The sequence below is a fragment of the Micromonospora sp. NPDC000442 genome (assembly GCF_042898635.1).
GTDB lineage: Bacteria > Actinomycetota > Actinomycetes > Mycobacteriales > Micromonosporaceae > Micromonospora.
This window is the reverse complement of the sequence record NZ_JBIAYZ010000001.1, coordinates 336992-449984: the sequence shown is the minus strand read 5'-3', so window position 1 is coordinate 449984 and position 112993 is coordinate 336992. Positions and strand designations below refer to the sequence as shown.

Annotated in this window: 102 protein-coding genes, 2 tRNA genes and 1 riboswitch (2 of these 105 cut by a window edge); of the genes, 58 read left to right on the top strand and 46 right to left on the bottom strand. The window is 71.3% G+C overall.

Annotated elements, in window-relative coordinates:
• Nucleotides 1-346 carry the 5' end (the start) of a hypothetical protein gene (locus ACFY2A_RS02190; RefSeq protein WP_387167284.1) on the bottom strand. It extends 1106 nt beyond the left edge of the window, so the window shows 346 of its 1452 coding nt (coding positions 1-346); it begins with the start codon at nt 344-346; its stop codon lies beyond the left edge, outside the window.
• A gap of 121 nt (nt 347-467) precedes the next feature.
• On the opposite strand from ACFY2A_RS02190, the gene ACFY2A_RS02185 reads away from it, so the two are divergent.
• Both ACFY2A_RS02185 and ACFY2A_RS02180 read left to right on the top strand, forming a co-directional pair.
• Entirely contained in the window at nt 468-1157 is a 690-nt protein-coding gene (locus tag ACFY2A_RS02185; protein WP_387167282.1) for a PASTA domain-containing protein, read from the top strand.
• A gap of 99 nt (nt 1158-1256) precedes the next feature.
• Nucleotides 1257-2135 (top strand): PASTA domain-containing protein, encoded by an 879-nt coding sequence (locus ACFY2A_RS02180; RefSeq protein ID WP_387167279.1) that lies wholly within the window; start codon nt 1257-1259, stop codon nt 2133-2135.
• A 9-nt stretch (nt 2136-2144) separates the two neighbouring features.
• Here ACFY2A_RS02180 and ACFY2A_RS02175 read toward each other — a convergent pair whose 3' ends face one another.
• Both ACFY2A_RS02175 and ACFY2A_RS02170 read right to left on the bottom strand, forming a co-directional pair.
• Complete coding sequence (locus ACFY2A_RS02175; RefSeq protein WP_387167276.1) at nt 2145-2585, bottom strand: hypothetical protein; 441 nt, start codon at nt 2583-2585, stop codon at nt 2145-2147.
• A gap of 135 nt (nt 2586-2720) precedes the next feature.
• Nucleotides 2721-3008: a hypothetical protein gene (locus tag ACFY2A_RS02170; RefSeq protein ID WP_093409209.1), complete on the bottom strand. Its 288-nt coding sequence runs from the start codon at nt 3006-3008 to the stop codon at nt 2721-2723.
• A gap of 456 nt (nt 3009-3464) precedes the next feature.
• Here ACFY2A_RS02170 and ACFY2A_RS02165 point away from each other — a divergent pair, with 456 nt between their 5' ends.
• The 3 genes from ACFY2A_RS02165 to ACFY2A_RS02155 all read left to right on the top strand — a co-directional run bounded on the left by ACFY2A_RS02165 (nt 3465) and on the right by ACFY2A_RS02155 (nt 5149).
• The gene (locus ACFY2A_RS02165; protein WP_363921155.1) at nt 3465-4346 is read left to right on the top strand and encodes a helix-turn-helix transcriptional regulator; all 882 of its coding nucleotides are present in this window, start codon (nt 3465-3467) and stop codon (nt 4344-4346) included.
• Nucleotides 4316-4537, top strand: coding sequence for a DUF397 domain-containing protein (locus ACFY2A_RS02160; protein ID WP_363921157.1), 222 nt, complete (start codon nt 4316-4318; stop codon nt 4535-4537). The genes ACFY2A_RS02165 and ACFY2A_RS02160 overlap by 31 nt, the downstream gene beginning before the upstream one ends.
• Nucleotides 4538-4744: 207 nt before the next feature.
• The gene (locus ACFY2A_RS02155) at nt 4745-5149 is read left to right on the top strand and encodes a hypothetical protein (RefSeq protein ID WP_387167270.1); all 405 of its coding nucleotides are present in this window, start codon (nt 4745-4747) and stop codon (nt 5147-5149) included.
• On the opposite strand, the gene ACFY2A_RS02150 is transcribed toward ACFY2A_RS02155, so the two are convergent.
• Nucleotides 5114-5716 (bottom strand): hypothetical protein, encoded by a 603-nt coding sequence (locus ACFY2A_RS02150; protein WP_387167267.1) that lies wholly within the window; start codon nt 5714-5716, stop codon nt 5114-5116. The genes ACFY2A_RS02155 and ACFY2A_RS02150 overlap by 36 nt on opposite strands.
• A 220-nt stretch (nt 5717-5936) precedes the next feature.
• Between ACFY2A_RS02150 and ACFY2A_RS02145 the strand changes: the two genes are divergently transcribed.
• Complete coding sequence (locus tag ACFY2A_RS02145; protein ID WP_387167265.1) at nt 5937-7811, top strand: S8 family serine peptidase; 1875 nt, start codon at nt 5937-5939, stop codon at nt 7809-7811.
• A 55-nt stretch (nt 7812-7866) separates the two neighbouring features.
• Here the strand turns inward: ACFY2A_RS02145 and ACFY2A_RS02140 are convergent, their stop codons facing one another.
• The 3 genes from ACFY2A_RS02140 to ACFY2A_RS02130 form a co-directional block, all read right to left on the bottom strand.
• Nucleotides 7867-8664, bottom strand: coding sequence for a WecB/TagA/CpsF family glycosyltransferase (locus tag ACFY2A_RS02140; protein WP_363921166.1), 798 nt, complete (start codon nt 8662-8664; stop codon nt 7867-7869).
• Nucleotides 8661-9776 (bottom strand): NAD-dependent epimerase/dehydratase family protein, encoded by a 1116-nt coding sequence (locus tag ACFY2A_RS02135; RefSeq protein WP_387167262.1) that lies wholly within the window; start codon nt 9774-9776, stop codon nt 8661-8663. The genes ACFY2A_RS02140 and ACFY2A_RS02135 overlap by 4 nt, the downstream gene beginning before the upstream one ends.
• Nucleotides 9777-9840: 64 nt before the next feature.
• Nucleotides 9841-9926, bottom strand: a tRNA-Leu gene (locus ACFY2A_RS02130).
• A gap of 229 nt (nt 9927-10155) precedes the next feature.
• Here ACFY2A_RS02130 and ACFY2A_RS02125 point away from each other — a divergent pair.
• The 8 genes from ACFY2A_RS02125 (at nt 10156) to ACFY2A_RS02090 (ending at nt 19953) form a co-directional block, all read left to right on the top strand.
• Nucleotides 10156-10965, top strand: coding sequence for a DUF3662 and FHA domain-containing protein (locus ACFY2A_RS02125; protein WP_363921170.1), 810 nt, complete (start codon nt 10156-10158; stop codon nt 10963-10965).
• Between the two features lie 6 nt (nt 10966-10971).
• Nucleotides 10972-11460, top strand: a complete 489-nt coding sequence (locus tag ACFY2A_RS02120; protein ID WP_111242783.1) for an FHA domain-containing protein — start codon at nt 10972-10974, stop codon at nt 11458-11460.
• Nucleotides 11457-12929, top strand: coding sequence for a protein phosphatase 2C domain-containing protein (locus tag ACFY2A_RS02115; protein ID WP_387167258.1), 1473 nt, complete (start codon nt 11457-11459; stop codon nt 12927-12929). Before ACFY2A_RS02120 ends, ACFY2A_RS02115 begins: the two co-directional genes overlap by 4 nt.
• A gap of 26 nt (nt 12930-12955) precedes the next feature.
• Complete coding sequence (locus tag ACFY2A_RS02110) at nt 12956-14443, top strand: FtsW/RodA/SpoVE family cell cycle protein (protein ID WP_387167255.1); 1488 nt, start codon at nt 12956-12958, stop codon at nt 14441-14443.
• On the top strand, nt 14440-15945 hold the full coding sequence (locus ACFY2A_RS02105) for a peptidoglycan D,D-transpeptidase FtsI family protein (protein WP_387167252.1): 1506 nt from the start codon (nt 14440-14442) through the stop codon (nt 15943-15945). The genes ACFY2A_RS02110 and ACFY2A_RS02105 overlap by 4 nt, the downstream gene beginning before the upstream one ends.
• Before the next feature lies 1 nt (nt 15946).
• Nucleotides 15947-17329, top strand: coding sequence for a protein kinase (locus ACFY2A_RS02100; RefSeq protein ID WP_387167249.1), 1383 nt, complete (start codon nt 15947-15949; stop codon nt 17327-17329).
• Complete coding sequence (gene pknB / locus ACFY2A_RS02095; RefSeq protein WP_387167246.1) at nt 17326-19155, top strand: Stk1 family PASTA domain-containing Ser/Thr kinase; 1830 nt, start codon at nt 17326-17328, stop codon at nt 19153-19155. The genes ACFY2A_RS02100 and pknB overlap by 4 nt, the downstream gene beginning before the upstream one ends.
• Before the next feature lie 126 nt (nt 19156-19281).
• A complete protein-coding gene (locus ACFY2A_RS02090; protein ID WP_387167243.1) occupies nt 19282-19953 on the top strand; it encodes a DUF2690 domain-containing protein in 672 nt (223 codons plus the stop codon).
• A gap of 114 nt (nt 19954-20067) precedes the next feature.
• Here the strand turns inward: ACFY2A_RS02090 and ACFY2A_RS02085 are convergent, their stop codons facing one another.
• From ACFY2A_RS02085 to ACFY2A_RS02075, 3 genes are read right to left on the bottom strand one after another with little or no spacing between them, the layout of a single operon-like run.
• A complete protein-coding gene (locus ACFY2A_RS02085) occupies nt 20068-20718 on the bottom strand; it encodes an aminodeoxychorismate/anthranilate synthase component II (RefSeq protein WP_387167240.1) in 651 nt (216 codons plus the stop codon).
• Nucleotides 20719-20726: 8 nt separating this feature from the next.
• The gene (locus ACFY2A_RS02080) at nt 20727-21026 is read right to left on the bottom strand and encodes a hypothetical protein (RefSeq protein ID WP_387167237.1); all 300 of its coding nucleotides are present in this window, start codon (nt 21024-21026) and stop codon (nt 20727-20729) included.
• A 2-nt stretch (nt 21027-21028) separates the two neighbouring features.
• A complete protein-coding gene (locus ACFY2A_RS02075) occupies nt 21029-21877 on the bottom strand; it encodes a class E sortase (RefSeq protein WP_387167235.1) in 849 nt (282 codons plus the stop codon).
• A 58-nt stretch (nt 21878-21935) separates the two neighbouring features.
• Between ACFY2A_RS02075 and ACFY2A_RS02070 the strand changes: the two genes are divergently transcribed.
• Nucleotides 21936-22292, top strand: a complete 357-nt coding sequence (locus tag ACFY2A_RS02070) for a hypothetical protein (RefSeq protein WP_387167232.1) — start codon at nt 21936-21938, stop codon at nt 22290-22292.
• A 1335-nt stretch (nt 22293-23627) separates the two neighbouring features.
• Here ACFY2A_RS02070 and ACFY2A_RS02065 read toward each other — a convergent pair.
• Nucleotides 23628-24437, bottom strand: a complete 810-nt coding sequence (locus ACFY2A_RS02065; RefSeq protein ID WP_363921191.1) for a DUF881 domain-containing protein — start codon at nt 24435-24437, stop codon at nt 23628-23630.
• 224 nt (nt 24438-24661) lie between these two features.
• Between ACFY2A_RS02065 and ACFY2A_RS02060 the strand changes: the two genes are divergently transcribed.
• From ACFY2A_RS02060 to ACFY2A_RS02045, 4 genes are all read left to right on the top strand, one after another.
• Nucleotides 24662-24928 (top strand): cell division protein CrgA, encoded by a 267-nt coding sequence (locus tag ACFY2A_RS02060; protein ID WP_099848285.1) that lies wholly within the window; start codon nt 24662-24664, stop codon nt 24926-24928.
• Nucleotides 24929-25203: 275 nt separating this feature from the next.
• Nucleotides 25204-27399, top strand: coding sequence for a (Fe-S)-binding protein (locus tag ACFY2A_RS02055; protein ID WP_387167229.1), 2196 nt, complete (start codon nt 25204-25206; stop codon nt 27397-27399).
• Between the two features lie 252 nt (nt 27400-27651).
• Nucleotides 27652-28662: an NlpC/P60 family protein gene (locus ACFY2A_RS02050; protein ID WP_387167523.1), complete on the top strand. Its 1011-nt coding sequence runs from the start codon at nt 27652-27654 to the stop codon at nt 28660-28662.
• A 192-nt stretch (nt 28663-28854) separates the two neighbouring features.
• A riboswitch (cyclic di-AMP (ydaO/yuaA leader) is annotated at nt 28855-28989 on the top strand.
• A 54-nt stretch (nt 28990-29043) separates the two neighbouring features.
• Nucleotides 29044-30036 (top strand): NlpC/P60 family protein, encoded by a 993-nt coding sequence (locus ACFY2A_RS02045; RefSeq protein ID WP_387167226.1) that lies wholly within the window; start codon nt 29044-29046, stop codon nt 30034-30036.
• Nucleotides 30037-30092: 56 nt separating this feature from the next.
• Here ACFY2A_RS02045 and dcd read toward each other — a convergent pair whose 3' ends face one another.
• A complete protein-coding gene (gene dcd, locus ACFY2A_RS02040) occupies nt 30093-30671 on the bottom strand; it encodes a dCTP deaminase (RefSeq protein WP_155217059.1) in 579 nt (192 codons plus the stop codon).
• 77 nt (nt 30672-30748) lie between these two features.
• Between dcd and ACFY2A_RS02035 the strand changes: the two genes are divergently transcribed.
• The gene (locus ACFY2A_RS02035) at nt 30749-31285 is read left to right on the top strand and encodes a pyridoxamine 5'-phosphate oxidase family protein (RefSeq protein ID WP_387167222.1); all 537 of its coding nucleotides are present in this window, start codon (nt 30749-30751) and stop codon (nt 31283-31285) included.
• A gap of 68 nt (nt 31286-31353) precedes the next feature.
• On the opposite strand, the gene ACFY2A_RS02030 is transcribed toward ACFY2A_RS02035, so the two are convergent.
• Complete coding sequence (locus ACFY2A_RS02030; protein ID WP_387167219.1) at nt 31354-32358, bottom strand: zinc metalloprotease; 1005 nt, start codon at nt 32356-32358, stop codon at nt 31354-31356.
• Between the two features lie 336 nt (nt 32359-32694).
• Here ACFY2A_RS02030 and ACFY2A_RS02025 point away from each other — a divergent pair.
• The 3 genes from ACFY2A_RS02025 (at nt 32695) to ACFY2A_RS02015 (ending at nt 34184) form a co-directional block, all read left to right on the top strand.
• A tRNA-Gly gene (locus ACFY2A_RS02025) sits at nt 32695-32768 on the top strand.
• Between the two features lie 122 nt (nt 32769-32890).
• Nucleotides 32891-33202, top strand: coding sequence for a hypothetical protein (locus ACFY2A_RS02020; RefSeq protein WP_387167216.1), 312 nt, complete (start codon nt 32891-32893; stop codon nt 33200-33202).
• Nucleotides 33203-33305: 103 nt separating this feature from the next.
• A complete protein-coding gene (locus ACFY2A_RS02015) occupies nt 33306-34184 on the top strand; it encodes an LLM class flavin-dependent oxidoreductase (protein WP_387167213.1) in 879 nt (292 codons plus the stop codon).
• Between the two features lie 138 nt (nt 34185-34322).
• On the opposite strand, the gene ACFY2A_RS02010 is transcribed toward ACFY2A_RS02015, so the two are convergent.
• Nucleotides 34323-34754 (bottom strand): ASCH domain-containing protein, encoded by a 432-nt coding sequence (locus tag ACFY2A_RS02010; protein WP_363921206.1) that lies wholly within the window; start codon nt 34752-34754, stop codon nt 34323-34325.
• A 108-nt stretch (nt 34755-34862) separates the two neighbouring features.
• Between ACFY2A_RS02010 and ACFY2A_RS02005 the strand changes: the two genes are divergently transcribed.
• Nucleotides 34863-35378, top strand: coding sequence for an alpha/beta hydrolase (locus ACFY2A_RS02005; protein WP_363921208.1), 516 nt, complete (start codon nt 34863-34865; stop codon nt 35376-35378).
• Between the two features lie 139 nt (nt 35379-35517).
• Here ACFY2A_RS02005 and ACFY2A_RS02000 read toward each other — a convergent pair whose 3' ends face one another.
• Complete coding sequence (locus ACFY2A_RS02000) at nt 35518-36069, bottom strand: phosphoribosyltransferase family protein (protein ID WP_387167209.1); 552 nt, start codon at nt 36067-36069, stop codon at nt 35518-35520.
• Nucleotides 36070-36248: 179 nt separating this feature from the next.
• Between ACFY2A_RS02000 and ACFY2A_RS01995 the strand changes: the two genes are divergently transcribed.
• The 4 genes from ACFY2A_RS01995 (at nt 36249) to ACFY2A_RS01980 (ending at nt 40594) form a co-directional block, all read left to right on the top strand.
• Nucleotides 36249-36890 (top strand): septal ring lytic transglycosylase RlpA family protein, encoded by a 642-nt coding sequence (locus tag ACFY2A_RS01995; RefSeq protein WP_387167206.1) that lies wholly within the window; start codon nt 36249-36251, stop codon nt 36888-36890.
• Between the two features lie 100 nt (nt 36891-36990).
• Nucleotides 36991-38118 (top strand): PP2C family protein-serine/threonine phosphatase, encoded by a 1128-nt coding sequence (locus ACFY2A_RS01990; RefSeq protein WP_363921214.1) that lies wholly within the window; start codon nt 36991-36993, stop codon nt 38116-38118.
• Between the two features lie 143 nt (nt 38119-38261).
• Nucleotides 38262-40118, top strand: a complete 1857-nt coding sequence (locus ACFY2A_RS01985; RefSeq protein WP_387167203.1) for an acyl-CoA dehydrogenase — start codon at nt 38262-38264, stop codon at nt 40116-40118.
• A gap of 206 nt (nt 40119-40324) precedes the next feature.
• Entirely contained in the window at nt 40325-40594 is a 270-nt protein-coding gene (locus ACFY2A_RS01980; RefSeq protein ID WP_043961115.1) for a DUF6458 family protein, read from the top strand.
• Between the two features lie 30 nt (nt 40595-40624).
• Here ACFY2A_RS01980 and ACFY2A_RS01975 read toward each other — a convergent pair whose 3' ends face one another.
• Nucleotides 40625-41164 (bottom strand): SixA phosphatase family protein, encoded by a 540-nt coding sequence (locus ACFY2A_RS01975; protein ID WP_387167200.1) that lies wholly within the window; start codon nt 41162-41164, stop codon nt 40625-40627.
• A 117-nt stretch (nt 41165-41281) separates the two neighbouring features.
• On the opposite strand from ACFY2A_RS01975, the gene ACFY2A_RS01970 reads away from it, so the two are divergent.
• A complete protein-coding gene (locus ACFY2A_RS01970; protein WP_363921220.1) occupies nt 41282-41566 on the top strand; it encodes a DUF6458 family protein in 285 nt (94 codons plus the stop codon).
• Between the two features lie 75 nt (nt 41567-41641).
• Here the strand turns inward: ACFY2A_RS01970 and ACFY2A_RS01965 are convergent, their stop codons facing one another.
• A complete protein-coding gene (locus ACFY2A_RS01965; protein WP_363921222.1) occupies nt 41642-42319 on the bottom strand; it encodes a hemolysin III family protein in 678 nt (225 codons plus the stop codon).
• A gap of 105 nt (nt 42320-42424) precedes the next feature.
• Between ACFY2A_RS01965 and ACFY2A_RS01960 the strand changes: the two genes are divergently transcribed.
• Genes ACFY2A_RS01960 through ACFY2A_RS01950 form a run of 3 tightly spaced genes read left to right on the top strand, consistent with a single transcriptional unit; the run spans nt 42425 to nt 44695 of the window.
• Nucleotides 42425-43108, top strand: coding sequence for an allophanate hydrolase subunit 1 (locus ACFY2A_RS01960; protein ID WP_387167197.1), 684 nt, complete (start codon nt 42425-42427; stop codon nt 43106-43108).
• Complete coding sequence (locus ACFY2A_RS01955; protein ID WP_387167194.1) at nt 43105-43962, top strand: biotin-dependent carboxyltransferase family protein; 858 nt, start codon at nt 43105-43107, stop codon at nt 43960-43962. The genes ACFY2A_RS01960 and ACFY2A_RS01955 overlap by 4 nt, the downstream gene beginning before the upstream one ends.
• Nucleotides 43946-44695 (top strand): LamB/YcsF family protein, encoded by a 750-nt coding sequence (locus ACFY2A_RS01950; RefSeq protein WP_387167191.1) that lies wholly within the window; start codon nt 43946-43948, stop codon nt 44693-44695. The genes ACFY2A_RS01955 and ACFY2A_RS01950 overlap by 17 nt, the downstream gene beginning before the upstream one ends.
• 54 nt (nt 44696-44749) lie before the next feature.
• On the opposite strand, the gene ACFY2A_RS01945 is transcribed toward ACFY2A_RS01950, so the two are convergent.
• From ACFY2A_RS01945 to ACFY2A_RS01900, 10 genes are all read right to left on the bottom strand, one after another.
• Complete coding sequence (locus tag ACFY2A_RS01945) at nt 44750-46585, bottom strand: NHL domain-containing thioredoxin family protein (protein ID WP_387167188.1); 1836 nt, start codon at nt 46583-46585, stop codon at nt 44750-44752.
• Between the two features lie 173 nt (nt 46586-46758).
• Entirely contained in the window at nt 46759-49212 is a 2454-nt protein-coding gene (locus tag ACFY2A_RS01940) for a hypothetical protein (RefSeq protein WP_387167185.1), read from the bottom strand.
• Nucleotides 49213-49554: 342 nt separating this feature from the next.
• The gene (locus tag ACFY2A_RS01935) at nt 49555-49692 is read right to left on the bottom strand and encodes a hypothetical protein (protein WP_165521953.1); all 138 of its coding nucleotides are present in this window, start codon (nt 49690-49692) and stop codon (nt 49555-49557) included.
• Nucleotides 49693-49907: 215 nt separating this feature from the next.
• Nucleotides 49908-51374 (bottom strand): dihydrolipoamide acetyltransferase family protein, encoded by a 1467-nt coding sequence (locus ACFY2A_RS01930; RefSeq protein WP_387167520.1) that lies wholly within the window; start codon nt 51372-51374, stop codon nt 49908-49910.
• 5 nt (nt 51375-51379) lie between these two features.
• On the bottom strand, nt 51380-52369 hold the full coding sequence (locus ACFY2A_RS01925; RefSeq protein ID WP_387167181.1) for an alpha-ketoacid dehydrogenase subunit beta: 990 nt from the start codon (nt 52367-52369) through the stop codon (nt 51380-51382).
• On the bottom strand, nt 52369-53544 hold the full coding sequence (gene pdhA / locus ACFY2A_RS01920) for a pyruvate dehydrogenase (acetyl-transferring) E1 component subunit alpha (protein ID WP_387167178.1): 1176 nt from the start codon (nt 53542-53544) through the stop codon (nt 52369-52371). Before pdhA ends, ACFY2A_RS01925 begins: the two co-directional genes overlap by 1 nt.
• A gap of 634 nt (nt 53545-54178) precedes the next feature.
• Nucleotides 54179-54916: a hypothetical protein gene (locus ACFY2A_RS01915; RefSeq protein WP_387167517.1), complete on the bottom strand. Its 738-nt coding sequence runs from the start codon at nt 54914-54916 to the stop codon at nt 54179-54181.
• Between the two features lie 181 nt (nt 54917-55097).
• Nucleotides 55098-56318 carry a hypothetical protein gene (locus tag ACFY2A_RS01910; RefSeq protein ID WP_387167175.1) on the bottom strand — a complete coding sequence of 407 codons (1221 nt, stop codon included), beginning with the start codon at nt 56316-56318 and terminating at the stop codon, nt 55098-55100.
• A 51-nt stretch (nt 56319-56369) separates the two neighbouring features.
• The gene (locus ACFY2A_RS01905) at nt 56370-58046 is read right to left on the bottom strand and encodes a GTPase (protein WP_387167514.1); all 1677 of its coding nucleotides are present in this window, start codon (nt 58044-58046) and stop codon (nt 56370-56372) included.
• 5 nt (nt 58047-58051) lie between these two features.
• A complete protein-coding gene (locus tag ACFY2A_RS01900) occupies nt 58052-59917 on the bottom strand; it encodes an ABC transporter (RefSeq protein ID WP_387167172.1) in 1866 nt (621 codons plus the stop codon).
• Nucleotides 59918-60141: 224 nt separating this feature from the next.
• Here ACFY2A_RS01900 and dnaK point away from each other — a divergent pair, with 224 nt between their 5' ends.
• From dnaK to ACFY2A_RS01875, 5 genes are all read left to right on the top strand, one after another.
• On the top strand, nt 60142-62019 hold the full coding sequence (dnaK, locus tag ACFY2A_RS01895) for a molecular chaperone DnaK (RefSeq protein ID WP_387167168.1): 1878 nt from the start codon (nt 60142-60144) through the stop codon (nt 62017-62019).
• Nucleotides 62020-62065: 46 nt separating this feature from the next.
• A complete protein-coding gene (gene grpE / locus ACFY2A_RS01890) occupies nt 62066-62827 on the top strand; it encodes a nucleotide exchange factor GrpE (RefSeq protein ID WP_387167165.1) in 762 nt (253 codons plus the stop codon).
• Between the two features lie 85 nt (nt 62828-62912).
• Nucleotides 62913-64088: a molecular chaperone DnaJ gene (gene dnaJ, locus ACFY2A_RS01885; RefSeq protein ID WP_363921249.1), complete on the top strand. Its 1176-nt coding sequence runs from the start codon at nt 62913-62915 to the stop codon at nt 64086-64088.
• Between the two features lie 28 nt (nt 64089-64116).
• Nucleotides 64117-64554: a heat shock protein transcriptional repressor HspR gene (locus ACFY2A_RS01880; RefSeq protein WP_363921251.1), complete on the top strand. Its 438-nt coding sequence runs from the start codon at nt 64117-64119 to the stop codon at nt 64552-64554.
• Between the two features lie 180 nt (nt 64555-64734).
• Entirely contained in the window at nt 64735-64971 is a 237-nt protein-coding gene (locus tag ACFY2A_RS01875) for a hypothetical protein (protein ID WP_363921253.1), read from the top strand.
• Between the two features lie 56 nt (nt 64972-65027).
• Here ACFY2A_RS01875 and ACFY2A_RS01870 read toward each other — a convergent pair whose 3' ends face one another.
• The 3 genes from ACFY2A_RS01870 to ACFY2A_RS01860 form a co-directional block, all read right to left on the bottom strand.
• Nucleotides 65028-65456: a hypothetical protein gene (locus tag ACFY2A_RS01870; RefSeq protein WP_093403754.1), complete on the bottom strand. Its 429-nt coding sequence runs from the start codon at nt 65454-65456 to the stop codon at nt 65028-65030.
• Nucleotides 65457-65662: 206 nt separating this feature from the next.
• Entirely contained in the window at nt 65663-66874 is a 1212-nt protein-coding gene (locus ACFY2A_RS01865) for a cation:proton antiporter (protein ID WP_387167160.1), read from the bottom strand.
• A 6-nt stretch (nt 66875-66880) separates the two neighbouring features.
• Entirely contained in the window at nt 66881-67381 is a 501-nt protein-coding gene (locus ACFY2A_RS01860) for a cation:proton antiporter regulatory subunit (protein ID WP_363921257.1), read from the bottom strand.
• 407 nt (nt 67382-67788) lie between these two features.
• On the opposite strand from ACFY2A_RS01860, the gene clpB reads away from it, so the two are divergent.
• The 9 genes from clpB to ACFY2A_RS01815 all read left to right on the top strand — a co-directional run bounded on the left by clpB (nt 67789) and on the right by ACFY2A_RS01815 (nt 76441).
• Nucleotides 67789-70380: an ATP-dependent chaperone ClpB gene (gene clpB / locus ACFY2A_RS01855; protein ID WP_387167156.1), complete on the top strand. Its 2592-nt coding sequence runs from the start codon at nt 67789-67791 to the stop codon at nt 70378-70380.
• Between the two features lie 62 nt (nt 70381-70442).
• The gene (locus ACFY2A_RS01850) at nt 70443-70823 is read left to right on the top strand and encodes a hypothetical protein (RefSeq protein WP_387167153.1); all 381 of its coding nucleotides are present in this window, start codon (nt 70443-70445) and stop codon (nt 70821-70823) included.
• A gap of 69 nt (nt 70824-70892) precedes the next feature.
• A complete protein-coding gene (locus ACFY2A_RS01845) occupies nt 70893-72011 on the top strand; it encodes a hypothetical protein (protein WP_387167151.1) in 1119 nt (372 codons plus the stop codon).
• 72 nt (nt 72012-72083) lie between these two features.
• The gene (locus ACFY2A_RS01840; protein ID WP_387167149.1) at nt 72084-72677 is read left to right on the top strand and encodes a DUF4178 domain-containing protein; all 594 of its coding nucleotides are present in this window, start codon (nt 72084-72086) and stop codon (nt 72675-72677) included.
• A gap of 131 nt (nt 72678-72808) precedes the next feature.
• Complete coding sequence (locus ACFY2A_RS01835; protein WP_387167146.1) at nt 72809-73633, top strand: hypothetical protein; 825 nt, start codon at nt 72809-72811, stop codon at nt 73631-73633.
• 155 nt (nt 73634-73788) lie between these two features.
• Nucleotides 73789-74493, top strand: a complete 705-nt coding sequence (locus ACFY2A_RS01830) for a hypothetical protein (protein ID WP_387167143.1) — start codon at nt 73789-73791, stop codon at nt 74491-74493.
• Nucleotides 74493-75308 carry an SDR family NAD(P)-dependent oxidoreductase gene (locus ACFY2A_RS01825; RefSeq protein WP_387167141.1) on the top strand — a complete coding sequence of 272 codons (816 nt, stop codon included), beginning with the start codon at nt 74493-74495 and terminating at the stop codon, nt 75306-75308. The genes ACFY2A_RS01830 and ACFY2A_RS01825 overlap by 1 nt, the downstream gene beginning before the upstream one ends.
• Before the next feature lie 167 nt (nt 75309-75475).
• Entirely contained in the window at nt 75476-76006 is a 531-nt protein-coding gene (pyrE, locus tag ACFY2A_RS01820) for an orotate phosphoribosyltransferase (protein ID WP_387167138.1), read from the top strand.
• Between the two features lie 57 nt (nt 76007-76063).
• On the top strand, nt 76064-76441 hold the full coding sequence (locus tag ACFY2A_RS01815; protein ID WP_007454255.1) for a helix-turn-helix transcriptional regulator: 378 nt from the start codon (nt 76064-76066) through the stop codon (nt 76439-76441).
• A 51-nt stretch (nt 76442-76492) separates the two neighbouring features.
• On the opposite strand, the gene ACFY2A_RS01810 is transcribed toward ACFY2A_RS01815, so the two are convergent.
• The 5 genes from ACFY2A_RS01810 to ACFY2A_RS01790 all read right to left on the bottom strand — a co-directional run bounded on the left by ACFY2A_RS01810 (nt 76493) and on the right by ACFY2A_RS01790 (nt 83712).
• Complete coding sequence (locus ACFY2A_RS01810) at nt 76493-77428, bottom strand: DUF368 domain-containing protein (RefSeq protein ID WP_387167134.1); 936 nt, start codon at nt 77426-77428, stop codon at nt 76493-76495.
• Nucleotides 77429-77524: 96 nt separating this feature from the next.
• On the bottom strand, nt 77525-80050 hold the full coding sequence (locus ACFY2A_RS01805) for a polynucleotide kinase-phosphatase (protein WP_387167131.1): 2526 nt from the start codon (nt 80048-80050) through the stop codon (nt 77525-77527).
• Nucleotides 80047-81480: a 3' terminal RNA ribose 2'-O-methyltransferase Hen1 gene (locus ACFY2A_RS01800; protein WP_387167128.1), complete on the bottom strand. Its 1434-nt coding sequence runs from the start codon at nt 81478-81480 to the stop codon at nt 80047-80049. The genes ACFY2A_RS01805 and ACFY2A_RS01800 overlap by 4 nt, the downstream gene beginning before the upstream one ends.
• 331 nt (nt 81481-81811) lie before the next feature.
• Nucleotides 81812-83386, bottom strand: coding sequence for an LPXTG cell wall anchor domain-containing protein (locus ACFY2A_RS01795; protein WP_387167125.1), 1575 nt, complete (start codon nt 83384-83386; stop codon nt 81812-81814).
• Nucleotides 83387-83499: 113 nt separating this feature from the next.
• Nucleotides 83500-83712, bottom strand: a complete 213-nt coding sequence (locus tag ACFY2A_RS01790; RefSeq protein WP_093403775.1) for a hypothetical protein — start codon at nt 83710-83712, stop codon at nt 83500-83502.
• A 200-nt stretch (nt 83713-83912) separates the two neighbouring features.
• Between ACFY2A_RS01790 and ACFY2A_RS01785 the strand changes: the two genes are divergently transcribed.
• Together ACFY2A_RS01785 and fbaA are read left to right on the top strand one after the other, a co-directional pair.
• The gene (locus ACFY2A_RS01785) at nt 83913-84296 is read left to right on the top strand and encodes a phage holin family protein (RefSeq protein WP_363921285.1); all 384 of its coding nucleotides are present in this window, start codon (nt 83913-83915) and stop codon (nt 84294-84296) included.
• A 223-nt stretch (nt 84297-84519) separates the two neighbouring features.
• On the top strand, nt 84520-85545 hold the full coding sequence (fbaA, locus tag ACFY2A_RS01780) for a class II fructose-bisphosphate aldolase (RefSeq protein ID WP_387167120.1): 1026 nt from the start codon (nt 84520-84522) through the stop codon (nt 85543-85545).
• Nucleotides 85546-85650: 105 nt separating this feature from the next.
• On the opposite strand, the gene ACFY2A_RS01775 is transcribed toward fbaA, so the two are convergent.
• Nucleotides 85651-86898, bottom strand: a complete 1248-nt coding sequence (locus tag ACFY2A_RS01775; protein ID WP_387167117.1) for an LOG family protein — start codon at nt 86896-86898, stop codon at nt 85651-85653.
• Between the two features lie 252 nt (nt 86899-87150).
• On the opposite strand from ACFY2A_RS01775, the gene ACFY2A_RS01770 reads away from it, so the two are divergent.
• Nucleotides 87151-87579 (top strand): DUF3151 domain-containing protein, encoded by a 429-nt coding sequence (locus ACFY2A_RS01770; protein ID WP_093403779.1) that lies wholly within the window; start codon nt 87151-87153, stop codon nt 87577-87579.
• 57 nt (nt 87580-87636) lie between these two features.
• On the opposite strand, the gene ACFY2A_RS01765 is transcribed toward ACFY2A_RS01770, so the two are convergent.
• Both ACFY2A_RS01765 and ACFY2A_RS01760 read right to left on the bottom strand, forming a co-directional pair.
• On the bottom strand, nt 87637-89616 hold the full coding sequence (locus ACFY2A_RS01765) for a chromosome partitioning protein (protein WP_387167113.1): 1980 nt from the start codon (nt 89614-89616) through the stop codon (nt 87637-87639).
• A gap of 76 nt (nt 89617-89692) precedes the next feature.
• Entirely contained in the window at nt 89693-90691 is a 999-nt protein-coding gene (locus tag ACFY2A_RS01760) for a hypothetical protein (protein ID WP_387167110.1), read from the bottom strand.
• Between the two features lie 125 nt (nt 90692-90816).
• Here ACFY2A_RS01760 and ACFY2A_RS01755 point away from each other — a divergent pair, with 125 nt between their 5' ends.
• The 8 genes from ACFY2A_RS01755 to ACFY2A_RS01720 all read left to right on the top strand — a co-directional run bounded on the left by ACFY2A_RS01755 (nt 90817) and on the right by ACFY2A_RS01720 (nt 104208).
• A complete protein-coding gene (locus ACFY2A_RS01755) occupies nt 90817-92106 on the top strand; it encodes an adenylosuccinate synthase (RefSeq protein ID WP_387167107.1) in 1290 nt (429 codons plus the stop codon).
• A gap of 205 nt (nt 92107-92311) precedes the next feature.
• Nucleotides 92312-93250 (top strand): type IV toxin-antitoxin system AbiEi family antitoxin domain-containing protein, encoded by a 939-nt coding sequence (locus ACFY2A_RS01750; RefSeq protein WP_387167103.1) that lies wholly within the window; start codon nt 92312-92314, stop codon nt 93248-93250.
• Nucleotides 93251-93334: 84 nt separating this feature from the next.
• Nucleotides 93335-94585 (top strand): phosphoribosylamine--glycine ligase, encoded by a 1251-nt coding sequence (purD, locus tag ACFY2A_RS01745; protein WP_387167101.1) that lies wholly within the window; start codon nt 93335-93337, stop codon nt 94583-94585.
• A gap of 483 nt (nt 94586-95068) precedes the next feature.
• Entirely contained in the window at nt 95069-95566 is a 498-nt protein-coding gene (locus tag ACFY2A_RS01740) for an RNA polymerase sigma factor (protein ID WP_387167097.1), read from the top strand.
• On the top strand, nt 95563-96159 hold the full coding sequence (locus ACFY2A_RS01735; RefSeq protein ID WP_387167094.1) for a hypothetical protein: 597 nt from the start codon (nt 95563-95565) through the stop codon (nt 96157-96159). The genes ACFY2A_RS01740 and ACFY2A_RS01735 overlap by 4 nt, the downstream gene beginning before the upstream one ends.
• A 139-nt stretch (nt 96160-96298) precedes the next feature.
• Entirely contained in the window at nt 96299-96931 is a 633-nt protein-coding gene (locus ACFY2A_RS01730) for a hypothetical protein (RefSeq protein ID WP_387167091.1), read from the top strand.
• A gap of 142 nt (nt 96932-97073) precedes the next feature.
• Complete coding sequence (locus tag ACFY2A_RS01725) at nt 97074-99095, top strand: flotillin family protein (RefSeq protein ID WP_387167088.1); 2022 nt, start codon at nt 97074-97076, stop codon at nt 99093-99095.
• Nucleotides 99088-104208 carry a DNA repair ATPase gene (locus ACFY2A_RS01720; RefSeq protein ID WP_387167085.1) on the top strand — a complete coding sequence of 1707 codons (5121 nt, stop codon included), beginning with the start codon at nt 99088-99090 and terminating at the stop codon, nt 104206-104208. The genes ACFY2A_RS01725 and ACFY2A_RS01720 overlap by 8 nt, the downstream gene beginning before the upstream one ends.
• A gap of 84 nt (nt 104209-104292) precedes the next feature.
• Here ACFY2A_RS01720 and ACFY2A_RS01715 read toward each other — a convergent pair whose 3' ends face one another.
• The 4 genes from ACFY2A_RS01715 to ACFY2A_RS01700 form a co-directional block, all read right to left on the bottom strand.
• Nucleotides 104293-105438 (bottom strand): serine hydrolase domain-containing protein, encoded by a 1146-nt coding sequence (locus ACFY2A_RS01715; RefSeq protein ID WP_387167082.1) that lies wholly within the window; start codon nt 105436-105438, stop codon nt 104293-104295.
• Between the two features lie 96 nt (nt 105439-105534).
• Nucleotides 105535-107097, bottom strand: coding sequence for an AMP-binding protein (locus ACFY2A_RS01710; protein ID WP_387167079.1), 1563 nt, complete (start codon nt 107095-107097; stop codon nt 105535-105537).
• Nucleotides 107098-107117: 20 nt separating this feature from the next.
• Entirely contained in the window at nt 107118-108332 is a 1215-nt protein-coding gene (locus tag ACFY2A_RS01705; protein ID WP_363921314.1) for an acyl-CoA dehydrogenase family protein, read from the bottom strand.
• Between the two features lies 1 nt (nt 108333).
• The gene (locus ACFY2A_RS01700; RefSeq protein WP_387167076.1) at nt 108334-108786 is read right to left on the bottom strand and encodes an SCP2 sterol-binding domain-containing protein; all 453 of its coding nucleotides are present in this window, start codon (nt 108784-108786) and stop codon (nt 108334-108336) included.
• A gap of 67 nt (nt 108787-108853) precedes the next feature.
• On the opposite strand from ACFY2A_RS01700, the gene ACFY2A_RS01695 reads away from it, so the two are divergent.
• The gene (locus tag ACFY2A_RS01695; RefSeq protein ID WP_387167073.1) at nt 108854-109489 is read left to right on the top strand and encodes a TetR/AcrR family transcriptional regulator; all 636 of its coding nucleotides are present in this window, start codon (nt 108854-108856) and stop codon (nt 109487-109489) included.
• Nucleotides 109490-109503: 14 nt separating this feature from the next.
• Here the strand turns inward: ACFY2A_RS01695 and ACFY2A_RS01690 are convergent, their stop codons facing one another.
• From ACFY2A_RS01690 to ACFY2A_RS01675, 4 genes are all read right to left on the bottom strand, one after another.
• On the bottom strand, nt 109504-110118 hold the full coding sequence (locus tag ACFY2A_RS01690; protein WP_387167070.1) for a DedA family protein: 615 nt from the start codon (nt 110116-110118) through the stop codon (nt 109504-109506).
• Nucleotides 110119-110172: 54 nt separating this feature from the next.
• The gene (locus ACFY2A_RS01685) at nt 110173-111471 is read right to left on the bottom strand and encodes an adenylosuccinate synthetase (protein ID WP_387167511.1); all 1299 of its coding nucleotides are present in this window, start codon (nt 111469-111471) and stop codon (nt 110173-110175) included.
• 158 nt (nt 111472-111629) lie between these two features.
• A complete protein-coding gene (locus tag ACFY2A_RS01680; protein WP_363921325.1) occupies nt 111630-112589 on the bottom strand; it encodes a hypothetical protein in 960 nt (319 codons plus the stop codon).
• A 10-nt stretch (nt 112590-112599) separates the two neighbouring features.
• Nucleotides 112600-112993, bottom strand: partial view of a serine/threonine protein kinase gene (locus ACFY2A_RS01675; protein WP_387167067.1) — the final stretch only. It continues 581 nt past the right edge of the window; 394 of the gene's 975 nt are visible here — the last part of the coding sequence; the start codon falls outside the window, past its right edge; it ends in the stop codon at nt 112600-112602.

Here is a 112993-nt window from a genome sequence, read left to right as displayed (position 1 = left end):
CGGCGGGCGGAACCGGGTCGCCGGCCGCCGCTGCGGTATCGGACGGCGGAACCGGGGCACCGGTCGCGGGCGACCCGCCGACCACCGCCGGGGTGTCCGACGGGGAACCGGCCCGACGGCGGTCGTGCAGCCGTTGGGCGCAGACCGCGCCGAAGATGGTCGACGTGGCGGCGATCCAGGTCGCCCAGATCAGGCTTGCCACCCAGGCCGCCGTGCCGGCGGACGCCTCATTGGGTGCCCAGTTGAGAATGCCCAGGCCGTATCCGAAGCCCAGTTGGGCGGCACCGGCACCGGCTGCCACGCCGGCCGCGGTGGCGATCGATCCTCCCCAGCCCTGTCTGGCCATGCGGGGCAGCGTAACGTCCTGTGGTCGGTGCGGCGAGTCGTGCGTGGCATCGACCGGCAACGGTTACGGACAGTGCTTGGCCCCGGTCGCTACGGTCGCGGGTGATGAGGCGGTGGGCGGGATGACGGACGGGACCACGGACGGGCGGCCGGGGCGCGGTGACACCGACCCGGGCCGGACGAGGCTGATCATCGGCGGCGGAGCCGCCGCCGTACTGCTCGCGATCATCGGTGCGGCCGGGGGCTGGGTGCTCGCTGGCGATCAGGTACGACCCGGCCCGGTGTCGTCCGGCGCCACCGGTACTCCCATCCCCAGCCCGACGGTGCGGACCTCGCCGCCGCGGGAGCGGCCGACGCCGAACACCGCGACCACCCCGAGCAACAGCCCCAGCCCGTCGCGGCCGACCGGACTCACCGTCCCGGACCTGGTCGGCGCGGACTTCGAGGAGGCCAGGGAGGAACTGCGGGACCTGGGCCTGGGCTGGCAACTCGTCTTCGGCAGTGGTGACAGTTCCAGCGTGAGAAGCACCGACCCGGCCCCGGGTACGCCGGTTCGGCGCGGGGTCACCGTCAAGATCAACGTAGCTGGGGCCGCTCCGCCGAACGAGGTGCCGGACCTGATCGGTGAGGCCTGCAACGAGGCGAGGGACGAACTCGTCGACGACGGATTCTCGCCTCGCTATCCCAACGGACGCTCCGGCACGGTCACGTCGCAGCAACCGCCGGGCGGAACGGTCGGCAGGTGGAACGACGTGGTCCAGATCTGGTGCGGCACGCCGCCGACTGCGGACGCGAGCGCTCCGGCACCGTGACGTGCACCCGACACGCTGATGCCGGCCGATGACCGGCAGAACCGCTAGGTTGACCGTCGAGGGGCCTGTTGCCCGCCCGGTCGGCGGAAAGGACGTGCCGTGAGCGACGACCGCCAGGAGCCGACCGACGGGCAACCGGACGACCGGACCCGCCCGATCCCGCCGTCCGACGACAACCCGGACGAGACCGCGCCGATGGAGCGGGCTCCCGACGAGACCGCGCCGATGGAGCGGTCAGCCGGCGAGCCGAGGATTCCGGCCGACGCGACGCCGCCGGGGCGTGCGCCGGACGAGACGGCGCCGCTCGGGCGTACGCCGGATGAAACCGCGCCGATGGATCGCGCGGCCGGCGGGCCGGTGGACGCGACCGCGCCGCTGCCGCCGACTCAGCGCTCCGGGCCAGCGGCCTGGTCGGGGCGCGCGGAGGTGCCGTCGGTGCGGCCGGGCGTGGACCGCGAACTGGCCGGCGGCGACTGGTACGCCGACGAGCAGCCGGGCCGACCGTGGTGGCTGCCGATCCTCTGGGGCGTCCTGCTGCTGCTTCTGCTCGGCCTGATCGGGGGCGGGTTCTGGCTGGCCCGCCAAGGGCTGGACGACGACGGGCCGGCACCGGAGTCGCCCTCGCCGACCACCCAGGCCCCGCCGCCCACGGCGTCGCCGTCGCCGACAACCGCGTCCCCGTCACCAGCACCGACGACGAGCGCCGCGCCGGTCGAGGTGCCGGTGCCGCCGCTGGTGGGTCTGCCGGAGGCTGCGGCACGGGCGGCGCTGGACGGGCTCGACCTCGACTATCGGGTGGAGTACCGCCCGTCGGGCCAGCCGGAGGGGACCGTCATCGCCACCGACCCGGAGGCCGGCGAGTTGGTGGAGGCGGGCGACGAGGTCCGGTTGGTGGTCGCCGCGGCCAGCCCGAGTCCCTCGCCGACGACGGATGAGCCGACCACCGAGCCGACCGCCACGGCGAGCCCCACAGGGTGATCGCCCGAGTCACCACATGCGGCGTCTGGTGCCGACCAGCCCGAGACCGGCGAGGGAGATCGCCAGCCCGAACACCCCCGACCAGAACAGCGAGCGGCTGAGTTCCTCCCGGGTGTGACCACCCGTGGCCCTGGCTGGCGCGTCCTGTTCAGCGGGGTAAGAGTGCTCCGAGTCGCCGTCGGACTCCGCCGGGCCATCGGCCGGTCGGTCGAAGAAGCCGTCGTAAGCGAAGGTGTCCCAGACACCGTCGGATATGACGTCCGGCTCGACCGGCTCGCTCTCCACGACAGTGATCTCCGGGGCCGGTACGGGCTCGGCCAGCCGGGTGGACGGCAGGGCGGGATCTCGGCCCAGCACCACCAGGGTGGTGACGGCACCGAGAAGCGCCAGGAGTCCGAAGGTGTGGGCGATACGGGACCGACGTGGCTCCCGCGCGGACATAGTGAGCATGGCCATCCCAGGTTCGGGGTCCGGGAGGCGCGGGGTGGAGACATGCCGGGGTGGGCATACCGATTCTATGTCGGCGGCATGCCCCCCGAATCCTTTTCACCTGACGTCGGTGATGCTCAGTGCAGTCGGTGATGCTCAGTGCACCCGAACCGGCGTCCGTACGGCCGGCCGGCGGGCCGAGCGTACGGTGTGTGGACGCGGCTGCGGGGCGGCCTGGACCTGCCGCAGCCCGGCCCGTTGGACGAAGATCGACCGACGGTTGACCGCGTCCCCCGCCGCGTTCAACTCGTAGCCTTCGAGCCAGAGCCAGCCGTCGTAGGTGGGCCGGTCGAGCACCCGGATCACCCGGAACAGGATGGGTCTGAGGAACTGGACACTCGCCGCGCGTGTCACGTGCAGTACGTCACCGGAGCGGGGAAGCACATGGGCTCCTGGAAGGGTCGGCCGGCGGGGAAGGGCCGGCTAGAGGATGGGGGTTTGCTGGCTCCGGCGACGAGGTCGTGTCTCGGGGGGCCGGGGCCGGTGTCGTTGCCGTCAGTGCGGAGCTGCTGGTGGCGGAGCTCCTCCCCGGTGACCCACTCCTCCACAGCGTTGATCACTCGTGGAGACGGATCGGAGACGGTCAGTAACCCGGGTCATACGGACAGAGTGCATCAGGAGTGTGCTTCATGCAAGTTGCACGTCGACTTTTGCCGATACGTGAGCGGCTCGCGCGAAACGGCGCTTGAACGCGCTGCCACCCGGGCGGCACACTGAGAGCCGGTTTCGCCCGCCGCGGCCGGCCGAGGACCGGACCACCCCACGCCGCGAACGTTCGCCGAGAGGATCGCGCCGTGGGCGGGCGGTCAGAGCGGCGCGTCGGAGCGGAGAGGTGACACGGTGAGCGAGCGGCGCAGCCCGACCATCCGGCGGCGCCGGCTCGGCGCAGAACTGCGCCGCCAGCGCGAGGCCGCCGGGATCACCATCGAGGTCGTGGCAGAGCAGTTGGAATGCTCGGCTTCCAAGATTTCGCGTATCGAGACGGGCCACACCACCGCGACTCCCCGCGACGTTCGGGACATGCTCCGGATCTACGGAGTGGTCGGCGCCGAGAGCGACGAGCTGGTGCAGATCGCCCGCGAGGCCCGGCAGAAGGGCTGGTGGCATCCCTATAGCACGGTGCTGGTCGGGGCGTACGTGGGCCTGGAGGCGGCGGCCAGTTCGATTCGTGCGTACGAGCAGCAGGTGGTGCCGGGGCTGCTGGAGACCGAGGACTACGCCAGCGCGATGATTCGCGCGGCCCGCCCCGACTTCAGTCCGGAGCAGGTACAGCAACGGGTGCGTGTCCGACTCGGTCGTCAGTCGTTGTTGACCCAGGATGATCCGGTCGATCTGTGGGTGGTGCTCGATGAGGCGGTGTTGAGCCGTCCGGTGGGCGGGGATGCGGTCATGCGTGACCAGCTCAGCCGGTTGGTGGAGGTGGCACAGCTGCCGAACGTGACGCTTCAGGTCCTGCCGTTCGAGGTGGGGGCGCACGCCGGCATGGACGGCACCTTCACGATCCTCAGCTTCCCCGAACCCGGTGATCCGGATGTCGTGTACGCGGAGAACGCCACGGGTGGGCTCTTCTTGGAGAAGAGCGACGAACTACAGAAGTACAGCTTCATCTTCGATCACATTCGAGCAGCGGCCAAACGTCCGGAGGAGTCCGTCGAGTACATCGCGAGACTGGCAGAGGAGCCGTTGTGGAAGTGGCGACGCAAGGATTCTCCGGAAACCTGACGCAGGCGACATGGTTCAAGAGCTCGAAGAGCGGGCCGAACTGTGACAACTGCGTTGAGGTGGCGTACGTGACCGGGGCGGTCGGCGTCCGGGACTCGAAGGACAAGGCCGGACCGGCCTTGGTCTTCGCGCCGGGTGACTGGCACGCTTTCGTCGCCAGCACCAGGGACGGCGCGTTCCCCCGGGCCTGACGCCCGGGGACGGTGACGACGGATCCCCGTTCGGCCGCTGGCCGAGCGGGGATCCGCTGTCGTGACCCGGCCGCGGTGGGCGGGGTATCGGACGCGTGCTCCGCCGGCTGCCGTCGCCACATCCTGCCCGTGTCGTTGTACCTCTCGGTACGCGCTGGTCGACATCCCCCCGGCAGGGCGGGTAACCGAGCGAGGCAGGCGAGACGGATGACGAGTATCGGGTCGGAGAACCTCACCAACGGACCGGGAAAGCCGGAACGGTTCGGCGGCAAGTATCGCGGGGCCCGGCGGGACACCGTGCTGACCGAGGTGGTGTCGGCGGAGACCGAGCACGCGGGCCGGGAGACCCCGGCGACGACGGAGCCGTCGTCGCCGCTCACCCTGCCGTCGCTGGATCCGAATCCGCTGACCGAGCCGTCCTTCCCGGCCGGTGGCTGGTCGACGGTCGACGACGGTTCCCTCGTGGACCATCCGCTGCTGCGTGGCCTGCTGATGGAGTTGCCGCCGAAGGGCAGCGTGCCGCCACCCGGCTGGCTCGACCGCTGGTTCGAGGCGACCAGGGCGATCCTGGAACTGCTATACGTGCAGGGCGCCAGCGGCCGGGCGCGGTGACGACACCCGCTCGGGCATGGCCCGCTCGGCGAACCGGTTGTGCCGCAACGCGTGGCGTACGCCGATCGACGCGACGGCCAGCGCCGCGATGGTGATCGCCGGCCCGGTTGCCGAGGGCCCGAGGAACTGGCCCGCACCGCTCGCCGCGATCACGGTCGGTAGCAGCGCCAGACCGGTCACCTGCAACGGCAGTCCGATCAGCGGGTGGGCGGCGGCGGCACGCAGTCCGTGTGGGGCCGGTGTGTTGGAGGCGACGGCCAGTGTGCCGGCTCCGGCCCACAACCGGCGCAGTCGGCGCACCGTGCAGCCGGCCACCAGCAGGGCGGGTACGGCGGCGAGCGCCAGCCCGTCGGCGGCTCGATCCGCCAGGGTCGGCCCGACGGTGACCAGCCCGGCAATCGGCAGAGCCACCGTCAGACCGAGCCCAGTCAGCGTCAGCGCGAGCAGCCTGCCGGTGTGCTGACGCAGCTCACGAGCCTGGCTCAGGCGGGGTAGCCCGTCCGCGAGAAAGCCGGCGGTCCACCAGACGGCGGCGACCGGAAGCAGGAGGGCGAGATGGCTCTGCATGTCCATCAGCCTTGCCCGAATTCCGGCTCGCCGAATCCGGGCCCACCCCCCGTTCGTCCCGTACCCGTCCCCGTAGGGGAACCATCTCGCCAGTGTTATGAGGAATCCGGCATGTTTAACTGTCCGCACACATCCAACTACCCTCACCGTGATCGGCATTCATCGATCAATCTGCCACGAGCAGGTGGACGTTCGGTGCCGATCGGAGGGAGGTAGGAAGATGGCTCTTCCACAGAGATCCGTGCTCGTCGGGCTGGCCACGCTGGCCATGGTGGCGGCGGCCACGCCGGCCATGGCGGCCGAGCCGGTCGGCACCATCCGGAGCGCCGGCGGCGCGACCGCCGTCGAAGGTAGCTACATCGTCGTGTTCAAGGACAGCGAAGTCAGTCGTACGGCCGTCGGCTCCTCCGTGGACCGGCTGCTGCGCCGGCACGGCGGTGCCACGGCCCGGACCTACAGCGCGGCCGTCCGTGGCGCCGAGCTGCGCGTCAGCGCGCGGGCCGCGGCACGGATCGCGGCGGACCCGGCCGTCGCGTACGTCGAACAGAACCACGTCGTTTCCCTCGCGGGTACCCAGACGAACCCCCCGTCCTGGGGACTGGACCGGATCGACCAGCGGAACCTGCCGCTCAACAGCTCGTACACGTACCCCAACACGGCCACGAACGTGACCTCGTACGTCATCGACACCGGCATCCGAACCACCCACTCGGACTTCGGCGGTCGGGCGACCTGGGGCACCAACACGGTCGACTCCAACAACACCGACTGCAACGGTCACGGCACGCACGTGGCGGGCACGGTCGGTGGCTCGGCGTACGGCGTGGCCAAGGCGACCCGCCTGGTGGCGGTCAAGGTGCTCAACTGCTCCGGCAGCGGCACCAACGCCGGTGTCATCGCCGGCATCGACTGGGTCACCGCCAACGCGGTGAAGCCGGCCGTGGCCAACATGAGCCTCGGCGGTGGGGCGAACACCTCGGTCGACAACGCGGTCATCAACTCTATCAACTCCGGTGTCACGTACGCGGTGGCCGCCGGCAACGGCAACGCTCTCGGCCAGCGGCAGAACGCCTGCAACTACTCGCCGGCCCGGGCCGCAGCGGCGATCACCGTCGGTGCCACCCAGAGCAACGACGCCGCCGCCAGCTTCTCCAACTACGGCACCTGCGTGGACATCCTCGCCCCGGGGGTGAGCATCACCTCCGCCTGGCACACCAGCAACACCGCGACGAACACCATCAGCGGCACCTCGATGGCTTCGCCGCACGTCGCCGGTGTCGCGGCCCTGGTCCTCGCGGCCAACCCGTCCTGGACGCCCCAGCAGGTCCGGGACTACCTGGTCAACAACGCCACCCCGAACGTGATCTCGAACGTCGGCACGGGAACCCCGAACCAGCTGCTCTACGTGGTCAACGGCAGCACCCCGCCACCGACAAACGACTTCTCGGTCTCGGTGTCGCCGACCTCCGGCTCGGTCACGGCGGGTAGCTCGGCGAGCGCCACCGTGTCCACCGCGACCACCAACGGCTCCGCCCAGTCGGTGAGTCTGTCGGCCAGCGGCCTGCCGTCCGGGGCGACCGCCTCGTTCAGCCCGGCCACCGTCACCTCCGGTGGATCGTCCACGCTGACCATCAGCACCTCGGCCAGCACGCCGGCCGGCACGTACACCGTGACCGTCACCGGCACCGCGGCCTCCGGCACGAGGAGCGCGACATACTCGCTGACGGTGACCGGCGGCAGCGGCGGCGGCTGCTCCGGGACCAACGGCACCGACGTGCCGATTCCGGACTCGGGCTCGGCGGTGACCAGCTCGATCACGATCTCCGGCTGCAACCGGAACGCCTCGTCGAGCTCCACTGTCGCGGTGAACATCGTGCACACCTACCGCGGCGACCTGGTCATCGACCTGCTCGCCCCGGACGGTTCGTCCTACCGGCTGAAGAACAGCAGCATCTTCGACGGCACGGACAACGTGAACACCACCTACACGGGGAACCTGTCCAGTGAGGCGGCGAACGGCACCTGGCGTCTCCAGGTCCGCGACGTCTACGGCGGTGACACCGGCTACATCAACACCTGGACGCTGACCCTCTGACGTCCGGTACGAGGACGGCCCCGGCGCTCCGCCGGGGCCCGTCTGCCGTGCCGGGTCAGACTGCGAACTCGGTCGGCCGTTCGGTGGCCGGCGCGGGCGGCCGGGCCTTCCACAGCCCGGTTTTCTGCGCGAACAGGCGACCCAGGTACGCGGGGTTCAGGATCACGTAGCGCCGCCACAGGCGCTTGGGCTCCAGGCCGAGACGCCAGAACCACTCCAGCCCGGCGCGCTGCATCCACGGCGGCGGCTGACGCAGCAGCCCCGCGTGATAGTCGAACGCCGCGCCGACCGCCATCAGCGGCATGTCCAGCAGCGGGCGCATCGCGTACGTGAAGATCTCCTGCCGGGGGCAGCCGAGCCCGACCAGGACCAGCCGGGCACCACTGGCCTTGATCCGCTCGGCGATGTCGACGTCCTCGCCCGGCTGCACACCGCGGAACTTGGACGCCTCCACTCCGGCGATCTTCAGGGCCGGGAACATCCGCTCCAGCGCCGGAATCAACCGGGCGAGGGTCTCCTCGGTCGAGCCGTACAGGTAGACCGGCAGCCCCTCGTCGGCGAAGCGGGACAGCACATGCAGGGTCAGCGTCGGACCGTAGACGCGATCGGTGAGCCCGGCGCCGTGCAGCAGGTTCAGCGCCCAGCGCACCGGCTGACCGTCCGGAGTCACCACGTCAAAGGAGTTGAGCCGGGCGTTGTGTGCCCGGTCCAGTACGCCGGTCATCACGCCGTGCACGGCCAGCGCGGTGAGCGCCAACGGGCGCCGTTCCTGCGCGGCGGCCACCACCTGCTCGGTGGCCTCGGCGTAGTCGGTCGCATCGACCAGGACACCGAGCACGTTCTTCTTGGTCATGCTCCCGGCACCCACTTGTCCACGTTGGCCTCGTAGATCTCTCGCATGATCATTGGTACGTCGTACACCTGCTTCCAGTCCGGGTAGTCGGCCTGGAACGCCTCGTTGGAGCCGATCCACCACTTGTGGTCGCCGATCCGGTTGGCCTCGACGTACTCGGTGATCATCTCCTGGCCGGTGATCTGCTCGGCCAGTGTGAACGCCTCCCGGTTGGAGGTGTTCGAGTGCCGACCGCCGCCGAGGTTGTAGACGGCGGCCGAGCGAGGGTTGCGGAAGAACGCCTCGAACGCGGAGACCACGTCCGAGCTGTGGATGGCATCGCGGACCTGCTTGCCCTGGTAGCCGAAGATCTTGTAGGTGCGGCGCTCCATGTTCGCCCGCATCACGTAGCCGAGGAAACCGTGCAACTCGGTCGCCGAGTGCGCCGGCCCGGTCAGCGTCCCGCCCCGGAAACAGGCCGTGTTCATGCCAAAGTAGCGGCCGTACTCCTGCACCATGACGTCCGCCGCGACCTTGGAGGCACCGAAGATCGAGTGCAGGCACGCGTCGATCGACATGTCCTCCCGGATGCCCTGCTCGTACGGGTGGCCCGGCTCGATCTCCCAGCGGGTCTCCAACTCCACCAGGGGCAGGCTGTTGGGCCGGTCGCCGTAGACCTTGTTGGTGGAGCAGTGGATGACCGGGGCGTCGATGCAGTGTTCCCGGACGTTCTGGAGGACGTTCAGGGTGCCTGCGGCGTTGACGTCGAAGTCGGTGAACGGGTCACGCACCGCCCAGTCGTGCGAGGGCTGAGCGGCAGTGTGGATCACCACGGCCACGTCCCGGCCGTACCGGCCGAACAGCGTGCCGAGTGCCGCCCGGTCCCGGATGTCGATGCTGTGGTGGGAGTACGCCTCACCCAGCTCGTCGGTCAGCCGGCGGACGTTCCACGCGGTGGACGCCTCCGCGCCGAAGAACTCCTGCCGCATGTCGTTGTCGATGCCGACGACGTCGAGACCGAGGCCGGCGAAGTGCCGGACCGCCTCGGAGCCGATCAGCCCGCCCGACCCGGTCACGAATGCGACACTCACATGCCACTCCTGGTGCGTCGGAGGCAGAAACCATCGGAGCATAGCGTGACGTCCGGCACGCCCTGATACGGAGCGAGGGCCCCGCATTCCGCGGAGCCCTCGTGTGTGGTGGGGAAGGGGGGAGTTGAACCCCCACGTCCTTTCGGACACACGGACCTGAACCGTGCGCGTCTGCCATTCCGCCACTTCCCCGTGGCCTGACCTCAGTGAACGTGGCCCGGGCCGGACACCGCCGGCGACCGGCGGGCCTCGGCCATACTACGTGACCTTGGTCTGCTGCCGCGAATGGCTTTCGCTGCTCGCAGCGGTTACCGTTCGTGGCGGACGAAAGAGTAGCACGACAATCAGAAGCCGTCCGAACGGGCCGCGGCCTGCCGGCCGAGCGGCGTGTGAGCTGCGTGCGCTCTGGACGGATACCATCATGTCCTCGGGACCCGAGGAGGAGCCGGTGAGCGTGCTGCAACGCTTCGAGAAGCGTCTGGAAGGCCTGGTCGAAGGGGCCTTCGCCAAGGTCTTCAAAGGGGTGGTCCACCCCGTGGAGATCCTCAACGCCATGCAGCGGGAGGCCGAGGCACACAAGGCCATCCTGGCTGGTGGGCGCACGTTGGTGCCCAACCGCTACGTGATCGATCTCTCCCCGTACGACCACAGTCGGCTGGCGCCGTACGCCGCCGCGCTGGCCCAGGAGTTGGCCCAGTCGCAGGCGGAGTTCATCGGCGAGCAGGCCTGGACGGTCTACGGGGACGTGATCGTCGAGATCGAGCGCGGTGAAGGACTGGACACCGGTATGTTCCGGGTCACCGCGGAGGTCTACACCGGTGGCGAGGTCGCCCCGGTTTCGGCGCCCGGCTATGACGCCGGTCCGCCCGGATACGACGCCGGTCCGCCCGGCTACCCGTCCTATGACCAGGGTGGTGGCTACGGCCCGCCGCCGGGGCACGGCGCCGGACGCAACATCCGGCTGGTCTCCGGCGACGGCCGCACCTATCCGCTACAGATGGGCTCGACCGTGATCGGTCGTGGCGACCAGGCCAACCTGCGCCTGCCGGACGTCGGCATCTCCCGGCGACACGCCCGGCTGGACTTCGACGGTGGGCAGGTCGTGCTGACCGATCTCGGCTCGACCAACGGCACCATGGTCAACGGCCAGCGGGTCTCCGCCGTGGCGTTGAACCCCGGTGACATGATCCAGCTCGGTACGACCACTCTGACCTTCCGCGTGGACGGCTGATCCGCCTTGCCGGAACTCGTTATCACCGTTGCCCGGTTCGGATTCCTCGTCCTGCTGTGGATCTTCGTGTTCACGGTGGTCGGCGTCATCCGCCGGGACCTCTTCGCAGGGGCCCGGTCGGGCCGACTGGTGGCCGCGCCCCGGGCGGTGGGCGCGTCGACCGGACAGGCGACGGCGAAGCCGGCGAAGGTGAAGCGGGGGCGGGCGGCGCACCAACTGGTGGTGACCGCAGGTCAGCTGGCCGGCACTCGGATCACGTTGGGTGAGGCGCAGATAACGATCGGTCGTGCCGAGGACTCCACCCTCGTCATCACCGACGATTACGCGTCCGCGCGACACGCCCGGCTCGTGCCGCGCGATGGACAGTGGTTCGTCGAGGACCTGGGTTCGACTAACGGGACGTACCTGGATCGCGCTAAGGTCACCGGACCGACCCCCGTCCCCCTCGGCGTGCCGATCCGGATCGGCCGCACCTCTCTCGAATTACGGCCATGACTCTGACCCTGCGCTATGCGGCCCACAGCGACCGCGGTCTGATCCGAGACGGTAATCAGGACTCCGTCTACGCCGGGCCGCGGCTACTCGCCGTTGCCGACGGCATGGGCGGCATGGCCGCCGGTGACGTCGCCAGCAACATCGTCATCGGTGCCATGGCGCCACTGGACGAGGACGTCCCGGGCAACGCCCTGGTCGACGCGCTCCGTGCCGCCGTGGGCACCGCCAACCAGCAACTCCGCGAGACGGTGGAGGCCAACCCCCAGTTGGAGGGGATGGGCACCACGCTGACCGCGACCCTGTTCTCCGGCAGCAAGCTGGGCATGGTCCACATCGGCGACTCGCGGGCCTATCTTCTGCGCGACGGAGAGTTCGCGCAGATCACCAAGGACGACACCTACGTCCAGATGCTCGTCGACGAGGGCCGGATCAGCCCGGAGGAGGCGAGCAGCCACCCGCAGCGCTCGTTGCTCACCCGGGCCCTGGACGGCCGCGACATCGACCCGGAGTACTCGGTCCGGCAGGTGCTGCCCGGCGACCGGTATCTGATCTGCTCCGACGGGCTCTCCGGGGTGGTGAGCGCGGAGACCATCGGCGAGACCATGCGGGAGTACGCGGACCCGCAGCAGTGCGTCGAACGGCTCGTCCAGCTCGCCCTGCGCGGCGGCGGTCCGGACAACATCACCGTGATCATCGCCGACGCCACCGACCGGGACATCGTCGAGGCGGCGCCGATCGTCGGCGGTGCGGCGGCCCGGGACCGGGGGATGGCCACCTCGGCGGACGTCTCCACTCCGGCGGCTCGTGCCTCGGCGCTCTCCGCGCCCCGGCCGGCGACGCCTGACGACTCCGCCGCCAACAACGACGACGAGCCCGAGGCGCGACGGCGCCCACTGCGGGCGCTCGCGATGACGACCGCCCTGCTGGTGATCGTCGGCGGTGGGGTGTTCGCCGGTTGGAGCTACACGCAGCGCCAGTACTACGTGGGCGCGACAGAGAACGGCCAGGTGGCCGTGTTCCGTGGCATCCAGGGCCAGATCGCCGGGATGGATCTCTCCAGCGTGCACTCCGAGAGCAGTGCCCAGTTGGACGACCTCACCCTGGCCGCGCAGGAGCAGGTCAAACAGGGCATCCCGGCCAAGAGCGAGCCGGACGCGGAACGGCGGCTGGCCGAGCTGACGATGGACAGCCCGACCAACGTGAACCTCAAGCCGATCTGTCCGCCGACTCCGAGCCCCACGCCCTCGTTGGCGGGTTCGCCGTCCCCGACGCCGAGCGCCCCGGCGGGATCGCCGAGCGTCCCGGCCGGCTCACCCAGCCAGGTGGGCAGCGTCTCGCCGTCGTCGCGCGCCGGAGCCACGGTCACGCCGACCGGCTCCGTCGCCGCACCCGACAGCACCCCCGACGCGCCGCCCGTCGACACCTTCACGCCCACGGTCGATCCGGCGGCCTGCCGGTCGCCCGAGTAGGCACCGGCTCCCACCCGAGGACGATCGTGACCGCAGCGGCCACCCCGGCATCCTCGCCCGCAACCGCGGGCGAGCGACCCGGCGTACGCATGGCCCGGTCCCGGCGCAACGCCGAACTGTCGTTGCTGCTGCTGGCCATGGCGCTGGTCGCCGCGTACGGGGCGATGGTCGAGGCGAACGTCCTCGACACGGTCACGCCGGGCTTCTGGGTGCCGGCCGCCACGCTCACCGCGGTCTTCCTCGGCATGCACCTGGTGATCCGGTTCCTGGCGCCCTTCGCCGATCCGGCGCTGCTGCCGGCGGTGGCCCTGCTCAACGGGCTGGGAGTCGGCTTCCTCCGCCGCCTCGACCTCGCCAATGCGGCCCCCGAGGAACGAGCCGACCTGGCCATCTTCGCCGGCATCGGCGGTCGGCAGCTCGCCTGGACGCTGATCTCGGTGGTCCTCGCCGCCGGGCTGCTCGCGCTGATGCGCGACCACCGGTCGATCTCCCGGTACGCGTACACCCTGGGTCTGGCGGGCATCGTGCTGGTCATGCTGCCGGCGGTGCTACCGGCCAGCATCTCCGAGATCAACGGCGCGAAGCTCTGGGTACGCATCGGCAGTTTCTCGATCCAGCCGGGTGAGTTCGCCAAGCTCGCCCTGCTTGTCTTCTTCGCCTACTACCTGGTGCGCAAGCGTGAGGTGCTGTCGCTGGCGAGTCACCGGTTCCTCGGCATCGACTTCCCGCGCGGGCGCGACCTCGGCCCGGTGCTCGTGGTCTGGGTGATCAGCCTGCTGGTCCTCGTCTTCGAGAAGGACCTGGGCACCTCGCTGCTCTACTTCGGCATGTTCGTGGCCACGGTGTACATCGCCACCGAACGGGTCAGCTGGCTGCTCATCGGCCTGGTCCTCTTCTTCGGCGGTGCCTACCTCGCGTATGTGCTCGGCGAGGCGGTGGGCGGTCCGTTCGCGAACTTCTACCTGCGGGCGGAGATCTGGCTCGACCCGTTCGCCGAGCCGTACGACGACGGCTACCAACTGGTGCAGGGACTGCTCGCCCTCGGCTCCGGCGGGTTGTTCGGTGCCGGGCCGGGCGGCGGTCAGCCGCTGCTGCTGCCGGAGGTGCAGAACGACTTCATCTTCGCCGGCATCGGTGAGGAGATCGGCCTCTTCGGCCTCTCCGCGCTACTGGTGATCTACCTGCTCATCGTCGAGCGGGGCCTGCGGGCCGCCCTGGCGGTCCGGGACTCGTTCGGCAAGCTGCTCGCCGGTGGTCTGGCCTTCACCCTCGCGCTCCAGGTCTTCGTGATCGTCGGCGGGATCAGCAAGCTCATCCCGCTCACCGGTCAGACCACGCCGTTCCTCTCCGCCGGTGGCTCCTCGCTGATGGCGAACTGGCTGCTCATCGCGGTGCTGCTGCGCGTCTCCGACGCCGGCCGCCGGCCGGTCGACGGCGCCGGTGGCAAGGTGACCCGCCCCTCCGGTCCGCCCGAGCAACTGCACGGTGCCCCCACGGAGGTGATCAAGCCGTGAACGCACCCCTGCGTCGGGTCGGCGTCGTCGTCATCGTTCTGTTCGGCCTGCTCTTCGCCAACCTGAACTGGATTCAGGCGTACAAGGCCGACGAGTACCGCACCAGCGACTACAACGGTCGGGTTCAGGTAGCCAAGTACGACCGCAAGCGCGGCAACATCGAGGCCGGTGGCACCGCCCTCGCGGTCAGCAAGGAGACCGACGGCGAGCTGAAGTACCTGCGCACCTACCCGGGCGGCGCGAAGTACGCCCACGTGCTCGGATACGAACCGGTCAACGGCTCCGCCACCGGCCTGGAGCGCGCCGAGAACGACTTCCTTGCCGGCACCAGCGACCAGCTCATCGTCAACCGGCTGCGGGACATGGTCACCGGCGACACCACCGCCGGTGGCAACGTGCTGCTGACCCTGTCGAAGCGGGCCCAGGACACCGCGTACGACGAGTTGCGCGGCAACAACGTCGGGGCGACCAAGGGCGCGGCGATCGCCCTCGACCCCGCCACCGGGGCGGTGCAGGCACTGGTCTCCATCCCCAGCTTCGATCCGAACCCGCTGTCCAGCCACGACACCAACAAGGCGACCGCCGCGTACAACCGGCTCGAACAGGAGGCGGGACGGCCGCTGCGCAACCGGGCGCTCGGCGAGGTGCTGCCACCAGGCTCCACCTTCAAGATCGTGGTGGCTGCGGCCGCGCTGGAAAACGGGATCACCAAGGAGACGAACATCCCGGCCGGTTCGAGCTACACCCCGCCCACCTCCGGCGAGCCGATCCGCAACGCCGCGCCGTCGATCTGCCCTGAGGCGCAGGTGACCCTGATGAGCGCGGTCACCGAATCCTGCAACACCGGGTTCGCGAAGCTCGGTGGCCAGCTCGGCCCGGACGTGCTCAAGGAGAAGGCCCGGCAGTTCGGGTTCGAGCAGGAGGACCTGACCGTCGGCCGGCTCGGCGAGGGCGGCCTGAGCGTGGCGGCCAGCCAGACGGGCAGCATGGAGAACCCGGACGGCGGTGCCGACCCGGCAGCGCTGGCACAGTCCTCCATCGGGCAGCGTGACGTGCGGATGACCCCGTTGCAGGGTGCCATGATCGCCGCGGCAGTGGCCAACGACGGCAGCCAGATGCGGCCGTACCTGGTGCGTCAGCTACTGGCACCGGACCGCACCACCGTCTACGACACCGCCAACCCGCGCGAGCTGCGCCGGCCGGTGAGCGGTCAGGTCGCCGCCGACCTGCGGGACATGATGGTCAGCGTGGTGGAGAACGGCACCGGTCGTAACGCCCGGATCAACGGCTACACCGTCGGCGGCAAGACCGGCACCGCCGACGTCGCCCCCGGCGTCCCGCCGCACTCCTGGTTCATCGGCTTCGCGCTGGACAAGGACGACAAGCCGGTCTCGGCCGTCTGTGTCCTGTTGGAGAACGGCGGCGACGGCGGCAGCGCCGAGGCCGCCCGGATCGCCGGCCAGATCATGCGGGCCGCCATCGCCGAACCCGGAGGGCGGTGACATGCTCAGTCCGGGTGTGCAACTCGGTAACCGCTACCGCCTCGACGAGCGGATCGCCAGCGGCGGCATGGGTGACGTCTGGCGCGGCACCGACCAGGTGCTCGGTCGTACGGTGGCGGTCAAGAGCCTGCTCCCGGCGTTGCTGGACGAGCCCGGGTTCGCCGAGCGGTTCCGCGGCGAGGCCCGCACCATGGCCACGATCAACCACCCGGGCGTGGTCGACGTCTACGACTTCGGCAACGACCAGCACATCGCCTTCCTGGTGATGGAGTACGTGGAGGGCGACCCCCTCTCAGCCACGCTGAGCCGCGTCGGCCGGCTCACTCCGGCGCGGACCATGGCGCTTGTGGCCCAGGCCGCGGACGCGCTGCACGCCGCCCACGTGAAGGGCATCGTGCACCGGGACGTGAAGCCCGGCAACCTGCTGGTCCGCCCCAACGGCACGCTGGTGCTCACCGACTTCGGCATCGCCCGGTCGGACCTGGTCGGGCAGCTCACCGCGGCCGGTTCGGTGCTCGGCACCGCCTCGTACATCTCGCCGGAGCAGGCCACCGGCCAGGTCGCCACCCCCGCCTCCGACGTCTACGCGCTCGGCGTGGTCGCCTACCAGTGCCTCGCCGGCCGGCGGCCCTTCGAGGGTGACAACCCCCTCGACATCGCGATGCGGCACGTCCGGGAGACGCCCCGGCCGCTGCCCTCCGACATCCCGCCCCAGGTCCGCGCGCTGGTCGAGCGGGCGTTGGCGAAGGATCCGAAGGGGCGCTGGCCGAGTGCCGCCGCGCTGGCCGGTGCGGCGCGGCAGTTGAAGACCGCGCTGTCCCGGCAGGCCCGAGCCGGTGGGCAGGCCGCACCGATCTCCGCAGCGCCGGCCTCGCCGGCACCGGGCCGCGCGCAGGTTCCGCCGCCGCAGCCACCGCGTCCGGTCGCGGCTCCGCATTCCCCGGCCCCCGCGCACCCGCAGGCCGTGGGGCACCGACCGCCGCCGACCCACCCGCAGGCCCGGCCGCCGGTGGCCCCGCACCGTCCCACCGCGGTGGCGCCGGCCGCCGCCGGCTACCCGCGCGGCGCGGCCACGGTTCCGCCCGGGTACGCTCCGCAGCCCGGATCGTCACGGCCGGTACCTCGACGGTCACGATCCGGGATGGTCTTCCTGGCCATCATGTTGGGCGCACTGGTCCTTATCTGCTCCGGCGTGATTTCCTACCAACTGCGGAACAACATCGGCGCGGGCACGCCGGGTGGAGCTTCCGTGCCAACGGTGACGTCCGACGCGCTGCGGCCTGACGGGCGAGACGATCTGGTCGATACGGCGTACCGTCGACTGGATCAGCCCCGACTGGGCGGCGACGTGACGACGACGAGCGAAGGACGACAGACGCGATGACAGCGCAGGCCCGCCTGCTCGGTGGCAGGTACCAGGTCGGCGAGCTGCTCGGGTACGGCGGCATGGCCGAGGTGCATCGCGGTCGTGACCTGCGGCTCGGCCGGGACGTCGCGATCAAGATGCTCCGCGCCGACCTGGCCCGCGACGCCACCTTCCAGATGCGTTTCCGGCGGGAGGCGCAGAACGCCGCCTCCCTCAACCACCCAGCGATCGTCGCCGTCTACGACACCGGCGAGGAGCAGGCGCCGACCGGCGAGACGCTTCCGTTCATCGTGATGGAGTTCGTGAACGGGCGCACGCTGAAGGAGGTGCTCGGCGCGGAGGGCCGGTTGCAGCCCCGGCGGGCGCTGGAGATCTCCGCCGACATCTGCGCCGCGTTGGACTTCAGCCACCGGCACGGCATCATCCACCGCGACATCAAGCCGGGCAACGTCATGCTCACCCAGACCGGCCAGGTCAAGGTGATGGACTTCGGCATCGCCCGGGCGCTGGCCAGCGGTGCCACCACGATGACGCAGACCAGCGCGGTCATCGGCACCGCGCAGTACCTCTCCCCGGAGCAGGCGCGCGGCGAGGCGGTCGACGCCCGCTCCGATGTGTACGCCGCCGGCTGTGTGCTCTTCGAGTTGCTCTGCGGGCATCCGCCGTTCGTCGGCGACAGCCCGGTCAGTGTCGCCTATCAGCATGTGCGGGAGGCTCCGCCGACCCCGAGCGACCTCAACCCGGACGTCAACCCGGCGGTCGACGCGATCGTGCTCAAGGCACTGTCGAAGAACCCGCTGAACCGCTACCAGAGCGCCGGGGAGATGCGGGCCGACCTGCTCCGGGCGGCAGCCGGTCGGCCGGTGCTGGCGACCCCGGTGATGCGCGAGGACGAGACCGTGGCGATGGCCGCGGCCGGTCACCCGGGCTACCCGTCGGCGGGCGCGACGCAGACCCGGCAGATTCCAGCCCGGGTGGGCGATCCGCGCCAGCGCAAGGCGTCGTCCTGGCTGATCGCCACGTTCGCCGCGCTCGGCGTGCTCGCGGTGATCGCCCTGGTCGCTGCACTCCTGCTGAACCAGCGCGACGAGCCGCAGGACGTCGCGGTGCCGACGGTCACCGGGTTGAGTCAGGCCGACGCGTTCGCGCAGATCGAGCGGGACGGCTTCGTGCCGGCGCTCGGCGAGCAGGAGCGCACCTCGGAATGCAAGGAGGGGACGGTCACCAGCCAGTCCCCGACCCCCGGTGAGCGGGTGGCGCCGGGCAGCACGGTGACGGTCAGCATCTGCGGTGGCAAGCCCGAGGTGACCATCCCGAATGGCCTCGTCGGCAGCACCCGCGAGGCGGCCGAGGAACGGCTCAAGGAACTCAAACTCAGAGTCGATTTTGACGAGGTCGACAATGCGGCACCCAAGGATCAGGTGCTGAAGGTCTCCCCGCCGTCGGGAGAAATAGTCGCGGAGGACACCGAGGTCACCCTTACCGTTTCCAAGGGCAATGTGGTGGCGGTGCCGTCGGTGGTCGGCCTGCCTGAGGCGGAGGCCAAGCGCACGCTGGAACGCGCCGGCTTCAAGGTCGAACCCGAGCTTGGTGACGAGGTCCCCGCCGACCAGGCCGGGCGGGTAATCGACCAGAGCCCGAACGCCAACACCGAGCGGACCAAGGGCAGCACGGTGAAGATCGTCGTGTCGGTGCCGGAGCCGGAGGACCCGGACCCGCCGACCCAGACGCCGCCGACCACCGGCGCCCCGACCACGCCGCCGCCGGACGACGATGACGACAGCGGAGGCGGAGGCGGCGGGTCCGTCCTGCCGACCCCGCCGTTCCGCCTGTCCAGAGAGTGACGGGATAGGTCTCAGGACGCCGAGCTTCATCCGAATATTTAAGTATCTTGACGGATGCTCCTCGCCGTGATGATATTGGCGCGTCACAGATCGTGGCGACCGCATCACAGCACGGGGGTTCCAATCATGCGTAAACCTGTCCGCGCGTCCATACTGCTCGCCGCACTGATCCCGCTCCTCTTCGTCGCACCTGGGCAGTCCATGGCGGCCGGGCCGTCGGAAACGACGGCCTCTCCTGTCGTGGCGTCAGCCGAACCCGCCAAGCCGACCCGGGAGGAAGCCATCGCCAAGGAGCGGGACGGCCGGGCGGAGGTCACCCTGCCCAGCCGCACCGTCCGGCACGCCGACGGAAGCGTCGAGACCATCGCGGACCCGGCCGCCGTCCGGGCACTCAGCTCGACCCTCGCGGTCGGCGACGCCTGCGGCTCGGCCTGTGACGGCAAGGACCCCGCGTCGTTCCTGGCACCGATGCCGGGTGGCCCGTCGAACTACGCCTACTGCAGCACCGACGCCGTGACCATCTACAGCAAGTACAACGGTTACAACTCGCGAGTCGAGCTGCGGTACAGCCCGACCTGCCGAACGGCGTGGAGCCGCGGCTGCTGCTACACCTCCATCGCCGGCTTCGGGTACTACGCCAACGGGAATCTCCGCCTCTCGGTCTACAACCACGACGGCCGGTTCAACGGCACCAACGTCTGGACCGCCATGCTCGACGACGCGGGCTACACCTACAAGGCCTGCTACGACACGCAGATCGGTGGCCCGTCGATCTGGTCCTGCACCAGTCGTTACTAGGGGTTTCACAGGGCTCGCCCGAGCGAGCCGAGGCCCGGGCGGTGGTCCAGCGCCGCCGGTCGTATCCGGGACCGCCGTGATCCACGCGGCGGTCCCGGACGTCGTTGTGCGGCGTCAGGTGGTGGCGAAGGCGGCGAGACGGCGGGCGTCGACCTCGGCGGCCAGTTCCGGGGCGCGCTCCAGGGCCTCGGGGTGGCCGCAGGCGGCGAGCCAGTTGGCAAGCATCAGGTGACCACCCTCGGTGAGCACCGACTCGGGATGGAACTGGACGCCCTCGATCGGCAGCGTGCGGTGGCGCATCGCCATGACGATCCCGGAGGCCGTCCAGCCGGTCACCTCCAGCTCGGTCGGCAGGGTTTCCCGCAGCACGGCGAGAGAGTGGTAGCGGGTCGCCGTGAACGGGTCGGGCAGGCCGGCGAGGACGCCGGTGCCGTCGTGCCGGACCTCAGAGGTCTTGCCGTGCAGCAGTTCCGGGGCGCGGGTGACGGTCGCCCCGAACGCCTCGCCGATGGCCTGGTGCCCCAGACACACCCCGAAGATCGGCAGCTTGCCGGCGTACTCGCGGATCACGTCGAGGCAGATGCCGGCCCGGTCGGGCGTGCCCGGGCCCGGTGAGAGCAGGACGCCGGCCGCGCCGACCCGCCCGACCTCGGCCACCTCGATCTCGTCGTTGCGTCGTACCTCGCACTCCACGCCGAGCTGGCCGAGGTACTGCACGAGGTTGAAGACGAACGAGTCGTAGTTGTCGATCACCAGGACGCGCATCGGTCTCACTAGTCCTCGTCCGGCGGCGGGGTGTTGTTCCGGTCGGTGTCGTACGGCAGATCGTGCTCGTCGCCCGCTGGAGCGTCATCGACCGCGCCGTCGTCCCCGGGCCCGACGTCGCCGTCCGGGGTGCCCGGTACGCCGGAGTCGTCCTGGGTGACCTGCACGTCGTCGAAGGGCAGCAGCGGTTCCGCCCAGGGAAACACCACGTACCACAGCAACGCCACCATCGTGGTGGCGAGCAGGAGGCTGCCGGCGAGCTTGCCGGGCAGCCCGAAGGGCAGCTTGCGCCAGATCCAGGCGTACATCGTCAGGTCCCCAGCTCCGCCGGGCGTCCCTCGGCCTTGGGCTGGGTACGCGTCAACTCGGCGTGAATGATCAACCGCTCGTAGTTGTCGAACTTCGGGTTGCAGGTGGTCAGGGTCAGCATCCGCTTGGTCGGCTTCTCGCCCGGTCGACCCGGCACCGGAGCCACCACCTCGACCTGCGTCGGTTTGACGACCACGCTCTCGGTCACCTGGTAGACGTACCACTCGTCGCGGCCCTCGACCAGGATCGGGTCGCCCTCGCGCAGCTCGTCCAGCCGCCAGAAGGTGGCCCGGTTCCGGTGCCCGGCCACGGAGAAGTTGCCCACCTGGCCGGGCATGGCGCTGTCCGGGTAGTGGCCCGGCGCGTACCGGATGTCCTGCTGGCCGACACCCTCGACCACGACCCATTCCTTGTCGAACTTCGGAATGTAGAGCCCGGCGATCGGCGTGCCCTGCACCGCCGGCTTCGGCTTGGCGGACGGGCTGGCTGACGCCGTGACCGTCGGGTCGGTAGCCGGTTCGGGTGCCCACGCCTGGGCCAGTTGCTCGCTCAACTCGCCCTGGTGGGCGTCGACGATCGCCGACTTGCCCCAGATCTCGTAGCCGGCGAAGAGCAGCACCACCAGGCCAAAGGTGATCAGCAGCTCGCCACTGAACCGCAGGCCGGTACGCACCCGGGACCACAGCGACGGACGGGTCAGCTCCGAGTAGACGCTCTTGTAGCCCTCGCCCGTCTGGTGGGGGCGTAGTTGCACCACCCGGTCACCGCGCCGCGGCTTCGGTGCCTCGCCGGGCTGGTCGGCGCCGTCGGACGGTTCCTCGCCCTTGGGTGGCCGGGGTACGGCACCCATCAGGGCGGTCGAGTCCAGTGCGGGCGCAGCACTCGGCCTCGCCCCGGTGACAGCCGGGATGAGGGCGGTCGCCCCCGGGTCGACCGGTCGGCTCGGCGCGGACGGCTGGCCCGGTGCTGCCGGGCGGGTTGGCTGGCCCGAGGTGGAGTTGGTCGGGGTAGTCGGACGGTCCGTGGCCGCCGGGCTGGGGGCGGTACCGGGCTGCCCGGTCGTCGCCCGGTTCGCCCTGGTCGGTTCCGTTCCCCTGCCGGCAGGTGCCGCGCCGGTGAGGTCGCCGATCTTCGGCATCAACGCGGTCGGGCCCTCACCGGACCAGTCACCCTGGCCGGGTGCCGGGTATGCCGCACCACTTGCGGCGGGCCGCTCCTGGCCAGCCTGCCCGGGGCGGGGCGGATGCGGTGTCGACCTCTCCTGACCCGCCTGCGCAGGGCGCGACGGCTGCGTTGCCGGACCGGTCGGGCCCGGCTGTCCGGGATACGGCGGTTGCGCCGACCCACCGTTGCTCGCCGGTCCGACGTACGACGCGTGCGGTGCCGGAGCTGGGTTGGCGGGCTGCCCGGACCCGGGACCCGACGCGTGCGGTGCCGGAGCTGCGGTGCCGGCTTGGCTGGCGCCGGGACGCGGCGTGTGATCGCCGTAGGGTGCCCTGAACTGCGGGGTCGGCGCCGGCTGCGAAGGCTGGGATGACTGACCGGGCGGTGGCGTGGCCGGTCGCACAGCGGCAGGTTGTGTGAGCCCGGCGGGCTGTCTCGGCTGCTCGCCGTTTTGCCAGGTCGTACTGCCGTTGGGGGGCACCGCTCCGGTCCCGGCCAGGGTCGAGCCTGGTGGTCGGGCACCGGGCCAGGGCGGTGGGGTGCCGGTTGCCTTGCCGTTGCCCGGCCGGGCCGTGGTGTCGTCCGGGACCGTCCGGCCCGGCTGACCGGTGACGCCCAGGGGACCGGATCCGGCGTGACCGGCGTCCGCGCCGGACGGCCGGGCGCTGCTCGGCTGCTGCGGGTCGCCCGCGCCCCGGGTCGGCTGGAAGGCCCCGCGCCACGGCGTGGGCCCCACCGGGATGTCCGGCTGACCCGACGGCAGGGGTACGCCATGCCACTGGTCGTTGTTTGCGGCGTCCTGTTGCCGGCCGGCGGCGTCACGAGCCGGGCCGGGCGTCGAGTCCCACAGGTTAGCCGTACGGTCGGGATCCACCGGACGTTGCCCGCTCGGTGCCGGGTCCCACTGGTTGACGCTGCGCCCGGTGGTCGCCGCAGCGTCCCACTGGTTCGCCCGGTGGTCCGTGGCCGGGGCGGTGTCCCGACGTCCGGGTGCGGTCGACTGCTCCTGGCCCGGGCCGGCACCCCGACGGTCGGCCGTCGGCGCGTTGGCCCGCTCCGACCCAGCAGGTGCGCTCCAGCCGGTAGGTGCGGTCGTGCTCCGGGCAGGCGGGTCCGTCGGCGCTGGGGCGTCCCAACGGCCGCCGACGGGCGGGGTGGCCTCGGCGGCACCGTCGAAGCGGCCGGAGTTGGTCGGCCGCTGGCCTTCCGGCGGCCGACCCCCGGCGGAAGCCTGATCGTTCGGACGCGGAGCAGCTGTCGGCGGCGGAACATGCGGTGCCTGGGACGGCCCGGACCGGGTCGGCAGCACCGGGTCGGGCCAGGCGCCCGTCGCACGGGCGTCGGCGGACTCGGACCGTTCGACCTTGGGCAGGAAGGCGGTCGGCTCGTCGGTCTGGTCGCGGTGCCGACCGTCGGACTGCGGGCTCACCGCGGGCTCACTGCGGCACCGCCGGCACCGTCGCCGAACGCAGGGTGGTGGAGTCCTCGAAGGCGGGCACCGTGACGGTGCCAGGGGTCTCTGAGTAGCCGAGTTGGTAGTTGTCGACCGCGTCCCTGAACCACCGGACTCCCTCGGAAGCGGCGAGGGCCTGCCGGAGTGCGGCGGGATCGCCAATTGCTACGATCTTGAAAGGTGGGGAGTACACCCGGCCGTGCAACAGCAGGGTGTTACCCACGCAGCGTACCGCGCTGGTTGCCAGCACGCGCACGTTCATGATTGACATCGCCTCGGCGCCGCCGGCCCAGAGCGCGTTGACCACCGCCTGCACGTCGCCCTGATGGACGACCAGGTCGTCGTTGGAGGCCCCTTCGGGCAGATTGCTGAGCTGCGGTGCGTCGTTGAGCTCGACGGTCAGACCGGAACCGGTGAGGGCGGTGAAGCCGGCAGCGGCCCGACTGGCGTCGGCCCGCTGCTGCTGTTCCCTGATCGGACCGTCGGAGTTCGCGAGGACGGCCGTCCGGCTCTCCAACTCCCCGCGCAGCGTGGCGGCCCGCTCCTCGTTCGCCGCCACCTGCGCGCGGCGGTCCTCGATCAGCTCGGTCAGTTGGGGTCGGCGGTCCTCGCGCAGGGCGGTGCCGCCCGCCGTCGTGGCCGTCGTGGTGAAGAGCAGACCGGCCGCCAGGGCGATCAGCGGTACACCTACCGACCAGAACGGCCGGCGTTGACGTGGTCGCCGAGGCAGCAACCCGGCGACGAGTCGTCGCAGCGCCTTCTGCCACGACGCTGCGCCGGATGTGTACTCCACGGTCCAGTCCCCCTCGTCATCGCGCTCCGACGCCACCCGGTGCGGGCCGGGGCGCCAGCCGTGTTGTCCTGTTTTCCGGTGCTGCCCGGTACCGGTCTCACCTCATTCGTGGATCGGACGGGTCTTCCGGACTACGCTAGCTGTCGAACATTATTGGCCATGGACCGTCGCCCTCGCGCCCGGTTGTCAGGCCGGACGAGGTCGTAACCCCTCTGGAGAGCGCCGTGCCCAAGTCTCAGGTCCGCAAGAAGAAGGTGTACACCCCGCCTACGGACGTCCGCCCGACGGCGACGACCGCGGCCACCAACAAGCCCAGCCCGATGTGGCTGCCGGTTCTGGCGGTGTCGCTGATCGTCTTCGGCATCGGCTGGCTGGTGGTCTACTACCTTTCCGAGCAGGAGTACCCGGTCATGGAGCTGGGGTACTGGAACCTGGCGGTCGGGTTCGGCGCGATGGTCGCCTCCCTGATCGTGCTCTCCCGCTGGCGCTGACCCGCAGCTCAAGGCCATGACTGTCCGGCACCACCGGCGGCCCGCCCGAGCGGTGGCGTCGCCGGCCTCCTAAGGTGTGCGCAGGGCAGCGTGGCCCCTGGTGCGAGATGACTCACGTTACTGCTGGGTAACCTTGCGCGTAGGCTGCACTGCATGACCGAGCGGAGCGAGGTCATCGACCGATCAGGTTGAGGTGCGGCGGCGTTGGTCGACGATCGCACCGACGCCCCGGTCGCCGAGCCGCTCGACAGGCAGCAGACCGGGAGGCCAACTCGATGGGCAGCGTCCAGATCGTCACCACGATCCTCGCGGCCGCCATCACCGCCGTTGCGGTGTGGCTTGCGGTACGCGCGGTCTCGAAGATGGTGGCCGTCATCCGGCTGGGTCAGCCCGATCCGACCCGTTCCGGCGACAAGGTCAGCCGCACCAGGACCATGCTGGCCGAGACCGCCGGGCACACCCGAATGCTCCGCTGGAGCGTGGTGGGTGCGGCGCACTGGTTCGTGATGGTCGGCTTCATCGTGCTGTCGCTGCTGGTCCTCGAGGCGTACTTCGAGGTGGTGTCGCCGACCGGCGGGCTGCCGCTTATCGGGTCGTGGACGCTCTACGGGCTGGTCACCGAGTGGATCGGCATTCTGGGCGTCATCGGCATCGGCGTCCTGATCGCGATCCGGGTGGCTAACCGGCCGAACCGGGCGGGACGCCGGTCGCGGTTCACCGGCTCCACCATGTGGCAGGGCTACTTCGTCGAGGCGGTCGTCCTCGCCGTGCTGGTCATGGGCTTCGTGATCCGCGGCTTCAAGGTGGCCACCGACCACTTCGAGTACCCCACCTGGGCCACCCCGCTCAGCCACGCGGTCGGTGCCCTGCTGCCGGGCTGGGAGTCCGGCGTCAGTGTCGCCGCGCTGATCAAGATCTCGATCTCGATGGCCTGGGTCATCGTGATCTCGTTGAACGTGACGATGGGTGTCGCCTGGCACCGCTTCCTCGCCTTCCCCAACATCTTCTTCAAGCGCAAGCCGGGTGCGGCCGGCTCCGGCCTCGGCGCGCTGCGCCCGATGATGAGCGACGGCAAGCCGCTCGACTTCGAGGAGGCCGACCCGGAGAAGGACCAGTTCGGCGTCGCCCAGGTCGAGCAGTTCACCTGGAAGGGTCTGCTGGACTTCAGCACCTGCACCGAGTGTGGCCGCTGCCAGTCGCAGTGCCCGGCCTGGAACACCGGAAAGCCGCTGTCGCCGAAACTGCTGGTGCTCAGCCTGCGGGACCACGCGTACGCCAAGGCGCCCTACCTGCTGGCCGGCGGCGGCAAGGACCTCACCGGTGAAGAGAAGGCCACCGCCGCGCAGCTCGCCCACCTCGACGTGCTGGCCCTCGCCGAGGCGGAGAAGCCGCTGATCGGCGACGCCGAGTCCGGCGGCGTCATCGACCCCGACGTGCTCTGGTCCTGCACCACCTGCGGTGCCTGCGTGGAGCAGTGCCCGGTGGACATCGAGCACGTCGACCACATCGTCGACATGCGTCGCTACCAGGTGCTCATCGAGTCCAGCTTCCCCTCCGAGGCCGGCGTGATGCTGCGCAACCTGGAGAACAAGGGCAACCCGTGGGGTGCGCCGCAGAACACCCGTGAGGACTGGACCAAGGGGCTCGACTTCGAGGTGCCCCGGGTCGGCGAGGTCGAGGACTTCGAGTACCTCTTCTGGGTGGGTTGCGCAGGTGCGTTCGAGGACCGGGCGAAGAAGACCACCCGGGCCGTCGCGACCCTGCTCAACGAGGCGGGGGTCTCCTTCGCCATCCTCGGCGAGGGGGAGACCTGCTCCGGCGACCCGGCCCGGCGGATCGGCAACGAGTTCGTCTTCCAGATGCTCGCGCAGCAGAACGTCGAGACCCTCAACGAGGCGTTCGAGGGCCGGGAGAAGGCCAAGCGCAAGATCGTCGCAACCTGCCCGCACTGTTTCAACACGTTGGGCAATGAGTACGGCCAACTGGGCGGCGAGTTCGAGGTGGTGCACCACACCCAGTTGCTGGCCCACCTGGTCGCCACCGGCAAGCTCACCCCGGTGCAGCCGGTCGACGGCGGCGTCACCTACCACGACCCGTGTTACCTGGGGCGGCACAACCGGGTCTTCACCCCGCCACGCGAGGTGCTCGGCAGCGCGATCGAGGGTGAGCTGACCGAGATGCCGCGTAACAGCGAGCGCTCCTTCTGTTGCGGTGCCGGTGGTGCCCGCATGTGGATGGAGGAGCGCATCGGCAAGCGGATCAACGTGGACCGGGTCGAGGAGGCCATGTCCACCGGAGCGAGGACGGTCGCCGTCGGCTGCCCGTTCTGTTCGACCATGCTCACCGACGGGGTGAACGGCAAGGGTGCCGGAGAGCAGGTCGAGGTGATCGACGTGGCCAGCGTGCTGCTCCGGTCGGTAAAGCCCGAGCGGGTGGGTGGCACCGGGGAGAGCACGCCGGTGGCCGGCTGACCGGCGCGTACGCATCGGGCGGGACGGCACCTCAACCGGTGCTGTCCCGCCCGGTTTTGTATTGGCGCACGTAACTGTAACGAATCGGTCGACACCCTTTGTGTGCGTACCGTCGCGCAAAGGTGAATGAGCCGTTGGTCGCCTTGATTCCCCACCTGCTGTTCCCTAATGTGGGGCACCGACCGCCATGGGTCCTCTGTCCCCGCCCCTTACCGCTCGCGGGACGCCCGGCGGTCGGTTGCAAAGGAGACGCTGCCGGTGGCAACCATGCCCCTTCATCGTCGTGCGCCAGGACTATCCCGTCCGGGTGGCCTGCGTAGGGCCGCCCGTGCGCTGGTTGTCCTCGTCGCCGCCGCCGCGGTCGGTGGCGGCCTGCTCGCCGCCCCCGCGTACGCCGAACCCTCGGTCGACGAGATCGAGGCCCAGATCGACAAGCAGTGGCGGAAGCTGGAACCCACCATCGAGCAGTACAACAAGGTGCGCTCCGAGCTGCGGGTCAACCGGCAGAAGTCGAAGAGCCTGGGGAAGAAGATCGAGCCGCTGGCCCTGGAGACCGAGCTGGCGATGAACCGGGTGGCCGACCTCGCCTCCCGCTACTACATCAGCGGCCCGTCCGCGGAACTCGGTGCGGTACTGCTCAACGCGAAGCCCGACGATCTCGGTGAGCAGATGGCCCTCCTCGACCGGCTCGCGTCGCAGGAGCGCCGCGAGCTCGAGGGCGTCATGAAGATCCGCAAGAAGTACGACGACCAGAAGGCCAAGCTCGACGCCCTGATCGCTTCCCAGGAGAAGCAGGAGAAGGATCTGGCGGCGAAGAAGAAGAAGATCGACGCCGAGATCAAGCGGCTCGAACGGTCGCTGCCGGTGACCACGGTGAAGACCACCAACTGCCCGACCATCAACGGTGTGGTCAGCGACGCCGCCCGCACCGCCATCAGGACGGCCTGCGCCCAGGTCGGCAAGCCGTACGTGTGGGGTGCCACCGGGCCGAACTCGTTCGACTGCTCCGGTCTGACCCAGTACGCGTACCGGGCCGCCGGCATCTCGCTGACCCACTTCACCGGTGCCCAGTGGAACGAGGGCAAGGCCATCTCCCGCTCCGACGCCCGCCCCGGCGATCTGGTGTTCTTCTTCAGCGACCTGCACCACGTCGGGCTCTACCTGGGCAACAACCAGATGGTGCATGCGGCTCGAGCCGGTAAACCGGTGAACGTATCGCCCATCACGACCATGCCGATCGCCGGCTTCCGCCGACCCGGCTGAGTCACCACCCGCGCCCGCTGAGCGGTCGCGCAGGAACGCCCAAGGGCCCCCGGTCAAGTCGACGGGGGCCCTCGCCATTGTCAGATGTCAGCACCCACGGTGACGGTGCGGTTGTGTTGCGTATTGACTCCGATCGTCCCTACGCTGGGCAATCGTCGGCCGCTGGCAGTTCCGCCCACCCAGGGCGGTAACGGTCCGACACCGCCGAATCGCTCCTCAGCGAGCCGGGGAACCAGGTACCCGGGGTGAATCCGTGCGAGTCACGGTAGGGCGCCCCTTCCCGCCCGAACCCGTCAGCTAACCCGGTAGGCGGTATGGGAAGAAGGAGTGCTGAGCCCGGTGGCACACCATGCCCCGCGGCCACCGTCACCGCGGCCGGGGATGCCCGGCCGACCGACGGCTGCGCCGCGTTTCCGCTGGTACCGCTGCATCCTTGCCGCACTGGCCGCGACCGCCGTGATGCTGACCGGCGGCGCGGCGGCGGCCGGGGCCGACCCCACGGTCGCCGACATCGAGCGCCAGATCGACGAGGACTGGAACCGGCTCGAACCCGTCATCGAACAGCACAACGCCACCCGGCAGGACCTGGCCGGCAAGCGGCGGGAGGCGGACGCGCTGGCCGCCCGGATCGCGCCGCTGCAACGGCAGGTGGACGAGGCCATGGACCGGGTCGGCAAGCTCGCTGCCCGCGCGTACAAGGGTGAGCAGGTACGGGCCGTCAACACGCTGCTCGGCAGCCGGTCGCTGGGCGAGGTCGTCGAGCAGCTCGGCCTGCTCGACCGGTACGCCCGCTTCCAGCAGCAGGACGTCCGGCACGCGAGTGAACTGCGCGACGAACTCGCCGCCGCCAAGGCCGGGCTCGACCGCACCATCGATCAGCTCACCGGTACCGAGGCCGATCTCGCGGCGAAGCGGCGACAGATCGACGCCGAGATCGACCGGCTGCAGCGGCTCCGGCTGCGGGCGTACGGAAAGGGAGGTGGTGGGCCGCTGCGGCCGGCCCCCTGTCCGGCCAGCTACCCCGGCGGACCGGCCGGCGAGGCGGTCACCTTCGCCTGTTCCCAGATCGGCAAGCCGTACTCCTGGGGCGCCGAGGGGCCGAACGCGTACGACTGTTCCGGGCTGACGCTGGCCGCATGGTCGCGGGCCGGTGTCGCACTGCCGCACAACGCGGCACGGCAGCGTCGGGTCACCGCGTCGGTCAGTCGCGGCGCACTGCGCCCCGGCGACCTCGTCTTCTACTACCGGGACCTGCACCACGTCGGCATGTACGTCGGTGGTGGCTGGGTGGTGCACGCCTCCCGGGCGGGTCAGCCGGTCAAGATGAAGCGGCTGGACAGCAGCCCGGTGCACAGTTTCGGCCGGCCCGGCTGAGGCGGGCGGACGTAGGCGCGGGACGGTGGATCAACGGCTGCGGCGTGGCTGTGGTGTCACCGGGTGGGCCAGGTGCGCCAGCTCTGCCAGGCACGACTCGGCGTCGGGCCGCGCTGACCCTGGTAGCGGGAGCCGTAGACGGCCGATCCGTAGGGGTGCTCGGCGGGCGAGGAGAGCCGGAAGATGCAGAGCTGCCCGATCTTCATGCCCGGCCAGAGGGTGATCGGCAGGTTGGCCACGTTGGACAGCTCCAGGGTGACGTGACCGGAGAAGCCGGGGTCGATGAAGCCGGCGGTGGAGTGCGTGAGCAGGCCGAGTCGTCCCAGGCTGGACTTGCCTTCGAGGCGGCCGGCGAGCTGGTCGCCCAGCGAGATGACCTCAAGCGTCGAGGCGAGCACGAATTCGCCCGGGTGCAGCACGAACGCCTGGCCGTCGGGCACCTCGACGGGGGAGGTGAGGTCGTCCTGCCGGGTGGCCGGGTCGATGTGGGTGTAGAGGTGGTTGTTGAAGACCCGGAACAGTTTGTCCAGACGTACGTCGATGCTGGAGGGCTGCACCAGGGTGGGCTCGAATGGTTCGAGCGCCAGGGTGCCCGCCTTGATCTCGGAGACCAGGTCGCGGTCGGAGAGCAGCATCGCCACACCATAGCTGCCGGTATGCGACACGCGTGTCGGACTACCCGCTTCGAACGTGTGTTCGATAGGATGTCGGCATGGCTTCCTGGTCCGAATTCGCCGCTGACGAGCCTCGACTCGCCGACGGGATCCGCCTTCTCATGCAGCAGTACGGCCCGGGCTTCGGCTACCTGGCCACGGTCCGCTCCGACGGCGGGCCCCGGGTGCACCCGGTCTCCCCGGTGATCACCGAAGACGGTCTCTACTGCTTCGTCATCGACTCACCGAAGCGGCGCGACCTGGAACGCGACGGCCGTTACGCGCTGCACTCGTTCCCGCCGGAGGAGAGCGACGACGAGGCGTACGTCGCCGGTCGCGCCCGACCCGTCACGGACGACGCCACGGTCGCCCGGCTGGCGTTCGCAGCGCGGGCCGCCCCGCACGCCGACTGGCGCCTCTTCGAGTTCACCGTCGACGTGGCGATGCTGGCCCGGCGGGAGCAGTCGGTGGGTGGGCCGAGCGAGCTGGCGTCCCGTCCGGCCGTCCAGGTCTGGCTCGACCCGGCCGGTGCCGCGCCTCAGGCCGTACGCCCGGTGCCGGCCAGCTCCGGGCGGCACCATCGCCGCGCCGCCTGACCCGCATACGCCGGTGCCGGCCCCGTCATCCGGGGCCGGCACCGTCAGTACGCGGTGCTGGGCTCGCGCTATGCCGCGCGGTAGGAGTTCCAGGCGTTGATCATGCGGGTGGCCTGACCCGGAGTGAACTGGTACATGCAGGAGTCGTACGAGTAGTCCATGAAGTTGGTGATCGGGTCGAGGCCCTGGCTGGAGCAGGTGTCCCGACCGGTCGGGCAGCCGCTGGCCGGCGAGGCCTCAGCGGGGGTGTCCCCGACCTGGTCACCGCTGCCCGAGCAGCCACCCTGGAAGGTGTGGTAGAGGTTCAGCCAGTGGCCGACCTCGTGGGTACCGGTGTCACCCTGGTTGTAGTTGGTGGCGGTGCCACCGGGCAGTGACTCGCTCAGCACGACCACGCCGTCCATGACGTTCAGGTTGCGCTGCGGGAAGGTCGCCCAGCCGAGCAGGTTGTTGCTGAGCGCACCGAGGTAGATGTTGAGCGTCGACTTGTTGCCCTGACGCAGCTGGGTCTTCATCTGCCGCTCGGCCGTCGAGCCCTGCCGGATCGGGTACCACGACGAGTTGGTCACCCGGTTGATGCTCTGTAGCTGGAACGCGAAGGCGGTCGCGGTGCCACCCGTCGCGCCACTGAACGACTGGTTCAACACGTTGATCTGGGACTGGATCATCGAGTCGGGGATGTTCCCGCCGGCCCGGGTCGTGTCCCGACGGATCACGTGTACCACCACCGGGATGGTGACCGAGGCCGCAGCGGCCTGGGCACTCAGCGTACGTTGGCCGACGCGCTTGGCTCGCTCCTGCAGCATGTCGGCGAACTCGGCCTCGCGCTGATGCACCTGGGCGAGGGTCAACTGGTTCGGATCGTGCTCGACGGCACTGCCACCCTTGGCCCGCGCCAGGGTGCCCGTCGGATCCTCACACACCTCGTCGGCGGTGACGGCGGCAGCCGCCGGGCTCGCGGTAGTGGTGGCGGCCGGCAGCAGGCCGACCGTGGCCACGCCGAGCACCAGCGCGAATGACGTCGATGCGATGCCGGCCATGCGCCGGTTCAGCAGGACGGGACACAGTCCCATATGCCCACCTCTTTCTGGCGACGCGACCGGGGTTGTGTCGCGTCGTGCGGAAAACGTGGGGCAGACGTTACAACCGATAGACAGATTTGAACATGGCCATATGTTGCGATGGTGAAACTTCTTGCCGACCACCCCCACCCGCACCCTTCGCGGTGCCAAACCGGCACGTCGAGGGCCGCCAAGATCCGTGCACCTTCGGGGATGTTGCTGCCTCCGACCCGCCCTCTCCCAGCAAGCTCGGGGAAGTTGCGAGCAGGGCATTCTGGGGGCGGCTCGTGGCTCGGGTGGAGCCCTGGGTGCGTCGGCCTGGGTGACTCGGGTAGAGTGATGCCGCTCGCGGGTGTAGTTCAATGGCAGAACATCAGCTTCCCAAGCTGACAGTGCGGGTTCGATTCCCGTCACCCGCTCCACGTGCAGAAACGCCTGCTCGCAGCGCTTGCTGTGGGCAGGCGTTCGTCGTTGGGGCGCCCATCGCCGCCGTCGGGCCAGAGGACGGTGCCAAACCGACACCAGCGCCGTTTCGGGTCAACTCGTGCCGATCGGCAAAGCTCTCAACGCGGACGCGACGGTGCAGCTCAGTGGCCTGGTCACCCAGGTCAAGAAGAAGGTCATCATCCGTGGTCCGTTCACTGGACGGGTCGACTGCGTCGAGGGTGAGACGGCGCAGTGGTCCGCGACGGCGGACCCGACGGGCACCACCCCGTTCCAGAAGGGGAAGGTCGACGTGACCGGCAGCGCCTGGGCGAACGACCCGAACTACGAAGGCGAGATCGTCCAAGTCGAACTCGCACCGACCACGGTGACGCTGACCCGGGCACCGGCCGCCGTCGAAGCTCTTATGTGAGGACTGGTCGAGGCAGCATGGGGCCCGGTCCGAGGGGAGACCCTGGGGCCAGGCCCCTTGCCGTGCCCCGCGGTGTGACCCGCACCCGCGTACCATCGTGATCATGAGGGTTGGCATCGTGATCCTGCCCGACCAGCGCTGGTCGGTGGCGCGGCACCGGTGGCGGCGAGCCGACGAGTGGGGCTTCGACCACGCCTGGACGTACGACCACCTGGGCTGGCGCGACCTGGTGGACGGGCCCTGGTTCGACTCGATGACCACGTTGACCGCCGCCGCGACGGTGACCACCCGGATCCGTCTCGGCACGCTCGTCGCCTCACCGAACTTCCGGCATCCGGCGGCCTTCGCCCGGCAGGTGACCGCGCTGGACGACGTCTCCGACGGCCGGGCGCTGCTCGGCCTCGGCGCGGGCGGCATCGGGTTCGACGCCGCCGTCCTCGGCGGTGAGACGCTGCCCCCACGGCAGCGGGTGGACCGGTTCGCCGAGTTCACCGAGTCGCTCGACGCCATCCTGCGGCAGGACGGCACCACCTGGCGGGGCGAATGGTTCGCGGCGGTCGACGCCCGGAGCAATCCGGGCTGCGTGCAGGAGCCCCGGGCGCCGTTCGTGGTGGCCGCCAACGGACCCCGGTCGATGCGGATCGCGGCCCGCTTCGGGCAGGGCTGGGTGACCACCGGGCCCGCCGTCGACAAGCTGGACGACTGGTGGACCGGGGTGGCCGAGCTGACCACCCGGCTCGACGCGACGCTGACAGCGCAGGGGCGTGACCCCGCCAGCCTGGACCGCTACCTTTCGCTGGACTCGGCGCCGGCCTTCTCGTTGAGCAGCGCACAGTTCTTCGCCGACCAGGTGGAGCGGGCGGCGAAGCTCGGCTTCACCGATGTGATCACGCACTGGCCTCGGGAGAGCAGCTGGTACGCCGGTGACGAGGCGATCCTGGTGGAGGTCGCCACCCGCCTTCTGCCCGAGCTGCGCCGCTGAACCTGCGCGCCGCCCGCCCGCCCGCTGCGCCGCGCCGCCCGCCCGCCGGGTCGGCCTACCGGCGGGTCGGCCAACGGCCGGCTCAGGGCCCGCGTTGGCCCGTCGGGTCGGCGCAGGTGCCGCTCGCCGGACGGCGGCTCAGGTGCCGAGGTCGCCGGTGGCGATGCCGCCGGCTCCGGCGGACACCAGGCGGAAGCGTACGCAGACGATCTCGCTGTCGTCGGTGACCGGGGTGCCGACGCGAGCCCAGTAGGCGGCGTGTCCGGCGCGCCATTCCTCGATCGAGCGGTCGCCTTCCCCCTCGGCGCGGGCGAAGTCCCACGGCACCTCGGCGAACCGGGCCATCTCGATGCCGGTCACCTGGACGACGGCCACCAACGCGTCGGCGTCGTCCACCAGGGCCAGCCGCTCCCCGACGTGCTCAAGTTCCTCGCCCTCATCGGCGTACTCGCTGAGCAGGCCGGCGGTGGCGGTCTTCACGCCGGCCAGCACGAGGGTGTTGAGGCGCGTCCGTAGTTCACCGGGGGTGCCGAGGGCTAGCGCGCGGAGTCCGCCGATCCGTGGCCACATCGTGTCGAGGCTACTGCCCGATCGCCGCCATCCGGTGGAGCCTGAGTGAGTCGTCCCGGAAGGGTGCGAATGGGGGTACGGTCGATGGCCGACGACAAGGAGATGTCCATGGCGGACCGACGCGCGGTGCTCATCCCGGGACGCGGGTACGACACCCGGTACCCCCTCTTTCTCTACCTGGGCGAGGCGCTGCGCCGGGTCGGTTTCGGGCTGCACGGGATCTCCTGGCAGGTGCCGGAGACCTTCGACATCGACACCATCGGCAGGTGGGTGTGTGACCAGGTCTCCCCGACCCTGGACGAGCGGACGGACCTGTTGGTCGGCAAGTCGCTCGGCACCCTCGCCGCGCCGCTCGCGGCCGACCGGGGGTTGCCCGCCGTCTGGCTCACCCCGTTGCTGCACCGGGGCGACGTGGTCGACGCGCTGCGCCGGGCCACCGCGCCGTTCATCCTGGTCGGTGGCACCGCCGACTCGTCCTGGGACGGCGGGGTCGCCCGGCGGCTCACCCCGAACGTGTTGGAGATCCCCGGCGCTGACCACGCGTTGATGGTGCCTGGCCCGCTGGCCCGCTCCGCCGAGGCACTCGGCCAGGTCTGCACCGTGGTCGAAGACTTCGTCCGCTGACCCGCCCGCACCCCTTGCACCCTTCACCCCCCTTCACCCCCCTTCACCCCCCTTCACCCCGTTGATCATGAAGTTGTTGTCGCGCCACGCCGAAGCGAGGGGTAACAACTTCATGATCAACGGGATCGGGTCGGGGGTTTCAGGTGGGGAGGTCGGGGGTGGTGAGGAGGGCGGTGATTCGTAGGTGGGCCGCTACGGTGGGGGGACAGGTGGCGACTACGGCGGCGGTGCCGACCGGGTCGGCTCTCCGGGCCGCGCAGATCTCGTAGATGGCGCGCACCTGGGCGGCGGTGTCCACCCAGTCGTCCACCACCAGCACCCGGTCGCCCGGACCCAGGTGCCGGTCACGCACCGCGAGGTCCACCCGTCGACCGCGGAAGTCGGGGGGACTCTGCGCCCAGGTCAGCGAGCCGGCGGGCAGCCGTCCGTCCCCGGGCTTGTGTGCTGCCACGAATCCCACGCCGAGGGCGGTGGCCGCCAACGGCCCGAGCAGGAACCCGGTGACCGCCGGGGACACGACCACCGTGGGCCGGGTCGCCCGGAACGGTGCGACGAGCGCAGGCCCCAGCTCGGCGAGCGTCTCCGGGTCCCGCCACCACCCGGAGGTGTCGCTGACCAGGTGACTCGCGCCCGGGCCCGGATCGACCCATTCGAACAACTCGACGAGGCGTCTGCTCAGCTCAACGGGCATGTCACCATCCTGCGTCAGCCACCTGCCGGACACCGGCCCGCCCGGCCCACCACGACTCGGATGATCGGCTCCACGTATCGCCGCAATTACGGGCATAACGTCATGATCACGTTGACTTCGGAAGTGCTTCTCTCGTTATGGTCCGACCCGGTTTGACCCGCTGAGAAAGGACCGGGCCGGTGGCAGGTAAGCACTCCCGTACCCGCAGGTTCACCTCGCCGGCCGGTCTCACGGCCAGCGCCGTGGTGGCGGTCGCGCTCGCCGTCGGCGGCACCGTCGGCGCCGTACGTTTGACCGCCGACTCGGAGCCGACCCGACCGGCCGCGATCGATCTGTCGCCCACCGTCGGCACGAGCGCCCCGGCGACCGGCACACCGACCGCGTCGCCGACCGCCAGTACCTCGCCGAGCCCGACGGTGAGCCTGACGCCGAGCCCGACGCCGAGCCGCACCGTGCAGGCACCGTCGCGTAGCAAGCAGCGTACGGCCAGCCCGAAGCCGAAGCCGACGGCCAAGAAGACGACGCCCCGCCCGGTGGTCGACACCGGCTCCTGCGGCGCTTCCTTCTACTGGCAGGGTCAGATGACCGCCAACGGCGAGACGTTCGACCCGGAGGGAATGACGGCCGCCCACAAGACCCTGCCCTTCGACACGAAGGTGCGGGTGACCAACCCGGCCAACGGCAAGTCGGTCACCGTCCGGATCAACGATCGCGGTCCGTTCATCGAGGGGCGTTGCCTGGACCTGGCCCGGGCCGCGTTCGCCGAGATCGCGTCGCTCGACCTCGGTCACATCGAGGTCCGCTACGAGGTGCTCGGCTGAGGCGGTGGAGCGTCGCGATCGGCTCCGGCCCTGGATCCTCGCGGCCAGATCCGTCTCGTCCGAGGGGCCAGGTTCATTCTTTCGCTCACGTACATCGGGCATGCTGTCGGATGTACGCACGCAACTCCTCCAGCCGGGCCGCGGCCCGCTGAGCCCCGGATCCCGCGCCGGCCTCGGCGCGGCCCTCGTCCTGCTCGCAATCGTGTCTGCCGTCGAGTTGGCGGATGGCCGTACGGCGAACTACATCGCACTGATGGTTGCCGCACCGTTCCTGGCCGCGGCGCTCGCCTCCTGGCGGATCGTGCTCGGCGTCGGTGCCGCCGCCTCCGTGCTGGGGGCGACCTTCGCCCTGGCCGAGCGGACGATGTCGGTTTCCACGGCCCTCGCCGTGGCCGGCATCGCGTTGGGCACGGGCATCGCGGGAGCGGTGGCGGCGGTACGGCAGCGGCAGGCGGAGCAGATCGCCGAGCTGTCGAAGCTGGCCATGGTGGCTCAGCAGGCGGTGCTGCGCCCGCTCGGTCCTCGGGTGGGCGCTCTTTCCGTGGCCGGCCGGTACATATCGTCGACCGCCACGGCCGAGATCGGCGGCGACCTCTACGAGGCGATCGAAACTCCGTACGGCGTCCGGATGATCATCGGGGACGTGCGCGGCAAGGGCCTGGAGGCGGTCCGGCTGGCGAGCATCGTGCTCGGCTCGTACCGGCACGTGGCATACGAGCGGGCCGACCTCCGGGCCGTGGTGGCGGATCTGGACCGGGCGGTGGCACGCAACGTCGGTGACGAGGACTTCGTCACTGCCGCGCTGGTCGAGGAGCGCGGTGGCACGCTCACCATCGTCAACTGTGGACATCCCGCGCCGCTGCTGCTGCGTCGCGGCGCGGTGATCTCTCTTGAGCCGCCGGCGCCGGCGCCCCCGCTGGGTTTCATGCCGGTGGTCCGGCCCCGGGTGGAACGGCTCGAGCCGGGTGACCGGTTGCTGCTGTTCACCGACGGGCTCGGCGAGGCGCGGCGGGACGGCGAGTTCTTTCCCACCGCGGACCGGGCCTGGCGGCTGCTCGGGCACGGTACGGTCGGCGACGGCCTCGCCTCCCTGGAGACCGCTCTGGTCGAATGGGTGCACGGCCGGCTCGACGACGACATCGCACTGGTCCTGATGGAGTACACGGGCTCGCCGGGCAATGCGACGGCGGCGGTGCCGAGTTGGGAGGTTGGCGCGGCCGAAGGGTGACCACCCCGGGGTCGGGCTGGCGAACCCGAACGGCAGGTGTGTAATGCCTGTCACTATCAGGACCGGCTTGTCGCTGCCTACCCGCGAGTAATAGAGTCGGGGTTACTGATCGGTAACACCTGTCCGGAAGCGGGGCCAGCGACATGACCCACTACAAGAGCAACCTTCGGGACCTCGAATTCAACCTGTTCGAGGTGTTCGGGGCGGACCGGGCGTTCGGCCAGGAGCCGTACTCCGACCTCGACGTCGACACCGCGCGGAGCTTCCTCGCCGAGGTCGACCGGCTGGCTCGGCAGGACCTGGCCGCCAGTTACCAGGACAGCGACCGCAACCCGCCGGTCTTCGACCCGGCCACGCACACCGCGCCGCTGCCGGAGTCGTTCAAGCAGTCGTACCGGGCGTTCATGGAGTCCGAGTTCTGGCGCCTGGACCTGCCCTCGGAGTTGGACGGCACCAACGCGCCCCGGGCGCTGTGGTGGGCGCTCGCCGAGCTTGTGCTCGGCTCGAACGCGCCGGTCTGGATGTACGCCTCCGGCCCGTCCTTCGCGCACGTGCTGCACGTCGAGGGCACCGAGCAGCAGAAGAAGTGGGCCAAGCTCTTCATCGACCGGCAGTGGGGCTCCACGATGGTGCTCACCGAGCCGGACGCCGGTTCGGACGTGGGTGCCGGCCGCGCGCGGGCGATCCCGCAGCCGGACGGCTCATGGCACATCGAGGGCGTCAAGCGCTTCATCACCTCCGGTGAGCACGACCTGAGCGACAACATCGTCCACTACGTACTCGCCCGCCCGGCCGGCGTGGAGGGCGTGGGTGGCCCCGGCACCAAGGGCCTGTCGCTGTTCGTCGTCCCGAAGTACCACTTCGACGAGAACACCGGCGAACTGGGCGAGCGCAACGGCGTCTTCGCCACCAATGTCGAGCACAAGATGGGCCTGAAGGTCTCCAACACCTGCGAGATCACCTTCGGTGAGCACGGCGTGCCGGCCAAGGGCTGGTTGCTGGGTGAGAAGCACGACGGCATCCGGCAGATGTTCATGATCATCGAGTACGCCCGGATGATGGTCGGCACGAAGGCCATCGCCACCCTGTCCACCGGTTACCTCAACGCGCTTGAGTACGCCAAGAACCGGGTGCAGGGCGCCGACCTGACCCAGATGGCGGACAAGACCGCCCCGCGGGTGGCCATCACCGCGCACCCCGACGTGCGTCGCTCGCTGCTGCTGCAGAAGTCGTACGCCGAGGGTCTGCGGGCCCTGGTCCTCTACACCGCCACCTGGCAGGACAAGGTCGCCATGGCGGAGGCGGCCGGTGACGAGAAGGCCATCAAGTTGGCCAAGCGGGTCAACGACCTGCTCCTCCCGCTGGTCAAGGGCGTCGGCTCGGAGCGGGCGTACGAGCTGCTCGGACACGAGTCGCTGCAGACCTTCGGTGGCTCCGGCTTCCTCCAGGACTACCCGCTGGAGCAGTACGTCCGGGACGCCAAGATCGACACGCTGTACGAGGGCACCACGGCGATCCAGAGCCTCGACCTGATCTTCCGGAAGATCGTCCGCGACAACGGCAAGGCACTGATGGCCGTGGCCGGCGAGATCCAGGAGTTCATCGCCACCGAGGCCGGCAACGGCCAGCTCAAGGAGGAGCGTCAGGCGCTCGGCAAGGCACTCGCCGAGATCCAGAACATGCTCGGCGTGATGACCGGCTGGTTGGGTGAGGCGCAGGGCGGGGACACCCGGGCGCTGTACAAGGTCGGGCTGAGCAGCCGGCGGTTCCTGCTGGCCCTCGGTGACCTGGTCGTCGGCTGGCTGCTGCAGAAGCAGGCCGAAGTGGCGCTGACGGCCCTCGCTGGTCAGGTGACGGCGGCGGACAAGGCGTTCTACACCGGAAAGGTGGCTGCCGCCCGGTTCTTCGCCCGCGAGGTGCTGCCCCGCATCGGCGCCGACCGCCGGATCATCGAGAACACCGACCTGGACCTAATGGACCTCCCCGAAGAAGCCTTCTAACCCTCCACCCCCACCCCCACCCTCCCCGTCTCGATGATCATGAGGTTAGCGGCGGTTTAAGAGATCAACATCGCCGCTAACCTCATGATCAACCCCTTGTCTGTGGGGGTGAGGGGGGTGGGTGGGGTAACTGGGGGGTGGGCGGGTATGCGGTGCGGACCAGTCCGAGTACGCCCAGAGCAACCGCACGGGGGAGTGCCGCGCACATGGGCATTGGTAGTGGGATCTTCCTGATCGCGATCGGCGCGATCCTGACCTTCGCCATCCGGGCCAACGTCTGGTGGGTCGACCTGCGGGCGGTCGGTTGGGTCTTCATCCTGGCCGGGCTGGCCGTGCTGCTCACCACGCTCTGGTTCTGGCAGGACCGCCGGAAGCGGGCCCGGACCCTGATCGTGGAGGAGAACCGGCTCTCGCATCCGACCGCGATGATGCCGCCACCGCCCGATCCGCCGCCACCGACCGCGCCACCGAGCTGAGCGACCGCCTCCGCCCACACCGCACGCGGCCTAGCCGCGTGCGGTGTGCCGTGTCTCGATTGCGGCCCCGCCGCGGCTCAGCTCCGCCCAGGGCACGGCCGTCCGGTGCACCACGAGACCGCCGGTACGCAGCCCTTCCGGATCTGCCCGGACCGGGTCGAGCAGTTCGGACAGTAGTGAGATGCCGGGGTTGTGGGCGATTATCAGGACCGTCGTCGCGGTCGGTGACACCTGCCGGATCAGGTGCAGCAGATCCTCCGGATGTGCCTCGTAGGCGTCCGGTTCGTAGCGGACCACCGGCGCCGCACCTGCGGGACCGCTCTCCGGCGGTGCGCCGGTGATCCCGAGTTGGACGTCGTGCCACGTCTGTCTGGTCCGTACGGCCGCCGAGCAGAGCACCACGTCCGGCAGCAGCCCGTGCCGGACCAGCCACGCCCCTGCCGCCGCCGCGTCCGCCCGGCCGCGAGTGGCCAGCGGGCGTTCGACGTCGGGACGGTCCGTGGTGGGCTGTTCGGCCTTGGCATGCCGCAGCAGCACCAGTGTCCGCTCGTGGTGCGGGCTGTCCGTCATGTCTCCAGCTTGCCCGATTGGCGATCTCCGTGCCGGGGTAAGTCGGTCGGTGCCGCAACCTCATCCGTGGCCGCGGCGGAGTGGAATGCCAGCTTCGATAGCCAAGGAGACGACGAGATGGGCATCGGTGGCAGTATTTTCCTGATCGCGCTGGGTGCGATCTTCGCGTTCGCCGTGGAGGCGGACCTAGGCTGGCTCAACCTGAGCGTCGTCGGCTGGGTGCTGATGCTCGCGGGTGTCGCCGGGCTGATCGTGACCCTCTACTACTGGAACTCGCGGCGGCGTACGGTCGTCGCGCCGGTACGCGAGGAACGGGTGGTGGCCGACCGCGCCGTGCCGGTCCGGGACGACCGGGTGGTTCAGGAGTACCGCGAGGTGCGCCGGCCCGGTCCCACGATCTGACCCGCAGGCCCGCCAGAACTCAGCGGGGGTGGTGAGCGACGAGGCTCACCACCCCCGCTGTCGTCGTACGCCGGCTCAGGCGAACAGTGCGAAGTAGATGGCGATGTGGTGGCAGATCGCGGCGACCAACGTGCAGGCGTGGAAGAACTCGTGGTGGCCGAAGACGGTGGGCCACGGATTGGGCCGACGCAGCGCGTAGAAGACCGCGCCCACGGTGTAGATCGCGCCGCCCACGGCGAGCAGCACCAGTGCGGTGACGCCGCCCTGGTGGAGAATGTCGGGCAGCATCGCCACGGACACCCAGCCGAGGGCGAGGTACAGCGGCGCGGAGATCCACCGGTTGGCGTGTGGCCAGATCAGCTTGAGCGCCACACCGCCCAGGGCACCACCCCAGACGATCGACAGCATCATGACGGCGGCCCGGGTCTCCAGCAGCAGCAGGCAGAACGGGGTGTAGGTGCCAGCGATGAACAGGAAGATCATCGAGTGGTCCATCCGGCGCATGACCGCGTAGCCCCGGGTCGACCACACCCGACGGTGGTACAACGCGCTAGTGCCGAAGAGGCCGCAGACGGTGAAGCTGTAGACGGCGGAGCTGACCAGGGGGGTCCAGCCCGGACGGGTGGCGGCGATCGAGCAGAGCACGATGCCACAGACCAGAGCGACGAAGAACGCGTACGTGTGCAGCCAGCCGCGCATCCGGGGTTTCCCGATGTCGACCGGCTTGAGCCGGGGGCGTGCTGAGGTGGTCACGCCCTTAGGTTACGGCAGCGTAGGTTACTTTCGGGTAGTGCAACTGGTCACGCTGTCCGACCAGTGGCCGACGCGGAAGCGTCGCTCTTCCGGCAGGATGGCCGAATGCGGATCAGACCGGTCGGCAGGCACGCCCTCCTGCTCGACCTCGCCCCACCGGAGGACACCGATCTCGCAGCCCCGTCGAGCCGGGACACCGACGTGGCCGCCGCCGTCGAGGCGTGGCGGGCGGAGCTGTGGCACCGCCGAGACCAGGGCGAACTGGTCGCCGTCGAGATCGTGCCGGCCGCCGCCACCGTGTTGCTCGACGGCGTACCCGATCCGCCGGCTACCGCCGCCCGGATCGCCACCTGGACCGCCTCCGAGCCTCCCGCCGGAACAGTCCTGGCCGAGCCCACCGCCGCACCCGCCCGTATCGTCGAGGTACCCGTCACCTACGACGGGGCGGACCTCTCCCGGGTGGCCGAGCACTGGCGGACGGAGGTGACCGACGTGGTTCGCCGCCTGCGGGACACCGAGTTCCAGGTCGCGTTCTGCGGTTTCGCGCCCGGTTTCGGGTACCTCACCGGGCTGCCCGTCGAGCTGGCGGTGCCCCGGCTGGCGACTCCCCGGCAACGGGTGCCGGCCGGTTCGGTCGCCCTGGCCGGCCGGTACGCGGGCATCTATCCCACCGCGTCCCCGGGCGGTTGGCTGCTGGTCGGGCGGACCGAGGTGACCCTCTTCGACGTGACGGCTGACCCGCCGGCCCTGCTCGGCCCCGGCACCCGGGTCCGGCTGGTGGACCGGTGAGCGGCATCGTCGAGGTGCTCCGGGCCGGGGTGTTGACCACTGTGCAGGACCTCGGCCGGCCCGGCTGGGCGCACCTCGGCGTACCCCGTTCCGGTGCCCTCGACCCGGCGGCGCTGCGCCTGGCCAACCGGCTGGTCGGCAATCCGGAGCACGCGGCCGGACTGGAGATCACCCTGACCGGCTGCGAGTTGCGCCCCACCCGGGCCACCACCGTCGCCGTGGTCGGTGCCGAGGCCGACGTGCGGGTCGGCCAGCGTCCCGGTGACACCGGCCGCCCGCTGGCCGTACCGGGCGGGGCGGTGCTGCGCATCGGTCCCGCCCGACGGGGCCTGCGCTGCTGGCTCGCGGTGGCCGGTGGCATCGCGGTCACACCGGTGCTGGGCAGCCGCTCCACCGACACCCTCGCCGGGCTCGGGCCGGCCCCGCTGCGCGACGGCGACCTGCTGCCGCTGGGCACCCCCGCCGGCCCGCCCGCCCCGGTCGACGTCACCATGCCGGTGGCGTCCCTGACGGAGTTGCGGCTCACCGTGCGGCTCGGCCCTCGGCACGACTGGTTCACCCCGGCGGCGCTGGACCGGCTGCTCGCCACGGCGTACCAGGTGAGTCCACTGAGCAACCGGGTCGGTGCGCGCCTGAGCGGCGCGCCGCTGCCCCGCGCGGTGGCCGGGGAGCTGCCCAGCGAAGGGCTCGTGCTCGGCGCGGTGCAGGTGCCGGCGGACGGTCAACCACTTGTCTTCCTCGCCGACCACCCCACCACCGGCGGATACCCGGTCATCGCGGTAGTGGACGACGTGACCCCGCTCGCGCAGGCCCGCCCAGGCACTACGGTGAGATTTCATGGACCTCAACGCTGACCTCGGCGAGGGATTCGGCATCTGGCGTCTCGGCGACGACCGGGCCCTGCTGGACCTGGTCACCTCCGCCAACGTCGCCTGCGGCTTCCACGCCGGGGATCCGGCCACGATGCGCCGGGTCTGCGCCGCCGCCGCGGAGCGGGGAGTCGCCGTCGGAGCCCAGGTCGGGTACCGGGATCTCGCCGGCTTCGGTCGGCGGCACATCGAGTACGAATTCGCGGAACTGCGCGACGAGGTGCTCTACCAACTCGGCGCGCTGAACGCCTTCTGCCGGGCGTACCGCACCCGGGTTCGCTACCTCAAGCCCCACGGGGCGCTCTACCACGCGGCGGCCAGCCAGGAACTGCCGGCGGCGGCCCTGCTGGCCGCCGTCGACGACTACGACCCGGAGCTGCCGGTTCTCTGCCCACCCGGGTCGGTCCTCGCCCAGCTCGCCCAGGGCGTCGGTATCCGGGTGGTGGCCGAGGGGTTCGCCGACCGGAACTACCTGCCCAACGGCCGCCTGGTACCACGCACCTCGCCGGACGCGTTGGTCACCGACCCGCAGGAGGTGGCCCGTCGGGCGGTGCGGATGGCCACCGAACGGGTCGTGGTGACCGTCGAGGGCGGTACGGTCCCGTGCGTGGTGGAGTCGGTCTGCCTGCACGGCGACACCCCCGGCGCGGTGGCCGCGGCGGAACTCGTCCGCGCCGCCCTCGTCGAGGCCGGAGTCACCCCCGCCCCGTTCGCCTGAGGTGCAAGGCAGGGCACCGTGTCGACGGGCCCTTCCTGTCGACGTGGTCGGATCTCAGCCGGCGTCCATGCCGCGCAGGACCAACGGCAGCCGGCCGGCACCGCCGTCGACCACCCGTACCGGTACGCCCCAGTCCTGCCGGGTCAGGTGGCAGGCCGCGTGTTCCACCTCGGCGTCACAGGTCGCCGCCTGGGCGGTCACCTGAAGTACCCCGTCGGGCACCGATCCGTCGATCACCAGGCGGCGGGACAGGTCGGTGCCGGTGCCCGCCCCCTCGACCAGCAGCTCCGGCGGCGACGCGGAGACGACGAGCCGGGTGGACGGTCCGAAGGTTTCGTCGAGCTTCTGCCCGGGGGCCGGGGTGAAGACGACGTCCAGCACGACCTCGCCCGCAGCCAGCTCCGTCGGCTTGCGCTCGGTGCGGTGCCGGGGACCGTCGACGGTCTCCGCGCCGGCCGCCGAGAGCGCACCGGGAGCCAGCCGGGTGATCCGGTGCGCCGCCGACTCCACCACCAGCACGGCGCCATCGGCGGTCAGCACCAGGTCGCTTGGCTCGGCCAGGCCGGTGGCGACGGTGGCGACCCGGTCGCCGGCCGGGTCGTACCGGCGTACCGCGCCGTTGTAGGTGTCGGCGATCAGGACCGAGCCGTCGGGTAGGGCACAGACGCCGAGCGGGTGCTGTAGCAGGGCCTGCGCCGCCGGCCCGTCCACGTGCCCGAAGTCGAACAGGCCCTGACCCACGGCGGTACCCAGGACGCCGTTCTCGACGTAGCGGATGGCGCTGGTCTCGCTGTCGGCGACCCACAGCCGGTTGCCGTCGGTGGAGACGGCGAGCCCGGACGGCTGGGCCAGCCACGCCTCCGACAGCGGCCCGTCGCGCAGCGCCTCCACCGTGGTGCCGGCGTACATGCCGGCGGTGCGCTTGATCGGGTCGAACCACCAGAGCTGGTGGATGCCGGCCATGGCGATGACGATCTTGTCGTCGTACCAGGCGACGTCCCAGGGGGAGGAAAGGTCGACCGAGCGGGCGTCGTGCGCGTGGTCGTCGACCGTCGACCGCCACTGCCGCCCGGTGCCGGCCACGGTGAGCACCTCGCCGGTGGCCAGCCGTACGCCCCGCAGCAGGTGGTTGACGGTGTCGGCGACCACCAGGTCGTAGCCGGCGACCTCGGCCACCTGCGGCGGCAGCAGACACAGCCCCTGCGGCTCGGAGAAGGTCGCGGCACCGGCGGAGCCGTCGGTGCGGCCCCGCTCGCCGGTGCCGATGCCACGGACGACGGTCTCCGCATCGGCGGCCAGCTCGACCAGGCGGTGCCGCGCCGAGTCGGAGACCAGCAGACCGCCGTCGGGCAGAGCCACCGCCTTACCCGGGAAGCGGAGGGTGGTCTCCGGCTCGGCGACCGGGACGTACGGACCGTCGCCCCGGTGCAGCGTGCCCTTGGCCTCGTGGGTGGCGATCAGGTCGTCGATCAGCCGGGCCAGCCCGTCGGCGTGGCCCTCACCCGCCATGGTGGCCACCACGTATCCCTCCGGGTCGATCACGGCGAGGGTGGGCCAGGCGCGGGCCGCGTACTGCTGCCACATGTCCAGCTCGGGATCGTCGAGGACGGGGTGGTGTACGCCGTACCGCTCGACGGCGGCGGCCAGCGCGTCGGCGTCCTTCTCGTGCTCGAACTTCGGCGAGTGCACACCGATCACGACGAGGACGTCGGCGTACTTCTGCTCAAGGGGGCGCAGCTCGTCCAGCACGTGCAGGCAGTTGATGCAGCAGAAGGTCCAGAAATCCGCGATCGTGATCTTGCCTCGCAGGTCGGCGAGCGTCAGCTGCCGCCCACCGGTGTTCAACCAGGCCCGGCCCCGAAGCTCGGGAGCCCGCACGCGTGCAGTCATGGCCCCATCGTGCCCTACCGGCGAAGTTCAGCCGGTGCGAAGGGGGAGGCTGAGGGGCCGCGCACAGTTCGCGGCATCGTTGCCCGCACGCCGCCCGGTAAGGCACGCCGCAAACCGCGAGCACAGCGCGGCGGGGCCACGGTTGCCGTGACCCCGCCACGCGGTGAGCGGACTCAGCCGCCGGTCGCCTCCTTGAGGCAGAGCACCGGGTTGTCGGTGGCGCTGCGGAGGTCCACGTGGGGCATGGCCGGGTCGGGGCACTTGTCCTTCGACTCGACCTTGGACACCACGGTGAAGGCTTCCGGATCGGCGCAGTCGACCGCCACGGGGGTGTTGCCGGAACGCTTGACGCACGAGCCGACCGCTGGGTCGAAGGCGTTCGCGTCGTCCGAACCACCGATCATGCCGAGGAGCATCAGCAGGCCGAGCGGAATGGCCAGGATGAGCACGGCCGCGACCAGCACCGCGGCGAGTACCCGTCCGTTGCGTACCTTCGGTGCCGGTGCTTCCGGAGCCGGCTCAGCGACCGGCTTGAACGCGTCGAAGCGGCCCTGCTCCGCCTCGCCCGACCCGCCGCCCGGACCCGGGCTCCACGGTGGCGCGGACTGCGGCGGCGGGGGGAACGCCGGATTGTGCTCGACACCCGGCTCGGACCGGACGGGAGAGCCGTAGGCGCCACCCGGGCGCTCGGACGGCCCGCCGAACGGGTCGTTGCCCGGCCCGCCGAACGGGTCACGCGGTGCACCGCCGAACGGGTCGGCCGGGCGTTCCGGCTCGGCGTGCGGCCGTACGCCGTTGACCGGCCGGTTGGCCGAAGGCGCGTCGATGAAGGAGGGTATCCCCGGCGGGAAGGCGGGTGGGGCAGCGGGCGAAGCGGGGGCGGCCGGACCGGCGAAGGCGTTCGGCCCGCCCATCGGCGGCTCCCGGTCGGCGAAGCGGGGCTCCGGGGGCTGCTCGAACCGCTCTGGACCCTGATCGCCGCGCGCTGCGGCCTGGTCCACGTCGAACCGCCCCGGGCCCTGGTCGAAGCGGGGCACCAGGGGCTGCTCGCCGTGCTCCGGGGCCGGCTCCTCGGTGTGCTCGGGGCGGGCCGGCCGACCGTACACCCGCGGTTGCGGCGCGGGTGAACCGGCCGGGCGGACCGCATGGTCGGCTGGGGGCATGACCCGGCTGGACAGCGGTACGGAGGCGCTCGCCGCGACACCGCCGCCGGCCGGCGGCGCGGCGCGGCCCTCGGCCTCCGGAGAGGTGCGGGGTGCCGGGATGGCCGGGCTCTGCGGCTCGTCGTGTCGGGGCTCGGGTTGGCCCCAGGCCGTGCCGCCAGCCGCCTGGTCGGCGACCGGGCGGACAGGCGCTCCAGCCGGGTCGTCGGTGAACGGCGTGGGCTGAGCGAAGTCCGCGGGCGGTGTGGCGGCCAGGCTGGCGCCCGGCACCCGCTGCTCCTGCGGAGGCAACGGCACCATGTTGGCGGGGGAGATGCCCGGGCCAGGTGCGGGCTGGTAGACCGCGTCCTCGGACCGACCCGCGTCGGGTTCTGTGGTGGTGCGGGGTGCGGCGGGCTCCGCCGCCTGACCCCACGCCTCACCGGGTGCCCACGGCTCGATGTCCGGCGTGGCGGACCGATCGGCGGCGTTACGGGACGGAAGTGGCTCGGCGGACGGGCTCCAGGACGGTGGCGGGCCAGCAGCCGGGTTGCCTCCGGCCCAACCGGCCGACTCCTCCTGTGCGGGCGTGGCCCAGCCGGGCTGCGCCGGCCGGTCACCGCCCGGGTGCCAGCCCTCGGCCGGCTGCTCGGTGGCCCAACCGCCAGCGGCGGGCTCCCGCCGCTGGCCGGTCGCCCAGCCGGACTGCTCCGGCTGTTCGGGGGGCCAGGCGTCGGCGCGTGACGACCCGTCGGCGGGCCGCTGCTGCTGGCCCGCGTCCGGCGCCGGCACCTGGGCGCTGGCCCGGGCTGCCGGCGGCTGGTCGGACTGTGCCCAGGCCGGCTGGACCGGCTCGGGCTGAGCTGCGGTCGAGGCCCAGCCGGGAGTCTGGTCGTCGGCACTCGGTGCGCCGGCCCAGTCCGGCTGCTGGCCGCCGGCCCACCCACTGGGGGCTGCCGGGTTGGACTGGCCCGGGGCGGGCTGACTCGCGGCTGGCTGGTTGGCGGCCCAGTCGGGCTGGCTCCCGGCCGGCTGGTTCGGCGTCCATTCGGCGGGGCGTGCGGTGTCCCCAGTGGCGGGATCAGTGGCCCAGGCGGGCCCGGCCTGGCCGCCGTTCGCCCAGGCAGGTCGATCCGATGTGGGCGGTGCGGCCGGTGCCCAACCAGGGGCGGGTTGCTGCGGCTGGTCTCCCTGGGACGCCCAGGCCGGCTGGTTGCCGGCGGGCTGGTCCCAGTTGCCGGGCGTGGTTTCCGCCTGCCGGGTCGCCTGGGCGCTGCCCCACGCGTTGCCCTGCTGGTTCGCCCAGGCTGGTGCGGACGTGTCCGGGCGGGCGGGTGGTGGCGGAGCCCAACCGAGGTCGGGGGCGGATGCGCCGTACCCGTTGTCCTGCTGAGCCGGTCGGTCGCCGTACGGCGCCGGTCCGCCGCCGCCCGGCGGCACCTCGTCCGGCTCCTGGCCGGGGCGGTGCGGGCCCTCGGACGTCATGCGTGCGCCTCCTCCATCACATGTCGGCCGCCGTCGCCGATGGTCTCGGCAGGGCAGCCGGCGGTGCCGGCGTACCGGCTGTGCCGGCTCCCCGCACCGTATCCCGGTCGCCGCCGGTGGGCTTCCGGGGAGCTCCGGTCGTCACTGTCCGTCGCCGGGCGGTGTCGAGGTGCTTCTATCGCCTCGGCCTGTCCCCGAGCGCGGACGACGACCGAGCCCCACCGTACCGGGCGCTGCGTCGGGGCGGTATCCCGGTGTCAGCGGCGGTCGTAACGCCGACGACCCGCCCGGTTCACCCGGGCGGGTCGTCGATCTGGAGGAGGCGGATAACGTCGTGTGGCGTCAGTGCATGTGACGCTGGGCGATGGCGAGGATCTCGTCGCGGACCGCGGGCGAACTGGCGGAGCGCAGGGCCCGCTCGATGGCGCGGGCGCGGCGGTTGGCGTCGCGGCGGTTGCGGATTCGCTCGATCATGCTCATGGTGCCTCTCCTCCTGGGCTATTCGGTTGTCGTCCCGTCGTCCCTTCCATTGAAGCGCACGGTGCCCTGGTTTTCCAGCGATTATTAGGTGAGCTGAGCCACCAGCCTAAGAATCTTAGGTAAGCCGCACCGAACGGCCACCCTTTCTTCATCAAACGACAACGGCCGGTGTGCCGGGCGTCAACCCGTGCACACCGGCCGTCGCCGTCGTCGCGTCAGGTCCAGGCGAGCAGGGCCGCCTCCGGATCGGCGAGGAAGTCGCCCACGTCGCGGAGGAACTTCGAACCCAGCTCACCGTCGATGATCCGGTGGTCGAAGGAAAGGCCGAGCGTGGTGACCAGGCGTGGCTTGACCTTGCCCTTGTGGACCCAGGGCTGTTCGCGTACCGCACCGAAGGCCAGGATCGCCGACTCATCCGGAGGCAGGATCGGCGTACCTGTGTCCACCCCGAACACCCCGACATTGGTGATCGTCAGAGTGCCGCCGGACATGTCGGCCGGCGAGGTCTTGCCGGCCTTGGCGGTCTGCACCAGGTCGGTCATCGCGTCGGCCAGTTCGCGCAGGGTCAACCGGCCGGCGTCCTTGATGTTCGGCACGATCAGACCACGCTCGGTGGCCGCCGCGATGCCGAGGTTGACGTACTCCTTGACGACGATCTCGTCGCCGGCCCAACTGGAGTTGACCATCGGATGCCGCCGGACCGCCAGCAGCACCGCCTTGGCGACCAGCAGCAGCGGCGAGACCCGTACGTCACGCCACTCCCGCCGCTCACGCAGCCGGTCCAGCGCCTTCATGGCTCGGGACACGTCCACGGTGAGGAACTCGGTGACGTGCGGGGCGGTGAAGGCCGAGCGGGACATGTTCTCGGCGGTGAGCCGGCGTACGCCCTTGACCGGGATGCGCTGCTCGCGGTCCGCGCCGAAGCTCGCGGCCGAGCTGGCCGAGGTGGTGACCGTCAGCGGCTCGGCCGCCGCCGGGGCCGCCGCCGCCCGCTGTACGTCCTCCCGGGTGATCGAGCCCGACGGCCCGGACCCGGTGAGGCTGGCCAGGTCGACCCCGAGGTCCTTGGCGAGCTTGCGTACCGGCGGCTTGGCCAGCACCGGACCGCCGGCCCGCCCGTTGCCGTTCACCGCAGGCGCAGGGGTGACCGGTGCTGCAACGATCCGTGCCGGCGTCGGCTGGACCGGCGCCGTCGGCACGGCCGTGTTGCCGGCCGGCCCGGTGGCCTTGCGGGGGCGACGCTTGGCCGCCGTGGTGCGCGGACCGTAGCCGACCAGAACGGCGGTACGGCCACCCGGGGCGGGACCGCCGATCAGGCCCGGCTCGACCGCACCCTCGGCCGGCGCCACCTCGACGGCGGCCAACGACGCCGCCGACGGGGTGGGCAGATCAGTGGCGGGCGCACCGGTGGTGGACTGCTCCACCGGGCCGGCGCCCGGGTCGGTGTCGATCGCGATGATCGGCGTGCCGACCTCGACGGTGGTGCCCTCCGGGTGGAAGATCGCCTGGACCTGGCCGGCCCACTTCGCCGGGATCTCCACGGCCGCCTTGGCCGTCTCCACCTCGACGATCGGCTGGTTCAACTCGATCGTGTCGCCCACCTTGACCAGCCAGGCGAGGATTTCGCCCTCGGTCAGGCCCTCGCCCAGGTCGGGCAGGTTGAACTCCTTGATCCGTGACATGGCGCTCACCAGCCGAAGGTGCGGTCGACGGCGTCGAGCACCCGGTCGAGGTCGGGAAGGTACTCCTCCTCCACCCGGGCGGCCGGGTAAGGAGTGTCGAAGCCCGCCACCCGTAGCACCGGCGATTCCAGCGAGTAGAAGCACTCCTCGGTGATCCGGGCCGCGATCTCCGCGCCCATGCCCAGGTTGCCCGGAGCCTCGTGCACCACCACCGCGCGGCCGGTACGCCGCACCGACTCGTACACCACACCGAGGTCCAGCGGGGAGAGCGTGCGCAGGTCGATGACCTCCAGGTTCCGCCCGTCCTCGGCCGCGGCGGTCGCCGCGTCGAGGCAGGTACGCACCATCGGCCCGTACGCGAGCAGGGTGGCGTCGGTGCCGGCCCGCGTGACCCGGGACGAGTGCAGCGGGTACGCCTCGGACAGCGGGGCGTCCAGGTCGACCTGCCCCTTCTCCCAGTAACGCCGCTTCGGCTCCAGGAACACGATCGGGTCGTCCGAGCTGATGGCCTGCTGGATCATCACGTAGGCGTCCTGCGGGCTGGCGCAGGAGACCACCTTCAGCCCGGCGGTGTGCGCGAAGTACGCCTCGGGCGACTCTGAGTGGTGCTCCACCGCACCGATGCCGCCACCGAACGGGATCCGGATCACCATCGGGATGTTGAGCTTGCCCCGCGAGCGGTAGTGCATCTTCGCCACCTGCGACACGATCTGGTCGTACGCGGGGTAGACGAAACCGTCGAACTGGATCTCGCAGACCGGGCGGTAGCCCCGGATGGCCAGGCCGACCGCGGTGCCGATGATGCCGGACTCGGCGAGCGGGGTGTCGATCACCCGCTGGTCGCCGAAGTCCTTCTGCAACCCGTCGGTGATCCGGAAGACGCCGCCGAGCTTGCCGACGTCCTCGCCCATGATGACGACCTTCGGGTCGTTCTCCAGTGCCTTGCGCAGGCCGACGTTGAGGGCCTTGCCGAGGGTGAGCGTCTCCGTGGCCATCAGTGCGCGCTCCCCTCGAACGACTCCAGGTACCGGCTGAACTGCGCGCGCTGCTCGTCCAGCAGCGGCGATCCGTTGGGGTAGACGTGGTCGAACATGGTGCCCGGCTCCGGGTTCGGCATGGCGAGCACCCGCTCACGCAGGTCCACCGCCTCGCGGCGGGCCTGCTCGTCGACCTCGGTGAAGAAACCGGCGTCGGCGATCTTCTCCCGGTCCAGGAATGCCTTCATCCGGGCGATCGGGTCCTTGGCCTGCCACGCCTCGACCTCGCTGGCGATCCGGTAGCGGGTCGGGTCGTCGGAGGTGGTGTGCGCACCCATCCGGTAGGTGTACGCCTCGATCAGGCTCGGGCCCTGCCCGTGCCGGGCGTTGTCCAGCGCGTGCCGGGTCACCGCGTAGGTGGCCAGCACGTCGTTGCCGTCGACCCGGACGCCGGGGAATCCGAAGCCAGCGGCCCGCCGGTAGAGGGGGATCCGGGTCTGCCGCTCCAGCGGCTCCGAGATGGCGTACTGGTTGTTCTGGCAGAAGAACACCAGGGGGGAGTTGAACACGCCGGCCCAGACGAACGCCTCGTTGACGTCACCCTGGCTGGTGGCACCGTCACCGAAGTAGGCGATCACCGCCTCGCCGTCGTCGGTGCCGGTCTTGCCGTCCATCGCGACGCCCATGGCGTAGCCGGTGGCGTGCAGGGTCTGCGCCCCGATCACGATCGTGTACATGTTGAACTTGAACTCGTTCGGGTCCCAGCCACCCTGGTCGACTCCGCGGAACAGGCCCAGCGGCATGATCGGGTCGATGCCGCGGCAGTAGAGCACGCCGTGCTCGCGATAGGTGGGGAACGCCATGTCCTGCGTACGTAGCGCCCGACCGGAACCGACCTGCGCCGCCTCCTGGCCGAGCAGGCTCGCCCAGATGCCCAGCTCGCCCTGCCGTTGCAGGGCCGTCGCCTCGGCGTCCAGCTTCCGGACGAGCACCAGGTCGCGGTAGAGGCCGCGGTACTCCTCGTCGGTGAAGTCGACGCGGTACTCGGTTCCGTCCGGGCCGGTCACGCTCTCGATCCGCTCGCCCGAGGGCGTGAGCAACTGCACCAGCTCCGGATCGCCGGCCGTGGCCTTCCTGGATCGGGGTGCGGCTCGCCGGCCGCGGGCCGGAGCCCCGGGGTCGCCCTTTGCCATCCGTCTCTCCCTGTCGTGTCTGCGTCGGCACCGGGGGGTCACCCGGCCGCGCGACTCGTGCGCCCGTCCCGGCTGGTGCCGGGATGGTTCCTGGCGGCCGCGCCTGACCCCGGTAGGGGTTGCCGCGCGGCATGAGCCGGATTCTGGCCGAACCCGGTTCGGGAGCGCCGGTGCCCAGTCGCGCCTACCGCGTGGGTGCGCGGAGGTCGCGGCTGCGCTGCCGCCGTGACTCCAGTTTCGCATCAGAGGTGAGGCGTCCCACACCCCGCCTGCCCCGCATCCAGCGGCCGGCCCGCTTCGTTACCCGAAGCGCTGGAGTGTCCGCTCGAACGACGCGCGACCGTTCCGGTGGTGGTTCGTCACCATTCGGTCAGATACGCATGTCGACACGCGGTAGAGGGTTGGCCGACGCAGAGTCACTGCCCCAGGCTGATCGCGCGGGTCGGATCCAGCTTCGGCGGCCCGCCGGGGTGCCCAATCGGGCGGCCCTGACCAGGGGCGACGACGAGGAGTGCGTGGTGTCCGAACCAGGTGAAGGCCCCGGGACGCCGATCCTCGGCCGGCACCGGGCGTCCGGCTACCGCCGCGTGGTGGGTGCGCACCGGGCCGTGCGTACCGCCGGGCCCACCCGGGGCTACCTGCTGACTGTGGCGCTGCTCGCCGGCACAGCCTCGATGCCGGTCCTCGCCGCGATCAGCACCGGTTCCGCAACGGTCGGCAGCACGGCACTGCCGGACGGCAGCACGCCGTTCATCCCGACGCCCTCCGTCGGTCCGGTGGTGGTCCCGCCGCCACCCACCGGTTCGCCGACGTCCACCGTGACCGCGGTGCCGTCGGTCGAGCCGGCGGCACCGCCGGTCAACCCCGTGGTGCCGACGCCACGACTGACGATCGTCGGCACACCGGTCGAGCACACGCCGGCCCGTCGCCCCGGCGCGCCGGCAACCGCACCGGCTCCCCGGCCGCCCACCAGCACACCGGCTCCTCGCCCGGCGCCCACCCCGACCCGGACACCGTCGCCGGCCCCGACGAGCGGTTCGCCGACGCCGACCGCCGATCCGGACCCGCCGACCGCCTCGGCCGACCCGACCGCGTCCAACGACCCGCCGACCACGGGCCCGAGCCCGTCGACCGATCCTTCCGCTTCCGCCGATCCGACCGCGTCGAGTGATCCTTCCGCGTCCGCCGATCCGGGCCCGTCGAGCGGTCCCACCGCGTCCGCCGAGCCGACCGCGTCGAGTGACCCGTCGCCGACGACCGACCCGACCGCGTCGATCGGTCCTTCGGCGTCGGCTGAGCCGACCGCGCCGGGAGGTCCGTCGGCCGCCCCGAGCGGTGGCGGATCCGCGCCGGAGCCTCCGCCGACCAACATCGTCACCGAACCGCTGTTGCCCGGCACGCCCGAGCGAAACGGCAGCGCCCGATCCCGGGCACGGATCCGCCTGCGGAACCGGTGCCGGTCCGCTGCCGGCCTGACGGACGGTGCCTGACCGACGGTGCCGGCCTGACCGACGGTGCCGGCCGCGAGGCGGCCCGCCGAGCGTAGGTGCGGGTCAGCTGTCGTCGGCCAGGCGGTGTCGGTTTGCCTCGATCCAGGCGTCCAGGGCCGCCGGATCATCCGGGTCGATGCCGTCGGCCATCAACTGGGCCACTGCAGCGGTGGCCGGGCTGCGCCGCTCGCCGGTCGCGTAGAGCCGGACGAACTCCGGCACCATCTCCTCGATCGCGGCGTCCGTGGCGGCGGCTGCCGATTCGGGCAGCCCACGTCGGCGGGCCGCGTATCCGGCCCAGGCGCGCAGCACCCGGGGCAGCATCGCCGCGTCGTCCATGTCGAGTACCGCCCGGCGGTGCACCCAGTCGAGCAGGAAGAGGCCGGCGACGGTCGGGCTCCACCGCAGCGGGTCGGCGTCCGGGAAGGTGGCCGCATGATCGAGCAGCAGGCCCAGACAGAAATGCAGCGAGGCCAGTTCGGCGTCGTCGACCGCGTCCAGCCCGGCCCGGGCGGCGTCCGGTGAGCCCAGGAACCGGCGGATCTCCGCGGCCCGCGCAGCGTCGGGCAACGGGTCGTCGGCCTGCCGGGGCGGCGGTGCGGTCGCGGCCGGCAGGACCGCCAGCCGGGCCCCGACGAGCGCCCGGTCGGTGGCCAGTGAGGCGGCACCGGGCAGCTGACCCAGATGGTCGGTGACGGCCAGATGCCGGCTCACCTCGTCGCGCATCCGGGTCGGGCTCTCCTCCCGGAACCAGGTCAGCTCGTCCTCGGCGCACAACTGCCGGACCTGCTCCAGGATGCGGCCCGCCGGACCGCCGACGAACACGTCCTTGGTGATGCCGATGTTGTGGTCGATCAGGGCGACCAGGGCGTGCTCCGGCCCTCCGCTGGCATCGTCGTAGGCGAACGTGGCCAGGTAGGAGGTCTGGTCGCCGTACACGTCGCCGTACGCCCAGGTGCCGGTGAGGTGCACCTTGCCGAGCTGCCCGGACCAGGCTGGTGCGGTCGCACCGGGCCGTACCCGGTCCGCGCCGGCAGCGTCCGGCACCAGGGCCGCGAAGACGGCCCGGACCGTGGTCGCCGCGACCGCGCGTCGTCTCGACGTGGCGGCGAGGAACTCGCCCACGAAGTCGCGTACCGCCGCCTCCCGGTCCGTCTCGGCGACCTCGTACACGCTGCCGAGCAGGGCCGCACCGAGCATCTCCGCGTCGAGGGCCGAGTCGAGCTTGGTCACGTCGCGTGCGGCGTGCAGCACCGCGTCGTAAGGGGTCTGTGGCGTGGCCATGACCCGACCCTACGCCGATCGTGCGGGGTCCAGGAACGTTCAGCGGCCGGGTCAGCGGTGTCGGGCGACCTCGAGGACGGTGCGTGCGTCGGCGTGCGCGGCGATGACGGCGCGCACCGGGGCCAGCACCTGCTGTTCGCCGACGCCGGCGACGGCCCGGGTGAGCTGCGCCTCCGCCCGGTGACGGGCCCGCCGGGCGGCCCACCGCACCAACGGGCGGGTAAGCGCCGCGACGAGCAACCCGGTCAGCAACCCACCGAGCAGCAGCAGGGTCGGTACCGGTACCTCACCGACCATCGGGTGCCGCAACTCCGGCAACCCGAGTGCCCGCATCGCGTAGCCGAGGACCAGCCAGCCCAGTCCGACCGCCGCGGCGAGCGTCACCAGCCACTGCACCCAGCCGACCAGTCGCCACCAGGCACGGGGACGGTCGACGCCGAGATCGGTGCCGGCGAGTGCGCCGTCCAGGGCGTCCGGCAGGTCGCCGAGGCGGGACCGGGCCGCCGTGGCCATCGCATCCGGCCAGGCGTTCGGCAGGCCGGCGCCGGCCTGCTCGGCCACCGTCCGCAGGGCCAGGGCCAGCGCTGACTTGTCGGCCGCGCTGGGCTCGGGCACGGAGGTGGCGGCCACCAGGCTCTCCGCCGGGTCACCGCCGGCCCGCCGGTCGGGCAGGTGCAGCCGGCGCAGCGGGTCGGCCCGCAGCCGCCGCCAGAGCCGCATCAACGGCCAGCCGGTGGCCGCTGCGGCGCGATGCCGGTACGCCTGCTCGACCGCCGCGACGACGGTCGGCACTCCCGCCGCCTTGCACAGGGCGCGGTCCAGCGCGGTGACCGCGGGATCGTCGGCGGCGAGTGCGGTGCGGGGTGCGCCGACCATGTGGTCCAGCGCGGCGACGACGGCGTCGACGTCACCGGAGAGACGACGCAGCGCGGCCTGTCGTTCGGCGACGGTGCGCTCCAGCGCCGCCCGCAACCGCTCCGGGCCCTCCGGGTCGGCGACGGTGGTGGCCAGCAGGGGTACCCCGTCCAGTCCGTCCGCGTCGAGCAGGCGGCGCAGATCGGCCAGTACCCGGGGCACCTCGGCCGGCGGCAGCCGGTCGGTCTGGTTGAGCACGACCAGGGTCACGTCCCGGTGCCGGTGGAACTCGCGGAGGTAGCTGCGGTGCATCAACCGGTCGCCGTACTTCTGCGGGTCGACCACCCAGACCACCAGGTCCACGAGGCCGAGCAGCCGGTCCACCTCCAGCCGGTGCGAGTGCTCGACGGAGTCGAAATCCGGCAGGTCGAGCAGGATCAGCCCGTGCAGCGTGGACTCGTCCTCGCCGTCGAGCAGGCTCTCCCGTACGAACCGGTGGCGGGGCAGCACGCCGAGCCAGTCGAGCAGCCGGGTGCCCCCGTCGAGCGGGCCCCAGACGCAGGCGTGTGTGACACCGGTGGTGGGCCGGCGTACCCCGACCGGTGAGAGATCCATCCGGGCCATCGCGTTGAACAGGCTCGACTTGCCGCTACCGGTGGCTCCGGCCAGCGCCACCACGGTGTGGTCGCGGGAGAGTGCCAGCCGGGTCCCGGCGCGTTCGACCAGGGTGCGGGCCGGTACCAGCGGGGTGTCCGGCAGGTGGCCGTCGACGATGCCGAGGAACCGCCGCACCGCCTCCAGCCGGGCGACCAGTTGGTCGGCGTCCACCCGCCCGTCGGCGATGCGCAACGCCTCGCGGAGGCGTCCGCCCATGCCGGTCACGGCCGCTCCCCCTCGGTCACCGGGGCGTCGACGCCCATCTTCTGGGCGCTGAGCGTGGGTGCGGCGTCGGCGAAGCCGCTGCGCAACCGGGCCGCCTCGACCCGTTCGGCCGCCTGGCGCAACGCCGTCGCGGTCCGGCCCGCCGGTCGGGCCTGCCGGGTCCGCGCGAGATAGCGGCTGGCCTCGTCGTCCAGCAGCACCGTCACCCGCTCCAGCAGATCCTCCCGGGCCTTTCTGGCCAGCGCACGCACGGCCTGATCGCCGAAGATCGCCTGAAGCACCGCCTGACCGGCGAGGGTGGTGCCGGCTCCGGTGGCGACCTCCAGCCCGGTCGGGATGAAGGCGGTGGAGGCGAACACCGCGATCATCACGGCCAGCCCGGTGGCGTTGACCGCGTACGCGGCCGTCCGTGCCACGAAGCGTCGGTCGCCACCTTCGGCCCGGACCAGTTCCAGGACGCCGCGCTGCCAGTCGCGTACCAGGCGCTCGGCGCGCTGCGGCAGGTCGGCGGAGTGGTGGGCGAGGTCGGGTTCGAGCAGGGCCGCGCCGGCCGGGTGCGCCTTCCATCCGGTGTACGCGTGCTCGGCCGCCTCGGCGGCCACCCCCCGCAGCAGGGTGACCAGTTGCGACTCGATCGCGTCCCGCAGCTCGACCGCGGGGGCCGGGCGGCGGGAGAAGGAGGCCATGACGCGGTCCCGCAGCCGGCCGATCCGCGCCTCAAGGGTGCGGAAGAGGTCGCTGGTGCCGATGAACTCCTGCCAACGGGCGAGCACCTCGCCACGGAGCAGTCGACCGTCGCGCAGCCCCTGCTCGACGGTCCGGTTCGCGGCCCGGTACGCCGCACGTACCCGGTCGTCCATCGCGTCGGCGGCGGCGGCCTGCTCGTCGACGGCGAGGGCCAGGCTCTCGACGGTGGGTTGCAGCAGGGCCAGCGCGCCGCCCAGCGTCTGCCGGACCACCGCCGAACGGGCCTCCGCGTCGGCGGCGAGTCGGGCGAACCAGTCGGCCAGCGGTGCGGTGCTGCGGCCCGGTAGCAGCCCCTGCCCGTCGACCCAGGTCTCCGGGAGCACGAACAGGGGGGCCGCGTCGAGACCCTGCTCGGCGAGCATCTCGGCGAGATGGGCGGCCACCTCGTCGGTCGCCTCCGCGGGCACCCGGTTGAGCACCAGGGCGAGTACCGCACCTCTGGCCCGGGCGCCGTGCAACAGCTCCCAGGGGACGGCGTCGGCGTACCGGGCGGCGGTGGTGACGAAGAGCCAGAGGTCGGCGGCGGCGAGCAGCTGGTTGGCCAGCGCCCGGTTGGCGTCGACCACCGAGTCGATGTCGGGGGCGTCCAGGAACGCCAGCCCCGGCGGGAGCGCCGGGGCGGTGACCAGGTGCAGGGTGCGGGGATCGTCGCTGGGCTGGTTGGTGCGGGTCAGCCCGGGCAGTAGCTCGCCCCGGCGGAACCAGGCCGAGTCGGCCGGATTGCAGACCAGTACCGGGGATCGGGTGGTGGGCCGCAATACCCCGGCCGCGCTGACCCGGGCCTGCACCAGGCTGTTGACCAGGGTCGACTTGCCGGCGCCGGTGGATCCGCCGACTACCACGAGCAGCGGTGCGTCGAGGCGGGCCAGGCGGGGCAGCAGGTAGTCGTCGAGCTGGTCGGCGAGGGCGGCGACGGTGCGCGCGGCCAGCTCGGCCGAGGGCAGGGCCAGCGGAAACCGGGCCGCCCCGATCGCGGCGCGCAGGCTGGTCAGAGCGTCGGGCAGGGTGTCGTCCCCGGTGGCCGCGGGCCGGTCCTCGCCGACGCCGGTGGACCCGGTGCGGGCTGCGACGGCGGGCGCGCCGGACGGTGAGGCGGAATCGCCGTGCGTCGTCACCGCTAAAGCGTGCCCGACCGACACAAGGTAAGACAACCGGTCGGTAGGACGGACGACTTGCGTCGATCCGACTCAACCTTGACTTGACGATTTCCGGGGGCGTGGCACTATTGAGTCAAGTTCACTCAACTTGAGGTGGGGTCGCTGCGGACGGACGGCATGCGCCGCGCAGCGGGACGGGAGGGCCCGTCACCTGCTCAACGTAACGAAGCGAGGAAGCGAAGATGGCACGTGCGGTCGGTATCGACCTCGGCACGACGAACTCCTGCGTCAGCGTTCTGGAGGGCGGTGAGCCCACCGTCATCGCCAACGCTGAGGGCTCGCGGACGACCCCGTCGATCGTCGCGTTCGCCCGTAACGGCGAGGTGCTCGTCGGTGAGGTCGCCAAGCGCCAGGCGGTGACGAACCCGGACCGGACGATTCGCTCGGTCAAGCGGGAGATCGGCACCAACTGGTCCGTCGACATCGACGGCAAGAAGTACACCCCGCAGGAGATCTCGGCCCGGACGCTGATGAAGCTCAAGCGGGACGCCGAGGCCTACCTGGGCGAGCAGATCACCGACGCGGTGATCACCGTCCCGGCGTACTTCAACGACGGCCAGCGTCAGGCCACCAAGGAGGCCGGTGAGATCGCCGGCTTCAACGTGCTGCGGATCGTGAACGAGCCGACCGCGGCCGCGCTGGCGTACGGGCTGGACAAGGGTTCCAAGGAGCAGACCGTCCTGGTCTTCGACCTCGGTGGTGGCACCTTCGACGTGTCGCTGCTGGAGTTGGCCGAGGGCGTCATCGAGGTCAAGTCGACGAGCGGTGACAACCTGCTCGGCGGCGACGACTGGGACCAGCGGATCATCGACCACCTGGTGAAGACCTTCCGGGGCGAGCACGGCATCGACCTGTCGCAGGACAAGATGGCGATGCAGCGCCTCAAGGAGGCCGCCGAGAAGGCCAAGATCGAGCTGTCCGCCGCCACCACCAGCAACATCAACCTGCCGTACATCACCGCCGGTGCCGCCGGCCCGCTGCACCTGGACGTGACGCTCAGCCGGGCCGAGTTCCAGCGGATGACGCAGGATCTGTTGGACCGCTGCAAGGGCCCGTTCGAGCAGGCCGTGAAGGACGCCGGGATCAAGGTCTCCGACGTCGAGCACGTGATCCTCGTCGGTGGCTCGACCCGGATGCCGGCCGTGACCGACCTGGTCAAGCAGCTCACCGGCCGTGAGCCCAACAAGGGCGTCAACCCGGACGAGGTCGTCGCCGTGGGCGCCGCCCTTCAGGCCGGTGTACTCAAGGGCGAGGTCAAGGACGTCCTGCTGCTCGACGTGACGCCGCTGAGCCTGGGCATCGAGACCAAGGGCGGCATCTTCACCAAGCTCATCGAGCGCAACACCACGATCCCGACCAAGCGGTCCGAGGTGTTCACCACCGCCGACGACAACCAGCCGTCGGTGCTGATCCAGGTCTTCCAGGGCGAGCGTGAGATCGCCGCGTACAACAAGAAGCTCGGCACCTTCGAGCTGACCGGCCTCCCGCCGGCCCCGCGCGGCGTGCCGCAGATCGAGGTCACCTTCGACATCGACGCGAACGGCATCGTCAACGTCCACGCCAAGGACCTGGGCACCGGCAAGGAACAGAAGATGACGATCACCGGTGGCTCCTCGCTGCCGAAGGACGACATCGAGCGGATGCGCCGGGACGCCGAGGAGCACGCGGAGGAGGACAAGCGCCGCCGCGAGGAGGCCGAGACCCGCAACGTGGCCGAGGCCCTGCAGTGGCAGACCGAGAAGTTCCTCGCGGAGAACGGTGAGAAGCTCCCCGCCGAGAACCGCGAGAAGCTCAACGAGGCCCTCGGTGAGCTGCGCGGCGCTCTCGGTGGCAGCGACATCGAGAAGATCAAGTCGGCGCACGAGCGGCTCGCGCAGGTCTCCCAGGAGGCGGGCTCGCTGCTCTACGCCCAGCAGGCCGAGCAGCCCCAGGAGGGCGGCGAGGCCGGTGCCGGTACGGCCGGTGCCGCCGGTGCGGCCGGCGGCGCGCAGGCCGGCGGCGCACGGCCCGGCGCGGACGACGTGGTCGACGCGGAGATCGTGGACGAGGACAAGAAGTGACGGTCCTGGCCACCCGAGCGCCCGGGCAGAGGGATGAGGTAGTCGTATGACGGAGAAGCCACGAGCCGCCGACCCGGGTGACACCGGGTCGGCGCCGGGTGGCTCGGCGTCCGAGCCGGCCACCGGCGACGCGCCGCGGGTCGTCATCCGCAACAATCGCAAGATCAGTCAGATCCGCGAGCCCGACGGTACGGCGGCGGACGCCGGACCGGACGTGCCAGCGGAGGGCCTGGTCGAGGAGGCCGAGGTCGTGGTCGACTCGATCGAGGTCGAGGCGAGCGCGCTCAGCGACGCGTCCACCGAGGGACCGCCGGTCGTGGACGCGCCGGCACAGCCGGTCGGGGAGCCGTCCGAGCCGGCCACCGGCGGGCTGGGTGCCGAGTTGGAGGCACTCCGCGCCGAGCTGGACGAACGCACCCGCGACGTGCAGCGGGTGTCGGCCGAGTACGCCAACTACCGCAAGCGGGTCGAGCGCGACCGTGGCCTGGTCACCGAGCAGGCGACCGGGTCCGTGCTCGCCGCGCTGCTGCCGATCCTGGATGATCTCGACCGGGCCCGGGAGCACGGCGACCTGGTCGGCCCGTTCGGTTCGGTGGCCGAGCAGCTCGTCACGGCGCTGGGCAAGTTCGGGCTGACCCCGTTCGGCGAGCAGGGCGATCCGTTCGACCCGACGCGGCACGAGGCGGTGGCGCACCAGACCTCGGCCGACGTCACCGAGCCGACCTGCGTGCAGGTGATGCGTCGGGGCTACCAGGTCGGTGAGCGACTGCTGCGGCCCGCGCTGGTCGCGGTCGCCGACCCCGAATAGTGCGCGACGGTGATCCGGCCGCCCCGCTCGCCGAAACCCGGCGGGCGGGGCGGACCGGGCCCGGAGGTGGGGAGGAGGTGTACGGGTGAGTTCGAAGGACTGGATCGAGAAGGACTACTACGCGGTCCTGGGTGTGGCGAAGACCGCCCCGGCTGATGAGATCAAGAAGGCGTACCGCAAGCTGGCCCGCGAGTCGCACCCGGACCACAATCCCGGCGACGCCAAGGCCGAGGAGCGCTTCAAGGCGGTGTCCGAGGCGTACGCGGTGCTCGGCGACGACGCGAAGCGCCGCGAGTACGACGAGATGCGCTCGCTGTTCGGCTCGGGCGCGTTCCGGCGCGGTGCCCGTCAGGGCGGCCAACCGGGCGGTGCGCCGTTCGACGTCTCCGACCTGTTCGGTGGCGCGCAGTCAGGTGGCGGCCGGTTCGCCGGTGGCAACATCTCCGACCTGTTCAGCTCGATCTTCTCCGGTGGCGGCGGGGGTGCGGGCGCGCCGGGTCCGGCCCGGGGCCGGGACATCGAGACCGAGGTGGCGCTCGATTTCAACGACGCGGTACGCGGCGTGACCCTGCCGCTGACGCTGCGCGCACCCGGTGTCTGCGACACCTGCCACGGCAACGGTGCCAAGCCCGGGACGCTGCCACGCACCTGCCCGGTCTGTCACGGTGCCGGGGTCACCAACCGGAACCAGGGTGCGTTCAGCTTCTCCGAGCCCTGCCGCAACTGTCAGGGCGTGGGCACGGTGGTGGACGAGAAGTGCCCGGAGTGCCAGGGCACCGGCGGGGTCACCAAGACCCGGACGCTAAACGTCCGCTTTCCCGCCGGGGTTGCCGACGGCCAGCGGATCCGGCTGGCCGGCCGAGGCGAGCCGGGTGAGCGCGGCGGTCCGGCGGGTGATCTGTTCGTGCACGTGAAGGTCCGCCCGGACGAGGTGTTCGGGCGCACCGGCGACGACCTCACCCTGACCGTGCCGATCACGTTCGCGGAGGCCGTCCTCGGCACCGACCTGCGGGTACCGACGCTCGACGGTCCGGTGACCCTGCGGGTGCCGGCGGGTACGCCGAGCGGCCGCATCCTGCGGGCCAGGGGCAAGGGCGTCAGCCGGCGGGACGGACAGCACGGCGATCTGCTGGTCACCCTCGACGTGGTGGTGCCGGCGGGGATCTCGGACGAAGCGCGGGCCGCGCTGGAGACGTTCGCCGAGCAGACCCCGCCGGCGGCCCGGGAACATCTCGACGCGCGGGTGCGTCGGTTCGGTTGATCGGTGAAGCGGTGCGGAGGTGAGCGGGATGGACGGGTTCGTCGGCTCGGATGACCCGGCATACGAGGCCAAGGTGCTGATGATCTCGGTTGCGGCGCGGATGGCGGGTATGCATCCGCAGACGCTGCGCCAGTACGACCGGCTCGGCCTGGTGCAGGCCGGGCGGGCGGCCGGTGGTGGGCGGCGGTACAGCGTCCGGGATGTGGTGCTGCTGCGCGAGGTGCAGCGGCTCAGCCAGGACGACGGCGTCAACCTCGCCGGGATCAAGCGGATCATCGGGCTGGAGCAGCTGCTGGAGCAGGCACAGCAGCGGGTCGCCCAGCTGGAGGCTGAGCTCGACGCCGCGTACCGCCGGATGGCCGAGCTGGAGTCGCTGGCCCGCTTCCCCGGCCGTGATCTCGTTCCCACCAACCAGACCTCGACCGCCCTGGTGGTCTGGCGTCCCCGACGCAGCCCGGGGCGCTGACGCCCGTTACGGCAAAGGGGGGTGGCTCCGACCTCGGGGCCACACCCCTTTCCGCTTCTCCGCAGGCGCTGCACCGCTCGTGTTTTCGCAAACCCGAGCGCGAGACAGGTTGTCTCGACTAGTCTTCAGAAATCAGGTCTAAACCATCTCAATCCGGACTCCGATCTGGCGGGGGGAGCCATGACGGAATCGGCGAGGAAGGTGGCCGAGGAGACGGAGCAACGCCTCGACGACCTGGCGGAGAACGTCCAACACCGGTTCGACCGGCTCACCAAGGGACGCTTCGCCGACCAGATCCAGGCCGGCAGGTTCAGCGGCAAGGGCGATCGGGTCGCCGCGGGCAGCGGTCGGGTCGGTCGTGGTGCCGGCCAGGTGCGCAGCGACCAGCACCGGCGCGAGCGGGGCGGGTCGCGCTGACGCTCCGCCGACGTGCGGGCCGGGAGCCACGGGGGGTCCCGGCCCGTTCGGCACGTTCAGAGCCTGCGGTTCTCCCGCACCAGGCCGCCCTCGCACCACTCCCGGTACACGAAGAGCTCCGGCCGGGTCAGCAGCACCCGACTGTTGTGCGCCCAGGTGCGCATCATCTCGTCGCCGTTGCGTTCGGCCTGGTCGACCAGCTTCCGGAAGCGACGCTTCGGGTGTGCCCGGAAGTTCGTCCGGATCCCGTCGGCGGCGTAGATGTAGAGACAGTGCAGCGCGAACCGACGCGCCGGACAGCGGGTGTCCATGGCGAGATCGAACAGCGTCGTCACCAGCCGGTCACCGGAGACCAGCAGGTCCCAGTCCGGCGGCATCGACGTCAACGGGACCGAATCGGGGTGGTAAGCCCACGCTCGCAACTCCGCCGGGGTTGGGTCGACGGGGTTGGCGAAGCCGTGGAACGCTGACTCCTGCACGCTCACCGGCCAACCTTCCGCTTTCGCCCGCGGGGGCGTCCGCCCACCGCGAACCCTGGCTGCTGGGGCGACACGTTAACGCGGTACCGGTGAGTACCGGTAGCCCCTGCGGGAAGCAATTCGGCATCTCTTGGTCGGCGACGCCCTCCGGACGGTCGAATCGGCCGGTCCGACGGTCACGCTCGGTCCGAGGGTCACGCTCGATTCGACGGTCAAGCTCGGTTCGACGCGGCCGCCGCCTGGGCCCGCTGCGCTGCCGCCCGGGTCCGCAGCCAACCCTTGAACCAGGCGAGGTCGGGTAGCCGGGCCAGCACCGGCCCGGTGACGACCGTGATCAGCACGTACGTCGCCGCCAGCGCCGCCAGCTTCGGTGAGACGCTGCCGGAGGCCACCGCGATTCCGGCGATGACGATGGAAAACTCGCCCCGGGGTACCAGCGCCAGGCCGGCACGCCAGCGACCCGGTTCGGCGATGCCCACCCGTCGCGCGGCCAGGTAGCCGGTCAGCGTCTTGGTCCCCATGGTGGCCAGCGCGAGCAGCAGCGCGGGCAGCAGCACCGGCGGGATGTGCCGTGGATCGGTGGCGAGGCCGAAGAAGACGAAGAACACGGCGGCGAAGAGGTCCCGCAGCGGAGTCAGTAGCTCGGTGGCGTGGTGGGCGACCGGCCCGGAGAGCGCGATGCCGACCAGGAACGCGCCCACCGCCGCCGACACCTGCAACTTCGCGGCCACCCCGGCCACCAGCAGGGTCAGTCCGAGCACCCCGAGCAGCAGTGCCTCGGCGTTGCCGGCCGACAACGCCCGGGAGAGGACGTTGCCATAACGCAGGGCCACCACCAGCACCGCGATCACGGTCAGCACCGCGACGGCGAGGGAGACACCACCCTTGACGAATCCGACTCCGGCCAGCAGAGCAGTAAGCAGCGGCAGGTAGAAGGCCATTGCCAGGTCCTCGACCACCAGCACGGAGAGGATCACGGGGGTCTCCCGGTTACCGAGCCGGCCCAGGTCGGCCAGGACCTTGGCGATCACCCCGGAGGACGACACCCAGGTGATCCCGCCGAGCACCACCGCAGCCAGCCAACCCCAACCGAGCAGCAGCGCGAATGCCGCGCCGGGCAGCGCGTTCAACAGTGCATCGAGCAGTCCTGCCGGCGCGGCCGACCGCAGGCTGCCGACGAGTTCGTCGGCGGAGTACTCCAGGCCGAGCATCACCAGCAGCAGGATCACACCGATCTCGGCCCCGATCGCGAAGAACTCCTCGCTGGCGCTCAACTCCAGCACGCCGCCGTGACCGAAGGCCAGCCCCGCCAGCAGGTAGAGCGGGATCGGGGAGAGCCCGACCCGGCGGCCCAGCCGGCCGAGCAGTCCGAGCAGGAACAGCAGCCCGCCGACCTCGATGAGCAGGGTGCTGAAATCGTGCATCGGGGCTCAGCCGGCGGGATCGTCGGCGGCGAAGATCGCGCTCGCCCCGTCCAGGCCCTGCCGGTTGCCGACGATGACGAGTACGTCGCCGGCGGCGAGGCGGAAGGTGGGTACCGGCGAGACGATCACCTCACCGGCGCGCAGGATCGCCACGATCGAGGCGCTCGTACGGGTGCGCACCTTCGCGTCACCGAGGGGCCGGTTGACGTAGGTGGAGGAGGCCGGGACGGCGATCTGCTCGGTGAGCAGGCCGGCGGCCTGCTCGCGCAGCCCGGAAAGCTGCCCGAGGATCAGCGAGGCACCCAGGATGTCGGCCAGCGCCTCCGCCTCGTCGTCGGTGAGTGGGATGTCCGCCGAGCAGCCGTCCGGGTCGTCCGGGTCGTACAGGACGAGGTCGCGGCGACCGCTGCGGTGGGAGACGACCCCCAGACGCCGGCCGGATTCCGTCATCATGTCATGACGTACGCCGATCCCTGGTAAGGCAGTCTGTTCGACACGTACTCGCACCCGGGCAACGCTACCGGCAAGCCGCCGGGCGTACGGAGCCGGCGCAGCGGTACAACCTGCGTGCCGGAGGCTGGACGGCTCAAGCACGCTCGGTGAGGCGGCAGGTCAGCGGAGGCCGGTCGACGCGGCTCACGGTCACCGCGACCAGGCAGCCCCGCTCGGGGTGGTCGGATGAATTTGCAAACCCGCTTCCCGGCGAGCCGGGGTGATGCATTGCTAACGCGGTGTGACTATTCGATCTTCAACAGAGGTGGCGAGGTATATCGAGTGTGTTGCGAGGTGGGTGCGAACCTGATGCCGACGGCTGATGTCTAACAAGTGATGCAGCTCATACCGCTGGGGTTGAGTGGAATAGACTCAACTCTGGTTCTGTCGGTACCAGTGGACACACCGATCCAGGGGAGCCCATGAACACCGAACGCCTCACCACCAAGAGCCGCGAGACCATCACCGGTGCCGTCGCCCTGGCCAACCAGCGCGGGCACGCCACCGTCGAGCCGTGGCACCTGCTGTTCTCGCTGCTGGACACCGAGGGCTCGACCGCTGCCGGCCTGTTGCGCGCCGTCGGGGCCGACCCGACCGAGCTGCGCCGGGCCACCCAGCGGGCCGTCGACGCGCTGCCCGCCGCCCGCGGCTCCAGCATCGCCGAGCCGACCCTGGCCCGCGAGTTCGTCAATGCCATCGGCGCCGCCGAGCAGATCGCCCGCCCACTGGGCGACGAATACACCTCCACCGAGCACCTGCTCGCCGGGCTCGCCCGGGTCGGCGGGGCCGTGTCCGCCGCGCTGAAGGCCGCCGGTGCCACCGAGGAGAGCCTGGTGGCCGCCTTCCCGACGGTACGCGGCGGGGATCGCCGGGTGACCACCGCCGATCCGGAGCAGACCTACCAGGCGCTCACCAAGTACGGCGTGGACCTTACCGCGAGCGCGCGGGACGGCAAGATCGATCCGGTGATCGGCCGGGACTCCGAGATCCGCCGGGTGATCCAGGTGCTGTCCCGACGTACCAAGAACAACCCGGTGCTGATCGGCGAGCCCGGTGTCGGCAAGACCGCGATAGTCGAGGGCCTGGCCCAGCGGATCGTGGCCGGCGACGTGCCGGAGTCGCTGCGCGACAAGAAGCTGGTCTCGCTCGATCTCGGCGCCATGGTGGCGGGCGCACAGTACCGGGGCCAGTTCGAGGAGCGGCTGAAGTCCGTCCTTGAGGAGATCAAGAACTCTGACGGGCAGGTCATCACCTTCCTCGACGAACTGCACACCGTCGTGGGTGCCGGCAAGGGCGAGGGCTCGATGGACGCCGGAAACATGCTCAAGCCGATGCTGGCCCGTGGTGAGCTGCGCATGGTCGGCGCGACCACGCTCGACGAGTACCGCGAGCACATCGAGAAGGATCCGGCGCTGGAGCGCCGCTTCCAGCCGGTGCTGGTCGGCGAGCCGACCGTGGAGGACACCATCGGCATCCTGCGCGGGCTCAAGGAGCGCTACGAGGTGCACCACGGCGTACGCATCACCGACGCCGCCCTGGTCGCCGCCGCCGCCCTCTCCGACCGGTACATCACCGACCGGTTCCTGCCGGACAAGGCGATCGACCTGGTCGACGAGTCCGCGTCCCGGCTCCGGATGGAGATCGACTCGCGTCCGGTCGAGGTGGACGAGATCGAGCGGGCGGTGCGCCGGCTGGAGATCGAGGAGATGGCGCTGGCCAAGGAGCCGGACGCGGCGTCCGCCGAGCGTCTGGAGCGGCTACGCAAGGAACTGGCCGACAAGCGCGAGCAGCTCACCGCCCTCTCCGAGCGGTGGCAACTGGAGAAGAGCCACATCACCAAGCTCTCCACCGCCAAGGAGGAACTGGAGCGGCTCGGTGGCGAGGCCGAACGGGCCGAGCGTGACGGCGAGCTGGAACGCGCCGCCGAGCTGCGGTACGGCCGGATTCCCGCCCTCCAAGCCGAACTGGCCACCGCCGAGGAGGAGTTGGCTCGGCTCCAGTCCGCCGGCGCGATGCTCAAGGAGGAGGTCGGCGCGGACGACATCGCCGCGGTGGTCGCCTCCTGGACCGGCATTCCCGCCGGTCGACTGCTGGAGGGTGAGACCGCCAAGCTGCTGCGGATGGAGGAGTCGCTGCGCGGGCGCGTGGTCGGCCAGACCGAAGCGGTCGCCGCGGTCTCCGATGCCGTCCGCCGGGCGCGTGCCGGAGTCGCCGACCCGGACCGTCCGACCGGCAGCTTCCTCTTCCTCGGCCCGACCGGTGTCGGCAAAACCGAGCTGGCCAAGGCACTCGCCGAGTTCCTCTTCGACGACGAGCGGGCCATGGTCCGCATCGACATGAGCGAGTATGGCGAGAAGCACTCCGTGGCCCGCCTGGTCGGTGCACCGCCCGGCTACGTCGGCTACGAGGAGGGCGGCCAGCTCACCGAGGCGGTGCGCCGCCGGCCGTACTCGGTGATCCTGCTGGACGAGGTGGAGAAGGCCCACCCGGACGTCTTCGACATCCTGCTCCAGGTGCTCGACGACGGCCGGCTCACCGACGGCCAGGGGCGTACGGTCGACTTCCGCAACGCCATCCTGATCCTCACCTCGAACCTCGGTTCGGCGGTGATCAGCGATCTGACGTTGGCCGAGGAGCAGCGCCGCGAGGGCGTCCTGGCAACGGTCCGGGCGCATTTCAAGCCGGAGTTCCTCAACCGACTCGACGACATCGTGGTCTTCGCCGCCCTGCACGGCGACAACCTGCGGGCCATCGTCGACATCCAGCTGGCGCGGCTGGGTCGGCGTCTCGCGGACCGCCGGTTGACGTTGGACGTCACCGAGGACGCCCGCGGCTGGCTCGCCGAGCACGGGTACGACCCGATCTACGGTGCCCGGCCGCTGCGTCGGCTGGTCCAGTCGGCGATCGGCGACCAACTCGCCAGGGCCCTGCTCGCCGGCGAGGTCCGCGACGGCGACACGGTGCGGGTCGACCTCCGGGACAGCAAGGACGGCCTGTCGGTCACGTCCAGCTGAACCCGTCGCACCCGGCCCGCCTCCGACGAGCGGAGGCGGGCTCCCGGGGCGAGGATGGAGACATGTTCGGGATGCGGCGCAAGAAGGAGTCGGAGTTGGCGAGGGCCGTCGCGGAACTCGGTCACGCCAGCACGTTGGCGTTCGGCGGGGTCGGGATCGCGGGCACCCTGCTGCCCGAGACCGCGGCGTACCAACGCGTCGCGGCGGCCGTGACCGACCACCCGGAGGAGGTACGCGACCTGCTCGACCGGTTGCTTGCCGTCGGCGCCCCCGCTGGTCGGGTCTACGCCGCCACGCTGCTGGAGCGGCTCGACCCGGCGGCAGGACGGGCGGCCTGGACGACGCTGCGCGGTGATGAGGCCGAACTGAGCACCATGACCGGCTGCGTGATGGGAAGCACCACCGTCGGGGAGTACGCCGCCGAGCGACTCGACGCAGCATGATCCGTACGCCGATCGGGTCCACCCGAACGGCGCTGCCGAGGCTTGCGGCCGGTCCGTACCGTCCGCGGTATGACCGCGACCGCCGACGCACCGGCAGCCGTGCCACCGCCCCGTCCGCCGCGTCCCGGCACCGTCACCGTGGCCTTCTGGCTGCAACTCGGCACCGTGCTGATCCTGCTCGGCCTGGTCGCCCTGCTGGTGATCGAGGCGGTCCAGTGGGATGCCGCGATCGACCGCGCCGTGCGGCTGGTGCCCGACGCGGACCCGGACGAGGTACGCGCGGAGCGCTGGAACGGCGTCATGATGGCGGCGGTGCTCGGTGTGCCCGCGCTGCTGCTGGCGCTCTGGCTGGGCCTGACCGCGCCCCGGGTAAGGGCGGGCAGCAACACCGCCCGGACGATGGTCTTCGTGGCCGGTGGCGTGCAGCTGCTGCTCTGCATCGTCCAGGGATGTCTCGGCGCGTTCCTGATTCCGTTCGGTCTGGCGTTCGCGGTGTCCGGCGCGCCCTACGTCGACGAGCCGTACGTCGACGAGTCGTACCCGGACGACGTGCCGCCGCCGGGCGAGGATTTCTGGCAGGAGTCGGACTTCGCCGAGGCGCTCTACAGCCAGCCGAGCCCGTTCGACATCCTCTTCCCGCTGGCGGGCCTCGGCGTGCTGCTGGTGTTCCTGCTCATGGCAGCGGTGGTGCTGCTGCTGGCGCTGCCGCCGGCCCACCGCTGGTTCGTGCCCCGCTCCGGGCCGGCAGCAGCCTGGCCGCCCGCCCGGGGCGACATCCCGAACGCCCACCTCGTCGGCTATCCCGTGCCGATGGGCTACCCCGCCTATCCCGTGCCGCCCGGTGGTCCCGTGCCGCCGGGCGCCTATCCGACGATCCCCGGCTACCCGGTGTCCGGCTACCCGATACCGCCCGGGTATCCGCCTGGTTATCCGCCGCCGCCCGGGTATCCGGTGCTGCCCGGGTATGGGGTGCCCGGTGCGGGGTATGCGGTGCCCGGGTATCCCGGGCCCGGTGGCGTGGGCGGCCCGGATCCGGCCGGGTATCCCCCGCACCAGGCGGCCTCGCCGACCGTCCCGGAGACGCCGTCGGCACCGCCTGCTCCACCCGCATCCGACGGACCGGCTTCTCCCGGCGAGGGTGAGCAGAACGGTGTCGGCTCCGGCGGACCGGATCAGGCGGACCGGTAGCCGGTTGGCGGAAGGCGGCACCTGCCCGGATCATGGTCGACGTCTCCGCTGAACTGTTCGGGAGGTGACCGGGTGGACGGGACGACGGCGTACCTGGCGGCTGGTTGCCTGGTCGGGCTGGTCGTCGCCGGGTTCGCGCTGCGCTGGTGGCGCGGCCGGTCGGCAGCGGCACGTCGGCAGCAGCGGCGGTACGACGGCGGGCAGCGACGTGACCCGCGGCGGATCGAGGTCGGGGACATCGTCGAGATCGGCGACGCCACCTACTCCGTGCAGGGCTCGATTCGCCTGGTGGAAGGCGAGTGGAGGTGGGCCGAGCACCTCCTCGACGAGCATGGCGACCGGTGCCGACTCTCGGTGGCGGAGAGTCCCGCATTCGAGCTGGTGTTGTGGGAGTCGGTGCCGCGCGACCCCACCGTCACACCGGGCGCGCCGGTGGTGGAGTCCGGTGGTCGGCGCTACAGCTGGCACGAGTCCGGTCAGGCCCGGTACACCGCTTCCGGGGTCACCGAACTGACGCCGAGCGGCACCATGCGCTACCACGACTACCGCGCCCCGGGCGGGGCGCGGCTCACCTTCGAGGCGTACGGGGAGGCGGGCTGGGAGATGGCCCGTGGCGAACGGCTGGACAGTGACAGCGTGACCGTCCACCCGCAGCACGGGTCCTGAGCCGGAAGCCAGCCCGTCCGATCGATCCCGGTCGACCCGGGCGGCCGGTGACGCGCCCACCGCTCGGCGTCGCACCGTGCCGGAATGGCCTGTTGCCGATACGGTGAAGCGCGTTCCAGGAAGGGAGAAAGATGGTCGATCCTCAAAACACCCCGGCCCGGTCGCGGCCGGGCGTGGTGACGATATCCACCTACCTGCTGTTGCTGTTCGCGATCTGCCAGCTGATCAGCGTGATCATCTCGCTGGCCACCATCGGCACCGTCCGCGAGGTGATGGAGGACGCCTACCGCGACTCCACCGTCGAGGGGGCGCAGAACGTCGCCGACATCACCGTCGTGATCGGCGTCGGCACCGCCATCTTCCTGCTGGTGGTGGCGTTCGCGCTGTTCGGCCTGGGGCTGATGAACCTGCGCGGCAAGAACGGCTCCCGGATCGCCACCTGGATCGTCGGTGGCATCCTCTTCTGCTGCACCGGATTCAGTCTGCTCAGCGGGTTCGCCGGCAACTTCAGCGCGCCCGGCGAGACCAGCGGCGACATGCCCAGCGGTGAGGAGATCCAGCGTCGGCTGGAGGAGGCACTGCCGAGCTGGGCCACGCCGGTCAGCATCCTGCTCGGAGTGATCAGCCTGATCTCGCTGCTGACGGCGCTGATCCTGCTGGCACTGCCGAAGGCCAACGAGTTCTTCCGCAAGCCGGCCCAGCAGTGGGAGCCGCCCACGCCCGGCGGTGCCTACCCGAGCCAGCCCGGCTACCCGCCGGCCCCCGGCTACCCGGGCACCACGCCGGCCGAGCCGGGTTACCCGGGCACCCCGCAGCAGCCGACCGAGCCCGGCTATCCGGCTACCGGCGGCCAGCCACCGGCCGGCGACCAGGGCAGCCAGCCGGGCGGGCACACCCCGCCCTCCGGTGGCCCGGAGCAGCCCGGTACCCAGCCGCCCACCGATCGTCCCGGCTGATCTTCGTTGAGTTGGCGGGGGTGTCGACGCACCTGGCCGGCCGCTGTCTGAACTCGGCCTCGGCTCTCCCCAGGACTTCGACACACGCGTAAGGCACGACCGCGACGGTCCCTCCGAGTAGGTTGCTTTCCGAACGCCTACCGGAGGGACTCGTCGTGTCGTACCCCGATCAGGCACCGGCCCGTCGACCGGCCGCGGTCGTGCTGGCCGTGGCGACGCTTGTGGTGATGGCGCTCGGCGCGCTCGTGTTCGCGGTGATCGGGCTCGCGTCGGTCAGCGGCACGGTGGACCGGTTCCGCGCGACGGCCGACGCCGGTGCCGACCCCGGTCAGGTCGACGCGGTGGTAGCTCTGTTGCGGGCCTCGGTCGTGGTGTCGGCGGTGCTGAGCATCCTCGCCGGTCTGCTCCTCGTCGGCCTGGCGCTGGGGCTGGCCGCCCGTCGGCCGGCGGCCCGGGTGGCGACCTGGGTGGTCGCCGGGCTGGGCATGTGCTGCGGGTGTGGTGGGATCGCCGCGCTGATCGTGCAGCGCGCGACGCCTCTTGAATTCGGTGACGACCGGGCGACCGCCGAGTTGCTCGCCCTGGTGCCGGATGCCCACCCGTCCTGGTGGATTCCGCTCACCGCCACCCTTTCGATCGCCCAGGTGCTCGGTTACCTTGTGGTAGCCGTGCTGCTGGCACTGCCTGCGGCCAACGCCTGGTTCCGGCGTCGGCCGGCATCCCAGCGACAGGCGTCCCCCTACCAGCCCCCCACCCCACCGTTCGGACAGCCACCGGCGGCGCCGCCGTACCAGCCGCCGCCGTACCAGCCCTACCCGCCGCCCGGGGCGCCGACGTCGCCCCCGTACCCCCCGAGGTGATGACGCCCGTGACGCCCGACCGGACGACCGAACGATGGGCGTTGATCACCGGGGCGACCGCGGGTATCGGAGCGGCGTTCGCCAGCCGGCTCGCCTCCGACGGATGGCACCTGGTGCTGGTCGCCCGCGACGCGACCCGGATGGCGGCCCAGGCCGCCGAGTTGACCGGGCGGCACGGCGTGGAGACCGAGACCATCACCGCGGATCTGTCCACCGACGACGGTTGCGCCGCGGTCGAACGACGGCTGACCGACGGGCCGCCCGTGGAGCTTCTGGTCAACAACGCCGGCATCAGTCTGAACAAGCCCTTCCTCCGGTCGTCCGTCCAGGACGAGACCCGACTGCTCCGGTTGAACGTGCACGCTGTGCTGCGGCTGACCCTCGCCGCGCTGGCCACAATGACCGAGCGGCGCAGCGGGGCAGTGATTAATGTCTCTTCCGTTGCGGGTTTCGGTGCGGTAATGCCCGGGTCCACGTACTCGGCCAGCAAGGCATGGGTCACCAACTTCAGCGAGTCCGTCGGGCAGTCCGCCCGCCCCTTCGGCGTACGCGTGATGGCGCTCTGCCCGGGCTACACCCGCACCGAGTTCCACCAGCGAGCCGGCATCGACATGTCGAAAACCCCCGAATGGATGTGGCTCGAAGCCACCGATGTGGTCGACGAGGCCCTGCGTGACCTGCGCAAAGGCAAGTTGGTAAGCGTCCCGTCGTGGAAGTACAAGCTGGCCGTGGCGGGGCTGCGGCACGCCCCGCGTCGGCTGCTCGACGTGATCTCCCGGGACACCCGTGGGCGCATCGGCCGCGACCGCCACTGACCGGCGGTCGAGTGGCCCCGCCGTCGGGCGGGGACGATGACATCACTCGATCCGCCGCCATGATCGACGTAGCGTAACCGGACATCGCCACTCATCGGTCCCCCGGAGGGTTGACCAGGGTGGCCCGCACACGCGACACACAGACTTGCGCAGTACCCTCTATCGCCATGGGGGACCACGACGACCTGCGTAAATTCATCTCCGACCTGGCTGTGGTCCATGGCCGGGTGGTGCTCTCCTCCGGGCGGGAGGCCGACTGGTATGTAGATCTGCGTCGCGTCACGCTGCATCACCGGGCGGCACCGTTGGTGGGACGGGTGATGCGGGAGCTGACCGCCGACTGGTCGTATGACGCGGTGGGCGGTCTGACCCTGGGGGCCGACCCGATCGCCTTCGCGATGCTGCACGCTGCCGGGCGTCCATTGGACGCGTTCGTGGTTCGCAAGGCGGGCAAGGCGCACGGGCTGCAACGTCGGATCGAAGGGCCCGATGTGGCGGGTCGCCGGGTGTTGGCGGTGGAGGACACGTCCACCACCGGGGGAAGTGTGTTGACCGCCGTCGAGGCCCTTCGCGAGGCCGGGGCCGAGGTCGTGGGGGTGGCGGTTATCGTTGATCGTGGTGCCGGCGACGCGGTGCGAGCCGCCGGATTGCCCTATCGGGCGGCCTTTACGTTGGCTGACCTCGGCCTTGTGGCGTAAAAGTCTGCCGATTCGGATCTGCTGATATGCAGGCGGATCGATGCTGCTGGTGGAAGGATGGAATACGTGGGAACTGCGTTGGCCGAAATGACTATGCCTCAGATCTCGCCGCTTGCCGGCGAGCCGATCGAACGCGCCGACGCCGAGCGGCTGGCGGGGGTCCTCAAGGCCCTCGCCGACCCTGCTCGGCTGCGGCTGCTCAGCCTGATCCAGTCGGCACCCGAGGGTGAAGCGTGCGTGTGTGACCTCACCGCGCCGCTCGGCCTCTCCCAGCCGACGGTCAGTCACCACCTCCGAATCCTCACCGAGGCCGGCTTGCTGGAGCGGGAGAAGCGCGGTGTGTGGGCCTACTACCGGTTGGTCCCGAGCGCGATCGCCACGATCGCCGACCTGCTGACCCCGCCGCGTAAGCGGGCCACCAAAAAGGCTCGCTGAACCGGAACCGCTTGGTGGCGGCCCAGCCGGGCAGCCACCAAGCGGTGGTTGTCAGCGGACGTGCGGCGTCTCGTACGTCTCCTCGGTCAGGTCCCGGGCGGCCCGGCGCAGCCGGCGACGCTCGGCGATGATCATTGCCGTGACCACGGCGACGCCGATCAGGAACAGCGCCACGATGGACGGAATGTGGTCGCCCGGCGCGTGCAGGTCGCGGTCCTCGGACTGCCACGGCCACAGCGCGCGCAGGCTGCCCAGGATGACGCCGGCCATCACCGCCAGGGTCATCCGGCGGTGCTGTTCAAGCAGCCACTGGAGCAGCTTGACGAAGAGCGCCAGGCCGATGACCATGCCCGTGGCGAAGACCGCCAGGTAGCCGAAGTCGCGGTCGTTGACGGCGCTGATGGTCGGCTCGTACAGGCCGACGGTCAGCAGCAGGAACGACCCGGAAACCCCGGGCAGCACCAGGGCGCAGACCGCGACCGCCGCCGCGACCAGCACGACCAGCGGGTGCGGCTCGATGGTGGCCTGAGGCAACCCGGTCAGCACGAACGCCGCGACCCCGGCGACGACCAGAGCGAACACCTCCAGCCCTCGCCACGGCTTGCCGACCATCGAGATCGGCACCAGCACCGAGGCGAGGACCAGCCCGAGGAAGAGGCCCCTGGTCTGCTCCGGATGGTCGGCCAGCAGCGGTTCGAGCAGCTTCGCCGCGATCAGCAGGCCGGGCAGCATGCCGATCAGCAGCGGGATCACCACCTCCCAGTGCACCTGCCGTAGCTGGTGGCCCGCCCGCGTCCATCCGCGCCCGCGCGGGACGTCGGTCACCGCGTACCGCACCGTGTTCACCAGATGCCCGGCGGACGCGATGACCCGCTCGTAGACGCCGGTCACCAGCGCGATCGTCCCGCCGCTGACGCCTGGCACGGCCTCGGCCACGCCGATGGCCGCGCCGCGCAGGACATGGCCTACCCGTTCGCCAAATGCCATGAAGATTCCGTTCCGTGAATCGCTCGATCACTGGCCCGTGTGGCGTCCGCCACGGTCAATCAGGCTACCGGGGTCCCCGTGACCCGCCCGGCCAGGTCACAGCCGCGGGTCCACCGGCTCCGATTCGCAGGCCAGGATCGCGAAGACCAACTCGTGGCGACGCCACAACGGAGCACCGTCGACCAGGGCGTCCAGGGCGGCCAGGCCGAGCGCGTGCTCGCGCAGCGCCAGGCCCCGCTTGCGGCCCAGGGACCGACGTCGCAGCACGGCGAGTTGCTCCGCTTCGGTGTACTCGGGACCGTAGATGATCCGCAGGTACTCCCGCCCCCGGCACTTGATTCCCGGCTGGAGCAGCGAGCCACGCCCGCTGCGGGCGGCCGGGCCCGCGTACGGCTTGACGACCATGCCCTCGCCGCCGGCCCCGGTCAGCGCGAGCCACCAGTCGGTCGCCTCCCGCACCGCATCGCTGTCGGACAGTTCGACGACTTGACGCCGGGTCGGTGTGAAGAAATCCGGGTCGACCGCGCAGAGCCGGTCAGCCAACGCCAGATGCCAGCCATGGTCGCGGTCCCGGTAACTGGCCTTCGCCCCGGCGAGCACCGCGAAGGGCGCGAGCCGCACCCCGCGCAGCCCGTCGGTCGGTCCCACGTACGCCCGGTACGCCGCCGTGTAGGCCGAAACGTCGTCGCGGCGACGGGCCGTCCGGTCCCGTAGCTCGGCCACGTCCAGTCCGCGACCGAGCGCCGCGTCCAGCATCGCCACTGCCACCGGCAGGCCGGCCCGGCCAGCCGCGCCCACCCCCGCATACTGCCCGCGGATCAGGCCGGCGGCCTTGGCCGACCACGGCAGCAGCTCGCAGTCGAGCAGCAGCCAGTCGGTCGTCAGCTCGTCCCAGAGCCCGGCGTTGGTCACCGCTGCGCGTACCCGGTCCAGCAGTTCGGTGCCCAGCGGGTCATCGAAGAACGGCCGACCCGTGCGGGTGTACACGACCCCGCCACCCGGCCCGAACGGGCCACCGTCCGGCTCCCGGCAGACCAGCACCACGGCCCGGGAACCCATGTGCTTCTCCTCGCAGATCACCCGGTCCACGCCCGCCGCCCGGTAGTCGGCGAACGCCTCCGCCGGATGCTCCAGGTAGCCGTCCAACTGGGACGTCGAGCAGGGCGCCATGGTCGGCGGCAGCCACACCAGCAGGCGCGGGTCGACCGCGAAGCGGCTCATCACCTCCAACGCGGCGGCGGCGTTCTCCGCCGGCACGGTGAGCGAACCGTACGCGTGCTCCACGTGCCGCCGACCGGTCACGTCGGTCAGTTCCAGCACCTCGTCGGGCCGGGCCGGCGCGGCGGTCAGCGGCCGGACCGGTGCGTACCACTCGCGTTCCGCCGGCACCGCGACCAGTTCCCGCTCGGGGTAGCGCAGCGCAGTCAGTCGACCGCCGAAGACGCAGCCGGTGTCGATGCAGATGGTGTTGTTGACCCACTCCGGCTCCGGGGTGGGGGTGTGACCGTAGACGACCATGGCCGAACCGCGGTACTCCCGGGCCCACGGGTAGCGCACCGGCAGGCCGTACTCGTCGGTCTCACCGGTGGTCTCGCCGTACAACGCGAATGCGCGTACCCGCCCTGACGCCCGGCCCTGGTACTCCTCCTTGAGTCCGGCGTGCGCCACCACCAGCCGGCCGCCGTCGAGCACGTAGTGGCTGACCAGTCCGTCGACGAAGGTGGCCACCTCGGCGGTGAACTGGGCCGGCTCCGCGTCCAGTTGCGCCAGTGTCTCGGCCAGACCGTGGGCCACCTTCACGTTGCGACCGCGCAGCTTGCGCAACAGCTTCTGCTCGTGGTTGCCGGGCACGCAGAGCGCGTGCCCGGCGGTGACCATGCCCATCACCAGGCGGAGCACCCCGGGTGAGTCCGGGCCGCGGTCAACCAGGTCGCCGACGAACACGGCGGTACGCCCCGACGGATGCGACGCGTCCACCGCCCGGCCCGCGTCGTCGCGGTGCAGCCGCCAGCCCAACCGGGTCAACAGCGCCTCAAGCTCGGCCCGGCAACCGTGCACGTCACCGACGATGTCGAACGGGCCGGTCAGCTCGCGCCGGTCGTTGAACAGCCGCTCGTAGCGGATCTCGGCGGCCTCGATCTCGTCGGTGCCACGCAGCACGTGCACCTTGCGGAAGCCCTCCCGGGCCAACTGGCCGTAGCTGCGCCGCAGGTCCCGGGACATCCGGGTCAGCACCTGCCGGCCGAAGGTGCGGTCGGACCGCGCCTCGGTCCGCTCCCAGGCCAGCGCCTCCGGCACGTCCAGCACGATCGCTACCGGCAGCACGTCGTGTTCGCGGGCCACCCGGACCAGGGCGGCTCGGGCGTGTGGCTGGAGGTTGGTCGCGTCGACCACGGTGAGCCGACCACCGCGCAGCCGCTTGCCCGCCACGTAGTGCAGCGCGTCGAAGGCCTCCGCCGAGGCGGACTGGTCGTTCTCGTCGTCGGCGACCATCGCCCGGAAGGCGTCGGAGGAAAGGACCTGGCTCGGTGCGAAGTGCCGGCCGGCGAAGGTCGACTTGCCGGAGCCGGAGATCCCGACCAGCGCCACCAGGGCCAGCTCGGGAAGTTCGAGGACGGTCATCGGGCTGCCTCCGCACGGGTGAACACGGCCATCTGGGTAGGTGCTCCGACCTCCGGATCGTCCGCGCCGAGGCCGTGCACCACGGCCGAGTAGCCGTACGCGGCACCCACCCGCCGTACCCATTCGGCGAACTCGGCGCGGGTCCACTCGAACCGGTGGTCGGCGTGCCGGAACGTGCCTGCGGGCAACCCCTCGTAGCGCACGTTGTGCTCCACGTTGGGCGTGGTGACCACGACCGTCGTCGGTCGGGCGTAGCCGAAGACGGCGTCCTCCAACGCCGGCAGCCGGGCCGGGTCGACGTGCTCGATGACCTCCATCAGCACCGCCGCGTCGTACCCGCGCAGCCGCTCGTCGCGGTAGGTAAGCGCGGTCTGCTGAAGCGTGACGCGGGTGCGCTGACGTTCGGGCAGCCGGTCCAGTCGCAGTCGCCGGGCGGCCAGGGCGAGGGCCTGGGTGGAGACGTCGGTGCCGACGATCTCGGTGAACCGGCGGTCACCGATCAGCGTGGCCAACAGCGCGCCCGCGCCGCAACCCAGGTCCAGCACCCGGTGGGCGCCCGCGTCGACAAGCGCGGCGTGCACCGCCTGCCGGCGAAGGGCGGCCAGCGACGCCCGGGGCGCTGACCCGGCCGGTACCGCGTCCTCCAGCTCGTCGTCGGCGGTCGGCTCGTCGGTGGGCCGCTGGGCGTCCAGCCGCTCCATCGCCTGACCCGCCAACGCCCGCCGGTGCGCCAGGTAGCGGCGGATGATCAGCCCGCGTTCGGGGTGGTCGGCCAGCCAACCCGCGCCGGCCCGCAGCAACTTGTCCACCTCGTCCGGTGCCACCCAGTAGTGCTTCGCGTCGTCCAACACGGGCAGCAGCACGTACAGGTGGTTGAGCGCGTCGGCGACCCGCAGCGTGCCGGTGAGGGTCAGGTCCACGTAGCGGCTGTCGCCCCACTGGAGGTGCAGTTCGTCGAGCGGGATGGCGGTGGCGGTGACCGTCCAGCCGAGCGGACCGAACAGCCGCTCGGCCACATCGGCCCCACCACGGCAGCGCAGCACCGGCACCCGCACCTCCAGCGGGATGCCGCTGGCCGCCAGCTCGGGGCGTTCCTTGGACGCACCTCGCAGCGCCGAGCGGAACACCTTCGACAGCGCCGAGGCGAGCAGGCTGGACGCGGCGTACGGCCGGTCGTTGACGTACCGCCCGAGGGTGAAACTCTCCGGGGTCGTGGCCGATTTCCGGCCGCGACCCCGGGCGGCGGCCAGCTTCAACGGATCGACGTCGAGCAGGAGGGCGGCGGTGCAGCGCTGCTCGTCGGCCTCCGGGTAGAACACGTGCGCGGTGCCGACGGGCACGTCGAAGGCGTGCACCCGGTCGGGGTGCTTGATCAGCAGGTGACCGAGGTCCGTCGCCGGCTGGTGCGTGGTGGTGAGGGTGAGCAGCACCCGCCCATGGTGTCAGCTCTCTCGATCTTGCGCCGTCCGGTTTTTCGGTGGTTGCGGTGGGGGTGCGGGTGGTTGCGGTGGGGGTTTGCGGGGCAGCCCACCCGCTCCGGGCGGTCAGGCTTGATCCCTGCGCGGGCGGGGCTGCCCCGCAAACCCGTCGAGGTCCGGCTTCCAGCGGCAGCGCCTGCCTTCAGCGGCGGTCAGGCTTGGTGGTCGGGTTGCGCGGCGGGGTGGAAACTGCGGCGGACGTGAATGGCGGCGGGGTGGAAAGGGGGGTGCCCCGCCGAGGTGGTCGGCGGGGCACCGGTGGTGCTGTCGTTTCCGTGCGGGGTTATGCGGTGAAGTGGGTACGGCGGCGGGCCAGCACGAAGCCGGCCACACCGGCGGCGAGCAGCACGCCGCCGACGCCCGCGATAAGCGCGGTGTTGGCGCCGGTGATCGGCAGTTCGCCGCCGTCACCGCCGCCGTCGCCGCCCTGGCCGCCGCTCGGGTTGACGACGAGCTTGGCCACATCGTTGGCCGGCTTCAGGTCGGCGTAGAAGCCACCGTCGCACTGGCAGGCGACGTTGACCTTGACCTCGCCGGTGGCGTTCGGCACGACCTTGTCGATCCGGAGCCCGAACTCCATGGTCTCCGCGTCACCGGCCTTGATGAACCAGCTGGTGTAGCAGCGGTACAGGCGGGCACCCGGCTCGCCCGGCTCGCCCCACTCGTTCTCGCCACGCACCGGGGAGCAGTTGTCGGGCACCTTGACCGCGCTGGTGCCGTTCGGAATTTCGACCTGCATGTTGGTGACCGAGGATCCGGAACGGCCGTAGTCCAGGGTGGCCGGGCCGTTGTTGCGGAAGCCGACGGTGGCGACGACCTCGTCGCCCTTCGCACCGGAGACCTCGTCACCGACCGCTTCAAGGTCGGTGCTGTTCTTGCCGGTGACCGTCACCCCGAGGCTCGACCAGTTGTTGTCCGGCTGGGTGTCCGCCTGGAAGGTACGCGCTGCGATGCTCGGGCCGGCCTCGTCCAGCAGCAGTTCGCCGCCGGTGCCCGGCTTGCCGATGGTGGCACCGCGGCTCTTCAAGTACGCCTCGTAGTCCTCGAACTCGGCCGGAGTCAGCCACAGGATCTCGCCATAGTCGAAGCCCGGCGCGAACGCGTCCTTGGCGATCCGGTACGCCAGGGTGGCGACGTAGCTGGTACGCGGCTCCAGCGAGCGGTCGAAGTGGCAGGTACGCAGCCAACCCTCGTCGTAGGTGCAGTTGGCGTACTGCTTGTCGGCCTGGATTCCATAGTCGTTGTAGAAGACGGCGACGGCACCCTTGGCGACCGTCTCTCCCGGGTTCCCGACCCGCAGCGGCACGGTGAACGCCGAGCCCGGCTTGCCGGAGTGCTCCGTCTCCGGACCGGCGGCCAGATCGACGCCCTCGCCGATCCGCACCCGCGCCTCGTGGGTCACGGCCGCGTAGCCGGTGGCGCTGAGGCTCACCTTGACGGTGCCCTCGTCGCCGTCCTTCGCGTCCTTGGTCGGCGCGAGGACCACCGAGTAGAGGCCACCGAAGCCGCCCTCGTACAGCTCGACCTCGAACGGGTCGGTGCAGACCAGGACGTTCGGCTCGGGCGTCGAGCAGTAGCTGGAGTCGCTTTCCGACGTCACGGTGGCCTTGCCCGCGAGGTCGGTGAAGTCGTAGCGCACGGTGAGGTCGTGTACCACCACCGTGGAGGAAGCGAACAGGATCGGGCTGTCGATCTTGCCGGGCGAGCCGGCGGCGATTGTGGTGTCGCCGAAGTAGACGCCCAGCGAGACCTCGGACTCATCGGCCGAGGCGGGAGTGGCAGGGGTGGCGACGGCGGCGATCAGCGCGCCGGCCACGCCCAACCCGGCCAGCCGGCGCCGGGTGGAGTGGGTGAGCATGAAGGGGGGTCCTCCCGTGAAGGGTGCAGGCGAAGCCCCCGGATGCTAAGGAATCTCTAAGGTTCCCGCTGTCCGTGTCGACCGTCCCGGTCGAAGTCCGACCGAAAGGTTGATCAGCGGTAGTCGTCCTCGTCGGCACCGACCACGCGGGCCTGCTCCATGGCGTCCCAGTCGTCGACCTCCAAGCCGCGATGCGGTTCGACATCGACCTGGCTCGGGTCGACCACGGCGGCCTGCTCGACGGCGTCGGCCGGCTCGGCCTCCAGGTCGCGCTCCTCCGGGCTGAGGTGGTCGCCGGGGGCGAAGTCCTCGTCGGGCTGGCCCATTCGATGCCTCCGGGTGTCGGCGGGCGGGTACCCACCCACCGTACGGGGTGTGCCGCCGGCACGCTGGGAACCACCGAGCCGCCGGGCCGTGCGCCCGCGTCGGGCGTGCGCCCGCGTGGGGCCGCCGAGGGTACGCCGTCGCCGCAGCCGAGTCGGCCGATCGCCCCACCGGCGACTGTCGCCGGTGCCAGGATGGGACCGTGGGCTTCCTCATCCGACTGGCGGCGACCGCCATCGCACTGTGGATCACCACGCTGATCGTGCCCGGGGTCGAGGTGACCGGGCGCACCGGTTACGAAACGGCGTTCACCCTGCTTGTCGTGGCGCTGATCTTCGGCCTGGTCAACGCGGTGCTCAAGCCGGTCATCAAGGTGGTGGGCTGCGTCTTCTACCTACTGACCCTCGGCCTGTTCGCCCTGGTGGTCAACGCCCTGTTGTTCCTGCTGACCGACCGGATCGCCCGGGCGCTCGATCTGCCGTTCCAGGTTGACGGCTTCTGGGCGGCCTTCTGGGGAGCCATCGTGATGGCGGTGGTCACCTGGCTGATCAGCGTCGCGGTACCGGATCCAGCGGACCGGCGGTGAACCGGCCCGGTTGTGCCGGTCCGGTGCCGCTACGGGATACTTCCCGCGGAGGACAGCGCGGTCCGGCGCAGCACGGTAGAACAGGCGGCCGCACGGCCGGCCCCCAAGGTAGAACAGGCGGCCGCACGGCCGGCCCCCAAGGTAGAACAGGCGGCCGCACGGCCGGCCCCCTACGGAGAACAGCGGCCGTACGGCCGACAGCGGCAAGTAAGGAGCGTTCGACATGCCCATCGCTTCCCCCGAGGCTTACGCCGAGATGCTGGACCGCGCCAAGGCCGGCCGGTACGCGTACCCGGCGATCAACGTGACGTCCTCGCAGACGCTGAATGCGGCGCTCAAGGGCTTCGCCGACGCGGAGAGCGACGGCATCATCCAGGTCTCCACCGGTGGTGCTGAGTACCTTTCCGGCCCCTCGGTCAAGGACATGGTCACCGGTGCGGTGGCGTTCGCCGCGTACGCGCACGAGGTGGCCAAGAAGTACCCGGTCAACATCGCCCTGCACACCGACCACTGCCCGAAGGACAAGCTGGACAAGTTCGTCCGGCCGCTGATGGCCATCTCCCAGGAGCGGGTCAAGCGGGGCGAGGAGCCGCTGTACCAGTCGCACATGTGGGACGGTTCGGCCGTGCCGGTGGCGGAGAACCTGGAGATCGCGGCCCAGCTGCTCGACGAGGCGGCCAAGGGCAAGATCGTCCTGGAGATCGAGGTAGGCGTCGTCGGCGGCGAGGAGGACGGCGTCGAGAACGCCATCAACGACAAGCTCTACACCACCGTCGGGGACGGCCTGGCCATGGTCGAGGCCCTCGGCCTGGGCGAGAAGGGCCGCTACATGGCGGCGCTGACCTTCGGCAACGTGCACGGCGTCTACAAGCCGGGCAACGTCAAGCTCCGCCCGGAGATCCTCAACCAGATCCAGGAGGCGGTCGGCGCCAAGTACGGCAAGGAGAAGCCGCTCAGCCTGGTCTTCCACGGCGGCTCCGGCTCGCTGCTCTCCGAGATCCGCGAAGCGCTCGACTACGGCGTGGTGAAGATGAACATCGACACCGACACCCAGTACGCCTTCACCCGTCCGGCGGCGGACCACATGCTCCGCAACTACGACGGCGTACTGAAGGTCGACGGCGAGGTCGGCAACAAGAAGATGTACGACCCGCGGGTGTGGGGCAAGGCCGCCGAGGCGGGCATGGCCACCCGGGTGGCGGAGGCCTGCGAGCACCTGCGCTCCACCGGCACCACGATGACCAAGTGACGAACTGACGTCGTCCGGACGGCGGCCGGCCCCGACCCGGGGCCGGCCGCCGTGCCGTTACACCCGCCTCCGCTCAAGCTTGCTTCCTTGACCGGATGCCCTGTCTCACCTCGTCAGCAGGCGGGCGGCCTCGTGGACGTCGTCGGTCAGGTGCACGGTGTTCGAGAGGTCACCGAAGGGGGAGGCGGCCAGCAGCGGGCGCAGCAGCGACTCCACCGGCAGTTCCGTCGTCCAGTAAGCGCGGTCCAGGAAGACGTACGCGCCGCTGGCTCCGTCGGTGCCGTAGTAGGTCTTGGTGGCTGCCTGGAAGACCTCCTGTACGGTCCCGGCCCGGCCGGGGGCGAAGACGATGCCACCCCGGGCCAGCCGCAGGATGGTGTCCTCCCGGATGGCGTTGGAGAAGTACTTGGCGATCCGGCCCGCGAACAGGTTCGCCGGTTCGTGCCCGTACAGCCAGGTCGGCACGGCAAGTCCGCCGCAGCCGGCCCAGTCCAGATCACCGGTGGTCAGCGCGGCCGAGTCCGCCCGATAGGCGGTCACCGGCTCGGTGCCGTTCACCGGCGGCGTGACCGACCGGCCGAAGAGTTCCCGTACCCGCAGCGCCGCCGCGGTGTAGCGGTCGTGATCGGTGTAGTCCGGCGCGGTGGCGAGCAGGTCGATGGCTGCGGTGAGGTCCTCCGCCGGCCGGGTCGACAGGTACGCACCCAGGTTGGCGGCCTCCATCACGCCCGGCCCACCACCGGTGACCACCAGCCGGTGTGCCCGCGCGAGTTCCCGGCCGAGCACCGCGGCCATCCGGTACGGCTCACTGCCGCGGCGGACCGCGTGCCCGCCCATCACCCCGACCACCGACTGCGGCCCGTGGGTGGTCAGCCAGGCACGGGTGGCGTCGGCGAGTGCGTTGTCCACCCCGTGGTCGTGCAGGCGCTGGCCGAGCGCCTCCCGGACATCGGGTAACGCGCCACCGTGCGCGCGGAAGTGCGCGTACACCCGGGTGTCGTACATCGCCGCGAAGCTGCCCTCGGCGAAGCCGGCGGCGAGTTCCTCCGGCGTGTAGAGGTGGGACGGCTGGGTCGGGTACGGCAGCCCGGAGAACGGCGGCACCACGTTGGCGCCCCGCCGGACCAGGTCGGCGCCGACCTGGCGGGAGGCGAAACGGCAGCCGACGAAGAGCGTGCCGGCCACCTCGACCCCGGTGAGGTCGGGGACCGGCTCCAGGTCCAGTCGGAGCCCCTGCACGGTGAGTCCGACCAGGCTGCCGGTGGCCAGTCGCCGGTCGAACTCCGCCCGGGTCTGGATCTCGTCTGTCCAGGTGTGCGGCTCGATGACGTCCGCGGGAGGTGGAGTCGGCATCGGGCCATCCTGCCGGGCCGACGCAACGCCGTGGACGCGGCCCCGGGACGGCCCCGGTCGTGAGACGGGAGCCCGGCGGCCTGGCCGGGCTCCCGCACTTCCGGTTCCTGGGGAGGCTCCGGATCCCTAGTTGTAGTGGATACAGCCCGACGGCGGCATGGGCCGCAGGCGTGACCGACCTCTCGGCCGTTCAGCCGACCGGCTCGCCGGACCCCCTCGCGGGGCGCCGTGCGAAGCGGGTTGAATGGGGCGATGCAGAACCTCCTACCTGAGCCGCCCGCCACGCTCCTGCCCGCGCACGTCGAGGCCGACTCCGCGCTGGCCGCAGCCGAGCAGGCCGGCAGCGACGAGGCGTTCGCCGAGGTGGCGGCCCGGTACCCGACGCACAGCGCGGCGTGGGCGGCGCTCGCCGCCCGGGCGTTCGCGCAGGGCCAGGTCGTGCCGGCGTACGCGTACGCCCGTACCGGCTACCACCGGGGTCTGGACCAGCTGCGACGCAGCGGGTGGAAGGGGCACGGGCCGGTGCCGTGGTCGCACGAGCCGAACCGTGGCTTCCTGCGCTGTCTCTACGTGCTGTCCCGGGCGGCGGACGCGATCGCCGAGGCGGACGAGGCGGCCCGCTGCGCCCAGTTCCTCCGCGACTGCGATCCGGCCGCCGCCGACGCGCTGGCCAGCAACTGACCGGTACGTCTCGCCGGCCCGGGGTCCACCCGGGTCGGCGGCGCGTCGACAGGTGGCCTACAGGCCCTCGGCCACCGAAGCGGCGATCTTGAGCCAGGCGTCCCGGGTGGCCGTCGAGAGGTGCGCGTAACGCAGCGGCTCGCCGGTGTCGATGAGCCGCTCGTACGGGGCCAGCAGCACCGCCCGGGTGCGGGCGGCGAAGTGCTCCTGGATCGCGGGCAGGTCGATCTCCTTGCGGGACGGCGGCATGGAGACCACGGTGACCGCCTGCCGGACCAGCCGTTGCCGTCCGCTCTGCTCCAGGTGGTCGAGCATCCGGGCGGCTGTCTCCGCGGAGTCGTTACGAGCGGACATGGTGACCACCAGTTGGTCGGTGGCGTCCATGGCGGCCTGCCAGTTCTGCGCCCGGACGTTGTTGCCGGTGTCCACGAAGATCAACTTGTAGAACCGGCTGACCACCTCGCGGATCTCGCCGAACGCGGCGGCGGTGAGCATCTCGCCGCCGGTGGCCGACTCGTCGGAGGCGAGCACGTCGAACATCCCCTCGCCCTGTGAGCGGACGTACTGGGACAGGTCACCGACCCGTCCCTGCGCGCCGTGGAACTGGCCGAGATCCCGTAGCAGGTCCCGCACCGTACGCGAATGGAAGTCCTGCTGGGCGCGCATCCCGAGGGTGCCCTGGGTCTCGTTGTTGTCCCAGGCCAGCACATATCCACCGCGATTCTGACCGAAGGTCATCGCGAGCAGCAGGATGGCGACGGTCTTGCCGGCGCCGCCCTTCGGGTTGACCACGGTGACCTGCCGCAGCCCACCGAAGTTGCGGCGCACCATTTCGATGTCCCGCTTGCGTTCCAGCTCGTGCCGCCCGGGTGGGAGCTTCACCAGGCCCGTCTTGTTGACCACGGCGCGGAGCCCGGTCGTCGCGACCGGGTCGGCGGGACGCACCTGCCGACGGCGGGCGAAGTCCTCGGCGGTGGGCGCGGCACCGGCCTCCGGGTTCCAGGCCGGCTCCGGGTACGCCGACGGCACCCGTGCCGCGGTGTTCGTCTGCGGGTAGGGCTGCGGCGGTGCCGGCGGCACCATCGGCGGCGTTCCGCCCTGCTGCCAGGGCGCAGGATTCCAGGCCGGCTGCGGTGGGAACGGACCGGGTGGCGCCGGCGCGTACGACGGCTGGACGGGTGGGGCAGGCGGCTCGGGCTGCGGTGGCGCGCCGGGCCCGGCGTCCGCCGGTTGCGGACCGGAGGGCGGTGCCCCGGCATCGGCTGGCACGGGCGGCAGGGGAGCACCGGGTTGCGGCACCGGGGCGCTGCCGTGCTGGGACGTCGGCGGCGCGACGAAGGGGTACGGACCGGGTTGCTGGGGCGTCGGCGGCAGCGGCTGCGGAATAGGTGGTAGCGGCTGGGCCGGCCCGGCCCAGGTGGGACGGGGCGCGTCGGCCGAGGTCTCGGCGGACGCGACCGGCTCGGATCCGGAACGCTGCGGTGGATGTGCCCACGGCGATTCCGTCTGCGGTCGGGCCACCGGTGGAGCCGTCCCGTCGTCGGCATCGGTGTCGGCGACGGTCGTCGCAGCGTCCGCCGGATCCTGGGCAGCCGAGTCGGCCGGCCCACCGTCGCGGCTGGGTGCGACGGCGGTGGGTCGGTCCAAGGTGAAGGGCAGGTCCAGGTCGACCTGACCGGGCCCGGGTTGAGGTGCCGGCTCCCAGCCGGTGGCGGTCGGCGCGCCGTTGGTCAACGACGGATAGTCCGCGGGTGACGGAGGTGCACCGGGTACGTGCGTCGGCCGTCCGGGCGCATGCTGCGGCCCCGCCGTCGTGGGCGGATGGGTCGGCCCGGCGACCGTGGGCGGATCGGTCGGCTGCGCGGGCGTCGGCTGCCCGGGCGGGGGTGGCACGGTGGGCGGCACCGGTGGCGGGGCACCCCACGTGGGCGCGCCGAAGCCGTCGATCTGCTCCGGTGGCCAGAGTGGTTCGATGTCCCGTTCCGGCATGCCATGCTGACCGGGCACGTGCACCCGGTCGGCGTTGTCGTCCACCACGGTGTCCTCCCCATTCCTCCTGACGAGGATAGGCCCAGCGGCCGACCCCGGCCTCCGCTGCGCCGGCCGGGTCAGGTCAGGCCGTCCAGACCGCCCAGGCACCCGGCTCGGTCCACCAGGACCGTTTGCGCGTCAGCTTCCCCGCCACGCCGTCGTCCAGGTACGGCAGCGCCGCCTCGTCCCGAGGCAGCACCGACGTGGCCCGGCCCCGGGCCCGCCGGACCTCCAGGCGTACCCGGCGGCGACCCAACCGCGACCGGGTGACCACCGGGACGGCCACCGCCACCTCGACCAGGCCGTCGGTCGGGTCGGGCCCGGCCAGCAGCGCCACGTCGTCGAGCCGGGCGTACCCGCCCGCGTTTCCGATCGCGCAGGCGAGCAGCGGTTCGTCGCCGTTGGACAGCACGGTGTCGTCCACCTCGACCCGGCCGCGCCAGGGCAGCGGGGTGCCGTCCTCACCGGCCGCGCCGAGCAGTGCGCCGTCAAGCGTCACCGAGCCGCCGTCGTGGCGCAGCAGGTCGAGCCGGCGTGGTGTGCCGTCCAGCACCGCGGCGGCGACCGCCACCGGGTCGCGGGCCAACCCGAGCTGCGCGGCGAGGTCGCGGTGCGTCGTGCTCCGGGCCGGATCGAGCGGCAGTACGCCGACCGGTGGCAGGTCCGGCACGGTCCGGTTGCCGGCCAGGTCGGTCGGGCGGCGACTGGGCGGCGGCGCGTACCGCCGGACCATACGGCGGAGCACGGCGCGCAACTGTGCGTCACCGGCCACGGCGACCACGAGCCGGGTCTTGGCATCGGGGTCCGGCCAGGTGAGGCCGTCCGGTCGCGGCGGCCCGTCCAGCCGGGCCAGCACCTCGTCGATCTCCGCGTCCGAGCGGGCGGTCACCGTCTCGACCCGGGCACCCCGGGCGGTCAAGGCATCGGAGCAGGTCAGCACCGGTACGCGCGGCGTCTCGCAGCGTTCCTCGCGATCCTTGGCGGCGTCCGTACCACCACCACAGCAGGCTTCGCCGCTGCCACACCCGGCTCCCGGAGCATCCCGCTCCGAGCCGAGGGTGAGCAGCACCACGTCGTACACGGGTAGCTCCTCCTGCTGTTCCCGACGCGACCCCTGCCGGTCGTGCCGTCACTACTTGTTAACCTGACACCCCGGGCTCGCTGACCGGTCGCCATCTGGCACCCGAGCCTTCTGGAGGCGAGAAGATGCCAGCGATCGTGCTCCTCGGCGCTCAGTGGGGCGACGAGGGCAAGGGCAAGGTTACCGACCAGCTGGGTGAGCGGGTCGACTACGTCGTCCGCTTCTCCGGCGGCAACAACGCCGGTCACACGGTGATCACCCCGGACGGGCAGAAGTACGCCCTGCACCTGATGCCGTCGGGTGCGCTCTCCCCGAACGCCGTGATCGTCATCGGCAACGGTGTGGTGGTCGATCCGAAGGTGCTGCTCAGCGAGATCGACGGCCTGGCCGAGCGGGGGGTGGACGTGTCCCGGCTGCGGATCTCCGGCGACGCGCACCTGATCATGCCGCACCACCGGGCGCTGGACCGGGTGGTCGAGCGGTACCTGGGCAGCTCGCGGATCGGCACCACCGGACGGGGCATCGGTCCCGCGTACGGCGACAAGGTGGCCCGGATGGGCATCCGGGTGCAGGACCTGCTCGACCCGGGCATCCTGCGCAAGAAGCTGGAACTCGCGCTGCGCGAGAAGAACCAGGTGCTGTTCAAGGTCTACAACCGCAAGGCGATCGACGTCGACGCCACCATCGAGGAATACCTGGAGTACGCCGAGCGGCTCCGGCCGTACATCGCGGAGACCCGGGCGATGCTCTGGGACGCGCTGGACCGTGGCGACACGGTGCTGCTGGAGGGTGCCCAGGCCACCATGCTCGACATGGACCACGGCACGTATCCCTTCGTCACCTCGTCGAACCCGACGGCCGGCGGAGCGTGCGTCGGCGCCGGCGTTCCGCCGACCGCGATCACGAAGGTGATCGCGGTGAGCAAGGCGTACACCACGCGGGTCGGTTCCGGACCGTTCCCCACCGAGCTGTTCGACGACAACGGTCAGCACCTGCGCAAGGTCGGCCACGAGTACGGCACCACCACCGGCCGGGAGCGCCGCTGCGGCTGGTTCGACGCGGTCGTCGCCCGGTACGCCTGCCGCCTCAACGGCGTCACCGATCTGGTGATCACCAAGCTGGACGTGCTCACCGGGCTGCCCACCGTCCCGATCTGCGTCGGCTACGAGATCAACGGCAAGCGGGTCGACGACATGCCGATGACCCAGACCGACTTCCACCACGCCGTCCCGATCTACGAAGAGCACGACGGCTGGTGGGAGGACATCACCAAGGCGAGGACCGAGGACGACCTCCCCGAGAACGCCAAACGGTACATCGCCCGCATCGAGCAACTCTGCGGAACCCGCGTCAGCGTCGTAGGCGTAGGCCCCGGCCGCGAAGAAAACGTAACCCGCCACCCCCTCCTCCCCTAAACCCCACCCCACCCCACCCCACCCCCACCCCCACCCCCACCCCCACTCACCTCCGCGTTGATCATGGAGTTGTTGCCACCAGTGCGGCGTGTCCAAGGCAATAACTTCATGATCAACACGTCGGATGGTCGAGTTATCCACAGGGCGGGGGTGGGTTTTCCACAGGGGGTTTAGTCGATCTCCATCGCCCGGGACAGTCAGCCGGGTGGATGCGTTGACGGTGGTCCGACGGGTGGCGGCCACACAGGATTCAGTGATCACGTTGGCCCAGGCGCGTGCCGCCGGTCTGACCGTGCACGAGGTGCATCGTCTATGCCGCGCGGGCCGGTGGCGCGTAGTGGCCAGGGGTGTCTACCTGGTGGATGCTGAGCTGCACGATGGAGTGCCACGCCGGGCGCGGATCAGGGCGGCGGTCGCGTCATGTGGCCCCAATGCCGCCGCAGTGCTGGCGACGGCCGCCGAGTTGTACGAGATCGCAGGCGTCCGCAGATCGGAAGAAATCCATGTTTCGGTTCCGAGTGTCGCCGCGAGACCGACGAGACCGACCGACCCTCGGGTGACGCTGCACCAGCTTGCGATCAAGCCGACCGAACTCGTTGCGGTCGCCGGGATCGCTGCCACAAGACCGGTACGCACGGTCGCCGATCTCATCCTGAGGCTGACCCGCTATCCGGCGGTGTGCCTCGTCGACTCGGCGCTCAACCGGGGGTTGATCAGAGACGAGGACCTGCCAGACATTCATCGCCTCATCCGGGGGCGGCGCGGGGCGGTGGCGGCCCGTGGCTACCTTGCCGAGGCGGATTGCCGGGCACAGTCTCCGCTGGAGACGCGTACCCGATTACGGTGCGTCGACGGAAAGGTCCCGCCCGACGTCCTTCAACTGGAGGTGCGAGATCACGACGGCTATCTGCTTGGCATCGGTGACCTGGGTTGGCGGCGGCATCGGATCCTCGCGGAAGCTGACGGGAAGGGGTCGCACAGCGGCCCCGACCCTGTCTTCGCCGACCGCCGTAGGCAGAACCGACTGCTCAACGCAGGCTGGGCCGTTCTTCGCTTCACCTGGGCCGACACACTCCACGCCGACTACATCCCCTGGACCGTGCGCCAAGCCATGCAGGTAGCCGCCCCTCGTGACCGATCATGAAGTTGTTGCCCGACTTACGGCGTGTCGGAAGCAATAACTTCATGATCAACGGGATTGGCGGTGGGGTCGGTAGGATGACTCGGCGTGCGGGTTCTTCTTCTTGGTGGCGGTGGGCGGGAGCATGCGCTCGCGCTGAGGTTGGCCGATGATCCGTCCGTCGAGGCGCTGTTCGCGGCGCCCGGTAATCCGGGGATCGCGGCGGTGGCGGAGTTGCGGGCCGTCGATCCGGTCGATCCGGTGGCGGTGGCAGGGCTCGCCGTCGAGGTGGGCGCGGACCTGGTCGTGATCGGGCCGGAGGCGCCACTGGTCGCCGGGGTGGCCGACGCGGTCCGGGCCAAGGGCATCGCGGTCTTCGGGCCGTCGGCCGAGGCGGCCCGGTTGGAGGGCTCCAAGACCTTCGCCAAGGAGGTGATGACCGCCGCCGGTGTCCCCACCGCACGCGCGTACACCTGCTCCGACGAGGCGAGCACGGCCGCCGCGCTGGACAGGTTCGACCCACCGTACGTCGTCAAGAACGACGGGCTCGCCGCCGGTAAGGGCGTGGTGGTCACCGACGACCGCGCCGCGGCTGAGGCGCACGCGCGTGAGTGCGGCCGGGTGGTGATCGAGGAGTACCTCGCCGGTCCCGAGGTGTCGCTGTTCGTGGTCACCGACGGCGAGACCGCGGTGCCGCTGCTGCCGGCACAGGATTTCAAGCGGGTCGGTGACGGCGACAGCGGCCCGAACACCGGCGGCATGGGGGCGTACGCGCCGTTGCCGTGGGCGCCGGCCGATCTGGTGGACGAGGTCATGCGGGACGTGGTGCACCCGACGCTGACCGAGCTGCGTCGCCGGGGCACGCCCTTCTCCGGCCTGCTCTACGTCGGGTTGGCGATCACCGCCGACGGCCCCCGGGTGATCGAGTTCAACGCCCGCTTCGGTGACCCCGAGACCCAGGTGGTGCTCGCGCTGCTGGAGACGCCGCTGGGTGGGCTGCTGCACGCCGCCGCCACCGGCTCGCTGGCCGACCATCCGCCGCTGCGCTGGCGTACCGGCGCCGCGGTGACGGTGGTGGTCGCCGCCGAGGGTTATCCGGCGGGGCCGCGCACCGGCGACGTGATCACCGGCGGCGAACAGCCCGGCGTGATCCACGCGGGCACCGCCCGCCGGGCCGCCGACGGCGCCCTGCTCTCCGCCGGTGGCCGGGTCCTCTGTGGTACGGCCACCGGCCCGGACCTGGCCGCCGCCCGGGACGCGGCCTACCAGGTGGTAAGCGGCGTCACGCTGTCCGGCTCGCATTACCGCCGGGACATCGCCGCCGCCGCGGTCGACGGACGGATCTCCCTTCCGGTCTGACCGGAGCCCGGTGGCGGCTCCGGACACCGGTGCTGTGCTGGTCCACGCCGGCACCGCCCGCACGCCGGCCAGTGCCGTCGCCACCGCCGCGATCAGAACCGCCGTGGTGCCTGTCTCCGCTCTCCGCCGCGACCGGGCCGTCGGTCGTGGCGCTGTTCTCCGTTGTGGCTGCACAGGCCGTGGCCGGCGCGCCAGCGGTCCCTTTGGTGCTGCTTCACCACCAATCGACCCGGTGGCCGTGCTGTGCGCCATAGGGGGCGCATGCCGACATTGACTTGTATGCCTCTCGGGGCGACCGACCCGCCCTGGTCGTTGTTACTGTCTGCCCAGGTCGAGAAGGGACACTGCCGGTGTGTCTTCTCGGTGCTGACGGTGCTCGTCCCCGCGCTGTCGTGAGGCGTTCCGCCCGTCGGTGAGAACCGACGGGCGACACTGCAACTCGACGCACCGGTGGTGGCGTTTCTTACCGGTGAGGGAGGTGGGATGGACGCCGACGATTTCGAGACGTTCGTACGCGATTCCGCGCCCGCGCTACGTCGGTACGCACGCGCCGTCACCGCCGATCCGGAGCAGGCTGAGGAACTCCTCCAGCGGACCTATGTACGGATGGCCACGGCATGGCATCGCCTCCTGGCCGAGGGCGGACCATTGGCGTACGCGAAGGTCACGATGGTGCGCCTGCACGTGGGTCGGCTGCGGACGATCGTCCGGTGGGCCCGGTCGGCCCCGGTCGCCCCGTCGGTGGCTGCCGACGAGGTCGGCCGGGTGGACGAGGGCCGGCTGCGCCGGCTGCTCGCCGGGCTTCCCCCGTTGCAACGGGTCGTACTGGTCATGACCTATCTGGACGACCTGGACGACGAGTCCATCGCGGCGGCGCTCGGGCGCCGCCCGGCGACCGTCCGGTCGCTGCGCCATCGCGCCCTGCTGCGGACAGGGCTGCCGACCGCCCGGGTACGCGCGGCACGGGAGGTGGCGGGATGACCGATGTCCGGGACGCGCTCCGCGAGGTCTGGAACGCCGATTCCGGCCCGCCCGCCCAGGATCCGCTGCCGGCGGTGCGGGCCCGCCTGCGTCGTCGCCGCAAGCTTCGGGCCACCGCCGCCGCGCTCGCCTCGTGCGCAGTCGTCGGGATGGCGGTGTTCATGGCCGCGACCGCACGACACGACGAACCTTCACCACCCGTAGCCGGGCCACCTGCCAGCCCGGTCGTACCCGAGCTGCGGGGCCTGCCGCCCTACCTGCGGCCGGTCGATGCCACGGACGCGGTGCTGCGGATGGCTCGGCCGGAGGTGGTGCCGAGCGGCACCCGGTCGGCGTACGAGGGATCCGGCCCGGTGTCCCGGGTGGTGGTGGTGTTCGACTTCGAGGCTCCGCGTGGCCTGCCCGGCACGCCACGCGAGGTGACCGTCCCGACCCGTGCCGAGGTACTGGCCACGGATGAGCCGGCGACGTCCACGGCGTACCTGTCGGCGTGGGCCCCGGACGGGCGCTGCTGGTTCATTGCGGTGACGGCGGCCGAGGCCGAGATCCGGTCGTCGACGTTGGACGCCCTCATCGAGGCGAATCTCGGCTGAGAGCGACCGCCGGTCGCTGACCCTGACCGGTCAGGCCGGCGGGATCAGCCGATCGGCCACCGTGGGGCGTTGACAACCCGTGTCACGATCATCGTGCCGGTGGCTGGCCAGGACCCATCGGTACGGGGAGGAGGACGCGGTGACCGGCTTTCTCGGCGCAGCGCTCAGCTTTCCCACCGTGCTGTTCAGCTTCCTTCTGGTGGTGGTCGTCGGCTACTGGTTGCTGGTGTTGACCGGCGTGCTGGATCTGGGCGACGACCTCGACGTCGACGGCGTGCCGGGCACCGTGCTGGCCGGTCTCGGTCTGGGCGGTGTGCCCAGTGCTGTCATCTTCTCCCTGCTCGTGGCGGTGGCATGGTTCGTCAGCCTCGCCGGCACCGCACTGCTCGACGGCCTCGGGCTCGGCTCCGGCACCCGGATCGCCGTCTCGGTAGGTGTCCTGCTGGCCGCCGCGGCCTGCGCCTGGCTGGTGACCCGCCTGGTCGCGGTGCCGTTGAGCCGGCTCTTCCCGACCGAGACGGACGCCACCCGGCACGCCTTCGTGGGTCGCCTCTGCATCGTGCGTACCGGTACGGTCACCGCCGACTTCGGTCAGGCCGAGGTGACCGCGGCCGACGGTTCGTCGGCGGTGGTGCAGATCCGGCAACCGGGCGAGGAGCGGATGCCGGCCGGCAGCTCCGCGTTGATCTACGACTACGACACCGACGGCGAGTTCTTCTGGGTGATGCCCGCCGGACCCGCCTTCGACCCGATGAGACACATCCCCGAATAGTTCACCACCAACCCGCGAGGGCAGCCGGTCTCAACCCCCTTCCGCCGGCCCGCCCCACGCTGCCCCTGAGCCGCCCCGAAAGGAGGATGCGCGGCGCCCCGCCCGGCCCGTCGGCCGGTCGTCACCGCACGCGCGCCCAGCCATGGATGTCATCACCACCGGTATAGGTGTACTCCTCGCCGTCGTCCTGCTCGTCGCGCTCGGCGTGGTGTTCATGGTCAGCCGGCTGTTCCGCAAGGTCGAGCAGGGCAAGGCCCTGATCGTCTCCAAGGTCCGGCGGGTCGACGTGACCTTCACCGGCGCGGTCGTGCTGCCCGTTCTGCACAAGGCCGAGATCATGGACATCTCGGTCAAGACGATCGACATCGAACGGACCGGAAACGAGGGTCTGATCTGTCGCGACAACATCCGGGCCGACATCCGGATCACCTTCTTCGTCCGGGTCAACAAGACCGTCGAGGACGTCATCAAGGTGGCGCAGGCGATCGGCACCGCGCGCGCCAGTGACCGGGAGACGCTCCAGGAGCTGTTCAACGCGAAGTTCTCCGAGGCACTCAAGACGGTCGGCAAGCAGCTCGACTTCGTCGACCTCTACACCAAGCGCGACGAGTTCCGCGACCAGATCATCCGGGTGATCGGCACCGACCTCAACGGCTACAGCCTGGAGGACGCGGCGATCGACTTCCTGGAGCAGACGCCGATGGCGCAGCTCGACCCGAAGAACATCCTCGACGCCCAGGGCATCCGGAAGATCACCGAGCTGACCGCGCTGGAGCACGTGCGGACCAACGAGTTCCGCCGCAGCGAGGAGAAGGAGATCACCCGGCAGAACGTCGACGCCCGGGAGGCGATCCTGGAGCTGGAGCGCCGGCAGGCGGACGCCGAGGCCAAGCAGCGCCGCGAGGTCGAGACGGTACGGGCGCGGGAGGAGGCCGAGGTCACCCGGGTACGCGCGGAGGAGCGACTGCGGGCGGAGACCGCGAACATCCGTACCGACGAGCAGTTGGGCGTCCAGCACGAGAACCGGGCCCGGGAGATCGCGGTCGCGGAGAAGAACCGCGAGCGGGTCATCGCCATCGAGACCGAGCGGATCGAGAAGGACCGCATGCTGGAGGTGATCGGCCGGGATCGGGAGACCGAGCTGAGCACGATCGCCAAGGACAAGGAGGTAGAGGCCGAGAAGCGGGCCATCGCCGAGGTGATCCGGGAGCGGATCGCGGTGGAGAAGACCGTGGCCGAGCAGGAGGAGAACATCAAGCGGCTGCGGGTGGTCGAGGAGGCCGAGCGGACCCGGCAGGCAGTTGTCATCCAGGCCGAGGCCGAGGCGCAGGAGAACCTGGTCAAGGACATCAAGGCGGCGGAGGCCGCCGAGGCGGCAGCGAAGCACAAGGCCCGCGAGGAGCTGGTGCTGGCCGAGGCCCGGCAGCAGGCCGCCGAGCTGGACACCCGGGCGAAGATCCGGCTGGCCGAAGGCGTCCAGGCCGAGGCGGCAGCGGCCGGCCTGGCCGAGGTGCAGGTCCAGGAGCGCAGCGCCGAGGCGATCGAGAAGGTCGGGCGGGCCGAGGCCGCCGTCGAGCGGGAGAAGGCCGTGGCCGCCGCCGAGGCGGTGCGCGAGAAGCTGAAGGGCGAGGCCGAGGGTCTCACCGAGAAGGCCGCCGCGATGGCCGCGCTTGACGACGCGACCCGGGAGCACGAGGAGTACCGGCTGCGCCTGGAACTGGAGAAGGAGGTCCGGCTGGCCGGGCTGGACACCCAGCGTCAGGTCGCCGAGGCGCAGGCCAAGCTGGTCGCCACCGGCCTGGAGAAGGCGAACATCGACATCGTCGGCGGGGACAGCATCTTCTTCGACCGGCTGCTCAGCTCGATCTCGTACGGCAAGAGCGTGGATGGTTTCGTGGCCCACTCGGACGTGGCGAAGAACCTCGCCCAGCCGTGGCTGGACGGCACCGCCAGCTTCACCGACGACCTGGCCCGCATGATCGGCTCGATCGACAGCGCCGACGTGCAGAACCTCACCCTCTCGGCGTTCCTGATGCAGCAGATGCGCTCCGGTGGCGCGGACAAGGGCAAGCTCCAGGAGCTGCTGAAGGCCGCGCAGCGCCTCGGCGTGGCGGAGACCCCGGTCGCCGCCCTCACCGGCCCACGGCAGCGCGCCGGTGAGTGAGCCGACCGCCGGTCCGGCCACCGTCGGGCGTACGCCCGGCGACGCCGGACCGGCCTCGGCCGCCCCGGATCCGAGCGGGCCGGGGGCGGCGGACGCCGGTTCCCGGCCGGGACTGGACGACGGTAGCTACGAGGTGCTGCGGCGGCGGCTCGCCACGCAGGCGGCCGAACTCGGCCGGCGGGCGGAGGCGCTCAACGCCCGGCGGCTGGAGGTCTTCGGCAGCACCGAGCTGCGGCTGCTGAGCACCGAGCGGATCCGTACGGAGCACAACTGCGTACCCCGGGACATCGTCTCGGTGGGTGGGCTGATGCTGTTCGGCTACAACGTCTTCATCGGGTTGAAGCCGGAGACCTCCGTCGACGATGTCTTCTCCCTGCACCGGTTCAGCCGCGAGCCCGGCGAGCCCGGGAAGCCCGGCGAGCCCGGGAAGCCCGGCGAGCCCGGGAAGCCCGGCGGGGGCGGCGGGCCGGAGGTGGCCGGGTTCCGGTTCGACGAGGCGGGCCACGACGAGCTGCCCGGTCTGCTCCGCGACCCGCAGTTCGTCCGCGACTTCGGTGAGCTGTACCGCTACTACCGACAGGCCCGCCTGCTACAGCTGCGCCGGGTCGACGGCCGGTTGCTGGCGGTTTTCCAGACCGGTCCACGCACCGAGGACATCCGGGTGCTGCGGTGGCGGGTCGGCGTCGACGGCGTGCCCGAGTATCTGGACAGCCGGGGCGAGCGGGACCACGTCTTCCCACCGTCGCACGACTTCGAGTGGACCGAGACGACCCGCGAGGACCACGTCCTCGGCCGGCACCCGCACATCTCCATCGACGGCCAGGTCTTCGTGGAGACGGTCGGCGGCACGCTGACCGTGAAGGTGGAGAACAACACCGAGGTCGGCGAGGGCGTCTACAGCGAGCCGGTGGACGAGCCTCTGCAGAGCCTCGCCGACGCCGACGTGCACTGGGCCCGGGTGGGCCCGCTGATCCTGCTGCGGCTGCGGCCGTACAAGGAGACGCAGTGGCGGCACCTGGTGTTCAACACGCTCACCCGGGAGGTGGTCCGGCTCGACGGCATCGGCGTCGCCTGCCAGCGGCTCCCGGAGGACCACGGCATCATCTTCCCGGGCGGGTACCACCTGGTCACCGGCGTCACCCGGACGTTCGACACCGACGTCGCCGACCTGGAGTTCGAGCGGGTGGTGCGCTCGCCCAACGGCGAGGACGTGCTCTACGTCTTCCACGCCCGCGCCGACGGTCGCACCCTGCTGCTGCCGTACAACGCGATCCGCAAGGAGGTGGCCGCGCCGATCCCGTGCCACGGGTTCTCGCTGTTCGACGACGGCACGCTCGTGGTGTTCCGGGCGGTGTCCGAGGAACCGACCCGGGTCCACCCGATGCAGGTCTGGCAGACGCCGTACGTCTCGGACGCGTACGCGGCGGCTCAGCCGGCCGGCACCGGACCGCTGGAGCGGGTCGGCAACGCCGATCTGGTACGCGGCATCTCGGACTGCCTGTCGGCGGCCCGGATGGTCGACGGCACCGCCACCGCCGGGGTCTACGAGGCGCTGATCGCCGCCTGCGCCCGGATCGCCGACCACTACCACTGGCTCGGCGAGGACGAACTCGGTGACCTGGCCACGCCGTTGGCCGGGCTGCGCCGCACGGCCGCCACCGTGCTTGAGGAGCATGAGAAGGTCCGTACGCTCACCGAGCGGGCCCGCGCCGAACTGGACGACAGCGCCGAGCAGATCGCCTCGCTGGCCCGCCGGGCTCGGGGCGAGGCGCCGCTGACGGCCGACGACTGGGTCACCCAGTTGGGCGGCCTGCGCCGCGCCCGGGGACACCTGGAGACGCTGCGGGAACTGCGTTACGTCGACCACGCCCGGATCGACGAGTTGGCCGGTCGACTCGACGAGGAACTGGCGGCGGCCGGTCGTCGGGCGGTGGAGTTCCTGCGCCGGGACGAGGCGTTCACCGGTTACCAGCAGGAGGTGGAGCGGCTCGCCACGAAGGCGGCCGAAATCGGCACCGTGGCTGAGGCGGGCACCGTCCGCGACGAGCTGGCCGCGCGTACGGATGGACTGCAGACCATCACCGACGTGGTCGGCGGGCTGGACATCGCCGACGCGACGGTCCGCACCGGCATCCTGGGCCGTGTCGGCGAGGTGCTGGGCGCGGTCAACCGGGCCCGCGCCGTGCTCGACAAGCGCCGCCGGGAGTTGGCCGCTGCGGAGGGCCGGGCCGGCTTCGCCGCCGAGTTCGCGCTGCTCGGGCAGGCGGTGACCGGTGCGCTGGCGGCGGCGGACACCGCCGAGCGGTGCGATGAGCAGCTGGGCCGGCTGCTGCTGCGGGTAGAGGAGTTGGAGTCCCGCTTCGGCGAGTTCGACGACTTCCTCGCCGAGCTGGCCACCCGGCGCACCGACATCTACGAGGCGTTCTCCTCACGCAAGCAGGCGCTGCTGGACGAGCGGGCCCGCCGTGCCGACCGGCTGGTCGCCTCCGCCGAACGGATCCTGGTCAGCGTGCACCGGCGGGCCGGCACCCTCGGCTCGCTCGACGAGATCAACACCTACTTCGCGGCCGACCCGATGGTGGACAAGCTGCGCGCGGTGGTCGAGGAGCTGCGTACCCTCGGCGACGCGGTGCGGGCCGAGGAGTTGGACGGCCGGGTCCGCGCCGCCCGCCAGGAGGCCGGACGTGGCCTGCGCGACCGCCTCGACCTGTACGCCGACGGCGGCGAGACGATCCGGCTGGGCCGGCACCGCTTCGCGGTGAACACCCAACCGATCGACGTGGCGGTGGTGCCGGCCGAGGGCCGGATGGTGGTGGCGGTGACCGGCACCGACTACCGTGCCCCGGTACGCGACGAGGAGTTCCAGCAGACCCGGCGGTTCTGGGACCAGCTACTGGTCTCCGAGTCGGCGCAGGTGTACCGGTCCGAGTACCTGGCCACCTCGATCCTGGCCGCCGCCGAGGCCGGCCGCGACGGCCTCGGCCTGGACGAGTTGCACACGGCGGCAGTGGACGCCGACGGGCTGCGGGACCTGGTCCGGCGGATCGCCGAGACCCGCTACGACGAGGGATACGACCGCGGCGTGCACGACCACGACGCGGCCGAGATCCTGCGGGTGCTGCTGCGCCTGCACGCCGGTGCGGGGCTGTTGCGCTACCCGCCGGCCGACCGGGCCGCCGCCCAACTCTTCTGGCGGTACGCCACGGACGAGCCGGCCCGGTCGACCTGGACGGCGCGTGCCGCCTCGCTGGCCCGGGCCCGGGCGCGGTTCGGTCGCCCGGACGGTGCGGACGCCGCCGACCTGCTCTGCGGCCAGTTGGCCGAGGCGGTCGACGATTTCCTGCGCGGCGCCGGCCTGCCGGTGCCTCCGGGCGGGACCGCGGTGGCGGGCGAGTACCTCTTCGGGGAACTCGCCGCACCGCCGGTGCGGTTCGTCACCGGCAGCGGCGCGCGTACTCTGCTGGACCGGTTCCGCCGGGCGCTCGGCGGCCCGCAGTCCCGTTCCTCCCGCGAGTTCGACGACGACCTGCGGGCACTCGGTGACGACCTGGCCGGTCGGTACCAGCTGATCGAGGCGTGGTTGACGGCCTTCCTGGCCACCGACGACGGTGGCCTGTCCGGTTACGACCTGCCGGAGGCGGTCGCCGTCGAACTCTGCGGCCCCGACCTGGCCCGCGAGGACAGCGCGGCGACGATGACGGAGACGGTCGTCGACCTGCTCGGTGCGCATCCGCGCATCGAGGGCTCCACCCTCGACGTACGGCTGGACGAGACGCTGGCCCGGACCCGGACGTTCCGCACCGAACTGGTCCCGGCGTACCGGGACTACCAGCGGCGCCGCAACGCGCTGGTGGAGGTCGAGCGGGAGCGACTGCGGCTGGAGGAGTACCGGCCGAAGGTGATGAACGCCTTCGTCCGCAACCGGCTGCTCGACGAGGTGTACCTGCCGCTGATCGGCGACAACCTGGCCCGGCAGCTCGGCGCGACCGGCGACGGCAAGCGCGTCGACCAGTCCGGCCTGCTGTTGCTGATCTCGCCGCCGGGCTACGGCAAGACCACCCTGATGGAGTACGTGGCCAGTCGGCTCGGCCTGGTCTTCGTCAAGGTCAACGGGCCGGCCCTGGGGTCGAAGGTCACCTCGCTGGACCCGGCGGAAGCGCCCGACGCCACCGCCCGGCAGGAGGTCGAGAAGATCTCCTTCGCCCTGGAGCTGGGCAACAACGTGCTGCTCTACCTGGACGACATCCAGCACACCAACCCGGAGCTGTTGCAGAAGTTCATCTCGCTCTGCGACGGGCAGCGCCGGATGGAGGGCGTGTGGGAGGGCCGGACCCGCACGTACGACCTGCGCGGCAAGCGGTTCGCGGTCTGCATGGCGGGCAACCCGTACACCGAGTCGGGGAAGCGGTTCCGGGTGCCGGACATGCTCGCCAACCGGGCCGACGTGTGGAACCTCGGCGACGTGCTCTCCGGCCGGGAGGAGGTTTTCGCGCTCAGCTACGTCGAGAACGCGCTCACCGCGAACCCGGTGCTGGCACCGCTCTCCGGCCGGGACCGGGCCGACCTGGAACTGCTGGTGCGGATGGCCCGGGGCGACGACACGGTCCGCGCCGACCAGTTGTCCCACCCGTACGAGCCGGTGGAACTGGAACAGGTCGTCTCGGTGCTGCGCAAGCTGCTGCGGGTGCAGCAGGTGGTGCTGGCCAACAACCAGGCGTACATCGCCTCGGCGGCGCAGTCCGACGACGCTCGCACCGAACCGCCGTTTCAGCTCCAGGGGTCGTACCGGAACATGAACAAGCTGGCCGAGCGGATCGTCCCGGTGCTCACCGACGAGGAGTTGGAGGCGGTGATCGACGACCACTATCTGGGCGAGGCACAGACTCTCGCGGCGGGCGCGGAGGCGAATCTGCTCAAGCTCGCGGAGCTGCGCGACCGACTCACGCCGGAGCAGGCCGCCCGCTGGGCCGAGGTGAAGGCTGCCTTCCAGCGCTCGCGGGCGCTCGGCGGTGCCGGGGACGACCCGCTCGACCGCGCGGTGGGTGCGCTCGGCCTGCTCGCCGACCGGGTCAGCGGCGTCGCCGCCGCCATCGGCCGCGCCACCGACCGCTGATCCCTGATGTCAGGCAGGGTCCCTTGCTGACGGCCTCGGCTGCCGCAGGGGGCTCTGCCTGACACTGCGGTGTCGCGGTTGGCCTCAGGTGAGCGCCAGGACGGCGGCCAGCACCCGCTGGACCAGCGCGGACTGACCCTCGGCCTTGGCATCGGTCGGGCTGGCGGCGAAGACGAACCGCAGGCCACCGTCGTCGAGGGCACCGATGGCCGCCTGGTAGCCGTATCGGGCGCCGGACTTGCCCCAGAACACCCGGCCGTCGGGCAGTCGGATCGAGGAGAGGCCGCCGTTGCTGTACTCCGCGCCCGCCCACGGGTGGGTGAACAGCTCACGTTGCTGCGCGGGGGCGAGCAGCCGGCCATCGAACAGGGCGGCGGAGAACCGGTCCAGGTCGGCGACGGTCGAGATCAGGTCGCCCGAGGCGGGCGTGAAGGTCTGACTCCAGCGCGTCGCGTCCACCAGTTCGGTCAGGCCGTCGCGGTTCACCTGCTGATAGCCCCGCACGTGCGGGCCACGTATCCCGGTCGCGACGCCTGGGGCGTACGTGTCGCGTAACCCGAGCGGCCGGAAGATCCGCTGCCGCATCTGCTCCGAGTACGACGAGCCGGTCACCCGCTCGATCAGGATGCCGGCGACGATGTAGCCCATGTTCGTGTAGCGCTGGGCGTCGCCCGGGGTGTAATCCGGCGGGTTCGTCAGCGCCCTGCGAACGATCTGCTCGGGAGTCCAGCGGTCGAAGCGGTGCTGGAGTTGCCAGTCCAGTCCGTCGGGCAGGACGGGGCTGGGCAGACCACTTGTGTGGGCGAGTAACTGCCGTACGGTCACCGTCGGCCAGGCGGCCGGGATCAGGTCCGGCAGGTACGGGCGTACCGGCTCGTCGAGGTCCAACTGGCCCTCCGCCACCAGTTGGTAGACCACGACGGCGGTGAAGACCTTGGTGACGCTGCCGATCCGGATCCGGGCCTCCGGCGGCACCGGTGCCGAGGAGCGCAGGTCGCGTACGCCGAAGGTGTCCTTGAAACAGCCGGTCGGTGTGGTGACCCGCAGTTGGACGCTGGTGTTGGTGAGCTGGGGGTCGGGGATGTCGCCGACCGCCGCTACCAGGCTCGTGGAGTCGAGCGTGCCGGCAGGGCAGTCGCGGTGGGCGGCACCCGCGGGTGCCGCCAGGGTGCCGGCAAGCAGTGCGCCGACCGCGACCCCGGCGACGAGATTGCGTCTGGTGAGTTTCATGGGGCGAGCCTGCCGAGCCGGCAGGGCGGGAGGTATCCGGATTCCACCCGACCGACCCCTGAGGACGCTCCCGTAGGGGCAAGTCTCCCGTCGAGGTCAGCCGTAGTAGCGGCGTAGTTCGCGGGTGAGCACCTTGCCGGTGGCGTTGCGAGGCAGGTACTTGACGAAGACGACGTCGCGGGGGACCGAGAAACGGGCCAGGTAGTGCCGGACGTACTCGCGGACCGCCTCGGTGTCGAGGGTCTCGCCGGGGTGCAGGGCGAGGAAGGCGGCGAGCCGCTGGCCGTAGTCGGGGTCGGGTACGCCGATGACGGCGGCCTCGCGTACCTGGGGAAGTTGGGCGAGCAGCTGTTCCACCTCGGCGGGGAAGACGTTCTCGCCACCGGAGACGATCATGTCGTCGGCGCGGCCGTCCACGAAGAGCAGTCCGTCGGCGTTGACCCGGCCGAGGTCGCCGGTGTCGAGCAGGCCGTCGCGCCGATCCCGGTCGGGGCCGGAGGTGTAGCCCTCGAAGAGCATCTCGTTGCCGACCAGGATCCGCCCGACCCGGCCACCGGGCACCGGCTGGCCGTCGTCGTCGACGATTTCCAGCCGGGTCCCGTGCGGCGGCCTGCCCGCGGTGGTGGGTGCCCGGCGCAGGTCGGCGGGGGTGGCGATGGAGGCCCAGGACGCCTCGGTCGAGCCGTACAGGTTGTAGAGCACGTCGCCGTAGGTGTCCATGAACGCCGCCGGCAGCCCGCCGGGCAGCGCCGAGCCGCTCACGGCGACCACCTTCAGCGGTGGTAGGTGCTCCGGCGCGGGCAGCTCCATCAGCCGTTGCAGCATCACCGGCACCGCGAACAGTGCCTGACACCGATGCCGCACCAGGTCGTCCAGGGTGGCGGACGGGTCGAAGCGCCGGTGCAGCACGATGGTGGCCCGCAGGGCGAAACAGACCTGTAGGGCTGCGTACCCCCAGGTGTGGAAGATCGGGGCGGCGATCAGCACCCGGTCCCGGACGTGCAGCGGGATCCGGTCGATGATGGACACCAGCGGGCCGAAGCCGTTCGGGGTGGGCCGACGGGCGCCCTTGGGCACGCCCGTGGTGCCGGAGGTGAGCACGATGATCCGGCCGTCCCGCTCGGGCGGGTGGAGCTCGCCGGGGAGGGCGGTGGCGATCAACTCCGCCCGGGCCTGCTCGTCGAGGCGGTGCAGCTCCGCCGGCAGCCCGAGGGTCCGCTCGGTGAACTCGTCGTCGTGCACCAGGACGCGTAGCCGCTGTTCCTCCGCCACGGTGGCCAACTGCGCCGGGGAGAGCCCGGTGTTGACAAGCACGGCGTCGGCGCCTAGCAGCGTGGCGGCGACGACGGTCTCGATCAGGCCGGGGTGGTTGCGGCAGAGCACGGCGACCCGGTCGCCGGCCTGGACGCCGAGTGCGGCGCGCAGCGCGCGGGCGAGCCGCATGGACCGGTCGAGCAGTTCGGCGTACGTCAGTTCGTTGCCCTGCTCGTCGATGACCGCGACCCGGCCCGGGTCCCGGGCCGCCGCCTGGCGCAGTTCACCGGCGAGGCTCCAGCCCCATTTCCGCAGCGCGCTGAGCTGGGATGCGACGCGGATCGGGCGGCCCGGGGCGAGCAGGCCCCGCCGAGTCAGCGTGGTGACGATGAACGGCAGGTCCATGCCCGCGTACCTCCTGGCGGTCAGCGGATCTGCATCCCGGAGATCGCCCGGGAGATGACCAGTCGCTGGATCTCCGAGGTGCCCTCGAAGATGGTGTAGATCTTGGCGTCGCGGTACCAGCGCTCGACCGGGTGGTCCCGCAGGAAGCCGGCGCCACCGAGCAGCTGGACCGCCTTCTCGGTCACCGAGACGGCCACCTCGCCGGCCTTGAGCTTGGACATCGAGCCCTCACCGGCGGTGAACGGCCGGTTGTTGCGGCCCATCCAGGAGGCCCGCCAGACCAGCAGCCGGGCGGCGTCGATCTCCATCCGCATGTCGGCAAGCGTGAACGCGACCGCCTGGTTGGTGATGATCGGCCGACCGAACTGGACCCGCTCCTTCGCGTAGTCCAGGGCGTACTCGTAGGCGGCCCGGGCCACGCCGAGCGCCTGCGCGCCGACGGTGGGTCGGGACAACTCGAACGTACGCATCGCGGCCTGGCCGGAGGCGCGTTGCCCGGAGCGGGCGCGGGCCAGGCGTTCGTCGAGCGCTTCCTTGCCGCCGAGCAGGCACCGGCCCGGTACCCGCACGTCGTCCAGGAAGACGTCGGCGGTGTGCGAGGCGCGCAGGCCGAGTTTGCGCAGCTTGCGGGTGGCGCTCAGCCCGGCGGTGCCGGGCGGCACGACGAACGCGGCCTGTCCCCGCGAGCCCAGTTCCGGCTCGACCGAGGCGGTCACCACGTGCACGCCGGCGATCCCACCGTTTGTGGCGTACGCCTTCTGTCCGCGCAGCACCCACTCGTCGGTGGCTTCGTCATAGCTGGCCCGGGTACGCATGGCGGCGACGTCGGAACCGGCCTCCGGCTCCGAGGAGCAGAAGGCGGCGACGGCCGGGGAGTCGACGTCACCGAAGCACTGCGGCACCCATTCGACGAGCTGGTCCGGGGTGCCCGCGCCGTAGATGGCGGCGACCGCGAGCGAGGTGCCGAAGATGCTCAGCCCGATGCCGGCGTCGCCCCAGAACAGTTCCTCACTGGCGATCGGCAGCGACAGCCCGGTGGGGTCGGCCCAGCAGGTGGCGAGGAACTCGAAGCCGTAGAGCCCGACCTTCGCCGCTTCCCGGATGACCGGCCAGGGAGTTTCCTCGCGGGTGTCCCATTCGGCCGCGGCTGGGCGCACGACGTCGCGGGCGAAGCCGTGCACCCAGTCCCGTAGATCCCGCTGTTCCTCGTTCAGGTCGAGCGAGAACTCGACCATGTCAGGCCTTGGGGATGTCGAAGAGGTTCGCGATGTTGGCGGCCAGGCCCAGGTCGCCCTTGGCCTTGAGCTTGCCGGTCATGAACATCATGACCGGGTTGGCGCCGCCGGAGACGACCTTCAGGAACTCGACCGGGCCCAGGGTCAGGCTCAGTCGGGGGTCGTGCTGCGGGGTCTCGTTTACCGTGCAGGTGCCGTCGGCGATGACCACCTCGTAGGTGTCGGTGCCGCCGTCCGGGGCGCCGGTGATGTTCCAGTGGATGACCGCGTTGGTGGAGCCGGCCCGGTCGGCGCGGAACAGCTGCGGCATCCGTCCGAAGACCTCGCCAAGGATCTTGCCGCGCAGGTCGCCCGACATCACCTCGGCCAGCTTGCTCTCCGGGGTGTTCTTGACGAGCTGGGCGAACTCCTTCGGGCCGACGTTTGCGAAGTTGGCCGGGTCGAAGTCAGTCATGGGAAGGCACCTCTCGGACAGTGGCTACTCGTGCGTAACCTTACGCACGGGTAGGTATGCTCGCAAGGTGTCCACCGGCCCCGCCTTCAAGCGCCTCCCGCGCGCCGTACGGCAGCAGCAGATGCTCGACTCCGCGGTGCGGATCTTCTCGCGGCGCGGCTACCACGGCGCCAGCATGGACGAGATCGCCGAGGTGGCGGGCATCTCCAAGCCCATGGTGTACGCGTACCTGGGCACCAAGGAGGAACTCTTCGTCGCGTGCCTGCACCGCGAGGGCACCCGGATGATGGAGGCCATCGCCGGTGCCGCCGCCCCCGACCTGCCCGCCGACGAGCGACTCTGGCGCGGGTTGCGGGCGTTCTTCGGCTTCGTCGGCGCGCACCGGGACGGTTGGGCGGTGCTCTACCGGCAGGCCCGCGCCGAGCATCCGTTCGCGCGTGAGTTGACCGTGATGCGGGCACGGCTGGTGGAGGTGGTCGCCGGGATGCTCGACCACGCGCTGCGCGCCGGGGGGCGGGAGGTGGCCGACACCGAGTTGGAGGTCGTCGCGTACGCGCTGGTCGGCGCGAGCGAGTCACTGGCCGACTGGCTGGCCGACCATCCGGAGGCCGACCCGGAAAAGACCGCCACCCAAATGATGAACGTCGCCTGGCTCGGCGCAGGACAACTGCTGCGCGGCGTGACCTGGCGCCCGCCCGGGTGACCCCGACCGGACTCTCAGCGTCGGGCGGCCCGGCGATGGCCGCGGCGGCGCAGCCCGCGTGCCAGCTGCACCAGCAGGGTGACCGCGATCGACAGGCCGATCCCGGCCAGGATCCCGTAGACCGGCTCACGTTCGAAGGCCAGCCCGCCGAAGAGGCCGAGCAGCACGCAGTAGAGCGCCCACGTGCCAGCGCCGACCAGGTCGTAGAGCAGGAACGGGCGCAGCGGGTAGCGCACCGCGCCCATGGTCAGGGTGACCGCCGTCCGCCCGCCGGGCAGGTACCGGGCGGAGGTCAGGATGACGCCGCCGTGCCGGCACACCGCGCGTCGTGCCCACTGTGATCCGGCTCGGCGTCGACTGTCCTGCGGCGAACGATCCAGACGACCTGAGCCGCCGCCACGCCCGATCGCGTAGCTGACATGGTCGCCGAGCACGGCACCGAGCATGGTCGCCACGATCACCACCACCAGATTCGGCTCGCCGCCGGTGGCGAGCACGGTGACCGTGATGACCGCCGCCTCGGCCGGCACCAGCGGGAAGATCGCGTCGATCGCGGTGAGACCGAACAGCAGCAGATACACCCACGGCGAGGTGAGTGTGTGCCGGAGCAGGTCGAGCGCGGCCTCCATGGGTACATGCTCGCCGCCGGGCGGACGCATCGGGGCGGGACGGACGGATCACCGCTAATGGGGCCTTCCACCCGTTGCCACCGGCACCCGGGTGGCCGTACCGCCGTCCGTACGGACGGTGTCGAGCTGGGCCGTCCGCATCCGCTTGTCCTCCGCCGTGGGTCCGTGGGAGGTGAGCACGACGGGTACGCCAAGCGCCTGCTCCACCGCGGTGGGCCAGTCGGCTGGCGGAGGGGCGTCGTACACCGGTCTGGTCCGCAGCAGACGGGCGGTGAGCGTTGCCTGTCGGTCGAGGTCTCCGGGTGGACCCGGCACCAGCCCGTCCAGGTCGGCGTAGCGGTCGCAGATCCGCAGGTCGAGACCCTGCCCCACGAGATCCAGGTGGGTCAGCGCCAGGCCGTCGACCCCACCGGTGACCGCCAGGGCGTACGCGTGGGCGACGGCGTCGAAGTGGCCGAACCGGAAGCGGCCCTGCCACGGGTTCGTCGGGTTGTGCGGTTCGGTCAGCCCGAGCGCCGGTTCCTCGGTGACCAGCGGTCCCGGCCCGTGTCTGGTGGTGACCGTCCGCAGCACGCCGAGCCGGGTCGCCGATCCGGCCAGCCCGGCCTCGGCCAGCAGCGCCTCGGCGTTCGCGGTGGTCGTGGTGCTCCAGGTCGTGTACGGGTGGAAGCCGTGCCACTCGTCCAGCAGCACTCCCTGTGCACCCTCGAACACGCAGGTCCCGGCACGCAACTCCCCGGCGAGCCAGCCCCGGTCCACGATCGCCACCCGCTCGGCGAAGGCCCGGTACGCCGGCAGACAGTCGGTTACCGGCGGGGCGTCCAGCGGGCCGAGTTCCGCGCTGAGCCGGTCCCGTAGCGCGGTCAGCCGGCGGCGCAGCAGCTCCGGGCTGCGGCAGTCCGCCACCCGGGGCGCCTGGTCGGGGTGGGCGAGACCGTACGCGACGGCCTCGCCCACCCCCAGCCCGCAGGAACCGTGCCGGTCGGCTCCACGGGCCAGCTCCCGGGCCCGATTCGCGGCCCGGTGGTACGGGGTGGCCAGCAGCGCCTCCCCGTCCACGGTCAGCCGGTCGAGCGCGTCGGGTACCCCGACGGCGGCGAGGTGGTCGGCCTCGGCGGCCAACGCCAGCGGGTCCACCACCACGTGGCGGGACAGGTGGGTGCGCACCCCCGGGCGGAAGGTGCCGGCCCCGAACTGGGCGAACGTGTGGTGCCGGCCGTCGCGCAGGACGACGTTGTGTGCCGCCTGCGCACCCCCGTTGAACCGCACCACTGTCCGCACCGGCCGGGTCGCGCAGAGCCAGTCCACGACGGTGCCCTTCCCTGCGTCGCCGTACCCGAGGTCGACCACGATCACGTGCTGGCCGCGCGGCCCCCTCGCCGCCGGCCCGCCGGTCGACCACCCGTCCGGCACGGCCGCCGCCGTACCGCCCGGCCGTCGGGCCGCCGCCATCGCAGCCGCCGTCCCGCCGGTGACCGCGTCGCCCGGAACCGCACCCGCCGCCGGCCGGGTCACAGCCGGACCACTCCGCGACCGGTGGTACGGCCGGCCGGCAGCTCCGACACCTCGGCTCGTGATTCCCCGTCCAGCCGGGCGAGCGCCTTCGACACGGTGCCGGTGGCCGACGAGCCGGCGCGGTCCAGGTCCCGCAGACCCTGGTCAAGGTCGATCGCCTGCTCGCCGAGGCCGACGGTGAGCGCGATGGTCTCGCAGACCGCAGCGAGATCGTCCAGTTCCAGGGCGTGCTGGCCGAGCAGGTCGCGCCAGAAGTCGAGCACCCGGCGGTTGCCCGAGTAGTGGCTGCCGGCGGGCAGCAGGTAGTAGGTGTCCCAGCGGCGGGTGACCTCGTCGACGATCTGCCGCAACGGCACGTCCTCGCGCGGGTCGTCCTCGATCAGCCGGCTCACCTCGGCGGCCTTCACCTGCGGGTACGCCAACTCGTCGCCGATGACGAACAGGTAGCCGCGCCGGCCACGCTTCTCCCAGCTGTCGGTGACCGTGCGCCGGGCCATGAAGTACAGCGCCAGCTCGTACGACTCCCGCATCTGGCCGCCACCGCCGCCCTCCAGCACGATCCGGCCGAGGTCGTCGTCCATCCGGTTGTCGGACTCGAACTGCCCCACCTGCAACGGCACCCGGTCACAGGTGGCGTCCCCGATCGCACCGAACATGACCTGTGGGTCGCGGGCGTAGCCCTGGCGCAGCAGCAGCCCCAGCAACTGCGGCAGTTTGGCCTGGAGAACGCGGGGCACATGCCCCATCGAGCCGGTCACGTCGAACAGGACCGCGACGGGGGTCGACTGGGGGTGCTCCGCGCTGTCCCGGCTCTCCCGTACCGCGCCACGCGGGTCCAGCGCCGGGTGCACCACCCGGGCCCCGCTGTCGCTGTAGGAGAAGGCGCTGGTGCCGGTGGCCCGGCGGTAGCGGTCGGCGGCGTCGTAAACATCGGTGGACCATGCTCCGCTGCCCATGGCAGCCTCCTTAGGGGTTGAGGGTGAAGGGGCGGAAGGTGCGCGGCCCGTAGAGGCGGTGCAGCACCTCGTCCAGTTCCCGCAGCAGCAGCCAGGCGTCGTCGGGGCGGCTGCGCAGGAACCGCTGCCGGCAGCCCTGGGCGAAGTCGAGCAGCTGGCGCGGGGCCCGGCGGTCCAGCAGCCAGGTCATGCAGCGGGTGGCCATGAAGATGTCGGTGCCCGGCCCGCACGGCTGACGGTTGGGAACCTCCGGCGGGTACCAGGTGTGGTGGTCGGGCACCATTGCCGGCACGGTGCCGCCGGGCTCGGTGGAGAAGCACCAGTCGACAAGCACCAGGCCGTGCGCGTCGGGGTCGATGAGCACGTGCGACGGCAGCACCGCACCGTGCACCAGGCCCGCCCGG

What these genes read in the sequence shown, in the direction of transcription:
- ACFY2A_RS02185 (WP_387167282.1), top strand. Translation starts at nt 468, where the DNA reads ATGACGGACGGGACCACGGACGGGCGGCCGGGGCGCGGTGACACCGAC.
- ACFY2A_RS02175 (WP_387167276.1), bottom strand. Translation starts at nt 2,585, where the DNA reads ATGCTCACTATGTCCGCGCGGGAGCCACGTCGGTCCCGTATCGCCCAC.
- ACFY2A_RS02155 (WP_387167270.1), top strand. Translation starts at nt 4,745, where the DNA reads ATGACGAGTATCGGGTCGGAGAACCTCACCAACGGACCGGGAAAGCCG.
- ACFY2A_RS02150 (WP_387167267.1), bottom strand. Translation starts at nt 5,716, where the DNA reads ATGCAGAGCCATCTCGCCCTCCTGCTTCCGGTCGCCGCCGTCTGGTGG.
- ACFY2A_RS02145 (WP_387167265.1), top strand. Translation starts at nt 5,937, where the DNA reads ATGGCTCTTCCACAGAGATCCGTGCTCGTCGGGCTGGCCACGCTGGCC.
- ACFY2A_RS02140 (WP_363921166.1), bottom strand. Translation starts at nt 8,664, where the DNA reads ATGACCAAGAAGAACGTGCTCGGTGTCCTGGTCGATGCGACCGACTAC.
- ACFY2A_RS02135 (WP_387167262.1), bottom strand. Translation starts at nt 9,776, where the DNA reads ATGCTCCGATGGTTTCTGCCTCCGACGCACCAGGAGTGGCATGTGAGT.
- ACFY2A_RS02125 (WP_363921170.1), top strand. Translation starts at nt 10,156, where the DNA reads ATGTCCTCGGGACCCGAGGAGGAGCCGGTGAGCGTGCTGCAACGCTTC.
- ACFY2A_RS02115 (WP_387167258.1), top strand. Translation starts at nt 11,457, where the DNA reads ATGACTCTGACCCTGCGCTATGCGGCCCACAGCGACCGCGGTCTGATC.
- ACFY2A_RS02100 (WP_387167249.1), top strand. Translation starts at nt 15,947, where the DNA reads ATGCTCAGTCCGGGTGTGCAACTCGGTAACCGCTACCGCCTCGACGAG.
- pknB (WP_387167246.1), top strand. Translation starts at nt 17,326, where the DNA reads ATGACAGCGCAGGCCCGCCTGCTCGGTGGCAGGTACCAGGTCGGCGAG.
- ACFY2A_RS02090 (WP_387167243.1), top strand. Translation starts at nt 19,282, where the DNA reads ATGCGTAAACCTGTCCGCGCGTCCATACTGCTCGCCGCACTGATCCCG.
- ACFY2A_RS02085 (WP_387167240.1), bottom strand. Translation starts at nt 20,718, where the DNA reads ATGCGCGTCCTGGTGATCGACAACTACGACTCGTTCGTCTTCAACCTC.
- ACFY2A_RS02080 (WP_387167237.1), bottom strand. Translation starts at nt 21,026, where the DNA reads ATGTACGCCTGGATCTGGCGCAAGCTGCCCTTCGGGCTGCCCGGCAAG.
- ACFY2A_RS02075 (WP_387167235.1), bottom strand. Translation starts at nt 21,877, where the DNA reads ATGGGTGCCGTACCCCGGCCACCCAAGGGCGAGGAACCGTCCGACGGC.
- ACFY2A_RS02070 (WP_387167232.1), top strand. Translation starts at nt 21,936, where the DNA reads ATGAGGGCGGTCGCCCCCGGGTCGACCGGTCGGCTCGGCGCGGACGGC.
- ACFY2A_RS02055 (WP_387167229.1), top strand. Translation starts at nt 25,204, where the DNA reads ATGGGCAGCGTCCAGATCGTCACCACGATCCTCGCGGCCGCCATCACC.
- ACFY2A_RS02045 (WP_387167226.1), top strand. Translation starts at nt 29,044, where the DNA reads ATGCCCGGCCGACCGACGGCTGCGCCGCGTTTCCGCTGGTACCGCTGC.
- dcd (WP_155217059.1), bottom strand. Translation starts at nt 30,671, where the DNA reads ATGCTGCTCTCCGACCGCGACCTGGTCTCCGAGATCAAGGCGGGCACC.
- ACFY2A_RS02035 (WP_387167222.1), top strand. Translation starts at nt 30,749, where the DNA reads ATGGCTTCCTGGTCCGAATTCGCCGCTGACGAGCCTCGACTCGCCGAC.
- ACFY2A_RS02030 (WP_387167219.1), bottom strand. Translation starts at nt 32,358, where the DNA reads ATGGGACTGTGTCCCGTCCTGCTGAACCGGCGCATGGCCGGCATCGCA.
- ACFY2A_RS02015 (WP_387167213.1), top strand. Translation starts at nt 33,306, where the DNA reads ATGAGGGTTGGCATCGTGATCCTGCCCGACCAGCGCTGGTCGGTGGCG.
- ACFY2A_RS02010 (WP_363921206.1), bottom strand. Translation starts at nt 34,754, where the DNA reads ATGTGGCCACGGATCGGCGGACTCCGCGCGCTAGCCCTCGGCACCCCC.
- ACFY2A_RS02005 (WP_363921208.1), top strand. Translation starts at nt 34,863, where the DNA reads ATGGCGGACCGACGCGCGGTGCTCATCCCGGGACGCGGGTACGACACC.
- ACFY2A_RS02000 (WP_387167209.1), bottom strand. Translation starts at nt 36,069, where the DNA reads ATGCCCGTTGAGCTGAGCAGACGCCTCGTCGAGTTGTTCGAATGGGTC.
- ACFY2A_RS01990 (WP_363921214.1), top strand. Translation starts at nt 36,991, where the DNA reads ATGCTGTCGGATGTACGCACGCAACTCCTCCAGCCGGGCCGCGGCCCG.
- ACFY2A_RS01985 (WP_387167203.1), top strand. Translation starts at nt 38,262, where the DNA reads ATGACCCACTACAAGAGCAACCTTCGGGACCTCGAATTCAACCTGTTC.
- ACFY2A_RS01980 (WP_043961115.1), top strand. Translation starts at nt 40,325, where the DNA reads ATGGGCATTGGTAGTGGGATCTTCCTGATCGCGATCGGCGCGATCCTG.
- ACFY2A_RS01975 (WP_387167200.1), bottom strand. Translation starts at nt 41,164, where the DNA reads ATGACGGACAGCCCGCACCACGAGCGGACACTGGTGCTGCTGCGGCAT.
- ACFY2A_RS01970 (WP_363921220.1), top strand. Translation starts at nt 41,282, where the DNA reads ATGGGCATCGGTGGCAGTATTTTCCTGATCGCGCTGGGTGCGATCTTC.
- ACFY2A_RS01960 (WP_387167197.1), top strand. Translation starts at nt 42,425, where the DNA reads ATGCGGATCAGACCGGTCGGCAGGCACGCCCTCCTGCTCGACCTCGCC.
- ACFY2A_RS01950 (WP_387167191.1), top strand. Translation starts at nt 43,946, where the DNA reads ATGGACCTCAACGCTGACCTCGGCGAGGGATTCGGCATCTGGCGTCTC.
- ACFY2A_RS01945 (WP_387167188.1), bottom strand. Translation starts at nt 46,585, where the DNA reads ATGACTGCACGCGTGCGGGCTCCCGAGCTTCGGGGCCGGGCCTGGTTG.
- ACFY2A_RS01940 (WP_387167185.1), bottom strand. Translation starts at nt 49,212, where the DNA reads ATGACGTCCGAGGGCCCGCACCGCCCCGGCCAGGAGCCGGACGAGGTG.
- ACFY2A_RS01935 (WP_165521953.1), bottom strand. Translation starts at nt 49,692, where the DNA reads ATGAGCATGATCGAGCGAATCCGCAACCGCCGCGACGCCAACCGCCGC.
- ACFY2A_RS01930 (WP_387167520.1), bottom strand. Translation starts at nt 51,374, where the DNA reads ATGTCACGGATCAAGGAGTTCAACCTGCCCGACCTGGGCGAGGGCCTG.
- ACFY2A_RS01925 (WP_387167181.1), bottom strand. Translation starts at nt 52,369, where the DNA reads ATGGCCACGGAGACGCTCACCCTCGGCAAGGCCCTCAACGTCGGCCTG.
- pdhA (WP_387167178.1), bottom strand. Translation starts at nt 53,544, where the DNA reads ATGGCAAAGGGCGACCCCGGGGCTCCGGCCCGCGGCCGGCGAGCCGCA.
- ACFY2A_RS01915 (WP_387167517.1), bottom strand. Translation starts at nt 54,916, where the DNA reads ATGTTGGTCGGCGGAGGCTCCGGCGCGGATCCGCCACCGCTCGGGGCG.
- ACFY2A_RS01910 (WP_387167175.1), bottom strand. Translation starts at nt 56,318, where the DNA reads ATGGCCACGCCACAGACCCCTTACGACGCGGTGCTGCACGCCGCACGC.
- ACFY2A_RS01905 (WP_387167514.1), bottom strand. Translation starts at nt 58,046, where the DNA reads ATGGGCGGACGCCTCCGCGAGGCGTTGCGCATCGCCGACGGGCGGGTG.
- dnaK (WP_387167168.1), top strand. Translation starts at nt 60,142, where the DNA reads ATGGCACGTGCGGTCGGTATCGACCTCGGCACGACGAACTCCTGCGTC.
- grpE (WP_387167165.1), top strand. Translation starts at nt 62,066, where the DNA reads ATGACGGAGAAGCCACGAGCCGCCGACCCGGGTGACACCGGGTCGGCG.
- ACFY2A_RS01880 (WP_363921251.1), top strand. Translation starts at nt 64,117, where the DNA reads ATGGACGGGTTCGTCGGCTCGGATGACCCGGCATACGAGGCCAAGGTG.
- ACFY2A_RS01875 (WP_363921253.1), top strand. Translation starts at nt 64,735, where the DNA reads ATGACGGAATCGGCGAGGAAGGTGGCCGAGGAGACGGAGCAACGCCTC.
- ACFY2A_RS01865 (WP_387167160.1), bottom strand. Translation starts at nt 66,874, where the DNA reads ATGCACGATTTCAGCACCCTGCTCATCGAGGTCGGCGGGCTGCTGTTC.
- clpB (WP_387167156.1), top strand. Translation starts at nt 67,789, where the DNA reads ATGAACACCGAACGCCTCACCACCAAGAGCCGCGAGACCATCACCGGT.
- ACFY2A_RS01850 (WP_387167153.1), top strand. Translation starts at nt 70,443, where the DNA reads ATGTTCGGGATGCGGCGCAAGAAGGAGTCGGAGTTGGCGAGGGCCGTC.
- ACFY2A_RS01845 (WP_387167151.1), top strand. Translation starts at nt 70,893, where the DNA reads ATGACCGCGACCGCCGACGCACCGGCAGCCGTGCCACCGCCCCGTCCG.
- ACFY2A_RS01835 (WP_387167146.1), top strand. Translation starts at nt 72,809, where the DNA reads ATGGTCGATCCTCAAAACACCCCGGCCCGGTCGCGGCCGGGCGTGGTG.
- ACFY2A_RS01825 (WP_387167141.1), top strand. Translation starts at nt 74,493, where the DNA reads ATGACGCCCGTGACGCCCGACCGGACGACCGAACGATGGGCGTTGATC.
- pyrE (WP_387167138.1), top strand. Translation starts at nt 75,476, where the DNA reads ATGGGGGACCACGACGACCTGCGTAAATTCATCTCCGACCTGGCTGTG.
- ACFY2A_RS01815 (WP_007454255.1), top strand. Translation starts at nt 76,064, where the DNA reads ATGGAATACGTGGGAACTGCGTTGGCCGAAATGACTATGCCTCAGATC.
- ACFY2A_RS01810 (WP_387167134.1), bottom strand. Translation starts at nt 77,428, where the DNA reads ATGGCATTTGGCGAACGGGTAGGCCATGTCCTGCGCGGCGCGGCCATC.
- ACFY2A_RS01805 (WP_387167131.1), bottom strand. Translation starts at nt 80,050, where the DNA reads ATGACCGTCCTCGAACTTCCCGAGCTGGCCCTGGTGGCGCTGGTCGGG.
- ACFY2A_RS01795 (WP_387167125.1), bottom strand. Translation starts at nt 83,386, where the DNA reads ATGCTCACCCACTCCACCCGGCGCCGGCTGGCCGGGTTGGGCGTGGCC.
- ACFY2A_RS01790 (WP_093403775.1), bottom strand. Translation starts at nt 83,712, where the DNA reads ATGGGCCAGCCCGACGAGGACTTCGCCCCCGGCGACCACCTCAGCCCG.
- fbaA (WP_387167120.1), top strand. Translation starts at nt 84,520, where the DNA reads ATGCCCATCGCTTCCCCCGAGGCTTACGCCGAGATGCTGGACCGCGCC.
- ACFY2A_RS01775 (WP_387167117.1), bottom strand. Translation starts at nt 86,898, where the DNA reads ATGCCGACTCCACCTCCCGCGGACGTCATCGAGCCGCACACCTGGACA.
- ACFY2A_RS01770 (WP_093403779.1), top strand. Translation starts at nt 87,151, where the DNA reads ATGCAGAACCTCCTACCTGAGCCGCCCGCCACGCTCCTGCCCGCGCAC.
- ACFY2A_RS01755 (WP_387167107.1), top strand. Translation starts at nt 90,817, where the DNA reads ATGCCAGCGATCGTGCTCCTCGGCGCTCAGTGGGGCGACGAGGGCAAG.
- ACFY2A_RS01740 (WP_387167097.1), top strand. Translation starts at nt 95,069, where the DNA reads ATGGACGCCGACGATTTCGAGACGTTCGTACGCGATTCCGCGCCCGCG.
- ACFY2A_RS01735 (WP_387167094.1), top strand. Translation starts at nt 95,563, where the DNA reads ATGACCGATGTCCGGGACGCGCTCCGCGAGGTCTGGAACGCCGATTCC.
- ACFY2A_RS01725 (WP_387167088.1), top strand. Translation starts at nt 97,074, where the DNA reads ATGGATGTCATCACCACCGGTATAGGTGTACTCCTCGCCGTCGTCCTG.
- ACFY2A_RS01715 (WP_387167082.1), bottom strand. Translation starts at nt 105,438, where the DNA reads ATGAAACTCACCAGACGCAATCTCGTCGCCGGGGTCGCGGTCGGCGCA.
- ACFY2A_RS01710 (WP_387167079.1), bottom strand. Translation starts at nt 107,097, where the DNA reads ATGGACCTGCCGTTCATCGTCACCACGCTGACTCGGCGGGGCCTGCTC.
- ACFY2A_RS01705 (WP_363921314.1), bottom strand. Translation starts at nt 108,332, where the DNA reads ATGGTCGAGTTCTCGCTCGACCTGAACGAGGAACAGCGGGATCTACGG.
- ACFY2A_RS01700 (WP_387167076.1), bottom strand. Translation starts at nt 108,786, where the DNA reads ATGACTGACTTCGACCCGGCCAACTTCGCAAACGTCGGCCCGAAGGAG.
- ACFY2A_RS01690 (WP_387167070.1), bottom strand. Translation starts at nt 110,118, where the DNA reads ATGGAGGCCGCGCTCGACCTGCTCCGGCACACACTCACCTCGCCGTGG.
- ACFY2A_RS01680 (WP_363921325.1), bottom strand. Translation starts at nt 112,589, where the DNA reads ATGGGCAGCGGAGCATGGTCCACCGATGTTTACGACGCCGCCGACCGC.